Annotated in this window: 112 protein-coding genes, 1 other RNA gene, 1 pseudogene, 1 riboswitch and 1 other annotated feature (1 of these 116 only partly in view); of the genes and pseudogenes, 75 read left to right on the forward strand and 39 right to left on the reverse strand. The window is 47.4% G+C overall.

The window, feature by feature from the left end; genetic code table 11:
• Together BTA31_RS02660 and BTA31_RS02665 are read left to right on the forward strand one after the other, a co-directional pair.
• Positions 1–1,109 carry the 3' portion of a DegT/DnrJ/EryC1/StrS family aminotransferase gene (locus tag BTA31_RS02660; RefSeq protein WP_076788787.1) on the forward strand. It extends 37 nt beyond the left edge of the window, so only the last 1,109 of its 1,146 coding nucleotides appear in the window; its start codon lies off the left edge, out of view; its stop codon occupies positions 1,107–1,109.
• A gap of 10 nt (positions 1,110–1,119) precedes the next feature.
• Positions 1,120–2,097 (forward strand): polysaccharide pyruvyl transferase family protein, encoded by a 978-nt coding sequence (locus tag BTA31_RS02665; protein WP_076788788.1) that lies wholly within the window; start codon positions 1,120–1,122, stop codon positions 2,095–2,097.
• Positions 2,098–2,113: 16 nt separating this feature from the next.
• On the opposite strand, the gene yvfG is transcribed toward BTA31_RS02665, so the two are convergent.
• Positions 2,114–2,329: a protein YvfG gene (gene yvfG / locus BTA31_RS02670; protein ID WP_003185491.1), complete on the reverse strand. Its 216-nt coding sequence runs from the start codon at positions 2,327–2,329 to the stop codon at positions 2,114–2,116.
• Positions 2,330–2,399: 70 nt separating this feature from the next.
• Here yvfG and rpoN point away from each other — a divergent pair, with 70 nt between their 5' ends.
• Positions 2,400–3,713: an RNA polymerase factor sigma-54 gene (gene rpoN / locus BTA31_RS02675; RefSeq protein WP_076788789.1), complete on the forward strand. Its 1,314-nt coding sequence runs from the start codon at positions 2,400–2,402 to the stop codon at positions 3,711–3,713.
• A 34-nt stretch (positions 3,714–3,747) separates the two neighbouring features.
• On the opposite strand, the gene lutP is transcribed toward rpoN, so the two are convergent.
• A complete protein-coding gene (gene lutP / locus BTA31_RS02680) occupies positions 3,748–5,439 on the reverse strand; it encodes an L-lactate permease LutP (RefSeq protein ID WP_076788790.1) in 1,692 nt (563 codons plus the stop codon).
• Positions 5,440–5,648: 209 nt separating this feature from the next.
• On the opposite strand from lutP, the gene lutR reads away from it, so the two are divergent.
• The 6 genes from lutR (at position 5,649) to BTA31_RS02710 (ending at position 11,380) form a co-directional block, all read left to right on the forward strand.
• Positions 5,649–6,389, forward strand: a complete 741-nt coding sequence (gene lutR, locus BTA31_RS02685) for an L-lactate utilization/bacilysin biosynthesis transcriptional regulator LutR (RefSeq protein WP_076788791.1) — start codon at positions 5,649–5,651, stop codon at positions 6,387–6,389.
• Between the two features lie 130 nt (positions 6,390–6,519).
• A complete protein-coding gene (locus tag BTA31_RS02690) occupies positions 6,520–7,236 on the forward strand; it encodes a (Fe-S)-binding protein (protein ID WP_076788792.1) in 717 nt (238 codons plus the stop codon).
• Between the two features lie 42 nt (positions 7,237–7,278).
• On the forward strand, positions 7,279–8,712 hold the full coding sequence (locus BTA31_RS02695) for a LutB/LldF family L-lactate oxidation iron-sulfur protein (protein ID WP_076788793.1): 1,434 nt from the start codon (positions 7,279–7,281) through the stop codon (positions 8,710–8,712).
• Positions 8,709–9,431 (forward strand): LutC/YkgG family protein, encoded by a 723-nt coding sequence (locus tag BTA31_RS02700; RefSeq protein WP_076788794.1) that lies wholly within the window; start codon positions 8,709–8,711, stop codon positions 9,429–9,431. The genes BTA31_RS02695 and BTA31_RS02700 overlap by 4 nt, the downstream gene beginning before the upstream one ends.
• Positions 9,432–9,764: 333 nt before the next feature.
• On the forward strand, positions 9,765–10,454 hold the full coding sequence (locus tag BTA31_RS02705; protein WP_043928474.1) for an ABC transporter permease subunit: 690 nt from the start codon (positions 9,765–9,767) through the stop codon (positions 10,452–10,454).
• Positions 10,454–11,380 carry an ABC transporter ATP-binding protein gene (locus BTA31_RS02710; RefSeq protein WP_076788795.1) on the forward strand — a complete coding sequence of 309 codons (927 nt, stop codon included), beginning with the start codon at positions 10,454–10,456 and terminating at the stop codon, positions 11,378–11,380. The genes BTA31_RS02705 and BTA31_RS02710 overlap by 1 nt, the downstream gene beginning before the upstream one ends.
• 171 nt (positions 11,381–11,551) lie before the next feature.
• Here the strand turns inward: BTA31_RS02710 and BTA31_RS02715 are convergent, their stop codons facing one another.
• Positions 11,552–12,025 carry a hypothetical protein gene (locus BTA31_RS02715; protein ID WP_076788796.1) on the reverse strand — a complete coding sequence of 158 codons (474 nt, stop codon included), beginning with the start codon at positions 12,023–12,025 and terminating at the stop codon, positions 11,552–11,554.
• A gap of 315 nt (positions 12,026–12,340) precedes the next feature.
• Positions 12,341–12,597 (forward strand) — a binding site (T-box leader).
• A gap of 60 nt (positions 12,598–12,657) precedes the next feature.
• On the opposite strand from BTA31_RS02715, the gene BTA31_RS02720 reads away from it, so the two are divergent.
• From BTA31_RS02720 to BTA31_RS23215, 11 genes and pseudogenes are all read left to right on the forward strand, one after another.
• On the forward strand, positions 12,658–14,010 hold the full coding sequence (locus BTA31_RS02720) for an amino acid permease (protein WP_043925532.1): 1,353 nt from the start codon (positions 12,658–12,660) through the stop codon (positions 14,008–14,010).
• Between the two features lie 155 nt (positions 14,011–14,165).
• Entirely contained in the window at positions 14,166–15,173 is a 1,008-nt protein-coding gene (locus BTA31_RS02725) for an LLM class flavin-dependent oxidoreductase (RefSeq protein WP_076788797.1), read from the forward strand.
• Positions 15,174–15,415: 242 nt separating this feature from the next.
• Positions 15,416–15,550: pseudogene (locus tag BTA31_RS22480) on the forward strand (hypothetical protein); the annotation flags it as partial.
• 347 nt (positions 15,551–15,897) lie between these two features.
• Positions 15,898–16,938: a sugar-binding transcriptional regulator gene (locus BTA31_RS02730; protein WP_043925534.1), complete on the forward strand. Its 1,041-nt coding sequence runs from the start codon at positions 15,898–15,900 to the stop codon at positions 16,936–16,938.
• A gap of 33 nt (positions 16,939–16,971) precedes the next feature.
• A complete protein-coding gene (gap, locus tag BTA31_RS02735; protein WP_043925535.1) occupies positions 16,972–17,979 on the forward strand; it encodes a type I glyceraldehyde-3-phosphate dehydrogenase in 1,008 nt (335 codons plus the stop codon).
• 175 nt (positions 17,980–18,154) lie between these two features.
• A complete protein-coding gene (locus tag BTA31_RS02740; RefSeq protein WP_043925537.1) occupies positions 18,155–19,339 on the forward strand; it encodes a phosphoglycerate kinase in 1,185 nt (394 codons plus the stop codon).
• A 30-nt stretch (positions 19,340–19,369) separates the two neighbouring features.
• Complete coding sequence (gene tpiA / locus BTA31_RS02745) at positions 19,370–20,131, forward strand: triose-phosphate isomerase (protein WP_076788798.1); 762 nt, start codon at positions 19,370–19,372, stop codon at positions 20,129–20,131.
• Complete coding sequence (gpmI, locus tag BTA31_RS02750) at positions 20,124–21,659, forward strand: 2,3-bisphosphoglycerate-independent phosphoglycerate mutase (RefSeq protein ID WP_076788799.1); 1,536 nt, start codon at positions 20,124–20,126, stop codon at positions 21,657–21,659. The genes tpiA and gpmI overlap by 8 nt, the downstream gene beginning before the upstream one ends.
• A gap of 22 nt (positions 21,660–21,681) precedes the next feature.
• A complete protein-coding gene (eno, locus tag BTA31_RS02755) occupies positions 21,682–22,974 on the forward strand; it encodes a phosphopyruvate hydratase (protein WP_043925541.1) in 1,293 nt (430 codons plus the stop codon).
• Positions 22,975–23,103: 129 nt separating this feature from the next.
• Positions 23,104–23,736, forward strand: coding sequence for a type 1 glutamine amidotransferase family protein (locus tag BTA31_RS02760; RefSeq protein WP_076788800.1), 633 nt, complete (start codon positions 23,104–23,106; stop codon positions 23,734–23,736).
• A gap of 192 nt (positions 23,737–23,928) precedes the next feature.
• Complete coding sequence (locus BTA31_RS23215) at positions 23,929–24,009, forward strand: putative holin-like toxin (protein WP_095999808.1); 81 nt, start codon at positions 23,929–23,931, stop codon at positions 24,007–24,009.
• Positions 24,010–24,345: 336 nt separating this feature from the next.
• Here BTA31_RS23215 and BTA31_RS23220 read toward each other — a convergent pair whose 3' ends face one another.
• The gene (locus BTA31_RS23220) at positions 24,346–24,537 is read right to left on the reverse strand and encodes a hypothetical protein (protein ID WP_239693123.1); all 192 of its coding nucleotides are present in this window, start codon (positions 24,535–24,537) and stop codon (positions 24,346–24,348) included.
• A 421-nt stretch (positions 24,538–24,958) separates the two neighbouring features.
• On the opposite strand from BTA31_RS23220, the gene BTA31_RS22815 reads away from it, so the two are divergent.
• The 3 genes from BTA31_RS22815 (at position 24,959) to BTA31_RS02775 (ending at position 28,257) form a co-directional block, all read left to right on the forward strand.
• The gene (locus tag BTA31_RS22815) at positions 24,959–25,132 is read left to right on the forward strand and encodes a glycine zipper domain-containing protein (protein WP_158039095.1); all 174 of its coding nucleotides are present in this window, start codon (positions 24,959–24,961) and stop codon (positions 25,130–25,132) included.
• A gap of 270 nt (positions 25,133–25,402) precedes the next feature.
• A complete protein-coding gene (locus tag BTA31_RS02770; RefSeq protein WP_076788801.1) occupies positions 25,403–26,350 on the forward strand; it encodes an ABC transporter substrate-binding protein in 948 nt (315 codons plus the stop codon).
• A gap of 128 nt (positions 26,351–26,478) precedes the next feature.
• Complete coding sequence (locus BTA31_RS02775) at positions 26,479–28,257, forward strand: zinc ribbon domain-containing protein (protein WP_076788802.1); 1,779 nt, start codon at positions 26,479–26,481, stop codon at positions 28,255–28,257.
• A gap of 42 nt (positions 28,258–28,299) precedes the next feature.
• Here the strand turns inward: BTA31_RS02775 and BTA31_RS02780 are convergent, their stop codons facing one another.
• Positions 28,300–29,079: a zinc ribbon domain-containing protein gene (locus BTA31_RS02780; RefSeq protein WP_076788803.1), complete on the reverse strand. Its 780-nt coding sequence runs from the start codon at positions 29,077–29,079 to the stop codon at positions 28,300–28,302.
• 161 nt (positions 29,080–29,240) lie between these two features.
• Here BTA31_RS02780 and BTA31_RS02785 point away from each other — a divergent pair, with 161 nt between their 5' ends.
• Positions 29,241–29,873 (forward strand): NAAT family transporter, encoded by a 633-nt coding sequence (locus tag BTA31_RS02785; protein WP_076788804.1) that lies wholly within the window; start codon positions 29,241–29,243, stop codon positions 29,871–29,873.
• A 47-nt stretch (positions 29,874–29,920) separates the two neighbouring features.
• On the opposite strand, the gene BTA31_RS02790 is transcribed toward BTA31_RS02785, so the two are convergent.
• Entirely contained in the window at positions 29,921–30,460 is a 540-nt protein-coding gene (locus tag BTA31_RS02790; RefSeq protein ID WP_076788805.1) for a GbsR/MarR family transcriptional regulator, read from the reverse strand.
• A gap of 257 nt (positions 30,461–30,717) precedes the next feature.
• Between BTA31_RS02790 and BTA31_RS02795 the strand changes: the two genes are divergently transcribed.
• Genes BTA31_RS02795 through BTA31_RS02810 form a run of 4 tightly spaced genes read left to right on the forward strand, consistent with a single transcriptional unit; the run spans position 30,718 to position 34,153 of the window.
• The gene (locus tag BTA31_RS02795; RefSeq protein WP_043925549.1) at positions 30,718–31,854 is read left to right on the forward strand and encodes a betaine/proline/choline family ABC transporter ATP-binding protein; all 1,137 of its coding nucleotides are present in this window, start codon (positions 30,718–30,720) and stop codon (positions 31,852–31,854) included.
• Positions 31,855–31,875: 21 nt separating this feature from the next.
• A complete protein-coding gene (locus BTA31_RS02800; RefSeq protein WP_076788806.1) occupies positions 31,876–32,529 on the forward strand; it encodes an ABC transporter permease in 654 nt (217 codons plus the stop codon).
• Between the two features lie 13 nt (positions 32,530–32,542).
• Positions 32,543–33,460 carry an osmoprotectant ABC transporter substrate-binding lipoprotein OpuCC gene (opuCC, locus tag BTA31_RS02805; RefSeq protein ID WP_076788807.1) on the forward strand — a complete coding sequence of 306 codons (918 nt, stop codon included), beginning with the start codon at positions 32,543–32,545 and terminating at the stop codon, positions 33,458–33,460.
• A 15-nt stretch (positions 33,461–33,475) separates the two neighbouring features.
• Complete coding sequence (locus tag BTA31_RS02810; protein WP_043925552.1) at positions 33,476–34,153, forward strand: ABC transporter permease; 678 nt, start codon at positions 33,476–33,478, stop codon at positions 34,151–34,153.
• Between the two features lie 48 nt (positions 34,154–34,201).
• Here the strand turns inward: BTA31_RS02810 and BTA31_RS02815 are convergent, their stop codons facing one another.
• Together BTA31_RS02815 and BTA31_RS02820 are read right to left on the reverse strand one after the other, a co-directional pair.
• Positions 34,202–34,600, reverse strand: coding sequence for a helix-turn-helix domain-containing protein (locus BTA31_RS02815; protein ID WP_043925553.1), 399 nt, complete (start codon positions 34,598–34,600; stop codon positions 34,202–34,204).
• Positions 34,601–34,762: 162 nt separating this feature from the next.
• Positions 34,763–35,164 carry a transcriptional regulator gene (locus BTA31_RS02820; protein WP_043925568.1) on the reverse strand — a complete coding sequence of 134 codons (402 nt, stop codon included), beginning with the start codon at positions 35,162–35,164 and terminating at the stop codon, positions 34,763–34,765.
• Positions 35,165–35,316: 152 nt separating this feature from the next.
• Here BTA31_RS02820 and BTA31_RS02825 point away from each other — a divergent pair, with 152 nt between their 5' ends.
• The 7 genes from BTA31_RS02825 (at position 35,317) to ssrA (ending at position 40,526) form a co-directional block, all read left to right on the forward strand.
• Positions 35,317–35,550: a helix-turn-helix domain-containing protein gene (locus BTA31_RS02825; protein ID WP_164470226.1), complete on the forward strand. Its 234-nt coding sequence runs from the start codon at positions 35,317–35,319 to the stop codon at positions 35,548–35,550.
• A gap of 27 nt (positions 35,551–35,577) precedes the next feature.
• Positions 35,578–35,862: an AbrB/MazE/SpoVT family DNA-binding domain-containing protein gene (locus BTA31_RS02830; protein WP_076788808.1), complete on the forward strand. Its 285-nt coding sequence runs from the start codon at positions 35,578–35,580 to the stop codon at positions 35,860–35,862.
• Between the two features lie 169 nt (positions 35,863–36,031).
• A complete protein-coding gene (gene secG, locus BTA31_RS02835; protein ID WP_003185418.1) occupies positions 36,032–36,262 on the forward strand; it encodes a preprotein translocase subunit SecG in 231 nt (76 codons plus the stop codon).
• 140 nt (positions 36,263–36,402) lie between these two features.
• Complete coding sequence (locus BTA31_RS02840; protein ID WP_076788809.1) at positions 36,403–37,149, forward strand: alpha/beta hydrolase; 747 nt, start codon at positions 36,403–36,405, stop codon at positions 37,147–37,149.
• A 13-nt stretch (positions 37,150–37,162) separates the two neighbouring features.
• Positions 37,163–39,466, forward strand: a complete 2,304-nt coding sequence (gene rnr / locus BTA31_RS02845) for a ribonuclease R (protein ID WP_076788810.1) — start codon at positions 37,163–37,165, stop codon at positions 39,464–39,466.
• A gap of 114 nt (positions 39,467–39,580) precedes the next feature.
• Positions 39,581–40,054, forward strand: a complete 474-nt coding sequence (gene smpB, locus BTA31_RS02850) for an SsrA-binding protein SmpB (RefSeq protein ID WP_009329604.1) — start codon at positions 39,581–39,583, stop codon at positions 40,052–40,054.
• Positions 40,055–40,170: 116 nt separating this feature from the next.
• Positions 40,171–40,526: a transfer-messenger RNA gene (gene ssrA, locus BTA31_RS02855) on the forward strand.
• A gap of 218 nt (positions 40,527–40,744) precedes the next feature.
• Here the strand turns inward: ssrA and BTA31_RS02860 are convergent.
• On the reverse strand, positions 40,745–41,287 hold the full coding sequence (locus BTA31_RS02860) for a YcxB family protein (protein ID WP_076788811.1): 543 nt from the start codon (positions 41,285–41,287) through the stop codon (positions 40,745–40,747).
• Between the two features lie 205 nt (positions 41,288–41,492).
• Here BTA31_RS02860 and BTA31_RS22820 point away from each other — a divergent pair, with 205 nt between their 5' ends.
• Positions 41,493–41,654: a hypothetical protein gene (locus BTA31_RS22820; RefSeq protein WP_158039097.1), complete on the forward strand. Its 162-nt coding sequence runs from the start codon at positions 41,493–41,495 to the stop codon at positions 41,652–41,654.
• 347 nt (positions 41,655–42,001) lie between these two features.
• On the opposite strand, the gene BTA31_RS02865 is transcribed toward BTA31_RS22820, so the two are convergent.
• From BTA31_RS02865 to BTA31_RS02880, 4 genes are all read right to left on the reverse strand, one after another.
• Entirely contained in the window at positions 42,002–42,487 is a 486-nt protein-coding gene (locus tag BTA31_RS02865) for a DUF6022 family protein (RefSeq protein WP_076788812.1), read from the reverse strand.
• A 93-nt stretch (positions 42,488–42,580) separates the two neighbouring features.
• Positions 42,581–42,979 carry a YrvL family regulatory protein gene (locus BTA31_RS02870; RefSeq protein WP_076788813.1) on the reverse strand — a complete coding sequence of 133 codons (399 nt, stop codon included), beginning with the start codon at positions 42,977–42,979 and terminating at the stop codon, positions 42,581–42,583.
• Positions 42,980–43,051: 72 nt separating this feature from the next.
• Positions 43,052–44,206, reverse strand: coding sequence for an oxalate decarboxylase family bicupin (locus tag BTA31_RS02875; RefSeq protein WP_076788814.1), 1,155 nt, complete (start codon positions 44,204–44,206; stop codon positions 43,052–43,054).
• Between the two features lie 94 nt (positions 44,207–44,300).
• Complete coding sequence (locus tag BTA31_RS02880; protein WP_076788815.1) at positions 44,301–44,450, reverse strand: YvrJ family protein; 150 nt, start codon at positions 44,448–44,450, stop codon at positions 44,301–44,303.
• 156 nt (positions 44,451–44,606) lie between these two features.
• Between BTA31_RS02880 and BTA31_RS02885 the strand changes: the two genes are divergently transcribed.
• From BTA31_RS02885 to BTA31_RS02900, 4 genes are all read left to right on the forward strand, one after another.
• Positions 44,607–45,188, forward strand: a complete 582-nt coding sequence (locus BTA31_RS02885) for a sigma-70 family RNA polymerase sigma factor (RefSeq protein ID WP_076788816.1) — start codon at positions 44,607–44,609, stop codon at positions 45,186–45,188.
• A complete protein-coding gene (gene rsoA, locus BTA31_RS02890) occupies positions 45,163–45,381 on the forward strand; it encodes a sigma-O factor regulator RsoA (protein WP_162274283.1) in 219 nt (72 codons plus the stop codon). Before BTA31_RS02885 ends, rsoA begins: the two co-directional genes overlap by 26 nt.
• Positions 45,382–45,576: 195 nt before the next feature.
• Positions 45,577–46,545 carry an oxygen-dependent tRNA uridine(34) hydroxylase TrhO gene (trhO, locus tag BTA31_RS02895; protein WP_076788817.1) on the forward strand — a complete coding sequence of 323 codons (969 nt, stop codon included), beginning with the start codon at positions 45,577–45,579 and terminating at the stop codon, positions 46,543–46,545.
• Between the two features lie 401 nt (positions 46,546–46,946).
• Complete coding sequence (locus tag BTA31_RS02900; RefSeq protein WP_043925562.1) at positions 46,947–47,582, forward strand: FMN-dependent NADH-azoreductase; 636 nt, start codon at positions 46,947–46,949, stop codon at positions 47,580–47,582.
• 31 nt (positions 47,583–47,613) lie between these two features.
• Here BTA31_RS02900 and BTA31_RS02905 read toward each other — a convergent pair whose 3' ends face one another.
• Positions 47,614–48,663, reverse strand: a complete 1,050-nt coding sequence (locus BTA31_RS02905; protein ID WP_076788818.1) for an oxidoreductase — start codon at positions 48,661–48,663, stop codon at positions 47,614–47,616.
• A gap of 124 nt (positions 48,664–48,787) precedes the next feature.
• Between BTA31_RS02905 and BTA31_RS02910 the strand changes: the two genes are divergently transcribed.
• From BTA31_RS02910 to BTA31_RS02920, 3 genes are read left to right on the forward strand one after another with little or no spacing between them, the layout of a single operon-like run.
• Positions 48,788–49,036: a hypothetical protein gene (locus BTA31_RS02910; RefSeq protein WP_094777398.1), complete on the forward strand. Its 249-nt coding sequence runs from the start codon at positions 48,788–48,790 to the stop codon at positions 49,034–49,036.
• Positions 49,037–49,079: 43 nt separating this feature from the next.
• Positions 49,080–49,559: a MarR family transcriptional regulator gene (locus tag BTA31_RS02915; RefSeq protein WP_239693124.1), complete on the forward strand. Its 480-nt coding sequence runs from the start codon at positions 49,080–49,082 to the stop codon at positions 49,557–49,559.
• 16 nt (positions 49,560–49,575) lie between these two features.
• Positions 49,576–50,031 (forward strand): nuclear transport factor 2 family protein, encoded by a 456-nt coding sequence (locus BTA31_RS02920; protein ID WP_076788821.1) that lies wholly within the window; start codon positions 49,576–49,578, stop codon positions 50,029–50,031.
• On the opposite strand, the gene BTA31_RS02925 is transcribed toward BTA31_RS02920, so the two are convergent.
• Complete coding sequence (locus BTA31_RS02925; RefSeq protein WP_076788822.1) at positions 50,028–51,248, reverse strand: pulcherriminic acid synthase; 1,221 nt, start codon at positions 51,246–51,248, stop codon at positions 50,028–50,030. The two genes, BTA31_RS02920 and BTA31_RS02925, sit on opposite strands and share 4 nt — an antisense overlap.
• Entirely contained in the window at positions 51,245–51,994 is a 750-nt protein-coding gene (locus BTA31_RS02930; protein ID WP_076788823.1) for a tRNA-dependent cyclodipeptide synthase, read from the reverse strand. Before BTA31_RS02930 ends, BTA31_RS02925 begins: the two co-directional genes overlap by 4 nt.
• A gap of 535 nt (positions 51,995–52,529) precedes the next feature.
• Between BTA31_RS02930 and BTA31_RS02935 the strand changes: the two genes are divergently transcribed.
• The gene (locus tag BTA31_RS02935; RefSeq protein WP_076788824.1) at positions 52,530–53,756 is read left to right on the forward strand and encodes an MFS transporter; all 1,227 of its coding nucleotides are present in this window, start codon (positions 52,530–52,532) and stop codon (positions 53,754–53,756) included.
• 18 nt (positions 53,757–53,774) lie between these two features.
• On the opposite strand, the gene BTA31_RS02940 is transcribed toward BTA31_RS02935, so the two are convergent.
• Complete coding sequence (locus BTA31_RS02940; RefSeq protein WP_076788825.1) at positions 53,775–54,974, reverse strand: MFS transporter; 1,200 nt, start codon at positions 54,972–54,974, stop codon at positions 53,775–53,777.
• A 362-nt stretch (positions 54,975–55,336) separates the two neighbouring features.
• On the opposite strand from BTA31_RS02940, the gene BTA31_RS02950 reads away from it, so the two are divergent.
• From BTA31_RS02950 to BTA31_RS22950, 10 genes are all read left to right on the forward strand, one after another.
• A complete protein-coding gene (locus tag BTA31_RS02950) occupies positions 55,337–57,406 on the forward strand; it encodes a bifunctional aldolase/short-chain dehydrogenase (protein ID WP_076788827.1) in 2,070 nt (689 codons plus the stop codon).
• Between the two features lie 54 nt (positions 57,407–57,460).
• Entirely contained in the window at positions 57,461–57,850 is a 390-nt protein-coding gene (locus tag BTA31_RS02955) for a sensory rhodopsin transducer (RefSeq protein ID WP_076788828.1), read from the forward strand.
• Positions 57,843–59,063, forward strand: coding sequence for an L-rhamnose isomerase (gene rhaI, locus BTA31_RS02960; RefSeq protein ID WP_193427204.1), 1,221 nt, complete (start codon positions 57,843–57,845; stop codon positions 59,061–59,063). Before BTA31_RS02955 ends, rhaI begins: the two co-directional genes overlap by 8 nt.
• Positions 59,060–60,541 (forward strand): rhamnulokinase, encoded by a 1,482-nt coding sequence (locus BTA31_RS02965; RefSeq protein ID WP_076788830.1) that lies wholly within the window; start codon positions 59,060–59,062, stop codon positions 60,539–60,541. The genes rhaI and BTA31_RS02965 overlap by 4 nt, the downstream gene beginning before the upstream one ends.
• Before the next feature lie 79 nt (positions 60,542–60,620).
• Positions 60,621–61,382: a DeoR/GlpR family DNA-binding transcription regulator gene (locus BTA31_RS02970; protein WP_076788831.1), complete on the forward strand. Its 762-nt coding sequence runs from the start codon at positions 60,621–60,623 to the stop codon at positions 61,380–61,382.
• 85 nt (positions 61,383–61,467) lie between these two features.
• A complete protein-coding gene (locus BTA31_RS02975) occupies positions 61,468–62,019 on the forward strand; it encodes a DJ-1/PfpI family protein (protein WP_076788832.1) in 552 nt (183 codons plus the stop codon).
• 120 nt (positions 62,020–62,139) lie between these two features.
• The gene (csoR, locus tag BTA31_RS02980; RefSeq protein ID WP_076788833.1) at positions 62,140–62,445 is read left to right on the forward strand and encodes a copper-sensing transcriptional repressor CsoR; all 306 of its coding nucleotides are present in this window, start codon (positions 62,140–62,142) and stop codon (positions 62,443–62,445) included.
• A gap of 94 nt (positions 62,446–62,539) precedes the next feature.
• Positions 62,540–62,749, forward strand: a complete 210-nt coding sequence (gene copZ / locus BTA31_RS02985; RefSeq protein ID WP_076788834.1) for a copper chaperone CopZ — start codon at positions 62,540–62,542, stop codon at positions 62,747–62,749.
• A 37-nt stretch (positions 62,750–62,786) separates the two neighbouring features.
• The gene (locus tag BTA31_RS02990) at positions 62,787–65,222 is read left to right on the forward strand and encodes a heavy metal translocating P-type ATPase (protein ID WP_076788835.1); all 2,436 of its coding nucleotides are present in this window, start codon (positions 62,787–62,789) and stop codon (positions 65,220–65,222) included.
• Positions 65,219–65,368 (forward strand): hypothetical protein, encoded by a 150-nt coding sequence (locus BTA31_RS22950; protein ID WP_167370604.1) that lies wholly within the window; start codon positions 65,219–65,221, stop codon positions 65,366–65,368. Before BTA31_RS02990 ends, BTA31_RS22950 begins: the two co-directional genes overlap by 4 nt.
• A 40-nt stretch (positions 65,369–65,408) precedes the next feature.
• Here the strand turns inward: BTA31_RS22950 and BTA31_RS02995 are convergent, their stop codons facing one another.
• The 14 genes from BTA31_RS02995 to BTA31_RS03060 all read right to left on the reverse strand — a co-directional run bounded on the left by BTA31_RS02995 (position 65,409) and on the right by BTA31_RS03060 (position 81,521).
• A complete protein-coding gene (locus BTA31_RS02995) occupies positions 65,409–66,260 on the reverse strand; it encodes a tagatose bisphosphate family class II aldolase (RefSeq protein WP_076788836.1) in 852 nt (283 codons plus the stop codon).
• 25 nt (positions 66,261–66,285) lie between these two features.
• The gene (locus BTA31_RS03000) at positions 66,286–66,744 is read right to left on the reverse strand and encodes a PTS sugar transporter subunit IIA (protein WP_076788837.1); all 459 of its coding nucleotides are present in this window, start codon (positions 66,742–66,744) and stop codon (positions 66,286–66,288) included.
• 6 nt (positions 66,745–66,750) lie between these two features.
• The gene (locus BTA31_RS03005) at positions 66,751–68,151 is read right to left on the reverse strand and encodes a PTS fructose transporter subunit IIC (protein ID WP_076788838.1); all 1,401 of its coding nucleotides are present in this window, start codon (positions 68,149–68,151) and stop codon (positions 66,751–66,753) included.
• Between the two features lie 13 nt (positions 68,152–68,164).
• Positions 68,165–69,079 (reverse strand): 1-phosphofructokinase, encoded by a 915-nt coding sequence (gene pfkB, locus BTA31_RS03010; RefSeq protein WP_076788839.1) that lies wholly within the window; start codon positions 69,077–69,079, stop codon positions 68,165–68,167.
• An 83-nt stretch (positions 69,080–69,162) separates the two neighbouring features.
• On the reverse strand, positions 69,163–69,942 hold the full coding sequence (locus BTA31_RS03015) for a MurR/RpiR family transcriptional regulator (protein ID WP_076788840.1): 780 nt from the start codon (positions 69,940–69,942) through the stop codon (positions 69,163–69,165).
• A 109-nt stretch (positions 69,943–70,051) separates the two neighbouring features.
• Entirely contained in the window at positions 70,052–70,387 is a 336-nt protein-coding gene (locus BTA31_RS03020) for a four-helix bundle copper-binding protein (RefSeq protein ID WP_043927241.1), read from the reverse strand.
• Positions 70,388–70,481: 94 nt separating this feature from the next.
• Entirely contained in the window at positions 70,482–71,411 is a 930-nt protein-coding gene (locus BTA31_RS03025) for a metal ABC transporter substrate-binding protein (protein WP_076788841.1), read from the reverse strand.
• Between the two features lie 27 nt (positions 71,412–71,438).
• Positions 71,439–72,299, reverse strand: a complete 861-nt coding sequence (locus tag BTA31_RS03030) for a metal ABC transporter permease (protein ID WP_003185227.1) — start codon at positions 72,297–72,299, stop codon at positions 71,439–71,441.
• Entirely contained in the window at positions 72,299–73,042 is a 744-nt protein-coding gene (locus BTA31_RS03035) for a metal ABC transporter ATP-binding protein (RefSeq protein WP_076788842.1), read from the reverse strand. Before BTA31_RS03035 ends, BTA31_RS03030 begins: the two co-directional genes overlap by 1 nt.
• A gap of 225 nt (positions 73,043–73,267) precedes the next feature.
• Complete coding sequence (locus BTA31_RS03040; protein WP_076788843.1) at positions 73,268–76,210, reverse strand: glycoside hydrolase family 3 protein; 2,943 nt, start codon at positions 76,208–76,210, stop codon at positions 73,268–73,270.
• 15 nt (positions 76,211–76,225) lie between these two features.
• Positions 76,226–78,535, reverse strand: a complete 2,310-nt coding sequence (gene yicI, locus BTA31_RS03045; RefSeq protein ID WP_076788844.1) for an alpha-xylosidase — start codon at positions 78,533–78,535, stop codon at positions 76,226–76,228.
• A 21-nt stretch (positions 78,536–78,556) separates the two neighbouring features.
• A complete protein-coding gene (locus BTA31_RS03050; RefSeq protein ID WP_043927235.1) occupies positions 78,557–79,378 on the reverse strand; it encodes a carbohydrate ABC transporter permease in 822 nt (273 codons plus the stop codon).
• Positions 79,375–80,268 carry a carbohydrate ABC transporter permease gene (locus BTA31_RS03055; RefSeq protein ID WP_076788845.1) on the reverse strand — a complete coding sequence of 298 codons (894 nt, stop codon included), beginning with the start codon at positions 80,266–80,268 and terminating at the stop codon, positions 79,375–79,377. Before BTA31_RS03055 ends, BTA31_RS03050 begins: the two co-directional genes overlap by 4 nt.
• A 26-nt stretch (positions 80,269–80,294) precedes the next feature.
• Positions 80,295–81,521: an ABC transporter substrate-binding protein gene (locus BTA31_RS03060; RefSeq protein ID WP_076788846.1), complete on the reverse strand. Its 1,227-nt coding sequence runs from the start codon at positions 81,519–81,521 to the stop codon at positions 80,295–80,297.
• Between the two features lie 255 nt (positions 81,522–81,776).
• Between BTA31_RS03060 and BTA31_RS03065 the strand changes: the two genes are divergently transcribed.
• The 4 genes from BTA31_RS03065 to BTA31_RS03080 all read left to right on the forward strand — a co-directional run bounded on the left by BTA31_RS03065 (position 81,777) and on the right by BTA31_RS03080 (position 85,696).
• Positions 81,777–83,888, forward strand: coding sequence for a heavy metal translocating P-type ATPase (locus tag BTA31_RS03065; protein ID WP_076788847.1), 2,112 nt, complete (start codon positions 81,777–81,779; stop codon positions 83,886–83,888).
• A gap of 125 nt (positions 83,889–84,013) precedes the next feature.
• The gene (locus BTA31_RS03070) at positions 84,014–84,709 is read left to right on the forward strand and encodes a thioredoxin domain-containing protein (protein WP_076788848.1); all 696 of its coding nucleotides are present in this window, start codon (positions 84,014–84,016) and stop codon (positions 84,707–84,709) included.
• Positions 84,699–85,112: a disulfide oxidoreductase gene (locus BTA31_RS03075; RefSeq protein ID WP_003185211.1), complete on the forward strand. Its 414-nt coding sequence runs from the start codon at positions 84,699–84,701 to the stop codon at positions 85,110–85,112. The genes BTA31_RS03070 and BTA31_RS03075 overlap by 11 nt, the downstream gene beginning before the upstream one ends.
• 98 nt (positions 85,113–85,210) lie before the next feature.
• On the forward strand, positions 85,211–85,696 hold the full coding sequence (locus BTA31_RS03080; RefSeq protein ID WP_076788849.1) for a GNAT family N-acetyltransferase: 486 nt from the start codon (positions 85,211–85,213) through the stop codon (positions 85,694–85,696).
• Positions 85,697–85,791: 95 nt separating this feature from the next.
• Here BTA31_RS03080 and BTA31_RS03085 read toward each other — a convergent pair whose 3' ends face one another.
• A complete protein-coding gene (locus BTA31_RS03085) occupies positions 85,792–86,322 on the reverse strand; it encodes a GrpB family protein (RefSeq protein ID WP_076788850.1) in 531 nt (176 codons plus the stop codon).
• A gap of 124 nt (positions 86,323–86,446) precedes the next feature.
• Here BTA31_RS03085 and BTA31_RS03090 point away from each other — a divergent pair, with 124 nt between their 5' ends.
• A complete protein-coding gene (locus BTA31_RS03090) occupies positions 86,447–87,055 on the forward strand; it encodes a trimeric intracellular cation channel family protein (protein ID WP_076788851.1) in 609 nt (202 codons plus the stop codon).
• A gap of 179 nt (positions 87,056–87,234) precedes the next feature.
• The gene (gene helD / locus BTA31_RS03095; RefSeq protein ID WP_076788852.1) at positions 87,235–89,565 is read left to right on the forward strand and encodes an RNA polymerase recycling motor HelD; all 2,331 of its coding nucleotides are present in this window, start codon (positions 87,235–87,237) and stop codon (positions 89,563–89,565) included.
• A gap of 7 nt (positions 89,566–89,572) precedes the next feature.
• On the opposite strand, the gene BTA31_RS03100 is transcribed toward helD, so the two are convergent.
• Together BTA31_RS03100 and BTA31_RS03105 are read right to left on the reverse strand one after the other, a co-directional pair.
• Complete coding sequence (locus tag BTA31_RS03100; protein ID WP_076788853.1) at positions 89,573–89,980, reverse strand: DUF5412 domain-containing protein; 408 nt, start codon at positions 89,978–89,980, stop codon at positions 89,573–89,575.
• Between the two features lie 77 nt (positions 89,981–90,057).
• Entirely contained in the window at positions 90,058–91,182 is a 1,125-nt protein-coding gene (locus BTA31_RS03105; protein ID WP_076788854.1) for an aminotransferase class V-fold PLP-dependent enzyme, read from the reverse strand.
• 264 nt (positions 91,183–91,446) lie between these two features.
• On the opposite strand from BTA31_RS03105, the gene BTA31_RS03110 reads away from it, so the two are divergent.
• Complete coding sequence (locus tag BTA31_RS03110) at positions 91,447–92,307, forward strand: ROK family protein (protein ID WP_076788855.1); 861 nt, start codon at positions 91,447–91,449, stop codon at positions 92,305–92,307.
• Between the two features lie 90 nt (positions 92,308–92,397).
• Positions 92,398–93,237 carry an aldo/keto reductase gene (locus BTA31_RS03115; protein WP_076788856.1) on the forward strand — a complete coding sequence of 280 codons (840 nt, stop codon included), beginning with the start codon at positions 92,398–92,400 and terminating at the stop codon, positions 93,235–93,237.
• A 40-nt stretch (positions 93,238–93,277) separates the two neighbouring features.
• Here BTA31_RS03115 and BTA31_RS03120 read toward each other — a convergent pair whose 3' ends face one another.
• The 3 genes from BTA31_RS03120 to BTA31_RS03130 all read right to left on the reverse strand — a co-directional run bounded on the left by BTA31_RS03120 (position 93,278) and on the right by BTA31_RS03130 (position 97,341).
• A complete protein-coding gene (locus tag BTA31_RS03120) occupies positions 93,278–94,729 on the reverse strand; it encodes an MDR family MFS transporter (protein ID WP_076788857.1) in 1,452 nt (483 codons plus the stop codon).
• Between the two features lie 200 nt (positions 94,730–94,929).
• Positions 94,930–96,789: an LTA synthase family protein gene (locus tag BTA31_RS03125; protein WP_076788858.1), complete on the reverse strand. Its 1,860-nt coding sequence runs from the start codon at positions 96,787–96,789 to the stop codon at positions 94,930–94,932.
• Between the two features lie 81 nt (positions 96,790–96,870).
• Positions 96,871–97,341: a metal-dependent hydrolase gene (locus BTA31_RS03130; protein ID WP_043927218.1), complete on the reverse strand. Its 471-nt coding sequence runs from the start codon at positions 97,339–97,341 to the stop codon at positions 96,871–96,873.
• 241 nt (positions 97,342–97,582) lie between these two features.
• Between BTA31_RS03130 and sspJ the strand changes: the two genes are divergently transcribed.
• From sspJ to BTA31_RS03195, 13 genes are all read left to right on the forward strand, one after another.
• Positions 97,583–97,723: a small acid-soluble spore protein SspJ gene (gene sspJ / locus BTA31_RS03135; protein WP_043927217.1), complete on the forward strand. Its 141-nt coding sequence runs from the start codon at positions 97,583–97,585 to the stop codon at positions 97,721–97,723.
• A gap of 161 nt (positions 97,724–97,884) precedes the next feature.
• Positions 97,885–98,061: riboswitch (Lysine riboswitch) on the forward strand.
• A 113-nt stretch (positions 98,062–98,174) separates the two neighbouring features.
• Positions 98,175–99,578: an amino acid permease gene (locus tag BTA31_RS03140; RefSeq protein WP_076788859.1), complete on the forward strand. Its 1,404-nt coding sequence runs from the start codon at positions 98,175–98,177 to the stop codon at positions 99,576–99,578.
• A 155-nt stretch (positions 99,579–99,733) separates the two neighbouring features.
• Complete coding sequence (locus BTA31_RS03145) at positions 99,734–100,798, forward strand: FecCD family ABC transporter permease (protein WP_076788860.1); 1,065 nt, start codon at positions 99,734–99,736, stop codon at positions 100,796–100,798.
• Complete coding sequence (locus BTA31_RS03150; RefSeq protein WP_043927214.1) at positions 100,798–101,811, forward strand: FecCD family ABC transporter permease; 1,014 nt, start codon at positions 100,798–100,800, stop codon at positions 101,809–101,811. The genes BTA31_RS03145 and BTA31_RS03150 overlap by 1 nt, the downstream gene beginning before the upstream one ends.
• 63 nt (positions 101,812–101,874) lie before the next feature.
• Positions 101,875–102,642 carry an ABC transporter ATP-binding protein gene (locus BTA31_RS03155; RefSeq protein WP_043927248.1) on the forward strand — a complete coding sequence of 256 codons (768 nt, stop codon included), beginning with the start codon at positions 101,875–101,877 and terminating at the stop codon, positions 102,640–102,642.
• Between the two features lie 172 nt (positions 102,643–102,814).
• Positions 102,815–103,543 (forward strand): response regulator transcription factor, encoded by a 729-nt coding sequence (locus BTA31_RS03160; protein WP_043927247.1) that lies wholly within the window; start codon positions 102,815–102,817, stop codon positions 103,541–103,543.
• Positions 103,540–105,297, forward strand: a complete 1,758-nt coding sequence (locus BTA31_RS03165; RefSeq protein WP_043927213.1) for a sensor histidine kinase — start codon at positions 103,540–103,542, stop codon at positions 105,295–105,297. The genes BTA31_RS03160 and BTA31_RS03165 overlap by 4 nt, the downstream gene beginning before the upstream one ends.
• Before the next feature lie 175 nt (positions 105,298–105,472).
• On the forward strand, positions 105,473–106,894 hold the full coding sequence (gene uxaC / locus BTA31_RS03170; RefSeq protein WP_043927212.1) for a glucuronate isomerase: 1,422 nt from the start codon (positions 105,473–105,475) through the stop codon (positions 106,892–106,894).
• Between the two features lie 35 nt (positions 106,895–106,929).
• The gene (locus BTA31_RS03175) at positions 106,930–108,318 is read left to right on the forward strand and encodes a glycoside-pentoside-hexuronide (GPH):cation symporter (RefSeq protein WP_076788861.1); all 1,389 of its coding nucleotides are present in this window, start codon (positions 106,930–106,932) and stop codon (positions 108,316–108,318) included.
• A gap of 79 nt (positions 108,319–108,397) precedes the next feature.
• Positions 108,398–109,396 carry a LacI family DNA-binding transcriptional regulator gene (locus BTA31_RS03180; RefSeq protein WP_043927210.1) on the forward strand — a complete coding sequence of 333 codons (999 nt, stop codon included), beginning with the start codon at positions 108,398–108,400 and terminating at the stop codon, positions 109,394–109,396.
• A gap of 58 nt (positions 109,397–109,454) precedes the next feature.
• The gene (locus BTA31_RS03185; RefSeq protein WP_043927209.1) at positions 109,455–110,918 is read left to right on the forward strand and encodes a tagaturonate reductase; all 1,464 of its coding nucleotides are present in this window, start codon (positions 109,455–109,457) and stop codon (positions 110,916–110,918) included.
• Positions 110,918–112,408 carry a UxaA family hydrolase gene (locus BTA31_RS03190; RefSeq protein WP_076788862.1) on the forward strand — a complete coding sequence of 497 codons (1,491 nt, stop codon included), beginning with the start codon at positions 110,918–110,920 and terminating at the stop codon, positions 112,406–112,408. The genes BTA31_RS03185 and BTA31_RS03190 overlap by 1 nt, the downstream gene beginning before the upstream one ends.
• Positions 112,409–112,422: 14 nt before the next feature.
• Positions 112,423–113,733, forward strand: coding sequence for a glycoside hydrolase family 28 protein (locus BTA31_RS03195; protein ID WP_043927207.1), 1,311 nt, complete (start codon positions 112,423–112,425; stop codon positions 113,731–113,733).
• Positions 113,734–113,768: 35 nt separating this feature from the next.
• Here BTA31_RS03195 and BTA31_RS03200 read toward each other — a convergent pair whose 3' ends face one another.
• Together BTA31_RS03200 and BTA31_RS03205 are read right to left on the reverse strand one after the other, a co-directional pair.
• Positions 113,769–114,560 (reverse strand): SDR family NAD(P)-dependent oxidoreductase, encoded by a 792-nt coding sequence (locus BTA31_RS03200; protein WP_076788863.1) that lies wholly within the window; start codon positions 114,558–114,560, stop codon positions 113,769–113,771.
• Between the two features lie 98 nt (positions 114,561–114,658).
• Positions 114,659–115,339: a GntR family transcriptional regulator gene (locus tag BTA31_RS03205; protein ID WP_043927205.1), complete on the reverse strand. Its 681-nt coding sequence runs from the start codon at positions 115,337–115,339 to the stop codon at positions 114,659–114,661.
• Positions 115,340–115,343 lie beyond the last annotated feature (4 nt).

Here is a 115,343-nt window from a genome sequence, read left to right on the forward strand (position 1 = left end):
ACATGAGCGGAGACGAGGAGCGCTATGTAGCTGAAGCGTTTCGGACAAACTGGATCGCGCCTCTCGGTCCCCTTGTCGATACATTTGAAGAAAAGCTTGCCGCCTATGCGGGGACGTCCGGAGCCGCGGCAGTCAGCTCCGGAACAGCCGCAATCCATCTGGCCTTGAAATTGCTCGGCGTCGGCAAAGGTGATACAGTCTTCTGTTCTTCCTTTACGTTTGTAGCGAGCGCTAATCCGATTATATATGAGCAGGCTGAACCGGTTTTCATCGATTCTGAACGGGATACTTGGAACATGTCGCCCGAAGCGCTTGAATGGGCGCTCGACGAAGCGGAGCGTGCCAGGAATCTCCCGAAAGCCGTCATCGTCGTCAACTTGTACGGCCAAAGCGCGAAAATGGACGAGATTACGGCCATTTGCGATCGATTTGCCGTGCCTGTCATTGAAGATGCGGCAGAATCGCTTGGCTCTGTTTATAAAGGCAAAAAAAGCGGAACCTTCGGCCGCTTCGGCATCTATTCGTTCAACGGTAACAAAATCATCACCACATCAGGCGGAGGAATGCTTGTCAGCGATGATGAAGACGCTTTGAAAAAGGCGCGCTTTTTAGCCACTCAGGCGCGCGAGCCAGCCATTCATTATCAGCACGAAAAAGCGGGCTACAATTACCGGATGAGCAATGTCCTGGCCGGAATCGGCATCGCTCAGCTCGCCGTTCTGGATGACCGGGTCCATGCCAGACGGGCGGTCTTCGAACGCTATCAGGAGGCGCTCTCCGGTATCGAAGGTATAGAATTTATGCCTGAAGCCGGCATGTCAAACCGCTGGCTCACGACATTAACGTTTGACACAGCAAAAATTCAAACAACACCGGCGGACATCATTGAACAGCTCGCAAAAGAAAACATTGAAGCCCGGCCATTATGGAAACCTTTGCACAGACAGCCCCTTTTTAAAGGTGCGGCCTTTTATCCTCACGATGATCAAGGCTCTGTCTGCTGCGACTTATTTCAGCGCGGGCTCTGCCTGCCGTCAGGATCAAGTATGACGCCGGAAGAGCAGGACCGGGTAATTCAACTCGTTGCCGACCGGATTAAATATAAATGAGGTGCTAAACATGGCGATTACATATTCCATGGACAGCTTAAAGCATAAGCTGGCAGAAATTTTGGATGTCATTCCAAGGCATTCATCAGTCGTTTACTTGGACTACCCGCTCTACGGAAACGTCGGGGACCTATTGATTATGAAAGGAACCGAAGCTTTTTTTGAAGCATACGGCATCAAGGTGTGCGAAAGATGGAATGCAGAGAATTTCATTCCGGGCCGCCGCATTCCAAAGGACGCCATCATTGTTTGCCAGGGGGGCGGCAATTTCGGTGATTTGTACCCTCACTTCCAGCAGTTCAGGGAACGGGTGGTCGAACATTACCCGGACAACCGGATCGTCATTCTGCCGCAGTCGATTTATTATGAACATGAAGAAAATGTTAAAAAAACGCGCGACATTTTGGCGGCTCACCAGGATCTGCACTTATTCACGCGGGAAAAGGCATCATTTGAATTTGCCGTCAAGCGTTTCGAAGGGATGAAAAACATCCGAATGATGCCAGACATGGCTCACCAGCTCTGGCCGATCGCGCCGTCTGCCGAAAAACCGTCTGAGTCCGTTCTGCGGCTGATCAGGACCGACAAAGAAGCAAACAGCAGTCTCCAGAAAGCAGGGGAGCCGGACACGTACGATTGGAACGTCATCTTATCAGAAGGCGACAAACGCGGAATCAAACGCCTGCAGACGATCAACGTCCTCAACAAAAAAGCGGGCAATCCGCTGCCGATCGCTTCTTATTGGAAACGCTATTCGGACAGCCTTGTCGACAAATCAATCCGTTTCTTCAGCCGCTATGAATCAGTCATTACTTCAAGGCTGCACGGCCACATCTTATCGTGTCTGCTCGGAAAAGAAAACGTAGTGATTGACAACTCCTACGGAAAAAACGCAAATTATTACAACACATGGATGAAGGACATCCCGAATACGAAACTGATTCAAAACCATCAGACTGAAGCAGAAAAACCGCCTGTTCACGTATGACAGGCGGTTTTTTTTGCTATGCTTCTTCGCGCTTTACTTTGTTGTAGGCTTCATCCAAATGCTGAATCCGTTTTAAGACGACCGCGTTTTTTGTCAGCTGGTCTTGGACAAGCGTTGACACGACTGAACGGTAGTAGCTGTTCATCGCGTGGATTTTATCCTCATTTGGATGCATTTCAATATGGGTTTTAAAATTTTCTATGAAATAGGGCACAGAGAAAAGTTCTGTCAATGGTAACACTCCTTTTTTAAGTCTATACGGTACGGAACCGATCGTGTAAACTAATAGTGGGAGGGGAGATATGATGAACTTGCATGTACAGCAGCAGCAAACGGCAAAACTTCACTTGACGCAAGGGCTTGCCCAAGCCATTCATATGCTTCAGTATTCGTCGGCCGAGCTGAACAGCCGGATTGACGAACTCTCATTGGAAAACCCCCTGATCGAACGAAAAGACTCCGATATTCCCCGATCATTTTACCATAAAACGAATCGTCATTTACAAAATGAAGGAATAAGCCGTACTGAGACGGCACATTCCCGAGAGGATGTCAAAAGCGCCTTGAAACGGCAGGCGCTCGATCTCCGCCTGTCAAGCCGGGAAAAGCGGATTTTTAGCTACCTGGTCGATTCCCTTGATCAAAACGGATATGTGACAGAGGACATCGCCTTTATCGCTTCTGAGCTGGCTGTCACCAGAGAAGAAGCGGAAGAAGTCTTGGGCAAGCTGCAGACTCTTGATCCGGCAGGCATCGGAGCGCGGTCGCTTCAGGAATGCATCCTGATTCAATTAAAGCGTCTGCCAAAGGAGACGGCAAAAGCAGAAAAAGTCATTTCCTCATACTTTGACCTGTTTGCCAAAAAGGGATGGAAAGAGCTGTCGGAAAGAGCGGGGCTGTCGCTTTCAGAGCTTCAGGACATACAAGACCTTGTCGCAGAACTGTCGCCGCGTCCCGGATTGATGTATGGCGCGGATGAAGGCGAAGTCTATATCGAGCCTGATTTAATCATTTCAGCAGAGGATGGAAAATTGGCGCTTGAGCTCAGCAGCCGTTCTTTTCCCGACATCCAGCTTAACGCGTTTTACGAGCCGTTTTTGCAGCGTCAGTCAAAAGACGAGGCGACAGCTTATATTTCTGAAAGGTTCAAGCAGTGGAAATGGCTCGACAATGCCCTCAGGCAAAGACGGGAAACGATGCGGAGGGTGATGGCGGAAATCATGGTGCGGCAAAAAGATTATTTTTTAAAAGGGAAAGACGAACTGAAGCCGCTCACATTAAAAGAGGTCGCCGATGCCCTCGGCGTTCACGAATCAACAGTAAGCCGCGCAGTCAAAGGGAAAATCGTGCAGACGCCTTTTGAGCTGTGCGAGCTTAAACGGTTTTTTTCGGCGAAGGTAAAGGACGCCGCTGACGGGCATACGTCAAGTCATACAGTCAAGGCGCACCTGCGCCGGTTGATCGATGAAGAAAATAAAATGAAACCGCTTTCAGATAAGAAGCTGGCCGACCTTTTAAACGAAAAGCACGGCGTCGTCATATCGAGGCGGACCGTCGCCAAATACCGTGATCAGCTCAATATACTGCCTTCGTCTGTCAGAAAGAGATATCAATAAAGAAGCCGTCCGGCACGAACGCCGGCGGCTTTTTTTACGGGATCATCCACGAAAACAGATGATGCTGCAGGAAAGTGATCATGCAAACGAGGAACAGAAGAAACAGACTGTGTTTTAGTGTAAAGCGAAGCAAGTCGGATTCTTTTCCTGCCAGTCCGACGGCTGCGCAGGCGACCGCAATCGACTGCGGAGAGATCATTTTTCCTGTGACACCGCCTGAAGAGTTGGCCGCCACAGACAGCACCGGCTCCATTCCGACCGACTGTGCTGTCACTTTTTGCAGGCTGCCGAACAGCAAATTGGCCGACGTATCTGAACCGGTTATAAACACGCCGAGCCAGCCGAGAACGGGAGAAAAGAATGCGAACATTGAACCCGTCATCGCAAGGGACATGCCCAGTGTTGTGCTCATGCCCGAAGAGTTGGTGACATAGGCAAAACCGACGACGGAAGCGATCGTTAATATCGGTTTGCCGAGCTCCTTCAGCGAATCTGTAAACACGGCGCCCCATTCTTTCCAAGGCATGCCTGTGACAAACTTTGTCAGTACGGCGGCAATCAGGATCGCCGTTCCCGCCGATCCGGCGAGATCAAGTTTATAAAGAGCTTCAAGCGGTTTTCCGGAACCATCGAGAATTTGATTGTGTAAAAAAGGCACGCCGGGTGCAAACGTCAGCCTGCCGCCGATGTCATGTATGAACAGCAGCAATGGATTTGAACCTTCGTAATAACCTGTCAGCGCCTGTTTGACAGCTGGAATTCCCCAGATAGAGACCATTGCCGTGAGTAGCAAAAACGGTGTCCACGCCTTGAAAATCTGCCCCGCCGAGTATGACGCCTTTTGCTGTTCAAGCTGCTGCGCCTCCGCTGCAGCGGCCATTTCCTTTTCGTGCGAAAATTTGAATGTCGTTTTCGGTTTCCAAAATTTTAAGAATACAGCGAGCGCGATAAGCGATACGATGGCTGACAAAATATCCGGGAGCTCAGGTCCCAGGAAGTTTGAGCTTACATACTGCGTAACGGCAAAAGAGACACCCGACACGAGAATCGCCGGCAGCACTTCCCAAGCCCTTTTGAAGCCGCTCATGATAATGATCAAATAAAACGGAATAAATACAGATAAAAACGGCAGCTGGCGTCCGACCATTTTTGAAATGTCCATCGCAGGAATCCCCGTCGGCCCTTCAACCGCAATAATCGGGATGCCGATCGCCCCGAAAGCGACAGGCGCCGTGTTGGCGATCAGGCATATACCTGCCGCATACAACGGATTGAAGCCGAGGCCGACAAGCAATGCAGCCGATATCGCGACAGGGGCGCCGAAGCCTGCCGCTCCTTCTAAAAATGCCCCGAATGAAAACGCTATCAAAAGTGCTTGCAAACGGCGGTCATCTGTAATCGACAATACCGAGCTCCTGATGATTTCAAATTGGCCGGTTTTCACTGTAAGCTTGTACAAAAAAACGGAAGTCACGATAATCCAGCCGATCGGAAGCAGCCCGTAAACCGCACCTTGCGAAGCCGACATCACAGCCTGATGAGCGGGCATACCGTATACGAAAACGGCCAGCGCGAGCGCAATCAGCAAAGTCGTCACACCCGCTGTATACCCTTTCATTCTTTTGATTGCCAAAGCCCAGAAAAAATACAAAATCGGTATAAGCGCTGCAAGCGAAGAGAGCAGCAAACTGTTCCCCAGTGGAATATAATCTTGCGTCCATCCCATCTCCAATTCCCCCTTTGTTCGTCAAAGAAAAGCCTCATCTAATCATCTGATGACATGATGACAAGACTAATCATTTAGCATTATATTTCTCAATGTCATAAATTACAATCTTTTTTTGCATGAAGCCGAAGGCTATATGTTCCGGACGGAAAGAACGGTATAATAAAAAATAGCGCATCATGCCCAGTCTGGTTACGAGGTGAAAAAAGTTGAAATACAAACAAATCAAGACGAAAAAAATATACGAAGAAGTCGCGGAAGCGCTTCTTGATTCGATTAAAAGCGGAGAGCTTGAGCCCGGTGACAAGCTTGACTCCGTCCAGGCGCTCGCCGAAAGCTTTCAGGTCAGCCGTTCGGCCGTCAGGGAAGCGCTGTCCGCGTTAAAAGCGATGGGGATGGTCGAAATGAAGCAGGGGGAAGGGACGTATGTGAAAAGGTTTGAGCCTGAGCAAATTTCCATCCCCCTTTCGGCTGCGCTTTTGATGAAAAAGAAAGACGTCGCTGAACTGCTCGAAGTCCGTAAAATACTTGAAATCGGGGCTGTCTCCAGTGCGGCTCAAAAACGCACGGAGGATGATCTCGGACGCATGCAGGCAGCACTTGAGGATATGAAGCTGGCGGACGGGAACGGCGAACTTGGCGAAAAAGCCGATCTCGCGTTTCACCTTGCGCTTGCCGGCGCCTCGCAAAACGATCTGCTGAAAGGCTTGATGAATCATGTATCATCGCTCTTAATTGAGACGATGAGGGAGACGCGCAAAATTTGGCTGTTCTCGAAGAACACAACCGTTAAGCGCCTTTATGAAGAACACGAAGCCATCTATCAGGCTGTGAAGGAAAAAGACGGCCAAAAAGCAGAGCAAGCGATGCACAATCATCTGACAAATGTGGAACAAGTGCTGGCCTCATATTTTGAAGAAACAAAACGGGCCGACGAGCCGGCCATATAAGCAGCGGCCAGAGTGAAAACGAAAAAGAAACCCCTTTCGAAAAATTTTACCAAGGTGTAAGATGGAGAAAGAGGTTTTTCTAACCAAGTCATCAGATGACCTGATTTATCGGGTTGGAGAGGGGATCAAGATGAAAGTATCACTGTTTATCACGTGTTTGGTTGACATGTTTCAGTCAAATGTCGGAAAAGCGACGGTTGAACTGCTGGAACGGCTCGGATGTGAAGTGGATTTTCCCGAAGGGCAGATCTGCTGCGGCCAGCCTGCATACAACAGCGGCTATGTCAAAGATTCCAAAAAAGCGATGAGACGGATGATTGAGACGTTTGAATCAGCTGAATACGTCGTCAGCCCTTCAGGATCGTGCGCTTTTATGTTCAAAGAGTACCCGCACCTTTTCCGGGATGAGCCGGCCTGGGCGGAAAAAGCGCAGCGGCTGGCTGACAAAACGTATGAGCTGACCGATTTTATCGTCAACGTATTGAAGGTTGAAGACGTCGGGGCGACACTTGAGAGAAAGGCGACATATCATACGTCATGCCATATGACAAGGCTTTTGGGTGTCACGGACGCGCCGATGAAGCTGCTTCGGCATGTGAAGGGACTGGAGTTCACGCCGCTGCCGCGCAAACACGACTGCTGCGGATTCGGGGGAACTTTTTCGGTGAAGATGTCGCAAATATCCGAACAGATGGTCGATGAGAAAGTGGCGTGTGTCGAAGAAACAGCCGCAGATGTATTAATCGGGGCGGACTGCGGCTGCTTGATGAATATCGGCGGGCGGATCGGGAGAAAGAACAAGCCGATTGAAGTCATGCATATCGCAGAAGTGCTGAACAGCAGATAAACAGACATCCGGTCATTTCACACATAGAGGGGGACATTCGTTATGGCAATGAAGATCGGAACACAGAAATTTCAAGAGCGCGTGTCAGACGGGCTCGATAACGAGTTTATGAGGGGGGCTGTTTCAAGTGCGCAGGAGCGCTTGAGAGCGCGCCGTCTTGAGGCGGCAAAAGAGCTCGGAAACTGGGAAGAATGGCGGTCTCTGGCCGAAGAAATCAGGCAGCACGTGCTGGAAAACCTGGATTACTACCTTGAACAGCTCGCCGAAAATGTCGCCAAAAAAGGCGGGCACGTATTCTTTGCACAGACGGCTGATGAAGCGACAGGCTACATCCGCGACGTCGTGAAAAAGAAAAACGGCAAAAAAATCGTTAAATCAAAATCAATGGTGACCGAAGAAATTAACATGAACGAGGCACTTGAAAGCAACGGCTGCGAAGTGGTCGAAACCGATTTGGGCGAATACATCCTTCAAATCGATGATCATGATCCGCCGTCTCATATCGTCGCACCTGCTTTGCATAAAAACAAAGAGCAAATCCGCGACGTCTTCAAAGAGCGGATCGGCTACCGCAACACCGAAAAGCCGGAAGAGCTTGTCATGCACGCACGCGCCGTGCTCAGAAAGAAATTTCTCGAGGCTGATGTCGGCATTACGGGCTGCAATTTTGCGATTGCCGATACGGGATCTGTCAGCCTTGTCACAAACGAGGGAAACGGACGTCTCGTCACGACCATTCCGAAGACGCAAATTACCGTGATGGGGATGGAGCGGATCGTCCCTTCATTCGACGAGTTTGAAGTCCTCGTCGGCATGCTCACAAGAAGCGCGGTCGGACAGCGGCTGACGAGCTATATCACGGCGCTGACAGGGCCGAGGCTGCCCGGTGAAGCAGACGGACCCGAAGAGTTTCACCTCGTCATCGTTGACAACGGGCGTTCGAACATTCTCGGAACGGAGTTTCAATCCGTCCTCCAATGCATCCGCTGTGCGGCCTGCATCAATGTCTGTCCCGTTTACCGTCATGTCGGCGGGCATTCTTACGGTTCAATCTATTCAGGTCCGATCGGAGCCGTATTGTCGCCGCTGCTCGGCGGATATGATGATTATAAAGAACTGCCGTACGCCTCTTCGTTATGTGCGGCCTGCTCTGAAGCGTGTCCGGTGAAAATCCCGCTTCATGAACTGCTTCTGAAGCACAGGCAGCGCATCGTTGAAAAAGAAGGGCGTGCGCCGATATCCGAAAAGCTGGCGATGAAAGCGTTCGGCTTGGGAACATCTGCGCCATCCCTTTATAAAATGGGCTCCAAATGGGCGCCGGCAGCCATGAAGCCGTTTAAAGAAGACGGCAAAATAACGAAGGGACCGGGCCCTTTAAAACAGTGGACCCAGATTCGCGACTTCCCCGCGCCGAACAAGTCAAGATTCCGCGACTGGTTTGAAGACAGACGGAAAGAGAAGGGGGAAGACAGATGACAAACGGAACAATCCAAAACAAAGACGGCTTTTTAAACCGGATTGCGGAAAGACTCGGCCGCAACAGGCGCTCGGCAGGCGTCACCGTTCCCGATTATACCTACCAGCCGCAGCACCGGGTATATCAAGGCTATACACAGGATGAGCTTGTCGGCGTCTTAAAGGACCACTGCCGGAACATTCATACGGAGCTGATTGAAACAGATGTCATCGGCTTGCATGATGCTTTGTATGAACAGGCATCGCGATTTGGAGGCGGGCCTGTCATCATTCCGAAAGATGACCGTTTTAAAGAGTACGGGCTGTCAGGCCTGTTAACAGACAAGTGGCCGAATGAGGGGACAAAAGTGTGGGAATGGAATGCAGCGGCCGGAGATGAAAATATCCAGCGGGCCGAACAGGCTAACATCGGCGTGACATTCAGCGAGATCACGCTTGCTGAATCCGGAACGGTCGTCCTCTTCAGTTCAAAAGACAAAGGGCGTTCCGTCAGCTTGCTGCCGACGACATATATCGCGATCGTCCCGAAAAGCACCATCGTCCCGCGGATGACACAGGCAAGCGCAATCATCAAACAAAAGGTTGCAGACGGCGGCGTCATCCCGTCCTGCATCAACTATGTCACTGGACCGAGCAATTCAGCCGACATCGAAATGGATCTTGTAGTCGGCGTCCACGGCCCGGTAAAAGCGGCTTATATTGTCGTGGCGGACCGGTAACTAAACGATAACAAAAAGATTAGCCTCGTGAGCTAATCTTTTTTATTTGCGATATGACAATCCCGGCGCATACTGATTTAACGCATCGTGCCACTTTTTTTGCCGGTCATAAAATAGCTGTAACTCGTTATATTGAAATGCCATTTTTATCGGATTGCCGGCTCTGCATATCCCATTTCTTCCGCTGGTTCCAGCCTCTTGCATCTCATTTATCATTCTCGGAAACGCCCCTGAAAGAAAGAGTCTATTAAAATTTAAGGTAATGTTAAGGATAAGATTATTTCCCGATAATGTTCACTCACTATAATGGAGAATAGTGAAGGAGTGACTCGTATGCGGGCAGTGTGTCTGAACGAATTTATCAGTCTTTTTAAAAGCATCAAGTCGATTATTGTCATTATTATTATGTTTTGGGTGAGCTATAAGACCGCGGGATTGATCGAACAGGCGCCTGCGGACTTCGTGCGCGAATTGGATTTAGGAAGTGATGCAAACGCAATCGGAACGGCCGTTATCGTCTTTGCTCTCGGTTTCCTGTTTATCGCGGGGCTTTCCCATGACATGATCAACCGCGAAGTCCATACCCGGACGGTCCGATTTCTCGTGACGAAAACGTCGCGGATCAAGATCATTCTGGGAAAGTTTTTTGGCGTCTGGCTGTTTTGGTTTTTCTGCATGCTCGTTTCGTACACCTTGGTGATGATCGTCTCAAAAGAGTTTTTATGGATGAGTTACGCAGACAGCATGGCTTTTCTTACAGCTGCAATCTCTTTGAACCTTTTATTTTCGATCATGATTTCAAGGCCCGCCATGTCCATGTTTTTTGGAATCGTGTTTGCACTCGTCTTTCCCGCGGTCAGTTTATGGGCTGTTTATTCAGAGAACGGCATGATCACCTGGTTTAAATATTTAACGCCGTACTATTACTCCGTACTGGGCGGTTCTTTTATTTTCATCAACTTTGTCTACGCCGCCATCGTTCTGTCTGGTGCGATCGTTTTGTTTAAAAGGAGAGATTTATAATGAATGTGGTGATCGAGGCAAAAGGGCTGATGAAAAGCTACGGTGCTAAAACCGTCGTCAACCATGTCGACCTTCAAGTTGAAAAAGGAGAGATTTACGGATTCCTCGGCCGCAATGGTGCGGGGAAATCTACGTTCATGAATATGATCACAGGCATTACCCAGCCGACAGCTGGCAGTTTTCTGCTGTTAAATGACGCTTCGATTGAAAACGTCAAGCATCGCATCGGCGTTTTACCCGATTATTTGACCCTCTATGATTCAATGACAGCGGTCGGGCATTTGAAGTATTTTGCAAAGCTGAACGGACAAGCCGTATCGACTGAGCGGTGCGAAGAAGTCTTAGAGAGAGTAGGGTTCACTGAGCATACTGAAAAAAAAGCGGGCGCGTATTCATTCGGTATGAAAAAAAAGCTCGGCATCGCCCAGGCGATCATCCATGATCCCGAGCTCATTTTTTTGGATGAACCGACATCAGGTGTTGATGCCGAATCGGCCCTGCACATTCAAAAGCTGATCATAGATTTACAAAAAGAAGGTAAGACGGTATTTATGACGTCACACAACCTGCATGAAATTGAGAAAATCTGTACCCGAATCGCGATTATGAAAAACGGCCACATTTTAATGGAAGGCACGCTCGATGAATTAAGAAGGCATTTCATGTCAAACATAAGCGTTCGCATCCGCCATTCGAATATTCCCGAGCAGCATTTCGGCTTGATCGACAGTTTTCTTGAATCAGCTGGTGAAAACGTTCAATTTAAGCACCATGAGATTTCGATCAGCGTCAATTCGGAAGAAAAAATTCCCGCCATCGTCAGAGTATTAACGAACTGCAAGGTGGGAATCTACAGAATCCACGTCGATGAACCGTCGCTTGAAGACATCTTTATGGACAGCTCAGAGGAACGCGTTGTTTCTTGACACCATGGCAAAATAATATTTCAGAAAGACTTTGATTGGCATGTTCCGGGATTGTTTCCGGCTTCATGCCTTTATACTGGCTGACGCGAATGGCGTCAGTGGCTAGATCCATTTATGAGAACAAAAAAACGCCTTTGAATAAAGGCGTTTTTCATAAGAGGCGCTCGGTTTCTAGTATCTCCACAAAATCGACATGTCGCCGGTCGTTTTTTCATCAATGACATTTCCGTCTTGGTCCATCTTGACGAAATACCTGCCTCCGTTTGTTACGTTTTTATACTCGGTTTCCGATGTACCGTCATCGTTTTGTGTGAATTCAAATTGAACATCAGCGATGAGTGTGCCGCTGTTGAGGTCGACATAGTAGGAATGGAAGCTGACATGGCTCCAGTCATCTTTTTGGGCAGGGATGTCTGATATGACGCCGATTTTTTCAGCAGGATCATTGACAATCACACCGTAATCCTTCTGCAAATTGCCGGTTTCGATATCAGCATCGTTTAAAATCTCTTTCATCTGGCTAAATTCAGCATCTGTAGGTGTTGTATATCTGTCTTCAGGAATGTCTTTCGCAAAGCTTACGGACGATGAACCAAAGACGAGCGTTAATACGGACAAGATCACCATAAACGAAAGTTTTTTCATGTTCTCTTCCTCCTTTAGCTGATGTTATGATTCGGTTCACACTCTATCATTGTTAAAATATTTTGTAAAGTTTGAATAATATTTCAATTTAACTATTTTTTTCGGGGGAGATCCGCCGATTTTTACATTTTTCCTCTTTTGGATCATGCTCCATCATCATGAAAGTTGTGTATATCTTCCCTTGCATTTCCCAATAGAAAAGGCGATTTTCCTTGAAAAAAGAGAAAAATTTTAATTTTTATTTTTTGGCATCGGATTTGATGTTGACAAAGTCAAGATCGGCACGTATATTATATGAATATATTTCAGGCAGAAGAAAACACAATGAACGGGAGCAGTAAAAGATCGACATTGGCAAAGAGAGCTGCGGGGAGGTGTGACGCAGACCAATGAATCTTTGAACTCGCCCGGGAGTGGACTGGCTAAAGGACGGACATCAATTCCTGAGGACATTACGATTAACCTTCGTTAACGGGTTTGCACAGCATGGCTGTGCTTCGCAAAGCAGGATTCTTGGCATAGAATCAAAAAGAGTGGTACCGCGGTAAGCTTCAAAGCTCATCGTCTCTTTATCTTCAAATCGAAGAGGGAGACGGTGAGCTTTTTTATTTTAATAGAGGAAGTGAACATAGATGGAGAAAGACATGCAGAAGCTCGAGCGCACGATGACATCGCGGCATATTATGATGATGGCATTGGGCGGAGCAATTGGAGCAGGGTTATTTAAAGGAAGCAGCAAAGCGATCGATTTGGCGGGGCCTTCGGTCATGATCGCCTATTTGATCGGCGGCGTAATTTTGCTGTTTATCATGCAGGGGCTCGCTGAGATGGCTGTCCGAAACAGTGAAGCCAGAACATTCAGAGATCTGGTGCAATCAATATTAGGGCCATATGCCGCTTATTTTTTAGACTGGATATACTGGAAAATGTGGGTTCTCAATATTGCGGCAGAGGCTGTTGTCGCCGCGATATTTTTGCAATATTGGCTGCCGGGGCTGCCGATCTGGGTGCTGGCGCTGTTCGTTTCACTCGTCATTACGAGCGTGAATTTGCTTTCTGTCAAAAGCTTTGCCGAGACCGAATACTGGCTTGCTCTACTTAAAATCACAGTGATTGTCGTCTTTATTATATCCGGATTTATCTTATTATTTTTCTCTTTTGGACAACATTCAGCTGTCGGTTTTACTCATTTGACAGACCATGGCGGCTTCTTCCCGAATGGCGCCGGAGGGCTGATTACAGCCATGCTTGTTGTGATCTATTCCTACGGCGGAACCGAAATTATCGGGGTGACCCTGGCGGAAACCAAAAACCCTGAGAAGGTCGTGCCTAAAGCCGTGCGTGGAACGTTGACACGAATTATTGCTTTTTATCTTCTGCCGTTTTTCGTGATCGTCAGCTTGATCCCATGGAATCAAGTCAACGGAGTGTCGGAGAGTCCTTTTGTCATGGTCTTTAAGATGATCGGCATTCCCGGAGCGGATCATTTGATGAATGCGGTCATTTTACTCGCGGTCATTTCTTCTATGAACTCAGGGCTTTACGGCGCCTCTCGGATTTTGTATACACAGGCGTCAGACGGAAGAATGCCGAAAATCTTTTCGAGACTTTCCGTGAGAAAGGTGCCGGTTTATTCGATTCTATTATGTACTTCTTTCTTATACTTGGGCGTATTATTTTCACTGTTTGCCGGCAGCCAAACGTTTGAATATTTGATGGGATCTCTCGGCTATACCGTCCTTGCGATCTGGATGCTGATTGCCGCCGCCCATTTAAAATCGAGGAAACGGAATCAAACAGCGGGGAACGGCTACTATGTCAAATGGTTCCCTTATACCACTTGGGTGGCAATCATTTCGCTGACAGCGATACTGATCGGTGTCATCCTGACCACGTCGATTGTCATTACATTGGTGACGGCGGGAATCTATTTGCTCATTAGCGCTGCTTATTTCTTTAAAGGAAGGAACCAGACAGCCAGCTAAACGGCCGCTTCTTAAAAAAAGGGCTTGCCTCCGCAGGGAGGCAAGCTTTTTATACATTAGTTCGATTTTTTTCGAACTAATTTCTTTTATTCACCGGGACGGTTATGTTATCGTCTAATTACATGACCACTACACTTCAGGAAGAAGGAAAGACAATGTCAGAACAGCATTTCAAAAATACGAAGTATTCCGTATTAAATCTGTCTCCTATCGTACAAGGCGGAAGTGCGGGACAATCTTTTAAACAATCTATGGATTTGGCGCAGCATGCCGAAAAATGGGGATACCACAGGTTCTGGCTGGCTGAACACCATAATATCGAAGGTGTAGCAAGCTCGGCCACCTCTGTTTTGATCGGCTATATCGCCGGGGGCACTAAGAAGATGCGCATCGGTTCGGGAGGGATTATGCTGCCGAACCATTCCCCGCTCGTCATCGCCGAACAGTTCGGAACGCTTGAATCCCTTTATCCCGGCAGAATTGATTTAGGACTGGGGCGCGCTCCGGGTACGGATCAATTAACCGCCCGCGCATTAAGAAGAAACATAAGCAGCGGGGAGGATTTCCCCGAGCAGCTTGAAGAACTCCGGCAGTATTTTAAGCCGTCCGGCAATGTAAGGAATCACGTGCGCGCCATACCGGGTGAAGGGCTTGATGTGCCGATTTGGCTTCTCGGTTCAAGCGGATTCAGCGCCCGGCTTGCCGGGGAACTCGGTTTGCCGTTTGCATTTGCGGCTCATTTTTCGCCTGCCAATACGCTGCCTGCCTTGGAGCTGTACCGGAGTTCGTTTAAGCCCGGCGTCTTGGAGGAGCCTTACGCGATGGTCGGGGTGACCGTGATCGCAGCCGATACGGACGCGAAAGCACAGCGCCTTGCAACGTCGCACTATCAGAAGTTTTTGGACCTTGTCCGCGGCGCCCCGACACAGCTTAAGCCGCCTGTAGATGACATGGATCAGATTTGGACGCCGCGTGAAAAAGCGATGGTGAATGAGCAGCTTAGCTCAACGATCATCGGCGGGCCGGACAGTATGAAAGAAAAGCTTGAAGAATTCATCCGGACGACTCAGGCGAACGAGATCATGATCAATTCAGAAACATTTGACCATGCTGACAGACTTCGCTCGTTCGAAATCATTGCAGATGTATGGAAAAACGGATAAACGCAAAAAAGCAGCGGAACAGAAAAAACCTGTCCGCTGCTTTTTTATTGGTGAATATGTATTTTAGCAATATATTTATTTTTGAAAATAGACACAATATAATACAGTAAAATATTTACAGAAAATACAACTATAAAGATCTATAATGATACGTATTAGTTTAGGTTTGATTTTAAAAATCTCTTAACATGTACGTATGGAAAATCGCCACAATAAAAGCGCTTCAAAACATAATCAGAAGGATTGACAAAAATCCGGCTCAGCTAGAAACAAATGTACCAGCTGCAAGAGGTCATTCAATGGGATTCGTGCTATTGATTTCGTGCGCGGCAGGACTTGGCGGCTTGCTGTACGGATACGACACGGCAGTCATTTCCGTGTCATGAAACAAAGAATAAAACACTGGAAGAAATCGAACAGCTTTGGGTGAAATGAAAACACTTTAAAACCAAAAGTCTTTTTGAGAAAAGGGGTTTTTTTCATTGGAGGCACGTTTTTATAAAATATGTATAATATAGAAATCATCAGGGACAATAATTACAACAGAAGTGTGAACATTCGCGCGAATGTTGTCGATGAATTGATTCTTAACAGTTGAATAAACATTTTAACCCTGTTACAATAATGAATGTAAGCAGGAGCAATTTTTTTTGGCTGAGGTGGGACGTTTTCAGTCACTGCGGGACATTATTTGTCCAGGACGAGATGAAAGGAACGTTTTGTCATGAATCAACTAATACAGGCTCAAAAAAAATTATTGCCGGATCTTCTCGATGTCATGCAGAAAAGGTACAAAATTTTGCAGTACATAAGGCTGACTGAACCGATCGGCAGAAGAAGCCTTGCCGCCAGCCTCGGCATCAGCGAGCGGATTTTAAGGGCGGAGGTTCAGTTTTTAAAAGAACAAAATCTACTAGAGATTAAAACAACCGGCATGATATTGACACTTGAAGGATCCAACCTGCTGAAAGTTCTCGAAGATACGATGAAGGACGTTTTAGGTTTAACCCATTTGGAAAATACATTAAAAGAGAGGTTAAACCTCGACGAAGTCATCATTGTATCGGGAGACAGCGACCAGTCCCCATGGGTCAAAAAAGAGATGGGGAGAGCGGCCGTCGCATGCATGAAAAACAGGTTTACGGGGGAAAATATCGTCGCCGTAACCGGAGGTACGACACTTGAGGCCGTGGCAGAAATGATGACGCCTGACTCGAAAAACCGCAAGCTGCTTTTTGTTCCGGCAAGAGGCGGACTCGGCGAAAACGTCAGGAATCAGGCCAATACGATTTGCGCCCATATGGCCGAGAAAGCTTCCGGTACATACAGACTGTTATTTGTGCCGGGTCAGCTGAGCAAAGAGGCATATTCTTCTATCATTGAGGAACCTTCTATTAAAGAAGTGCTTCAGACGATTCAATCATCCAGTATGGTGATTCATGGAATCGGGGATGCTAAAACAATGGCAGAACGACGAAATACACCAAAGGAAGATTTGAAAAAAATAGAAGAAAATGAGGCAGTTGCAGAAGCGTTCGGCTACTATTTCGACCGCCACGGGGAAGTCATTCACAAAGTGCACAGCGTAGGCATCCAGCTCGAAGATCTCGATTCGATCCCGAACATTATTGCGGTGGCGGGAGGCTCGTCAAAAGCGGACGCCATAGAGGCGTACTTCAAAAAGCCGCGCAACACGGTTTTGATCACTGATGAAGGAGCCGCGAAACAGTTATTAAGGGAAGCTTCTTCCCTCAATATAAATTAAATATCTCTTATTTACTTAAAGGAGGAAATCATCATGGCAGTAAAAGTCGGTATTAATGGTTTTGGTCGTATTGGACGCAATGTATTCCGCGCAGCATTAAATAATCCTGAAGTTGAGGTTGTGGCAGTTAACGATTTGACAGACGCTAACATGCTTGCTCACCTATTACAATATGATTCAGTACACGGAAAATTGGATGCAGAGGTTTCTGTTGACGGAAACAACCTTGTTGTTAACGGTCAAACAATCCAAGTTACAGCAGAGCGCGATCCTTCTAAACTAAGCTGGGGAGAGCAAGGTGTTGAAATCGTTGTTGAATCAACTGGTTTCTTCACAAAACGCGCAGACGCAGCGAAACATTTAGAAGCCGGCGCGAAAAAAGTTATCATCTCAGCTCCTGCGAGTGAAGAAGATATTACAATCGTTATGGGTGTTAACGAAGATAAATACGATGCGGCTAACCACGATGTTATCTCTAACGCATCTTGCACAACAAACTGCCTTGCACCGTTTGCAAAAGTTCTGAACGACAAATTCGGCATCAAACGCGGAATGATGACAACTGTTCACTCTTACACAAACGATCAGCAAATCCTGGATCTTCCGCACAAAGACTACCGTCGTGCGCGTGCGGCAGCTGAAAGCATCATTCCTACAACAACTGGTGCAGCGAAAGCCGTTTCTCTTGTACTTCCTGAACTGAAAGGAAAACTGAACGGCGGAGCAATGCGTGTTCCAACACCAAACGTATCACTTGTTGACCTGGTTGCTGAACTTGACAAAGAAGTAACAGCAGAAGAAGTAAACGCAGCGTTTAAAGAAGCAGCAGAAGGCGAGCTTCAAGGCGTTCTTGGCTACAGCGAAGAGCCGCTTGTATCTAAAGACTACAACGGCAATGCAAACTCTTCTACAATCGATGCTCTTTCTACAATGGTTATGGAAGGCAGCATGGTTAAAGTTATTTCTTGGTATGACAACGAAAGCGGATATTCTCACCGTGTTGTTGACCTTGCCGCTTACATCGCAAAACAAGGTCTTTAATCCGGAAACCAGAATCAGACTTGGTTCTTGATGAGAGAAGCGCTATAATGAAAGCGGACAAGGGAAGGGGACACACACTCCCTTTCCCTTTTTCCATATCGGCGCCTTTTAAGCCGCCCCGGGGATTTCCGTTTTCAGGCTTGTAAAACATTAAAAGGAGGATCTCCTAAAAGCCATGAACAAAAAATCAGTAAAAGACATTGATGTAAAAGGCCGCGTTGTTTTCTGCCGTGTTGACTTTAACGTTCCGATGAAGGACGGAAAAGTGACGGATGATACGAGAATCCGCGCCGCACTTCCGACGATTCAATACTTAACAGAGCAGGGAGCGAAAGTTCTTCTTGCAAGCCACTTGGGCCGTCCGAAAGGCCAGGTTTCAGAAGAGCTTCGCTTAACGCCGGTAGCCGCACGCCTCGGCGAACTGATCGGCAAAGAAGTGAAAAAAGCGGATGAAGCTTACGGCGACGCCGTCAAAGCGCAAATTTCCGAAATGAAAGACGGAGATATTCTCGTATTGGAAAATGTCCGCTTCTATCCGGGAGAAGAAAAGAATGATCCTGAGCTGTCTAAAGCGTTTGCCGACCTGGCTGACGTTTATGTCAATGACGCATTCGGAGCGGCTCACCGTGCCCATGCTTCAACAGCAGGTATCGCTGAACACCTTCCCGCTGTTGCAGGCTTCCTCATGGAAAAAGAGCTTGAAGTACTGGGCAAAGCACTGTCCAACCCTGAGCGTCCATTTACAGCGATCATCGGCGGTGCAAAAGTAAAAGACAAAATCGGCGTGATCGAAAGTCTTCTTGAGAAAGTAGACAACCTGATCATCGGCGGCGGTCTTGCTTACACGTTCGTCAAAGCGCTGGGCCATGAAGTAGGAAAATCCCTGCTGGAAGAAGATAAAATTGACTTGGCTAAATCTTTCATGGACCGCGCCAAAGAAAAAGGCGTGAACTTCTACATGCCTACTGACGTGCTTGTTGCTGACGATTTTTCAAACGACGCTAACACGAAAGTCGTGCCGGTCAGCGAAATTCCTAGCGACTGGGAAGCGCTTGACATCGGCGAGGAAACAAGACAAACATATGCTGACGTCATTAAAAACAGCAAGCTTGTCGTTTGGAACGGACCGATGGGCGTATTCGAACTCGACGCGTTCGCTAAAGGAACAAAAGCTGTCGCTGAAGCTTTAGCAGAGGCAAAAGATACATACTCTGTCATCGGCGGCGGAGACTCTGCAGCTGCTGTAGAAAAGTTCGGCCTGGCTGACAAAATGAGCCACATTTCAACAGGCGGCGGAGCATCCCTTGAGTTTATGGAAGGAAAAGAACTTCCTGGCGTCAAAGCATTGAACGACAAGTAAGCAAAATATACAGCATAAGGAGTGGAGCACATGAGAAAACCAATTATAGCCGGTAACTGGAAGATGAATAAAGTGCTTTCAGAAGCTGTCAGCTTCGTTGAAGAAGTGAAATCTTCCATTCCCGCAGCAGATAAAGCAGAAGCTGTTGTCTGTGCGCCTGCACTGTTCCTTGAAAAGCTTACATCAGCTGTAAAAGGCACAGATCTGAAAGTCGGCGCGCAAAACATGCACTTTGAAGAAAGCGGTGCTTTCACGGGTGAAATCAGCCCTGTGGCTTTGAAAGACCTTGGAGTTGAATACTGCGTCATCGGCCACTCCGAGCGCCGCGAAATGTTTGCTGAAACGGATGAAACGGTCAACAAAAAAGCGCATGCTGCATTCAAACACGGCATCGTGCCGATCATCTGTGTAGGTGAAACGCTTGAAGAGCGCGAAGCAAATAAAACAAATGAGCTTGTTGCAGACCAAGTGAAAAAAGCACTTGCAGGCTTAACAACTGAACAGATAGCTGCTTCAGTGATCGCTTATGAGCCGATCTGGGCGATTGGAACCGGCAAGTCTTCAACTGCACAAGATGCAAACGAAGTGTGCGCACACATTCGCAAAACCGTTGCGTCAGAGTTCGGACAAACTGCAGCAGACAGCGTCCGCATTCAGTACGGCGGAAGCGTAAAACCTGCGAACATTAAAGAATATATGGCCGAATCCGATATCGACGGCGCTCTTGTTGGCGGAGCAAGCCTAGAGCCGCAGTCTTTCGTGCAATTATTGGAGGCAGGTCAATATGAGTAACAAGTTAGCCGCGCTCATCATTTTAGATGGGTTTGGACTAAGGGACGAAACCGTCGGAAACGCCGTAGCCCAAGCGAAAAAACCGAACTTTGACCGCTATTGGAACAAGTATCCGCACCAGACGCTGACAGCTTCAGGAGAAGCGGTAGGTCTTCCAGACGGCCAGATGGGCAACTCGGAAGTCGGCCATCTGAATATCGGCGCAGGCCGGATCGTTTACCAAAGTCTGACGCGCGTGAACGTTGCGATCCGCGAGGGAGAATTCGAACAGAACGAAACATTCCTTGCCGCGATGAAGCACGCCAAAGAAAAAGGCACAAACCTCCACTTGTTCGGACTGCTGTCTGACGGCGGAGTTCACAGCCATATTCACCATTTGTACGCACTCTTGAAGCTTGCGAAAAAAGAAGGCGTTGAAAACGTCTATATTCACGGCTTCCTTGACGGCCGCGATGTAGGCCCGCAAACAGCCGAGAAATACATCAAAGAGCTTCAGGAGCAGATCGAAGAAATCGGCGTCGGCGAGATCGCAACATTGTCAGGCCGCTACTATTCAATGGACCGAGACAAGCGCTGGGACCGCGTCGAAAAAGCGTACCGTGCCATGGCATACGGAGAAGGACCGAAATATCAAAATCCGCTCGATGTCGTGAAAGATTCTTATGAAAACGGAATTTACGATGAATTCGTCATTCCGTCAGTCATCACGAAAGAAAACGGTGAGCCTGTTGCGACAATCAAGGACAACGATGCGGTCATTTTCTACAACTTCAGACCTGACCGGGCGATCCAGATTTCAAACACGTTCACCAATGACGACTTCCGCGACTTCGACCGCGGAGACAAGCATCCGAAAAACCTTCATTTCGTCTGCTTGACACATTTCAGTGAAACGGTTGACGGATACGTGGCATTCAAACCGGTCAATCTTGACAACACTGTCGGCGAAGTTTTATCCCAAAATGGGCTGAAGCAGCTTCGCATCGCTGAAACTGAAAAATATCCGCACGTCACATTCTTTATGAGCGGCGGACGCGAAGAGAAATTCCCGGGCGAAGAACGAATCTTAATCGACTCGCCTAAAGTCGCAACATATGACTTGAAGCCTGAAATGAGCGCATATGAAGTAAAAGATGCGCTTGTCAAAGAAATTGAGGCTGAAAATCATAACGCGATCATCCTCAACTTTGCCAACCCTGACATGGTCGGACATTCAGGAAAAGTCGAGCCGACGGTCAAAGCAATCGAAGCAGTTGACGAGTGCCTCGGCGAAGTCGTTGATGCGATTCTTGCAAAAGGCGGCCACGCGATTATTACGGCCGATCACGGTAACGCAGACGTGCTGATTACCGAAGAAGGCAAGCCGCACACCGCACATACGACAAACCCGGTTCCTGTCATCGTCACAAAAGAAGGCGTGACATTAAGAGAAGGCGGAATCCTCGGGGATCTGGCGCCAACTCTTTTAGACTTGCTGGGCGTTGAAAAACCGAAAGAAATGACAGGATCGTCATTAATTCAAAAATAAGCATTGAAGGAGAGAAACAAACATGCCATACATTGTTGATGTTTATGCACGTGAAGTATTAGACTCCCGCGGTAACCCGACGGTTGAAGTTGAAGTATATACTGAATCAGGAGCTTTTGGACGCGCGCTTGTTCCAAGCGGAGCATCCACTGGTGAATACGAAGCTGTTGAGCTTCGTGACGGCGACAAAGACCGCTACCTTGGAAAAGGCGTTTTAACAGCCGTTAACAACGTGAACGAAATCATCGCACCTGAGCTTATCGGCTTTGATGTGACAGAGCAAGTATCAATCGACAAATTGCTGATCGAACTTGACGGAACTGAAAATAAAGGCAAGCTCGGCGCCAACGCCATCCTTGGTGTATCAATGGCTGTTGCCCGCGCAGCTGCAGATTTCTTGCAGATTCCTCTATACCAATACCTTGGAGGATTCAACTCTAAAACGCTTCCTGTACCGATGATGAACATCGTAAACGGCGGAGAGCATGCGGACAACAACGTTGACATTCAAGAATTCATGATCATGCCTGTCGGTGCGGAAAACTTCCACGAAGCACTTCGCATGGGAGCACAAATTTTCCACAGCCTGAAATCAGTCTTGAAAGAAAAAGGCTTGAACACAGCTGTAGGTGATGAAGGCGGATTCGCTCCAAACCTTGGTTCTAACGAAGAAGCGCTTCAAACAATCGTTGAAGCGATCGAAAAAGCAGGATTCAAACCTGGCGAAGAAGTGAAATTGGCAATGGATGCCGCATCTTCTGAGTTCTACAACAAAGAAGACGGCAAATACCATCTTGCTGGCGAAGGCGTTGTAAAAACGTCAGCTGAAATGGTTGACTGGTATGAAGAGCTGACTTCTAAGTACCCAATCATCTCAATCGAAGACGGCCTTGACGAAAACGACTGGGAAGGCCACAAACTTCTGACTGAGCGTCTTGGCTCAAAAGTTCAGCTTGTCGGTGACGACCTTTTCGTAACAAACACGAAAAAGCTTGCTGAAGGAATCAAAAACGGTGTCGGCAACTCTATCCTGATCAAAGTAAACCAAATCGGTACATTGACTGAAACGTTCGATGCGATCGAAATGGCGAAACGCGCAGGCTACACTGCTGTTATCTCTCACCGCTCAGGTGAAACTGAAGACAGCACAATCGCTGACATCGCTGTGGCAACAAACGCAGGACAAATCAAAACAGGTGCTCCGTCTCGTACGGACCGTGTTGCGAAATACAACCAGCTTCTTCGCATCGAAGATCAATTGGCTGAAACTGCGCAATACCACGGTATTCAATCTTTCTACAACTTGAATAAGTAAGCATAAACAGAGCTTGGCTGCAGATGCGGCCAAGCTTTTTTACTTGTGAAATTCATAAAAACCCTGACAAGAGCTGTCAGGGTTTTTGATTATAATAGGCTGTATCAATTGTGATTGGAGTGTTATTGGATGCAGTCGAAAACAGTTTATCTTTATGCATTTCATACAATGTCAGACTGGGAATATGGATATTTAATGGCCGAACTGAACTCGGGAAGATATTTCAAAAAAGATGCAGCACCTTTAAAAGTCATGACAATAGGAGTGAATAAAGAAATGGTGACGACGATGGGAGGGCTGCGCATAAAACCGGATATCTCCCTTGATGAGTGGACGCTTGAGAATACGGATCTCATCATTTTACCCGGAGGGAATACTTGGGGAGAAAAGATTCATCAGCCGATCTTGAAAAAGGCCGGCGAAGCTTTAAAGCTTGGCGCGATGGTTGCCGCAATTTGCGGTGCAACAATGGGATTGGCGAATAGCGGATACTTGGATTCAAGAAAGCATACAAGCAATGACTTGGCATATATGAAAATGGTCTGTCCTCATTATAAAGGAGAACCATTTTATGAGATGGGACCCGCGGTATCTGATGGGAATCTGGTTACTGCATCAGGAGCGGCTCCTCTCGAATTCGCAAAGGAAGTACTGAAAAAATTAGACGTGTTTACACCGGATACATTGGATTCATGGTATCAACTCAATAAGACCCACCAACCTGAATACTTCTTCAAGTTAATGAATTCAATCAATAAATGAGCTGAAAGACCAAGAGTTTAGTCGATGTCGAAGCATGGTTTTTTCGGCGGAAAAGCTGGATTTCATGAGTGAAAAAAGTTTTTTATTCTTTATTTAATGTTCTGCTTGATATGGTATAATCTACCTCGTATAAAAAGCTTTGCTCACTCAAGGGAAGTCTTGCTCATCCCCTTCCGAAAGGGGGTGATAAAAATGACAGCATATGAAACAATCTCTTTAATGATTGCTTTTGGCATGCTGATTGCCGTGTTGTCAAAGGATAAAGAAAAATAGACCGCCCCTTGAGCCTGGAAAGTGATAGGGAGTGGTCTATTTTAGATCAATCTGAGCAAGTCCCTTTAAAGGGCCGGCTTTTTGTACAAGCCGAAGTGTTGGAGCACTTCGGTCTTTTTAGTATATGCAACATGCTTCCTGAGATTACATCTATATCATAAAGAATTTTCATTAATTTGTAAATGGCGATAGCAAATTGTTGTTTTAAAAAGAATCAATCGCCGGATTATGAATCGGCAAGTGATTTTCTATCCACAGAGCACCATATTCCTAGCGCCGTTTACAAACACTAAGTTCATCTTGGGCTCCTTCAGCCTAAGAAAAAACCACCCGTTATCACAGATTTTTCACAGGCTTCAGAAACCAGGCGGGAAGAAAACCGCTGATGCCAATGATCAAAAAACCAATGATCGACAACAGCGCAATCGCGATGGAAGAGAGCGCTTGCTGAAGGCTGTAAGCCGAGCAGGAAAGCAGCACGCCCAATCCTAAAGCGATAAGGAAGACTTTTTGATTCGTAAAAAACAACGTTTCAGATCTTTTGAATTTGATATAAATTAAAGGAAGACCTGTATAGCCTCCTATGAAAGATGAATAGCATCGCTAAAAAAAACTGAGGTATTGCTGAAACATTGACTCCGAACATTTCTCCAAATGAAACTGACCAGCTGCTTAACATCACAAATCCTAAAAGATAGAAAATCGATAAGGTCAAATTTTTCATTTAAATCTCTCCAATTGAAAATATACACTATAATTATCAGAAGTAAAAGCGGATTATTTATCTTAGTATTTGAACTTTAAACGATTAACAACTAAAGTTAAAAAAACTATTGTTTTATTGAGAAAATAATAGTTAAATGGATTTTAATGGGATTAAATGTTGCCAGAATATTTTTTTATAATGTCAACTTTATAATTAACTTATACATTTAAGGAGCTGTTTAATTTGAAACAATATAAAGGGGATGGCGCGGTATTTCTAGTAATCGGTTTTTGTTTAGGTCTTTTCCTTGGAGTCGTTTTTAATATTTTATCGTATGGTCTTTCCATAGGAATAATGCTTGGATCGTTAATTGATCTTTCTTTTTATATTAGATACAAAAAGTTAAATAATAAATAAGTCTAATGTGATCTTTTTATTAAATATCTATGCCGCGTAAAAGGCTTCTGACTTTTTAGTTGTCAAGATCAGAATACTATTAAGTATTCTATCTGGTTATTTTTTTGACAAGACATAAAAAGTTAACTAAATATAATTACATTCAGCGCAAGGCGGTCTTTAGCACAATCCAAAGCAGATTTATAGGAATTTCATATTGACTTTGGGTTGATTCATTATATAATCTAATTGATAATGAAAATCATTTGAGAAAAGGGGATACAACATATCATGAAACGTTTTAAATGGTTTGCACTGTTCGCTGCGCTTATCCTTTTATTAGCTGCCTGCGGAAATCAAGATAAAGATCAATCTGCGGAGAAGAACGACAGCAAAGATTCCTATACTGTAAAGCACGCAATGGGAACAGCGACAATTGACGGCACCCCGAAAAAAGTCGTCGTACTCACGAATGAAGCGACAGAAGCAGTGCTCGCACTTGGCGTTAAGCCAGTCGGCGCCGTTCAATCCTGGCTGGGAGATCCATGGTATGACCATATTAAAGATAAAATGAAAGGCGTAGAGAATGTCGGAACGGAGGCTGCGCCGAATATTGAAAAAATCGCGAGCCTGAAGCCCGACCTCATCATCGGCAATAAAGTTCGCCAAGAAGAAGTATACGACAAGCTGAAAGCAATCGCGCCGACCGTATTTGCTGAGACATTGTCAGGGGAATGGAAAAACAACTTTAAGCTTACAGCCGAAGCGCTCAATAAAAAAGCTGAAGGCGAAAAAGTTATCGCTGACTTTGACAAGCGCGTTGAAGACATTCATGAAAAACTCGGCGATAAAGTGAAGCAAAAAGTCTCTCTCGTCCGCTTTACAGATGCTGATACCCGCATCTATCACAAGGGATCATTTGCCGGAACGATTTTAAATCAGCTCGGTTTTGCAAGACCTAAAGGCCAGGAAGCCAACGATCTCGGACAAATGGAAGTGACAAAGGAACAAATTCCTGATATGGACGGGGACGTGCTTTTTTATTACACGTATGAGACAGGCGATGACAAAGCAAGCGCCATTGAGAAAGACTATGTCAACGATCCGCTCTTTAAAAACTTAAGCGTCTCCAAAAAAGGAAACGTCCATAAAGTGAGCGATGCCGTCTGGAATACAGCCGGAGGCGTCCTTGCAGCAAACCTGATGCTTGATGATATCGAAAAATACTTTTTAAAATAATCAAAAAAGCCAAACGGATCAGCGCATTCGTTTGGCTTTTTTTGATGTGGCCTTAATATTAAATCCCTTCTTACGATAAATATAGTATAAAATGACTAAGAGTGTTTTTGTTTGATAGGAGGAAAGTCATGAATTTTTGCAAGGAATGTGGAAGGGAACGAACAAAAAATGCGCTGTATTGCAAGCACTGCGGCGCGCGGGCGGACGAGGAACGAGCTTCCGACCCGGCGGCAAGGTATCAGCATGCGATGACGCGAAAAAGAATCATCACCATGGCGGCAATCGCGGCCTGCTTGATTTTATTGTTTGCCGGCTATAAAACCGGTGAAGCACTCACTTCAAAGGAGAAACTGATTTCTGATTTTGAAGCTGCTCTCGATCAGGAAGATGCCAAGAAGGCAGCAAAACTGCTGCAATCATCAGACGTTGATCTGACGGTCACGGAGAAAAACGTCAAGCCGCTCCTTGATTACTTAAAGGAACACCCGGATGAAGAAAAAGAATTGATCACATCCTTAAAGAGCGGTACCGGCCATCCATTGATGACGGTCGAAAAAAAGGGCAGGCGTTTTTGGATCTATGACCGCTATGTCCTGAACACGGCGCCTGTCTATTTAACGGTTAAGACAAACTATAAAGACACCGGCCTGTTTGTTAACGGCGAAAAGGTCATAACGACAGAAAAAGAAAACTTCGAAAAAAAGATCGGTCCGTTTGTTCCCGGAATTTACGAGGTGAAGGCAAAGCTGAAAAACGGAATTGCCGACCTTGAAAAAGCGGAAAAGGTCACTGCCCTCCAAGGCGATGTGAAAGTGAATGCGGACCTTGACGGGCACATGGCAAAGCTCGTCTTTGGAGAAGGCTATGAAAACCTGAAAGGAACGCTCTGGATCGATGATCAGAAGATGAAGATCAATCCATTCAAAGGAACTGAATTCGGACCTGTGCTGACTGATGGTTCAATGTCTGCTGCGGTAGAGGCGCAATTTCCGTGGGGGAAGCTGAAAAGCGAAAAAACGCCGATTGAAAGCGGGGAAATTGAAGTCAATCTTGCATCAGACAAGGGGTTTATGGATGGCATGATGACCACGGTCGTCAGTCATACAAAAGAAGCAGCAAAGGCCTTTGCAAGCGGCAATGTCAGCGGCATGACAATGGCCGCGCCGTCTTATCAAACCCGCCTGAAAGAGGTCACGGACGGACTGAAAAGCAGCAGCACCTACTATAAAGGCACCTACTTATCTACCGTATTTGATCTTGATTCGTTCCGGTTATACAAAGAAGACGGGCAATGGAAAACAGAGGTCAAAGGAATTGAAAAGCACAAATCGGCCTATTATGACGACTACAGTGCGCCTGAACTGGAAGAAAACGATAACGGCTATACATACACATTGGTCTATTCCGAAGGCAAGAAAAAGTGGTTCGTCGAAAAAAGCGATCCTGAAGCCGTGATCGATATCGAGCATCAAAAAGAAATCAAAAATGACAATCCGAAGGAATACACATCGGCATGGGCTTCGGCAAAAGGGGCTGTGAACAATGCAGCAGCAGGCGAAGCGCTTACTGACCAAAAGGTTGCTTCCGCCATTGAAGCGTATTTATACGGTCTTCAAGACGCTATCAACTCAAACGATTTCGGCCTTGTCCGTGACAGCTTGAAAGAAGGAAGTCCCCTGTACAATGATCAAAAGAAACTTGTCGCTAAACTGTACAACAGCGGGACGCAGGAAGAAGTAGAAGATTTCAGTGTGAAGAGCTGGCAGCAAAACGGACGGGAGGCAACGATTCAGACAACGGAAAAAATCAACATCATCAAAGGCGGAAAAGAACAGGTAAAAACGTATCATTGGACATATCACGCCGCCATCAAGGACGGCAGATTGCTCTTGACGTCAATAGAATAAAAAAAAGCCTTTTTCCCTTGAGGAAAAAGGCTTTTTACTTCACTAAAACAGCCGCCCTAAAATAGAGCCTCCGATCCTTCCGATATATTCAAGAAACAAATCTCCCATGATCCGGATAGACATAAATGTCAGCAAATAGACGATCAGCGTCGCGTAAATCGTATCAACAGTGCCTGCCGCTCTTTCGTGGTAGCTGGAGATAACAGCCGGCGGAATTAAAAAGGCGATACCGCAGAGGGCAAAGAAAAGAACGTATATAAACAAACCCGTTTGCATCAATGATAAAAGCAAAGCGGCGAGCAGAAGGACCACGAAAGGAATAAGCACCGTTCCGAACCGTCCGAGCACTTCCTTAAATGTCGCTTGCACACCCCGAATGCGCACACCTGCGTATGTAAAAACAAATAATAAGAAAATATAAATAGCAAAAGTAAAAGCGGGCTTCACGACGATATCAAAAAATGTCGGCATTGCGTAGGAGCGGGCGAATATTCCGGAATAGTCCCCCAGGGAGTCAAAAAAGCCTTTGAGTCCGAAATAAAACATCAGCGGCACGGCAAGCGCAAAGATTACCATTGTGATGATGCTGTTGAGGACGTGCTGTTCTCCGGCGTTTTTTATTTCGATAAACGGTCGTTTCAGCACCTTTAAACAAAAGGAAAAATACATGGAAGACGCTTGTTTCGCCGCCTCCGTATACCTCGCCGCCTGCGGCGTTTCAGCTGCCTCTTTGCTGCCATCACTGCCGCCGGCCAAACTTGTCCCGCACTGCTCGCAAAATTTTCCGCCATCTGTATGATGGCCGCACTTTGAACATGTCATAAAAATAAAATCTCCTTTGAAAATAGTTATTTTGACCTATGAAGGTTCATTATAAATGAAAGTGCCGGAAGATGTCATTGTTTTTTGCAAGTTTAAGCGGTCAGCGTCGGAGGTAAAAATCGATTACCTGAATTTTTACATAGAGGAAGGAGTGGCAAACTGTGTTTGCTTTGATCATCCACGTTTTTGTATCATTGTTCGCCGTCACAAATCCGATCGGCAATGTTCCGATCTTTTTGGCACTCACAGAAGGCTACGAAGCAAAAGAACGCACCACATTGGCGAGAAAGGCTGCGGTTTTATCGTTTCTGATTCTGATCGCGTTTCTCATATTCGGAGAGTTCATCTTCAGGCTTTTTGACATTAACATCCATGCGCTGCGAGTTGCCGGCGGCATTTTTATTTTCGGAATTGCCTACAACCTGCTGAATGCAAAGCAGTCCCATGTTCAGTCGCTCCATCATAATGAGCACCGCGAGAGCAAGGAAAAAGAGGATATCTCGGTGACGCCGCTCAGCATTCCGATCATTTCGGGGCCCGGAACGATTGCGACGGTGATGAGCCTTTCGGCCGGCAGCCGCAGCCTTGTTCATTTTGGCGGGCTGATCATCGGCATTGCAGCCGTCCTCCTGCTGACGTTTGCGGCCTTTCATTATTCGACGCTGATCAGCAACAAATTGGGGCAGACGGAGATGAATGTGATCACCCGGCTGATGGGCCTGATTTTGGCTGTTGTGGCGGTCGGCATGATCGGCACGGGATTGAAAGGGCTGTTTCCGGTTTTGGCGGGATGATTGGAGAAAAGCAAAAAAGCTGCTCAGTCTTCGCAGCTTTTTTCGGTTTATGAAGGTTTTGGCACATGCTTAAAGATCTCTTCGCTTTCCAAAAACGCGATCAGATGATCAAGCCACTCGCAGTAATCAATCCATTGTTTTGTTTCAGCCAGCAGCTCGTTGATTTTAGCTTCGGTTTCGGGTGAAAGGCCTTCTTCCTCAAGGGCTTCCAACAGCTCTTTTCTGATTTTTTTCCCGATCATCCGGTTCTTTTTGACAACTTTGCTCCAGTTGGCCGTAAACAATGAAATAAACGTTTGATAATAGTCTTGTTCGACATCGTACAGATCTTTGCGGACGCCTTTTTCAAAAACTTTTTCAGCTATATTTAAATCGAGCATTTCGCGGACGACCTGACTCATTCTCGTTTTGCTCATGCCCGTTTCTTCTGACAGTTCATTTAAAGTCATCGGCTTTCTGTTCATATAGATGATCCCGAGCACGCGGCCGACAGTTGATGATATACCGTACGTATTCATGTTTTCCGCGATTTTTTCTATGAAATGTTCTTCCGCTTGTTCAATCACTTTTAAAGCGTTTTCCTCCAAAGCACATCATCCCTTCGGGCAGCCAATTTTATTGTCAATATATCATAATTTTGTTTGCGGTTGAAAACACTAAAACGATAGCAAAACAAAGAAATCAGGCGTATTTTTAAGAATAACCGGCAGATTGACGACATAAATATATTTTTTTATGTCTTATATATATAATTTAAACACTTTATAAACTTTTTATTTTACAAAGTGTATCTTATAATGAATGAGATGTTGAAATTTTAAAAAAACAATTGGAGGTGTGCGTTTTGCTGAAGCTAGAGAATGTATCAAAGGTTTATAAAGGCGGAAAAAAAGCGGTCAAGAACATTAACCTTGATATAGCAAAAGGTGAATTTATCGTCTTTATCGGACCGAGCGGCTGCGGGAAGACAACGACGATGAAAATGATCAACCGTTTGATTGAACCGACTTCAGGAAGCATTTACATCGACGGAGAAAACATAATGGATCAGGACCCGGTGGAGCTGCGCCGGAAAATCGGCTATGTCATTCAGCAAATCGGACTCTTTCCCCATATGACGATTCAGCAGAATATCACGCTCGTTCCAAGGCTTTTGAAATGGCCGGAAGAAAAGCGGAAGAAGCGGGCGGAGGAACTGCTACAGCTCGTTGATATGGGACCGGAATATTTGAACCGCTATCCTCATGAACTAAGCGGCGGACAGCAGCAGAGAATCGGCGTGCTGCGGGCGCTTGCGGCGGAGCCGCCCCTCATTTTAATGGATGAACCGTTCGGAGCGCTGGACCCGATCACCCGTGATTCGCTTCAGGAAGAGTTCAAAAAGCTGCAGAAATCGCTGGACAAAACGATTGTCTTTGTAACCCACGATATGGATGAAGCGATTAAGCTTGCCGACAGAATTGTCATCCTTCGCGCCGGCGAGATCGTTCAAGTCGGAACGCCTGACGACATTTTGCGGAATCCGGCGGATGAATTCGTTGAGGAGTTTATCGGAAAAGAGCGGCTTCTTCAGTCCCGTCCTGACATCGAGCATGTCGAACAAGTGATGAACCCGAATCCGGTCACAATTACGAGCGAAAAAAACCTGACTGAAGCAATTCAAGTGATGAGGGAACGCCGCGTCGATTCACTGCTCGTTGTGGATGAACACAATGTCTTAAAAGGATATATCGATGTTGAAATCATCGATCAGAACCGGAAAAAAGCCGTCACAGTCGGAGAGGTTGTCAATGAGAATGTTTACTCCGTTCAAAAAGGTACGCTCATCAGGGATACCGTCCGGAAAATTTTGAAAAGAGGATTCAAATATGTTCCCGTTCTTGATGAAGAGGGCCGCCTTGTCGGGATTGTCACAAGAGCAAACCTTGTCGATATCGTGTACGACTCGATTTGGGGAGAAGAAACCCTTGTCCAACGTTAAATGCAGGGAGGTGCATCAATCATGAATCAGATTGTCCAATTTCTCCAGCACAACGGCGGGGAAATGATTTATAAAACATGGGAGCACTTATATATATCCATTTTTGCGGTGCTTCTCGGCATCATTGTGGCGGTTCCGCTCGGTGTCGTTTTAACGAGAATGAAAAAAGGGGCCGGCGTCGTGATCGGCGTTGTCAACATTATTCAGACGCTGCCGAGTTTGGCGATCCTGGCGTTTTTTATTCCGCTTCTCGGAGTGGGAAAGATTCCGGCGATTGTCGCGCTGTTTTTCTATTCAGTCCTACCGATTCTGAGAAACACTTACACGGGCGTAAAAGGCGTCAATCAAAATTTGCTTGAATCAGGAAAGGGAATCGGTATGACTGCATGGGAACAAATCCGCCTGGTCGAACTGCCGCTGTCGGTACCGGTGATCATGGCAGGCATCCGGACATCAACCGTTTACTTAATCGGCTGGGCGACGCTCGCGGCTTTTATCGGCGGCGGCGGTCTCGGCGACTATATTTTTATCGGGCTCAACCTGTACCAGCCTGAGTACATTATTGCCGGAGCGGTGCCGGTTACGATACTGGCCATCGTGATCGACTATATGCTGTCGAAAACCGAAGACAAAGTTACGCCTCAAGGATTAAAAGGGATGAAGGAAGTATCATAAGGAGTTGGCTCTTATGCAAACAAAACAACTGAGACGGCTCGGCGCCGTCATGCTGGTCCTCTCGCTTTTGATCAGCGGCTGTGCGCTGCCGGGTCTTGGCGGGGCTTCCGATAAAACGATCAAAATCGGGGCGCAAAACCTGACCGAATCCGAAATTCTTGCCAATATGATCTCGCTTTTGATCGAGCATGATACAGATCTCAATACGGTCTTGGTCAAAAACCTCGGCTCAAACTATGTACAGCACCAGGCCATGCTCGGCGGAGACATCGACATTTCAGCGACGCGCTATTCGGGAACTGACCTGACAAGCACGCTTGGAAGGGAAGCGGAAAAAGACCCGGAAAAAGCGCTTCGCATCGTACAGCAGGATTTTAAAAAGAAATTCAACTACAAATGGTTCGATTCTTACGGATTTGACAATACGTACGCTTTTACAGTCACGAAAGAACTCGCTGAAAAAGGGAACTATGAAACCATATCCGATCTGAAAAAAGACGCGGATAAACTGAAGCTTGGCGTTGACAATGCCTGGCTGAAACGAAAAGGCGACGGATATCCGGGATTTAAACAGGAATACGGGTTTTCATTCGGCTCGACCTTTCCAATGCAGATCGGACTCGTTTATGACGCCGTCAAAAACGGCAAAATGGATATCGTTCTTGCCTATTCAACAGACGGCAGGATCAAAGCTTATGATTTAAAGCTGTTAAAAGACGATAAACGCTTTTTCCCGCCGTATGACTGTTCGCCGGTCGTGCCGGAAAAAGTGCTGAAGGAACATCCGGAGCTTGAAGGGACCATCAATAAACTGATCGGAAAAATCGACACCGAAACGATGCAGGAGCTCAATTACGAAGTCGATGGAAAACTGAAAGAGCCTTCTGTCGTCGCAGCCGAGTTTTTAAAGAAGCACAATTATTTTGAGTAAAGGAGGGGCTGACAAATGGAAGTGCTGCAGCAGCTTTGGACGTATTACGCGCAAAACGGTGGCTATGTGCTGGGGGAATTTTACCGCCACTTTTTAATGTCGGCATACGGCGTATTATTCGCCGCCGTCGTCGGCATCCCGGCCGGTATTTTCATCGCCAAATACCGGAAAATCAGCAAATGGGTCTTTTCCATCACCAATGTCATTCAAACGATTCCGGCGCTTGCGATGCTCGCCGTCTTGATGCTTGTCATGGGACTCGGCGCCAACACGGTGATTCTTTCATTGTTTTTGTATTCGCTTTTGCCGATCATTCGAAACACATATACGGGAATTGTCAGCATTGAGCATGCCTATCTTGAATCAGGGAAGGCGATGGGCATGACGAAATTTCAAGTGCTCCGGATGGTGGAGCTTCCTCTCGCCTTGTCAGTCATTATGGCGGGGCTCAGAACCGCGCTCGTCATCGCAATCGGCATCACGGCCATCGGCACGTTTGTCGGCGCAGGCGGCCTCGGGGATATCATAGTCAGGGGAACAAATGCGACCAACGGAACAGCGATCATTCTAGCAGGCGCGATCCCGACGGCGCTGATGGCGATCATCGCCGATCTGTTTATGGGCTGGCTCGAGCGTGCGCTGAGCCCGGTTAAACATCATAAAGGCAAGACGCCGAATCCGGATGCCGCTTAAATGGCATCCGAAAAAAGCCGAATTTCTGCTAAAAGGAAATTCGGCTTATTATGATTGACGCTTTTTCGCTTCATTGACCAAAAAATGAAAATACTGTTCGAGATTGAGCAGGTCTTCGCGGGACAAACAGTCCCATTTTCCGGGCTCAAACAGCCACAGGTCTTCGACACCGTGCTTGGCAGCGATGTCCTGCATCGTGACATAGCCGCGCGGCTGTTCGCGAATCTCGTCAGCCTTCATATAACCGGCAATATCCATGAGCTGCTCGTACGGCATTTTCAGAGCATCGGCCAATTTTCTGATCGTCGCGGGTTTGGGAACGCCGCGGTGGCCGTTTTCGATTCTGGAAATGGCTGCGGCGCTCACACCGGCATACATGGCAAGCTGATTAACCGACAGGCTTCTTTGTTCTCTCAGCTCTTTGAGCCGCTCGCCGAACATTGTCATCGCCATCCCCCCGCAAATTCATGATATGAACATTTTAATACAAATGTTGACTAAAGGAAATACTTAAACAGGAAAAATATTGACAAAAGTTAACGAAAGGGATAAAATAACAGCAGGATCGTAAACAGACGAAAATGAGGGGAGTGCGCTTGGAGAAGGTATTCAGTTTTTGTTTCGGCTGCTTGCTTCCTGCACGAGAAAGTCGAAATATTTGTCCAGGTTTTCGATGTCTTTTTTTGAAAGCACCTTCCACTTTTCGCTGTCAAACAGAGAAAGGTCCTCTAAATCGTACTGTGAAACGATGTCGTAAATGGAATCATAGCTGCTTCTTGCTTCCTGGACTGTGGTCGCGCTGATATAGCCTGCAGATGCCATCAGTTCCTCATACGGGACTTTCAAAGCGTCCGCCAGTTTTCTGATCGTCGCCGGCTTCGGCACGCCTCGCTTTCCGTTTTCAATTCGCGAAATGCCGGCCGAACTGACGCCGGAATACATCGCCAGCTGATTGACGGTCAGCTTTTTCCGTTCCCTTAATTGTCGTAAATGGTATCCAAAGTTCGTCATGGCCAAAACCTCGCAATCTCTTATTATAAAATATTTTAGTACGAATATTGCCTATAGGAAACATATGGATGATAAAAGTATTGACAAAAGTTAACAAATCGTTTATGTTCAATATAGACAAAAAGAAACATAAGAGATTAGAAAGGGGAGTAATCATGGTAAAAAAGATTCATATCAAAAGAGATTTTGTTCTCCAGTATATGATTGAACACAATCTCTCCTTAAATCAGCTTGCCATTGAAATCGGTGTATCCCCGGCGACACTCAGCAGAGTTTTGAATGGCGAAAGGAGGCCCGGACAACTTGTGATCGGAAAGATGATTCAGTATTTCAACAAAAAATTTGAAGATCTCTTTTATTATAAAGATGTTGACAAATGTCAATAAATAAAGGAAAAAAGGAGGCTTTCAAACGTGAAAAACACGGGAATTGTCCGGAGAATCGATGAGCTCGGCCGGGTTGTTCTCCCGGTCGAAATGCGCAGAGTGCTGAATATCAATGAAAAGGACCCGCTCGAAATATACACCGACGGAGAAAACATCGTTTTGACAAAATACGCCGCCAACATGGCATGCTTGATGACCGGCGACATCACCACGAAAAATAAAACGTATGCAGGCGGCAAAATCGTACTCAGCCCGCAGGGAGCGGAAATGCTCCTGGAAGATATGATGGCAGCCTTGTCAGAAAAGAAATAAATGTCTTTACATATTCCGCCGGAAAGGGAGCATAGTTGCTCCTTTTTTTGTATACCTTATTCCGGCGCTGGGAAAAAATAAAAAAAGCTGCTCGAAACGCTCGTGACATGCGCTTGCTTTTCATGTAAAATAAAACTATTGTCAGCCAGTTTGTCTGGAGGTGTAGGTTATGGCCGCATTTTTAACGGTCTTATTAGTGATTGTAAGTATCGTATTAATCGTTGTTGTTTTACTGCAATCCGGCAAAAGCGCCGGATTATCAGGCGCGATTTCCGGCGGAGCCGAGCAGCTTTTCGGAAAGCAGAAAGCAAGAGGACTTGATTTGATTCTCCACCGGATGACGGTCGTTTTAACCGTGCTTTTCTTTTTCTTAACGATTGCGCTTGCTTACTTTGTATAAGACAATGAAGCGTGAGGTCTGATGTTCAAGTCAGGCCTTTTTCCTATTTGCAGGTCTTTGTATGACGGGACCGGCGGATTGATAGAGTTTGTTTCAAGACAAAACGTGGAAGAATACATATGAAAAGGAGACAGTGAATCATGAAAATCGTCAAACCACAACCTTTCACATTTAAAGGCGGAAAAAAAGCCGTCCTGCTGTTGCACGGATTTACGGGCAACACGGCGGACGTCAGAATGCTCGGAAGATATTTGAATGAAAAAGGCTACACATGCCATGCGCCCCAATATAAAGGCCACGGCGTGCCTCCGGAAGAACTTCTCTCCACAGGGCCGGAAGACTGGTGGAAAGACGTCATGGACGGGTATGAATATCTGAAATCGGAAGGGTATGAACAAATCGCCGCTTGCGGACTGTCTCTCGGAGGAGTTTTTTCATTAAAATTGGGTTACACTGTACCCATAAAGGGAATTGTTCCAATGTGCGCGCCGATGTACATCAAAAGCGAAGAGACGATGTACGAGGGTGTGCTTGAGTATGCCCGCAATTATAAGAAATTTGAAGGCAAGACAGCGGAGGAGATTGACGCTGAGATGGAAGAATTCAAAAAAACGCCGATGAACACGTTGAAAGCACTGCAGGATTTGATTGCCGATGTCAGAGAGCATGTGGACATGATCTATTCGCCTACATTTGTCGTGCAGGCGCGCCACGATCATATGATTAATACGGACAGCGCAAACATCATCTACAATGAAGTGGAAACAGATGATAAGCAGCTGAAATGGTATGAAGAATCCGGTCATGCCATCACATTGGATAAAGAACGCGAAACACTGCACGAGGATGTGTATCAATTTTTAGAAACGTTGGATTGGCAGACATAAGGAGGTCTGGTTAGTGGAAAAAGAAGAATTTATGGATAAGCTTCTCTCCTTTATGAAAGAAGAAGCGTATAAACCTCTTACAGTTCAGGAACTGGAAGAGATGCTGGAAATCACCGATTCGGACGAATACAAAGAGCTTGTCAAAGCTCTTGTTACCCTTGAAGAAAAAGGGCTTGTCGTCAGAACGAGAAGCAACCGCTACGGTTTGCCCGAAAAAATGAATTTGATCAAAGGGAAGGTGTCGGCGCACGCGAAAGGCTTCGCGTTTGTCCTCCCCGAAGACTCCTCGCTTGACGATGTCTTCATTCCGCCGTCTGAGCTGAACACGGCAATGAACGGAGATACGGTGCTCGTCCGCTTAAGTACAGAGACCGGCGGTACAAAAAAAGAAGGGGCCATCATCCGCATCATTGAGCGCAACATTCAGAAGATTGTCGGCACATATACAGAGACGAAAAACTTCGGCTTCGTCATTCCCGATGATAAAAAAATCACGAATGACATCTTTATTCCGAAGCACGCCAAAAACGGCGCCGTCGAGGGTCATAAAGTCGTCGTCCGCCTGACAAGCTATCCTGAAGGCCGGATGAGTGCAGAAGGGGAAGTCATCGAGATTCTCGGCCATAAAAACGACCCCGGCATCGACATTCTTTCCATTATTCATAAGCACGGCCTCCCGGGAGACTTTCCGGCTGAGGCGATGGAGCAGGCCGGCAATACGCCTGATACAATCGATGAGAAAGATCTTGAAGGCAGACGGGATCTGCGCGATCAAACGATCGTCACGATCGACGGTGCAGATGCCAAAGATTTGGACGATGCCGTGACTGTCACAAAACTCAAAAACGGCCATTATAAACTCGGCGTCCACATTGCCGATGTCAGCCATTATGTAACAGAAGGGTCTCCGATTGACCAGGAAGCGTATGAACGCGGCACGAGCGTCTACCTTGTCGACCGGGTGATTCCGATGATCCCGCACAGGCTGTCCAACGGAATCTGCTCTTTAAATCCGAAGGTCGACCGGCTGACATTGTCGTGCGAAATGCTCATTAATCCTCAAGGGCAAGTCGTCGAGCACGAAATTTTTCAAAGCGTCATCAAAACGACCGAGCGAATGACTTATTCTGACGTGAACAAAATTTTAGTCGATGATGATGAAGAGCTGAAACAGAAGTATCAGGCGCTTGTCCCGATATTTAAAGACATGGAAGACTTGGCTGCGATTCTGCGCGGCAAGCGGATGGAACGCGGAGCCGTCGACTTTGACTTTAAGGAAGCGAAGGTTCTCGTCGACGAAGAAGGAAAAGCGAAGGACGTCGTTTTGAGAGAACGGTCAACTGCTGAAAAGCTGATCGAAGAATTTATGCTTGTCGCCAATGAAACGGTCGCCGAGCACTTTCATTGGATGAATGTTCCGTTTATTTACCGGATTCACGAAGATCCAGATCAGGAAAAGCTGCAGAGATTTTTGGAGTTCGTTACGACATTCGGCTATGTCGTCAAAGGGACGGCGGGAAGCATCCATCCGAAAGCGCTGCAAAGCGTGCTTGAAGAAGTCAGGGATCGTCCTGAAGAAGCCGTGATTTCGACGGTTATGCTCAGGTCGATGAAACAGGCGAAATACGATCCGCAAAGCCTCGGACACTTCGGCTTGTCGACTGAATTCTACACGCATTTCACGTCTCCGATTCGCCGCTATCCTGACTTAATCGTCCACAGACTGATCAGGACGTATTTGATTCAGGGCAAGACAGACGAAGCGACAAGGGAAAAATGGGCCGAGAAACTGCCTGAGATCGCCGAGCATACGTCAAATATGGAACGCAATGCCGTAGATGCAGAGCGGGAAACGGACGATCTGAAAAAAACCGAATTTATGCTCGATAAAATCGGCGAAGAATTTGACGGCGTCATCAGCTCCGTTACGAACTTCGGCATGTTCGTCGAGCTGCCGAACACGATCGAAGGGCTTGTCCACGTCAGCTTTATGACGGACGATTTCTACCGCTATGATGAACAGCACTACGCGATGATCGGTGAGCGCACGGGCAATGTCTACCGGATCGGTGATGAGATTACGGTCCGCGTCGTTGACGTCAATAAAGACGAGCGGAACATCGATTTTGAAATCGTCGGCATGAAAGGCTCCCGCCGCCGGCAGAAGCCGGAACCAAAACAGAAAAAGGCTCCAAAAAAGGATGCTCCATCGGCTGACAAAGGGGAATGGTTCACCAAGCCGAAAAAGAAAAAAGTAAAGAAAAAACGCGGTTTTCAAAACGCGCCGAAACAAAAACGCAAGAAAAAGAAAAAATAGACGGCACACGTCAAAAAAGGGCGGCGAAATTGTAAGACGAACGTTCATTTGATAGAATAATACGTATTCGCCGCCCTTTCGAATGTGAGATTGAAGGCGGGAGGAGGTTGCCGTATGCCAAAGGGAGAAGGGAAGGTTGTTTCCCAAAATAAAAAAGCAAATCACGATTATTTTATAGAAGAAACATATGAAACAGGCATCGTACTTCAAGGTACGGAAATCAAGTCCATTCGCGCCGGACGGGTGAATTTAAAGGACGCGTTCGCCAAAATTGAGCGCGGAGAAGTGTTCCTTCACAATATGCACATCAGCCCGTACGAGCAGGGGAACCGCTATAACCATGATCCGTTGCGGACGAGAAAGCTTTTGATGCACCGCAAGCAGATCAACAAATTGATCGGTTTGACGAAAGAGCAGGGATACTCGCTCGTACCGCTCAAGATTTATTTGAAGAACGGCTTCGCGAAAGTACTGCTCGGTCTCGGAAAAGGGAAGAAGAAATTCGACAAACGCGAAGACTTGAAGCGCAAAGACGCCAAACGCGAAATCGAAAGAGCGTTCCGCGATAGGCAAAAAGGCTTGATCTAAAGCCAGAACTCATGTTATCCTATATGAACGTGATCACAGACATTACCATTTGGAATTGACGCGTGATCTTGTTATAATAGTGATGCAGCCAGTTATCCGGCTTCCTTTTCATCCAAGGGGACGTTACGGATTCGACAGGGACGGATCGAGCTTGAGTTGCGAGCCGAGAGGCGATCTCGTAAAAACGCACCTAAATATAACTGGCAAATCTAACCAGAACTTAGCACTAGCTGCCTAATTAGCGCAGCGAGCTCTTGCCCGCATCGCCTATGTGCCGGTTAAGAGCCCATAACGAAGTAGGCTACGCTTGCGCTCCCGTCTGAGGGCGCAGGAAGAGACTCGTCAGACTAGCTCTCCGAGGGCCTGCCCGCAGGCACGAAGATGAGCGAAACTAAATATGCAGGGCTACGCTCGTAGACGCTGAAGCAATCGACGTTTCTGGACGTGGGTTCGACTCCCACCGTCTCCACCATACATATGATGGTGGTTTTTTTGTTTTAGTGGGGAATTTTAATGTTAATAGCAGAGGCTTGATATGGTATTTCATAATAAGCTTTGATATTTTATTACTTCTGCCTTCCATGTACCGGAGGCATTCAAAAAAAACGACCTCCATTATGAGTGGTCGTTTTTTTATGTTTAGAAATAAGGTGGAAATTGAAATATACAAAAGAGAACAAACCTCTCTTCTTAATATTGCAATTTTAATTTTTTGGCCTGTCCATATGTAGTCACAAGCTCTCTGAAAGAATCAAGTTCGTTTTCAAATGTGAAAAAACGTTTCGGTATCAAAATCAACTGGCTGCTTGACGTTTTCATGAGGATGAGACGTTTATATTCTGTTACTGCTGTCACTTCATACCATTGAAACAATGTATCGGAATTCTTAAATTGAATCTGAATCCCCTGTGGATTGATAGTGTAAGTTCTTTTGCGTTTTAACCGTTCATTTTTTCGATAGACAATTTGCACCCGGATATAAAAAAACCCAATTAAAAGTGATGTTAATATTATTGAAAGTACAATAATAAGAAGGCCATTCAACAGCAATTCGAGTGTTTCACTATGATAAACGGTAATTGGCATCTTCCCATCGACGGAAAACACCCATACAAACAATAGAAAAATAAGAATAAAATAAAGGAATGCGTATTTTTTAAGCCAATAAAGAAAGAAAGTTCTCATATCCTGTAATGTATATTCTCCCTCAAGAAAGACACTATGTTGGATCATAAGCTTACTGCACCTCAAACTTGTTTTCCTTTCATTTTAGCATAAAGTCTCATTTATTCGCAGAAATTGGCTTTTCTTTCGTTGGAGTCGGCCTGGCAGAGGCACCGTGTAATCCACTTAGGGATCGCTAAAAAAGGATCAGAGGGTATTATGTCGAACTTAGGTCGTATATACATACGAAAGAGCTGGCAAAAGGAGGTCCCCCATGCTCATCATTGAATCGCTAATAGGATACGTTTGTTTCTTTACTGTTAATGCCATTTATGATACATACATCAAAAAAGCCAAGACTCCGTTTGGGCACTTGGCTGTGGTTTCGCTTGTTCAGACCGCGATTGCATTAGGTATTTTCTTTATTTTTTCATGATCGTGAAGAGGGGTGCCGCTCTCGCTGACGGCACCCGTTTTGTTGTTTTCGGTTTATTCCTTCGGAAACTTCACTTCCGGATATGATGGATTCGGCTTGCTGATCAAGTTGCCGCCGCAAGCTTTCTCGGCATTTTTTGCTGAAACAGCATGATAAAAGACAGCAGAGTTAATAATATTTCGAAAGTTCTCATGATTTTCTCCCTTATGTAAGATGTTGGTCTTATACATAACGAATGTCTGGTTTGATTGGTTGCAAAAATATTCCTTGGGCTGCATTTAGTGTAAATAAAAAAACCGCTGGATGACCCAGCGGTTGCAGCTTATGATGTTGTGGATCGCAATAAGCTAGCTCTCCTTTATCTGTTTCACATGAGCAACAATTCTGTTTCTCTCCGTTTCTTCCAATGTGTAAATTTGCGGGGAGAGAGGTACATCAAATCCGGCGTGAGAGTGATAAAAGTCAAAGAGCAGCGTCCCGGCATGCTTTTTTTGCTGATCGGAGATAACAACCCAAAACACACGCGAGCGGCAGTTGTCAGCTCCCCATTTTTCCATGGACTGTCTAAAGTTCAAGCCTTTTCCGATAAAAAAATCGCCTTTTCCCGCATCTTGAATCGTTGTAAAGCCGGACTGTTCGAGACTTTCAAATACAGGAGGCAGCAAGTGGTCCAAGTAGACCCCGTAAGTCGCGTCTTCCAATTCGGGAAACACCTTTAAAAGCGCGTCGCGATGATCGTCAAGCGTTTGTTTCCAATTTGCGGTGATATAGTCTTGCACCTGTTCGCCAATTTCTTTGATCGACATGCCGGGTCTGAAACGAACCTTATTCATGAACAAAAACCTCCTTTTAATCACTGCAAATCCAGTATATAACATTGTTGTGAACCATTGAGTCCTGCATTGAAAAAATTCTAAAATGGATCGTCAATATAAGAGCGAACCGGACCTCTGCCGTGGATAAAGGATTTTATCAACGGCAAAAAACGAAACGGCGATCATGATTTCCGCCGACGTCGTCAGCAGAACGTCGTCCAGCAATTCGTCCGCCGTAAAAATGGCGGCCCATAAACATCCGATCGTGATCATTTCGGCGGCAAAAAACGTGATCCGCCGATTGATGCCCAGCAGCTTCATACTGTGGATGAGCAGCTTTTCAGCCGGTTCCAGGACAAAGGTCAGTGCGGAATAACATAGCGTAAACAGTAGCAGTGATCCGACTGTTTGGTAAAATGCGCCCGGCAGATGAAACAGGATCGAAATGCCGAGAAAGTGGGCGAAAAAAACGAACATAATCGATAAGCAGCAAATAATGAAATGTTTCATGTTACAACTCCTTTAAAATATGTACACAGCAGCCGAAGGCCTGCAGGATATGTCTCCTGCAAGCCTGGCTGATTACTTCTTATCAAATTTGACGACCGGATGCTTTTCTTTAGAGAGCATGTTTGTAAACTCGCTGCCGACGTCAAGGTGCTGACGGACAAGCTCTTCCGGAACGAGTGCGAGCCATTGGTTTAACGAAACGTCAGCATAGTGGTCGTCTTTGAAAATTTCGAGGAAGCGAAGCGGTTCGTCTCCTGTATTTTGGACGTAGTGTCCCATTGCAAACGGCACATAGCCGACATCTCCGGCCTGGTAATTAAATGTTCTGGCATGTCCGTCAGCCGCGAAAACCGTCATTTTCGCTTTGCCGGAAATATAGTACTGCCACTCGTCTGTATTCGGATGCCAGTGCAGCTCCCGGACGCCTCCGGGTTCGACTTCCACCAACGCCGAGGCGATCGTTTTCGACGCTTTAAAATTGGTGGAATCGGCAATCCGTACTTTGCCGCCGCTTGAGACGATCGGTTCCTGTTCAAGCAATTTGTAGCTGAAAGATTCCGGAACCGTTCCGTTCGGGCTTTCAACCTTGTCTTTCTCAAGCGAGCCCGGAACCGCTTTTTGGAAAATATATTTTTCCTCAGGCGGAAGTGATGCGACGACTTCTTTGGAGATGCCGAAGTTTGCGGCAATGACATCATCTGGTGTATGGGCTAGCCAATCTGTCACCTGGAAGGTGCTGTTTTCAGAGAAAGAGCCGTCATCGAAGACGAGCAGGAATTCGCAGCCGTCTTCAAGGCCTTGAAGCGAATGCGGAATCCCGGACGGAAAATACCATAAATCGCCCGCCTTCACATCATCAATAAAGTTTCTGCCGTCTTGGTCGACAGCTGTAATTCTTGCTGATCCATAAATTACATAAGCCCATTCGGCTTCCTTATGCCAGTGCAGTTCTCTGATGGCTCCAGGTTTCAGCCTCATGTTGACAGACGCGATATTATCGGAGATCGGCAACTCGCGGACGGTGACTTCCCGTGCGTATCCGCCCTTTTCGAGACGGTTATGGACATCGGAAAATGAAAATTTCATGTTTGGCACTGTTCCGTGATCGGTTTCAGGCGGCACAAGCATGTCCGGATTTTGCCGGTCGCGTTCGACGTTGTGCGGAATTTTCGTTTCCGCTCCTTCTTCTCCTCTGATCGGCTGCGGAATTTGTTTGTTTTTTTCCATGTGATATCCCCTCTTTCTAAAAATGTAAAGGAGAGCTGAAAGGCCTTTCGTTTTTCCCCTTCTGTCATGTTAAGTGAAAAAAGTGAGGCCGATGTCAATCATCGGTGTCATTTTTTTCTTTGATCAATTCGATCAGTTCATCGATTTTCTTTTCAAAACGCGTAAGCAGGTAAATTGCCAATACAGCTGGAAAGCCGACATTGCCGATTTGTTTCGCTGCTTCCTCAATGAATGCACTGTCCATTCTTACCACCTCCTATGTTAAGAAGTGATGAAAGTTTGAAAAATGTAAGCAAAGAACTATTTTCTCTAGATGGGAACTTATGTTTGCATGTTAATAGAAGAGATGAGTTTACTTTTTTTTCATTTCTTTCATCTAAATAAATAGGAGGCGGTTTTTATGATTGATCAAACGTTACTGCGTGCGAAAATCAAGGAGGTCACAAGGCATCCGCTTGTGAAGCATTTTTTGAGCAACCCCCGGTATGAGCGGCTTTTCAACCACGTTTTGGAACATCCGGATTCTGAAGAGGCAGAGTGTCTCGATCGTGAATTTAAGCGGTTTTACAAAAACATCCGCATGATCAAATACATCAACTCGATGATCCGGATTTTCTCCGTTGACTTTGATAAAAGAGTCCGGAAAAACCGAGAGCGTTTTCCATTGATGATCGACGACAGTCCGAATCTGCCCGAGCCGCCCCGAGGGGATCTGTTAGACGATGTCTTGGAACAGGAAGAGGATTTAAGCGAACATCTGCAAGACCCGATGCTTTATGAAGCGTTTTTGCAATTGACGGACAAGCAGAAAAAAGTACTTGCGCAAATTTATATTCATGGGGTATCCATGCAGGAAATGGCCGACTCTTTGGGAGAATCAAGGCAAAATATTTCAAGAATTCATAAAAGGGCACTCGAAAAGATAAGAGAGCTGCTGAATTCTAAAGCAGAGGGGAATGATAACAGTGAGTCTGCACGATGAAAAAGAGATCGAGAAATTGCTGGAAAATTTCACGCCGATGATCAAAAGCAAATTAAACAACACATCCTATCAAGAGAGGGAGGATCTTGAACAGGAGCTGAAGATGAAGATTTGCGAAAAAGCGGAGATGCTTTTATGTCAAGATGTGCCTGGATTTTGGGAGTTTATAACAGAATTGCTGAAAGTCCTTTAAGCTGAGCTGTTTTGCTTGCGTAAAACCGCCGGAAGTGTTAAAATTTCTAACATTTGATTAATGGAATGTTCAAGCTGCTGCATTGAAATCATGGTGATGATTTGTTTTAATATGACTGAAGGTTGACAATGTAAATGGATGAAGATTCCATTTTTGATCTTATAAAAACATGCATCAGATAGGTGGTAAGATATCATGAATAATCAATACCGAGTATTGTTGTATTATAAATATGTTCATATCGACAACTCCGAGCAATTTGCCGAAGATCACCTCAAGTTCTGCAAAGATTTGGGCCTGAAAGGGCGCATCCTAGTGGCGAGTGAAGGAATAAACGGAACCGTGTCAGGAACCGTAGAGCAGACAGACCGCTATATGAGTGAAATGAAAAGCGATCCCCGCTTTGAAGATATGGTGTTTAAAATCGATGAATCAGAAGGGCACGCTTTCAAAAAAATGCATGTCCGCCATCGCGATGAGCTGGTGACGCTCCGCCTGGAAGATGATATCGATCCGAATGAATTGACGGGAAAATACCTTGAGCCAAAAGAATTTTATGAGGCGATGCAGCGGGAGGATACGATTGTCGTCGACGCGCGGAACGACTATGAGTACGATTTGGGACACTTCCGCGGCGCGGTCAGACCGGACATTAAAGCGTTCCGCGAATTGCCTGAATGGATTCGCGATAACAAAGAACAGCTCGAAGGCAAAAAAATATTGACTTACTGCACTGGGGGAATCCGCTGCGAAAAATTTTCAGGATGGCTGAAAAAAGAAGGATTTGAAGACGTGTCCCAGCTTCACGGCGGCATTGTGACGTACGGAAAAGACCCTGAAGTTCAAGGTGAACTGTGGGACGGGCAGTGTTATGTTTTCGATGAAAGAATCAGCGTTCCGGTCAACCAAAAAGAGCACGTCATCGTCGGCAGGGATTATTTCACCGGCGAGCCTTGCGAGCGCTATGTCAACTGCGCCAACCCTGAATGCAACAAGCAGATCATCTGCTCTGAAGAAAATGAGCACCGCTATTTGCGGGGCTGCACGCACAAGTGCCGGGTTCATCCGCGCAACCTGTATGTCAAAGAGCACGGCCTTTCAGAAGAAGAGATGCAAGAGAGACTCGAAAAGCTGAAAGAAGAGGGACATGCAGCGCATTCGTAAAAGCTGTAAACAAAAGTATCATATAAAAAATCGAAGGTGCCGCGAGCATCTCTAAATGGCATTGCTCCTCCAAGGGAGTCGGCTATTGTTTTAAGGAACGCCTTGATCTGAAAAATCGGGGCGTTCCTATTTTTATTCGTAAATGAAAGCCGAGTGAAAATATAGCAACTGCCAAACAAAAGCATCAATTGATCCAGCCGCTAGTGAAAAATGCAAAACAGGCCATCAGCCATTAGTGCAAACTGCGTCATAAAATTTCCGTACTGGGGAGTGCTCATCCTTCCCCGATGAAACGGCTGAATCATCGGGAAGACACAGCATCATCCGATTTTTCCTGAATATTTGCCCGGGAACGTACCATACTAACCAATAACAATACAAAAAGGCAGGTAGCAAAAGAGATGACAAAAACCCTTTACATTACCGCTCACCCGCATGACGAAAGGGCATCATACAGCATGGCGGCGGGAAAAGCTTTTATCGAATCTTATAAAGAAGCCCATCCGGATGATGAAGTCATACACCTTGATCTTTATCGGGAAAACATTCCGCAGATTGATGCAGATGTTTTCAGCGGCTGGGGAAAATTGCAGTCCGGATCGGGCTTTGAACAGCTTTCTGAACACGAAAAAGCAAAAGTCGGCCGTTTGAATGAACTGAGCGAGCAATTTATTGCGGGAGACAAATACGTGTTTGTCACGCCGCTTTGGAATTTCTCTTTTCCGCCGGTGATGAAAGCGTACTTTGATGCGGTTGCTGTAGCGGGAAAGACGTTTAAATATACCGAACAGGGACCGATCGGGCTGTTAACCGATAAAAAAGCCCTGCACATCCAGGCGAGAGGCGGCTACTATTCAGAAGGGCAGGCTGCGGAACTTGAGATGGGGCACCGCTATATCAGCATCATGATGCAGTTTTTCGGCGTTCCGGAATTTGAAGGATTATTTATAGAAGGTCATAATGCTGAGCCGGATAAAGCTGAAGAAATTAAACGAAATGCGATTGCCCGTGCCAAAGAATTGGGCCGGACCTTTTGAAAAAACCGCGGAGGTGATCCGCGGTTTTGTTTTATTTGTTTAAGAACACCGTTTGGTTCGTTTCGCTGCTTTTTTGCGCGGCTTCGATCATCCGGATGACATCGCGTCCTTCTTCCGCCGTGACAGGCAGGCTGCCGCCTTCAAGAATGCTTGAAGCAAGCTGCTTATAATAGGTTAAGTATGAACCCGGGAGCGTTTCAACGGTTTCCTTAATGACCTCGTCGCCTTCAACTGTGGCCAGTTCCCCGTAATATTCGGGTTGATCGGCTCCCCACTCATCGCCTTCAGGTTTTTGACCCGCTCTGAGTGCATCCTCCTGGCCGTCGATACCGTATTTAATAAAGCTTCCTTTTGAGCCGTGGATTTGGTAGCGGGGACCGTTAGCCGGAACAATCGAACCCGAGTGGAGAATCACTTGGCGCTGATCATAGTGAAGGACGACATGGAAGTAATCGTCTGTTTCCGCATTGGCTCTCTGCGCGGTCACTTGAGCGGTGACGCTGTTCGGCTTGCCGAATAAATGAAGCGCCTGATCGATCAAGTGTGAACCTAAATCGTACAGTGCGCCTGAGCCCGGTCCTTTCTGCTCTCTCCAGCGCTGTCTGACATTCGGGCGGAACCGGTCGTAGGAGGCGTGGAATGTGTTGACCTCTCCGAGGCGCCCTTCTTTGATGAGCTGTTTGATCGTCAAAAAGTCGTTATCCCATCTTCGGTTGTGGTAGACGCTGAGTAGCACGTCTTTTTCTTTCGCGGCATTGATGAGCTTTTCCGCTTCTTCCGCCGTGGCCGTCATCGGCTTTTCAAGGACGACATGCTTTCCGGCGCGGATGCACTCTTTCGCCATTTCATAATGAAGGCCGCTCGGCGTCGTCACGATGACGAGATCAATGTCCGGGTCATTTGTGATGTCTTTGATCGTACTGACGGCTTCCGCTTCGGGGAGGTCCTGTTTGACTTGTTCTTTCCTCGAAGTCATCACCTTTCGAATCTCATAATCTGCTAACACCGATAATAAAGGCGCATGAAACACCGAACCTGACAAACCGTATCCTAATATCCCTGTGCGAACCTTGTTCACCAGTCATTCTCCTCTCCCATGTTTGTTTTTAATATGTAATCAACACACCTTTATTTTACCCTGTTTGCCTATTGGAACAAACCTAAAGACCTTTTCAAATCGGAAAACGGAAGATTTTATCACCATTTTGTTCATTTTAAAGGGCGTCCGGTTATCGTTAAAAACAAAAGCTGATGGGGGGATTCATACAAATGCGGCGGGAAACCCTGATTGGCTGAGGACGCACGAACCTGCCGAAAAAAACGCGGAAGCCGTTGACTTGCTGCTTGGACTGAAAAGCACGTGTTATCTCTACAAGTATGAGAGGAAGCATATGCTGCGGATCTTTTCTGCATTGATATGCTTTTTGCTTGCTTCAAATATCGTTAACTGGTAAACTATTAAATAGTTAACAGGTTAACGATAATAGAAAGGATATGATGACAGTGGAAAACAAAACGTATGAGCAGGCATTTCAAGCCGTTCAGGAATTTATTCTCAATAGAGAAAAGCGGGCTCAGCATGAACAGCAGGCGTTCGCCAAGGAAGCTTTTCAAGAAGACGACAGCATGCGGAAGCATTGGACCCTGACCCAGCTTCACATTATCTCGCTTATCAGCGAAAGCGAAGCAGACGTCAATAACGCTTTCCTGGCAGCGAAGCTTCAAATATCAAAGGCGGCAGTGACAAAAGCGGTCAATGTGCTCACAAAGCACGGGATGATCGAATCGCACAAAAAACCGAACAACAACAAAGAATTGTATTACACATTAACAGACGAGGGGAAACAACTGGCCGACGTTCATGACAGGATGCACGAAATTGCAAAGCAGCGCTACATCGAGCTGTTTGATCGGTTTTCCGAATCCGAGCTGGAAACCGTCATCCGCTTTTTAAACGAATGGTCAAAACACATTTAATCAAAAGGAGCAGCGAATGAATAAAAGTGAAGCCCAACAGTTTTTAAGCAACATGTATCAGGACATCGTGTCGGAAATGAATACTGAAAAAATTCCCGATTATTTCAGCGAGGATTATGTTCAAGTAACCGACGGCAGTCAAATTGACCTTATGCAGTTTAAAGATCACATGCGGACGCTGAAAAAGGTTGCCCGCACGATAACGGTATCGCCCTTTCATGAGTTTTTGTTTGACGAGCGCCTCGAAAGCGCAGCGGTCAGGTATACGGTCAAGGTTGTCAAAAAGAATGGAGACCGGGGGAGAATTGATATCATCGCGATATTTAAAATGAGTGGTTTTAAAATCGTACAATGCCACGAATTTTCACATGCGAGCGAAGGTAAGGAGGGGTTTGAAGAGCTGGCGAAGATCAGTGAGGCAGCAATTGAAAAAGCCTCCTCTCGGGAGGAGAAGGCTTTTTCACAAGATTAATGTTTGGCATCAAACCTGATATTGAGCGACACGGGTCCGCGTGTGTAAAGACCTGTCTCGCGGTAAACGAAATCTTCCTCCAGCTTGATATTCTCCAGCTGATCCAGGACGATATTTGCGACAAGCTCGATTTCCGTCTTCGCAAACCCCGCTCCTACACAGTTGTGGACGCCTGAACCGAATGCGAGATGCCTGGCTGCGCCGCTGAATGCGCTTTTGACTTCCAGGTCGCTGCGATGGATGTTGAACTCGTCGGGATCCTCAAACGCTTCAGGATCGCGATTTGCCGCGCCTATCATGCAAAATACAGTCGTCCCTTCTTTGAGCTCGACTCCGCCGATTTCCGCGTCTTGTGAAAGCTGGCGCGGGATAAGCTGCACCGGCGGCTTGTAGCGCAACGTCTCTGCGATGGCCTGAGGCAGGAGCGTGCGGTCTTCCAGCACGTCTTTCATTTGATCGGGATGATGAAGCAAATGATAAATCATTAATGCGAGCGTCTTGTCCGCCGGTTCCGTGGCGGCAAGCAAGATATTGAGAATCAGCGCGCGGATGTCCCGGTCAGACATCGCCACTCCCTCGTATTCGGAAGTGCAAAGGATGGATATTAAATCATGTCCGGGATTTTTGCGCCTTTCCTCGATAATCGGATTCAAATATTCAGCGAGCTGTTCACTGCATTTGAGGGAATGTTCCCGGTCCTCAGGCGCCTGATTCAAACTGGTAATGAAATCGGCGACGCCGCTGTGCCAGTTTCTCACCGTTTGGTGGTCGTTCTTGTCCAAACCTAAAATGTCCATCGTCACGCAAACGGCGAACGTTTTGCCGAAATCATTGACAAGGTCGATCCGTCCTTTCTCAAGATGAGGGGCCAAAAGCCTTTGTGCATTTTCTTTGATGAGCGGTGTGAGGTGATCAAGGGACTCCCCGATAAAACGGCGCAGAACGATTCTCCTTTTCGCCGTGTGCTCTTTGCCTTTCATTTGGGCGAGCACAGGTCCGCGCATGACGGGCTCGGCCCGTTTGGCAAGCGATTTCGTTGTAAAGACATCCTGATTCTGGAGCACGCGGCGCACATCCTGGTAGCGGCTGATAAAATAGCTGTCCAGCGACTCTTCATAATGGACGGGATCAGATTCCCGAAGGTATGAGAAATATTGATACGGATTCTCGTGATATTGTTCTGACAACACGCTGAATGTTTTTAGCGATTGATTCATACTCGTTCCTCCTGCATGCTTTTAGATTCGACACTTTCGTCCGATTCGGAAACCATAAGATATCCTTGATTCGGGCGCATTTTGACAGCAAATTCGTTACGGGAGATCCGTTCGCCGAGCCTCCATGGACGGTGGTAAGCAAGAAGCGTCTCTTCGACGCCTAAAATATCAGGGGCGGCGATGAAAAACGGAAGTTCAGCGATGACGTATTCAACAGCCAGCTCCAGCATGTCTGCGCTGACCTCCCGGACATCCATCCGAATACCCCGGGCCCGTCCGAGGATAGCCGCATGCGACATCTCCAGGCAGGCTTTCCGAAAATGCGGCTGGTCGAAAAAGGCATCTTCGACTTCCATCCGCAAACGCTGGTATGCGGTCTGGTTCGTGAAATCGGAGAATGTATGGATGGCCTCGGGGTTGCCGCCATGCGCTTCCAACGCCTTTTCAGCGAATCTCCGGTTCCGTGAGACTTCTTTCCTGACTTTCCGTTCGGCCTTCCCATTTGGGGTGCCGAGCGCTTCGAGAAGGTTGGCTGCTTCCTTTCCCGCCAAAAGCACGGATACATGTTGAAATTCACGGACGGCCCAGCCGATAAGCCGATGTATATAATCTTCGGAAAATCGGCTGTTAAACGGGCTGATGCCAACAAGAACATGGCGTCTGCGTTTTAGTATTTCATTGCAGTTTTGGGTAAGTGTTTCGGTTTTGAATGGCCGGTGTTTGCTCTCCATTATAAGCTCTGTCATTGATTTCCTCCTTAACGGACATAGAATGACTTCTTTTGCAATCAATGATGGATACGTGCGGCTTATCGAACTGGGAATAGGCTGGTTTCACTTCGGTATGAATCGAGAAGAAAACAGCGATGGTGCGGGTCATGATGAGGGGTGTAGCATTTGTTCAATCGTTAAAGCAGGGCAAGGGTTTAAGCTCAAAATCAGGCAAGGTACAGCATAAAAGTTTACTAGTAAACAATAGTCATTTTATCCCTAACTTTTCCAACTGTCAACACAATTCAAATTCAAAATATGAAAATATTCGTAACGTTTTTTTGTAAATCTAAGGAATTGTGATTAGAATAGAAAGGGTAAAACCTTTTTTAAAGGTGTTTTTCGAGTGAAGGAATCCGAAAAGTAAAAAATATGTAAATAAATTTAAAGCTCCAATAAGAAATGTTCGTTGACAATGATAAAGGGGTCATCTACAATTAATATTGTTAACTGGTAAACGATATTGATAAGATTGTTAACGAATAAACAAAAACAAGGCAGGCGGTTTGACATGAGGCCAATGAAATTAAATGCTTCTTTCATTATGTATTTTGTGTGTATCAGCGCCTTTTTCGCATCGTTGAATCAAAATATTTATTCACCCATCATTCCGTTAATCAGAGACTCGTTTCACGTTTCCGTTTCGATGGTAAACCTGTCCGTCTCGCTGTTCATCTTCATTACAGCTGTGATGCAGATCATTGTCGGCTCAATTGTTGATTTTAAAGGGGCGAGATTTGTGATGATGGCGAGCATGATCGTAACGGTTATCGCCACAATCGGCTGCGCAGCCGCCCGTGACTTTGGCCTGTTTCTTTTTTTCAGGGTGCTGCAGGCTTTGGGGACGGCTGCGCTTCCATTAATTGCGGCAACCACAATCGGATCTCTGTTCCAGGGAACGAAGCGGGGCAGTGCGATGGGGACTTATCAAATGCTGCTTTCCCTTGCGCCGGCAGCGGCGCCCATTCTCGGCGGTTTTATCGGGGAACGTTATAATTATCCGGGTATTTTTTGGTTTTTGACAGTATTGTCAGTTCTTTTGCTTTTCGGAAATGCGTTTTGCTTTCCGCAGAGCCATGCGGAAAAAAAGACCAATCTCAGCGCGGGCAGCCTGTTGTCGCATTATAAGGACATATTCAAAAACAGGACGGGAAATGCCGTTTTGGTATTAAGCTACCTTATTTTCTTTATTTATTTTTCAATGATCGTGTATTTGCCGATTTTGCTGACCGATCATTATCACCTTGATCTGCAGATCGTCGGCTTGTTGTATTTGCCGATAGCGGTCAGCACGAGTGCCGGCAGCGTGCTGTTTAAGTGGATACAAAAGAGATTATCGCTCAGACGCCTGTTTTTGATCGGCAATCTGACCGCCGCAGGGAGCGTCGTCTGCTTTGGCTTTACCCATTCGTTTTCGCTTTTCGCCATGTCGGCAGCCCTCGTTCTTTTCGGCGTCACGATGGGGCTGATTCCGCCGCTCTTCTCTACGATGATGGCGAATGAATTTGAGGAGAACCGCGGCAGTGCGATGGGCATGTTCAATTTTATCAGGTATACGGGAATGGCCTGCGGTCCCGTTATATCAGGCGTGTTATTGGGATTGTCATCTTCTGTTTTCGTTTTCGGCTGCTTCGGTATCGTCTATGCTGCGGCCGCCCTTTTGATGATCGCGGTCATGCGGAAAGCAGCTCACACAAAGACGCTGCAAGAACCAAACAAAAAAGCTGCCAGGTCTTAAAGCCGGGCAGCTTTTTGATTACAGGTCTGTTCTCCACATTTCTTCTTTTACTTGTCTTTTCTCAGACACATAGGCGAACATCGTCAGCGTCAGCCCGCACATGGTCATTAGCGCACCGCCTGTGGCAAGGTATGTGTAGGACTCTGATGCATTAAGAATAAGTCCGCCGATCCATGCCCCGAGCGCGTTGGCCAAGTTAAATGCAGCGATGCTGACAGAAGTGGCGATCGTTGTTCCGTGTTCAGACGCAGCCACGACCTTTGTTTGCAAAAGAGGCACTGTTCCGAACGCGCCGGCTCCGAATAAAAACGTCACGATGATGGCGCCGGCAGGATGTCCGCTGACAAAAGGGAAGGCCGCAAGAATCGCCATGAGCGCGATCATCACCCCGATCATGGAGCGGGTTAACAGGTGAAACGGCACCTTTCCGGCGTAGAAATTGCCGACAACCCCGCCAAATCCGTAGGCGAAAAGGGCGGCTGTAATGCCGAGACTGCCGAAACCGGCAGAATGCCGCAGCATCGGTTCAATAAACGTGTAGGCGATGAATACGCCTGAATAGCCAAAAATTGTGATAGCAAAAGAAAAAAGAACTTGCTTATTTTTAAACACATCCCATTCATGGATCAATTTAGGGACAACTTTCGGTTTTCTGTGCGGTACCGTCAGCCAAATGCCGGCGAGGCCGATCAATCCGAGGCAGACGATCATCAGAAAAACGATCCGCCAGTTGAAAAGGTCGCCTAAATAAGAACCGAACGGAACGCCGAGCATCAGGGCGATGGTTAAACCGCCGTTCATTGAAGCGGCAGCGGCGGCCCGTTTTTCGGGCGGCACCATTTCGCTGACGAACACCATCGTCGTTGCAAAAAATGCACCATGAATGGATGCTGACAGGATTCTTGAGATCAACAAAACAGTGAAGTTCGGTGCCAGGAAACTGAGCGCATTCGACAGTACAAACACACTCATCAAGCCGAGCAATACCGGTTTGCGCGGCATTTTAACCGAAAATATGGTGACGATCGGCCCCGTCAGACAGACGCTTCCCGCGTATGCCGTTACCAATAACCCGGTAGACGAAATCGGAACAGAGAGATCCTTTGAAATGGAAGTCAATATACCCATAACGACGTACTCTGTAAAGCCGATGGAAAATGTGCAAATCATAAAAATTGCGATGATCAGTTTGACTGGTGCGTGCAGTGTTTTTTTCATCCTGACCCCTCCTTTTAAAAAACATGAGTTTATATATTAAAAGATCAAAAGACGAATTTCAACCGTTTTTTGCGGATCAATATGTTCCCCAAACGTTATGTCGGCGGCACAAAAAGCGCCATCATCATGATGCCAGCGTTTTCATAAAATCTGACATTTCATTTTCAAAATCAAAGGGTAAACATTCCCGCATTCTTGACCCCGACGGCCGCCTGCTGTTGGCGGTTTTTTATTTATCGACCGATTGAACAGCTTCTATTTTAAAATGGTTTCCGAAAAAAGCGCTTACAAATAAAAACAAAATATGTTACTCTTAAAACAAACATATTCAAAAATAAACAAACAAAAACGGAGTGATACGCATGGTAAAATATTTATGGTCAGAGGCTGAGGCTGCATTGCTGCGTCCGGGTCTTGACGAACTCGTCTACCGTTCCAACCTGATCGGCTCTGACCGCTCGGTCTGCAACTGGGGCGGGGGAAACACATCGATGAAAACGACAGAAAAGGATTTCAGAGGCAGGGATATCGAGGTGATGTGGGTGAAAGGCAGCGGCTCGGACTTGGCGACGATGTCAGCGGGCCAATTTACCGGATTGAGGTTGGATGATATTCGACCGCTGATGGAACGGAGCAGCATGTCTGATGAAGAAATGACGGCATATTTGTCCCATTGCATGATGGACGGAAAGCATCCGCGGCCGTCGATCGAAACGCTTCTTCATGCTTTTTTGCCGTTTCCGCATGTCGATCACACCCACCCCGATGCGATCATCAGCATCTGCTGCGCTGATAATGGAAAAGAGATCGCAGAGGAGATATTCGACAGCCGATTTGTATGGGTGCCTTATGTCAGACCGGGCTTCACTTTATCGAAGATGATAGCAGAAGGCGTAAAAAACAACCCGAATGCAGAGCTTGTTTTAATGGAGAAGCACGGGCTCGTCACGTGGGGGGAAACGGCGAAAGCAAGCTATGATCAGACGATTGCCGTGATTCGCGAAGCGGAAGCATACATTAAAAGCCGTTCGGAAGATCATCAGGCGTTTGGCGGACAGATGGTCGAGCCGCTTGCACCGGAGGAGCGGAAACGGATTTTAGCCGATATCTTGCCGGTTATCCGCGGCGCTGTCAGCGGAGAAAAACGCATGCTGCTCACCTGGTGCGATGCAGACGATGTGCTCGAATTCGCGAACAGCAGGCGCGCTCCGTCGCTTTCACAGGTCGGCGCCGCTTGTCCGGATCACCTCGTTCATACAAAGCGGGTGCCTGCCTATATTCCGTGGAATCCCGCTGAACAGGACACAGAAGAGCTGGCCGGACGGATCAAAACCGAGATTGCTGGATTTAAAGAGTCGTATGCAGCCTATTTTCAACGAAACCGGCATGAAGGAGACGAGATGTTTGAACCGGCCCCGCGCGTGATACTGATCCCTGGAATCGGCATGGTGGCAGCAGGAAAAAGCCTGGCGATGGCGAAGGTCAGCCGAGATTTATATCGCCGGGCAATTGCTGTTATGAAGGGAACGGAAGTCCTTGGAAACTTTGTATCTCTCAATGAGGAAGAATCCTACAATGTTGAATATTGGCCGCTTGAGCTTTATAAATTAACGCTTGCTCCGCCGGAAGCCGAGTTTTCCCGCAAGATCGCATTTGTGACGGGGGGAGCGGGCGGAATCGGCAGCGAGACCTGCCGCCGCCTTGCTTCAGAAGGTGCGCATGTTGTGGTCGCTGACATTAATATGGAAGGTGCAGAAAAAACAGCTGCCGAGATTAATAAACAATACGGTGCAGAACGAGCTTTCGCCGTCCGCATGGATGTGACGAAAGAAGAGGATGTTCAGGCGGCCTTCGAGGAAATCGCCCTTAAATATGGCGGGAATGACATCCTCGTCAACAATGCGGGGCTTGCGACATCCAGCCCGCTTGATGAAACGACGCTCGAAGAATGGAATCTGAATATGAATGTACTCGGAACAGGATATTTCCTCGTCGCCAGAGAAGCTTTTAAGCAAATGAAAAAACAGGGGTCAGGCGGCAGCATGGTGTTTGTCGGCTCGAAAAATTCCGTCTATGCAGGCAAAAACGCTTCAGCATACAGCTCTGCAAAAGCGCTTGAGGTTCATTTGGCGAGATGCATCGCCGCTGAAGGCGGACCGTACGGAATCCGTGCGAATTCAGTTCTTCCGGATGCGGTGCTTCAAGGGTCGGCCATCTGGGACTCCAAGTGGCGCGAAGAAAGAGCCACCGCCTATGGGATTGAACCCGACCGGCTTGAAGAGCATTACCGCAAACGTACGGCTCTTTCCGTCAACATTTATCCGGCTGACATTGCCGAGGCGATCGCTTATTTTGCTTCAGAAAAAACGGCAAAAACGACGGGATGCATGCTGACGGTTGACGGGGGAGTGCCGGCCGCATTTTCAAGGTAATTGGAAAGGAGCGGCTTCGGCTGCCCTTTAAGAAAACAAAGGGGGAAAAGGGAGATGAAGGGCGAGACCCATTGGATCATACCGGACGGTTTTATTCCTCCGGAAAGTTCCGGAAGCTTAACGAGCCATGAAGCCATTTGTGTTTTAAATTGCCATGAAGAAGACGCAAACCTTGCGATCACAGTATACTTCGAAGACCGTCCGCCGCTCGAAGGTATATCCGAGACGGTTCATGGCAAGAGAACGAAGCATATTCGCACAAGTTCTTTGCACAGATCAGGAGAACGCATTCCTGAAAATGTTCCTTATGCGATCGAGATCGCAAGCGATGTACCTGTGATCGTCCAGTACAGCCGGCTGGACACAACCCAGCCGGAACTTGCGTTAATGTCAACCATGGCATATCCGTTAAAAACAAGGGGGATGGGCGTACATGATGAATGACCGGGCCTACGCTTTATTGGAAGAACAACAGAAAGACAGGGGAATCAGCCTTTCTGAAGCAAAGGAAAAATTGAAAGCGCTTAAAATTGAGACACCTTCATGGGGATACGGGGACTCGGGCACGCGCTTCAAAGTGTTTCAGCAAGAGGGCGTACCAAGGGATCCGTTTGAAAAAGTGGAAGATGCATCAGTCGTTCACAAATTAACCGGAACCTGTCCTTCCGTCGCCATCCATATTCCGTGGGATCAAGTTGATGATTACGGAAAGCTGAAAACGCACGCCGAGGAGCTTGGCCTTGCCATCGGCGCCGTGAATCCGAACTTGTTCCAGGACGATGACTACAAACTCGGAAGCGTCACAAACGTTAAAGCAGACATTCGCCAAAAAGCGACTGAGCAATTGCTCGAATGCGTCGATATTGCAAAACAAACAGGCTCCAAGGAAATCAGCCTCTGGCTTGCCGACGGAACCAACTATCCCGGTCAGGGCGACATCAGAAAACGGAAAAATTGGATGTATGAGTGTCTGGTTGAAGTATACGAAGCTCTTGACGATGATATGCGGCTCTTGATTGAATACAAGTTTTTTGAACCGGCTTTTTATCATACTGACCTGGCGGATTGGGGGATGGCTTACAATTTGGCGCAAAAGCTCGGGCCGAAGGCCGAGGTGCTTGTCGACACCGGCCACCATGCCCAGGGGACGAACATCGAGCACATTGTCGCTTATTTGCTTGACGAAAAACGTCTCGGAGGCTTTCATTTCAACAGCCGCAAATACGCTGATGACGATTTGATCGCTGGCGCGCACAACCCGTACGAACTGTTTCTCATTTTTTATCAAATTTTGGATGCCTGCCGCGATTCTGACCCGAACGTCCGGAAAACGGCCGAACATATTTCGTATATGCTTGATCAATGCCATAATCTCGAACCGAAAATTCCGGCTGTGCTGCGCTCGGTTATGAATGTGCAGACTCAATTTGCAAAAGCGCTTTTGATCAACTTCGATGAAGTGAAGAAAGCGCAGGAAGATCATGACGTGCTTGCCGCAGAGGCTGCGATCCGCGAAGCATTTGAAATCGACGTCAAACCGCTCCTTTACGCCGTGCGGGAGGAAATGAACGTTCCGCCTGATCCGCTCAAGGCTTATGCGGAAAGCGGGTATGCGGAAAAAATCATGGCGCGCGGCAAAGGCGGTGCGAGCTGGTGACAATTCTCGCTTTTGATCTTGGTGCGTCGAGCGGCAGAGCTTATGCAGGTCATGTGGACGGCGGTCTGATCAAAGCCGAGGAAATTCACCGTTTTCCAAATCAGCCCGTTCAGGCGGGAAAACACCTTTATTGGGACATTCTCAGGCTGTATCATGAAATCAAACAGGGCATTTTAAAGGCGAAAAACGGCTGCGGACGAATCAGCTGCATCGGAATTGATTCATGGGCGGTTGATGTCGGTTTTCTCGATCGGAATGGAGAGCTGATGGGGAACCCTTATCATTACCGCGACCCTTACACGGATGGAATGATGAGGGAGGTGTTGAATGAAATCGGAAAAGAAGAGCTGTTTTCCAGAACCGGTATTCAGCTTTTGCCGTTCAACACCATCTTTCAGCTTCGGGCGCTGAAAAAAGCGAATTCACCGCTGTTGGAACACGCGGAAACGCTTTTAATGATTCCTGATTTGCTGCGCTATTTTTTAACGGGTGAGAAAAAAAGCGAATTTACAAATGCGACGACAACTCAGCTGTTCAACCCGAAAACGTCTGACTGGGATTGGGGGCTCATCAGCCTTCTGGGGCTCCCGGCCTCGATTTTTCCAAAGGATATAGCAAAACCCGGAAGCGAAGCGGGGAGGTTGTCACAATCAGTGTGCAGCGAATTGTCGGTGCCTGCCGTACCGGTCATTGCCGTCGGCGAACATGACACGGCTTCTGCAGTTGTCGGCGTTCCCGCTGAAACGGATGACTTTGTATATTTGATTTGCGGCACTTGGTCGCTGATCGGAACCGAACTTGACACTCCGCTGATGACAAAGCAGGCGCTCGATTGGAATTTTACAAATGAGGGCGGTGCTGGCGGCACATTCCGTTTTTTAAAAAACATTATGGGATTGTGGCTGTTCCAGCGCTGCCATGCGGATTGGGAAAAAGATGGGATCAGTTATTCGAGCGCCGAGCTTGTCAAACTTGCCGGACAGTCAGAAGCATTCAGGTCGGCGGTTGACCCGGATGACCCGGTGTTTCTCAATCCCGTGCATATGCCTGAGGCGATCAGGGAGTACTGCCGTGCAACAGGGCAGCACGTGCCGGAAACGCCCGGACAGATCATCCGCTGCGTGCTTGAAAGCCTTGCATTTAAATACCGGTTCACGCTTGAACGGATTGAAACATTGACAGGAAAAAAATATGACGGACTTCACATGGCGGGCGGAGGGATTCGAAATGAACTGCTCTGCCAATACACAGCGAATGTACTGGCCAGAAATGTATGGGCCGGACCGGCAGAAGCAAGCGCCATCGGCAACATTGCCGTACAGGCCATCGCGCTCGATATGTTTTGGGATATTCAGAGCGCCCGGAAAGCGATCAAGGCTTCCTTTCCTCAAAAAACGTATGTACCGGAAGATACAGAAGCGTGGGAGACGGCATACCGCCGCTTTACAAGTCAGATTCTCGGCGCCGCTTCCCGCTGAAAACATTTCCTGTATCGGCGCTGATGCGCTATCATGAAAGTAACAGTGACTTTTACCAAAAAAGGAAGGAAGTAAACGGATGCTTGTAGCTGAAAGACACCAAAAAATCGTCGAGCTTGTCAATCTGCGCTCGAGCGTACGCGTCACAGAACTGAGCGAGCTTTTTTCCGTCACGGAAGAAACGATCAGGCGCGATTTGGAAAAGCTTGAGAAGGAAAATAAGCTGAAAAGAAGCCATGGCGGCGCAGTCAGCGTGCAGACTGAAGAAGCAGAAGTGCATTTTCGCGAGCGCGAAATTACAAACGTAAACGAAAAAAAGATGATTGCATTTGAAGCCGTCAAGCACGTGAAAAGCGGGGAACGGATTATTCTTGATGCGAGCACGACGGCATGGTACATGGCAAAAGCGCTTGAAAATATCCCGCTGACCGTCATCACGAATTCAGTCAGAGTCGCAATTGAACTCAGCAAAAAAGAAAAGGTGACGGTCATTTCAACCGGCGGGATGCTGCTGTCGCAGTCGATGTCATATGTCGGCCCTTTGGCTGAGCGCTCCCTTGACATGTATCACGTCAACAAAACATTTCTGTCTTGCAAAGGCGTCGACCCTGCGAGCGGCTTGAGCGATTCAAACGAAATGCAGGCGCTGTTGAAAAAACGAATGATCGAGATTGCGGACGAAACGATTTTGATGGCGGACAGCAGCAAATTCGGAACCCGTGCTTTCTCGCAAATCGACCACCTTCATGACCGATACAGGGTCATCACAGATTCAGGGATTGACAAAGCAAACCTTGCCCTCTTGAAAGACATAACAGAGAACATCACGATCGTCGGCTGAAAACAAGCTTCTCAAGCACTTGATTTTAAAATCAGGCGCAAATGGGATAAAATAGAAGAGTAAAAAAGGAAAGGAGATGTTTTTGATGGCGAAAAAGATTTTGATCGTAACGGGCGACGCAGTTGAAGCGCTGGAAGTGTATTATCCTTATTACCGCTGTCTTGAAGAGGGCTATGAAACGACGATTGCTGCACCGAAAAAGAAAAAGATTCATACGGTTGTTCATGACTTCCTGGATTGGGATACATACACCGAGAAGCCGGGCTATTTAATTGACGCGCATGCTTCATTTGATGAGATTGATCCGTCCGAATACGACGGCATCATCATTCCGGGCGGACGCGCACCGGAATTTATCCGAATGTACGATTCCCTGCTGAAAATCGTTGCTCATTTCTTTGAGGAAAATAAACCGGTCGGCGCGATTTGTCACGCCAGCATGATTTTCACAAGCCTGAGAGAACATCTGAAAGGTCGGGAGCTGACGGCTTACATCGCCTGCAAACCGGAAGTCGAAGCTGCGGGCGCGACTTATGTTGAGGAGAAGCTTCATGTGGACGCCAACCTGGTCTCAGGTCATGACTGGTCCAATCTGCCGGAGTTTATGAGAGAGTTTTTTAAAGCGTTAAACAAATAATATGCAGGGATGACCCCGCAGTCCGGGGTTGTCTCTTTTTTTAGACATGTTCCGCTTCGCATTTTATAATGGTACAAACGGGTATCTTGGACAAAATATAATGGAAAGAGAGGTGCTCCGATGTCAGCAGATCATCATGAACACACGTTAAATCCCAAAAGCTCTAAAGGAAAAGAACAAATCACAAACCGCTTAAAGCGGATTGAAGGACAGGTCAGAGGCATTCAAAATATGATTGAAAATGACCGCTATTGCGTCGATATTCTCGTTCAAATCTCAGCTGTGCAAGCCGCAATGCAAAAGGTGGCTTTCAGCCTGCTTGAAGATCATACCCACCATTGCGTTGCCAACGCGATTAAAAGCGGTGAAGGCGCAGAGGCCATCGAGGAACTGCTTGATGTGTTTAAAAGGTTTTCAAAATCATGAACGAAAAAAGAGAAACTCGTTTTCTTGAAATACCCTACAGGGGTATGGTAATATAAAACCGATTGATATCATCAAACCACAGGAGGTTTTCAATATGGAACAAAAAACACTGAAAGTCGAAGGGATGTCTTGCAACCACTGTGTTCAGGCAGTAGAAGGAAACGTCGGAAAGCTTGGCGGAGTAGAGTCCGTTAAAGTGAATTTAAACGAGGGCAAGGTCGACGTTTCGTTTGATTCAGGCAAAGTATCGCTGAAGGAGATCATCGATACGATCGAAGATCAGGGGTATGATGTCGCAGTTTAATGTATACCTATAAGGGGTATATAAGGAGTGGAACGATATGGACGGACAAAAAGAAGCCACCCTCCAAATCTCTGGTATGACCTGCGCCGCCTGTGCGGCGCGGATCGAGAAAGGGTTGAAAAGGCTTGACGGCGTTCAGGACGCAAATGTGAACTTGGCGCTGGAAAAATCAAAAATTGTTTATGATCCGGGGCAAATCGAAGTCGGACAGCTGGCTGAGAAAGTCGAATCTCTCGGCTATCAAGTTCCTGCGGAAAAAGCCGAATTTGCGGTTTCCGGTATGACGTGCGCGGCTTGCGCCAACCGGGTTGAAAAGCGCCTCAACAAGCTGCCGGGCGTCAAAAACGCCGCCGTCAACTTTGCCATTGAGACTGCGGCAGTCGACTATCATGCCGGTGCGGTTTCGCCGGAGGAGATGATCGAAGCCGTTGAAAAGCTCGGCTACAAGCTTGAGCTGAAAAAAGACCGAACTGCGGACGGTCGGGTGGAACAAAGAGAAAAAGATATTCAGCGTCAAACCGGCAAATTTATTTTTTCAGCCATTTTGTCTTTTCCGCTGCTCTGGGCAATGGTCAGCCATTTCAAATTCACGTCATTTATATGGCTGCCGGGGATGTTCATGGATCCCTGGGTTCAGTTCGCGTTGGCGACACCGGTTCAGTTTATCGTCGGGAAGCAGTTTTACACGGGGGCTTATAAAGCGCTTCGGAACAAGAGCGCCAACATGGATGTGCTGGTCGCTCTCGGCACGTCTGCCGCCTATTTCTACAGCTTGTATTTAAGCATTGAAAGCCTCGGCACGAACCGGCATCCGGACGGCCTTTACTATGAAACAAGCGCCATCCTCTTAACTTTGATCATTTTAGGAAAGCTGTTTGAAGCGAAAGCGAAAGGGCGTTCATCCGAAGCGATCAAAAAGCTGATGGGGCTGCAGGCCAAGACAGCGACCGTCGTCAGGAACGGCGAGGAGATGACCGTACCGATTGAAAACGTTTTGGCAGGTGACATCATGTACGTGAAGCCCGGTGAAAAAGTACCGGCAGACGGAGAGATTGTCGAAGGGCGTTCAGCGCTGGATGAATCGATGATCACCGGTGAAAGCATTCCTGTTGACAAAACGGTTGGAGATCCGGTTATCGGCGCTACAATCAATAAAAATGGATTTTTAAAAGTAAGAGCAGAAAAAGTAGGCAAAGATACTGCGCTGGCGCAGATTATAAAAGTCGTGGAAGAGGCGCAAGGTTCAAAGGCGCCGATTCAGCGGCTCGCAGACCGGATTTCCGGGGTTTTTGTGCCGATTGTCGTGGCCATCGCGGTCATCACATTTTTCGTCTGGTATTTGGCGGTTAGCCCCGGCGAATTCGGCACGGCGCTGGAAAAGCTGATTGCGGTGCTTGTGATCGCATGTCCGTGCGCGCTCGGTTTGGCAACGCCGACATCGATCATGGCCGGATCGGGCCGTGCGGCTGAATTCGGAATTTTATTCAAAGGCGGCGAACATTTGGAGACGGCTCACCGCTTGGAGACGATTGTGCTTGATAAGACGGGGACGGTCACAAATGGAAAGCCCCAGCTCACAGATGTACGCCCTGAACCGTGGATCGATGAAACATCGTTTCTCAAGCTTATCGGTGCTGCAGAAAAAAGCTCTGAACATCCGCTTGCTGAAGCCATTGTCGAAGGCGTCAAAAAGAACGGGATAGAACCTGCCTCAGCAGACAGCTTTGAAGCGATACCCGGCTATGGTATCGAAGCCGCAGTCAACGAAAAACGGATTTTGATCGGTACAAGACGGCTGATGGAAAGCCGTGATATTGACATTCGAGAGGCTCACAAAGAAATGGAAGAGCTCGAAATGCAAGGAAAGACGGCGATGCTTGCCGCCATCGACGGTCGGTTTGCCGGGCTGGTCGCCGTCGCCGATACGATTAAAGACACGTCGAAGAGAGCAGTGAAAAGGCTGCATGATATGGGACTGGAAGTCGTCATGATCACCGGGGACAACCGGCGGACGGCAGAAGCGATTGCTGCAGAAGCCGGCATTCAGCACGTTATCGCCGAAGTTTTGCCTGAAGGAAAAGCAGATGAAGTGAAGAAAATCCAAGGAGAAGGCAAAAAAGTCGCGATGGTCGGCGACGGCATCAACGATGCGCCGGCACTGGCGGCGGCCGATACCGGAATGGCGATCGGAACGGGGACTGATGTCGCCATGGAAGCCGCTGACGTCACCTTGATCCGCGGCGATTTAAACAGCATCGCCGATGCGATCCTCATGAGCAGACTGACCATCAAAAACATTAAACAAAACCTATTCTGGGCGTTTGCCTACAACAGTATCGGCATTCCGTTCGCGGCCGTCGGGCTTTTGGCCCCGTGGATCGCAGGGGCCGCGATGGCATTCAGTTCAGTTTCAGTTGTTCTGAATGCACTCAGGCTGCAAAAGGTGAAGCTTGATTGGAGGAATCCGTCTTGAAGGATAAAACAGTGCTCGTTTGGACGGTTTCGGCGGTTGTGTATGTAGGAATCGTTATGCTCGTATACAGCATATTGGCCGGTCAGGAACCGATACCCGATGAAAAGCCTCATGACGGTCATGTTTTAGAAGAGCATAGCAAATGATTTGCTGAAGCCGGATGTTAAAGAACATCCGGCTTTTGTATTAATATCTGTCATTGCTCATACACATCAAAATCTTTTCTTGGACGATTTTTTTCATGGCTTCTTTGGCGGGGGCCATATATTTTCTTGGATCGCTTGCATCGATGTGTTCATGCAGATAACGGCGCAGTTTATCTGAAAAAGGAATTTTTAATTCAGTCGCGATATTTACTTTTGCACATCCTAGCTTAATGCACTTTCTTACATCTTGCTCTGAAATTCCTGAGGCACCGTGCAGGACGAGCGGAACTGAAACCCGTTTTTGAATCGCGGCCAACCGGTCAAAATCGATATTGGGCTCTTTTGAGTAAAGCCCGTGGGCTGTACCGATTGCCACCGCCAGCGAATCGATTCCGGTTTTCTCGACGAACTCTTTTGCTGCATCCGGATCGGTGTAATAGGCGTCGGCTTCATCCACGATCAAATCGTCTTCCTGTCCGCCGAGCCTTCCGAGCTCGGCTTCTACAGTGGCATCTTTTTGCCGGGCATATTGAACGACACTCGCTACAATTGCGGTATTTTCGGCAAATGGATGGTGCGATGCATCAATCATGACAGATTTTGTCCCTAATGATAAAGACTCGCGAATATCATCAATTTCTTCATGATGATCGAGATGGAGGGCGACCGGGATTGAGCAGCGCGCGGCGGCCGTTTCTGCAATCGCTTGAATATAGTCGCGGCCTGCATAGCTGAAGGTTCCGGGAGTAGCCGCAAGAATCACGGGGGACCTTAAGGCTTCAGCCGCTTCTGTCACGGCCTGCACGGTTTCAAGGTTGTGAATGTTAAAGGCCGGCACCGCATAGCCGTTTGTCTGTGCGTCCAGCAGCATTTTCTTCGTATTTGTCAGCATATCGATTCCTTCTTTCTGATCAAAATTAAGATATATAGCTTGAGAAGGTGCTCAGAATGTCGTCAGGACTCGAGGCTTCAAGCAGCTGCTGCCTCGCATCTCCGTGAACAAGCATGCGAGACACCGATGATAATAGATTGAGATGTGTGCTGCCTGCCTCGGCATCGGGTATCAATAAAGCAATGATAAATATGACAGGCGTTTGATCAAGCGCATTCCATTCGATTCCTGCCTTGTTTTGAATGATAATGACAGATGCTTCTGTGATGTCCTTCAGTTTTGCATGGGGGATGGCGAAGCCGTCGATAAAGCCGGTCGTGCTTTCAGCCTCTCTTTGTGCCAATCCGCGAATGACCGCTTGTTTTGTTTTGGCGGCTCCTGATTCATATGCGATTTGAGCCACCCGGTCAAAAGCTTCCGCTTGGGAAGATAACGTTTCTTGAAGATAGATGTGCTCTTTTTTGATTAAAGCTCCTGTGCCCATGTTTGATCAGCCTTTCTCTTTTTCATATGTCCGTTTTTGGTAAAAGCCGTATAAGAAGGCGCCGATAAGCGATCCGATGATAATCGACAGCACCCACTGAAAGGCTCCTGTGACAACGGGAAGTACAAGGAATCCGCCGTGCGGGGCAGGTACTTGAACTGCAAATGAGTATGTTAATATCGCCGAAACCGAAGAGCCGATCATCAAAATCGGAATGACAGGGATCGGTTTTTTTGCGGCGAACGGGATAGCGCCTTCGGTAATATGAGTGGCACCGAGAATAAAATTGACAAGCCCTGCATTTCGATCTTGCCGGCTGAAATATTTGCGGAAAAGTAAAGTGGCAAACGCAATGACGAGCGGCGGTGTGATGCACGCGGCGGAGACGCCTGCCATGAAATATTGGTTCCCTTCAGCGAGAAGAGCAGTTCCGGTGACATAAGCGGCTTTATTGACCGGACCGCCCATGTCAAACGCGCTCATACAGCCGATGATCAAGCCGAGAATGACGGGGTTCGCCCCTTGAAAATCGGCTAAAAAGTCCTTCATCCCTTCATTGATGGCCGTCATCGGCTCCACGAGAAAAAACATGACCGCACCGATCAGAAAAATGCCGATAACCGGATAAAGAAAAATTGCTTTCAGCCCTTCAAGGGACTGAGGCATTTTTTTAAGTGCATACGAGAGACCGTAAATAATCAGTCCCGCCAAAAAACCGGATACGATGCCACCCAGAAAACCTGCTCCACCCGTACTGGCGATCATGCCGCCGATAAAACCGACAATCAGGCCGGGGCGTTTAGCCATTGAATCGGCGATATAGGCGGACAGAATCGGAACCATCAGCTGGAAGCCGAATGCGCCCGTTTTATTCAGCAATTCGGCAAAAGCGTTGTAGCTTGGATGTTCAGGATCCGCTGAATGGATGCCGAATAAAAAGGAAAGTGCAATCAAAACCCCTCCGCCGACGACAAATGGGAGCATGTGGGAAACCCCGTTCATCAAATGTTTATATATTTTACGGCCGATGGAAGCGGCTTCGCCTGTTTTGGGTTCATCCTCTGTTTTTGCTGCTGTTTGTCCGCGGTAAATCGGCGCTTCGCCGTTCATGAGCGTCCGAATTAAAGTTTCTGCATCGCGGATGCCCCGTGCGACCGGGACGTCAAGGACACGTTTGCCTGCAAAACGCTCGGCGCCTACATCCTTGTCTGCCGCGATAATGACCCCGTCGGCTTGTTTAATGTCCTCTGGTGATAGTTCGTTTTGAACGCCGATTTGCCCGTGTGTTTCGACTTTGATTTCTACACCCAGTTTGGCGGCAGCCTGTTTTAAAGCCTCTTCAGCCATAAATGTATGGGCAATTCCTGTTGGACAGCCGGTTGCCGCGATGATTTTGAACTTTTTCATAAGAAAACCCCCTTTATAAATGAGTGATTTGAATTTGTGAAGCTGTTTGATCGAGATCTGACACATCACCGAGTCCTTTCGAGAATGCCGTCAATGAACCGGCGGCAGAGGCGTATCTGAGTGCTTCAGGAACGGAACAGCCGAGCTCCTGTTTTCCGACGAATACGGCAAGCATGGCATCGCCAGCACACGCGGTATTGACAACTTTGCCTTTGGCGGCGGTCGCTTTTAAGGTTCTTTGGCGGTCTAAATAAAGGGCGCCGTCTTTGCCGCGGGAGATGAGAACCCTTTCAGCGCCGCGGTCGAGAAGCTCGTTTCCATAATGGATGATTTCTTCTTCGGACAGCGCTTTCTTCTGGCTGAAAAAAGCGGCCAGCTCCTGTTCATTCGGTTTAATCAGGAAAGGATGGTATGAAAGACAATCTAATAGGACGGGAGAACTGATATCCAAGATCAATTTCAGTTTGTTTTCGGCGGCAATCTCGGAAAGCGAAAGGTACATGTCATCGGGGACCCCTCTCGGAAGACTGCCTGAAATAAATAAGAAACGGCCGGACGGGATTTGACGGATTTTGTTGATCAGCTCCTGTTTTCGGGCTTCAGATATGAGCGGTCCTTTGTTTACGATTTTGAATTCCCGGGTGGCATTGATAAAAATATTGATCCGTGAGATGCCTTCCACTTCGACAAAGTCTGTGACGATTTTTTCATTCAGCAGTTCATTTTCAATAAAACGCCCGGTAAATCCGCCTGTAAATCCAAGCGCGGTATTGTCAAGACCGAGGCGCTTGAGCATAAAGGAAATATTGACGCCTTTTCCGTTTGGCTGGTAATCTTCATCTTTAGTGCGGTTGACAACATCGGGAAGCAGCTCGTCGGTTTCAACGAATAAGTCGACTGCGGTATTCATCGTGCATGTATAGATCATGCTGTATCCCCCCTTTATCTGTGGCTTCACAGACATTATGTCACAGATAAAAGGGGGGATGTTTACAGGTTGTGTAAAGGTTTTCAGCTATGAGCGGTGCGGATGACGTATGAGTCCAGCATGATGCGGGAGAGGACTTGCAGAGGGAGGCGAGAGCGGACTTCATAATCGGGAAAAAATGATTGTTCACCTTTAAACCCGACCAGTACGATCTCTGATAATTTCGCAAGACGCGAATCGATCCTTGTCGTTAATGTAATGGTGGAAATAGCTTGCAATTTGAAGTTTTGAGCGGCTTCAACAAGCTCTTCTGTCTCGCCGTTCAGGGAAACAAAAAGGCCGAGGTCTTTTTTGGTCAGTGTTTTTGACTTGCCTCTGATAATATTCGGGTCGCTGTGCATCTCGCAGTTTTTGCCGAGCAGCTGAAGCTTGATCGTCATCTCTGTTCCAATCATTTCAGACAATCCTCTTGCGAAAATGTAAACTTTTTCGGCATTGCTGATTTTTTGAATGGCATCTTCGATCAACCCGATATCAAGCATTTTAATTGTATCCAGAACTTCTCTTTCATTCTTTAGCACGGCCTGTTTAATTTGGCTGTCGATATCATCCATCAGCGGAGCGTGTCCGAGGTGGTGTTTTTCTTTTAATGCATACTTAAAAGAAGTGTAGCCGTCATATCCGAGTTTTTTCATTAACCTGACAATCGTGGCTGTTGAAACATTTGCATCCTCGCTTAATTTGACAATCGATAAAGTGGCGATGACGTCCAAGTGCTGATAAATGTACTCGAGCAAATGCCGTTCTGAATCGCTGAGCGACTGATATGTGTCAGAAGTCATTTGAAACACGCTGTCTTTCATAATAAAACCCCCTTTTATAGTCATATTGTATCAGTTTAGCAAGGGGGGAGGAGAGAAAATAAACATTTCCAACATAAGAATATCCGGCTCGAGAGCCGGATATTCCAAGTTAAGAAGCCATTTTTCTGCATGCTTCCGCACATTTAAAGCAGCTTTCAGCGCAAAGCTGGCAGTGGTCATGCTTATGCAGGCTGCATTCATTGCCGCAAGCTTCGCAAACCTTTGCGCAAAGCTGGCAAATATCTTCGGCATACGGGCTGTTGCGCGTCATTGCTTGAACTGCGAAACCGCACATCTCTGCGCATTCCCGGTCAAGACGGATGCATTCGGCCATCATCCCCGCGTCTTCTTCCATCAGACATTTGTCAAAGCAGTGATTGCATGCTTCAAGACATTCCCGGCAGGCTTCGATGCATTCCTCATATAAAGATTTCACGAAACACACTCCTTTTTCTGCGTTTTCCCTTCGTTGTACCCTGCATTAAAATCGGGGAAACATACGAAAAAACTGCTGTACACGGTGTACAGCAGTTCATTGGTTATTCGGCGAGGCCTTGATGGATCCGGTCAAGGTTTTCTTTCATCATCTTATAATAGGAATCTCCCGCTTCACCGGGCTTCCCGATCGAATCGGTGAAGACTTTTGCTTTAATCGGCACGCCCGTTTCCGCTGACAGGCTTTCCATGCTCCGCGGGTCAACGCTTGTCTCCACGAATAAGGCCGGGATGTCCTTTTTCTTCACGGTGTCGACGATTTTTTTCATCTGACCGGGAGTTCCTTCATTTTCGGTATTGATTTCCCAAATATACTGCGCGTCGACGCCGTAGGCCGAAGCGAAATATTTAAAAGCCCCTTCGCTTGTCACAAGGACGCGGCGCTCTTTCGGTATATCTTTAAAGCGGTTCACCGCTTCATCATGAAGCTTTTGCAGCTTGCCGATATAGGCTTCCGCGTTTTTTTCGTAGTCTTCTTTATGGTCGGGATCGTTTTTGATCAGCGCATCTCTTGCGTTTTTGGCATATTGAATCCCGTTTTCTATATTGAGCCATGCATGGGGATCTTCTTGTGTTTCTTTACCTTTGGCGGTGAGGTGCTTTGGCTTGACCCCTTTGCTCAGCTTGTAGACAGGGGCGTCATCACCGTCTTTTTCAGCCGTTTCCAGCAGCTTGTTAAACCAGCCGTTCCCTGTCTCCAAATTCAGGCCGTTGTAAAAGACGACATCGGCATCCGTCGTTTTTTGCACGTCTTTAGGGAGCGGATCGTATTCGTGCGGGTCTGTTCCGACAGGTACAATGCTGTATAAATCGATGTGATCCCCTCCGACTTGTTTGACGATGTCATAGAGAATGGAGTAGGTGGTAACGACCTTCAGCTTTCCGTTTTCTTCACTGCTGCTTTTCGAGGAGCAGCCGGCGGCGAGAACCAGAATTAATGCCGCCGCAATGGCTAATGTTTGCTTCCATTTCATATTTTGTTTTCCCCCTTTATTTTGTGGTTATTGTTGAAGTGCTGCCCGTTTTCTTCTTGATTTCACCGCTCTCCAAAGTACGCCTTGTTTCGGTGAAAACGTAAAGGAAAGTCCGAACAAAATCGTAGCCACGAGCACGATTGCTGCTCCTGAGGAGAGGTTGTACGTATAGCTTAATCCAAGGCCGATGACCGCTGACAAAGCGCCGAGGAAAGCGGACAAATAGATCATCACCCACAGCCGGTCTGTCAATAAATAAGCGGTTGCGGCAGGTGTGATCAGCATCGCGACGACGAGGATAATGCCGACGGTCTGAAGCGATGCGACCGTAACCATCGTTAAAAGCGTCATTAAAAAGTAGTGGATCAGCCGGTTCGGCAAGCCGTAGACGGCCGCCATCGTCGGGTCGAAAGAGGTGATGAGCAGCTCTTTGTAAAACAAAAAGACAGCGGTAAGAATAATGACTCCGATGACGAGCGTGATCCACATGTCGGATGAACGAACGGCCAGCACATTTCCGAATAAGATGTGGTACAGATCGCTTGAGCTTTTGACAAGCGTGATCAAAATGATCCCGACGGCGAAAAAGGCCGTGAATACGATGCCGATGGCCGAATCGTTTTTAATCCGGCTGTTTTGGCTGACATAGCCGATTCCGAGAGCTGTCAGGATGCCCGTAAAGACGGCGCCGAAGAAAAAATTGACGCCGAGCATATAAGAGATGGCGACGCCGGGAAGAACCGCATGTGAAATCGCATCTCCCATCAGCGCCATTCCCCTGAGAATGATAAAGCAGCCGATGACGCCGCAAATGATGCCCACCATAATCGATGTGAACAGCGATTTTTGCAGAAACGAATATTCCATCAAACCATGGATAAACTCCATCAGATCGCACCTCTTTTCGATTGCAGGAACGGAAGCTGAGATTCGTAGGCTTTCATCATCACGTCGGGATTGAGGATGTCGGAGACAGGGCCTTTTTGAATCAGCTCTTTGTTCAGCAAAATTAATTCATTGAAGTAGCTGTCCGCTTTGCTCAAATCGTGATGGACGACAAGAGCGGTCTTTCCTTCATCACGAAGTTCCTTTAAGATGCTGACGATCATTTCTTCGCTCGTCACATCAATTCCGACGAACGGTTCGTCAAGACAGAACAGCTCTGCTTTTTGGGCGAGCGCCCGGGCGAGAAAAACGCGCTGCTGCTGTCCGCCTGACAATTCACCGATCTGACGCTTGGCATATGCAGCCATCCCGACTTTTTCAAGGCAGTGATATGCCCAGTCTTTATCGCGTTTTTTCGGACGTCTGAAAAGGCCGAGTTCAGGATACGTGCCGAGGATGACGGTGTCGAGGACATTGATCGGGAACGTCCAATCCATATCATTCCTTTGCGGAACATAGGCGATTTGCTTGCGTACATCTTTGAGCGGTTTTCCCAGCAGACGGACATCGCCTTTATCTTTTGGAATCAATTGGAGCATGGATTTTAACAGCGTTGATTTTCCTGCGCCGTTGGGTCCGATAATGCCCGCCATCATTCCTTGATCGAGCGAGAAATTGATATTGCGGAGCGCTTCTGCGCCGTGATAAGAAACATATAAATCTTTTACGGTAATTGCGGGTTTCATAGCGTTCATTAACCCCTTTCTATGTCTATATGAAAGTTAACCTGCATACAATATTTTTGTTTCGGTAATTTTTTGTTACCTAAAGACATTTTTTTTACCTAATGCAACTTTTGATTGAATTCTAATATATCATTCCTAAATTGTAAAGCGCTAAAATTGCTGAAAAACGGTAAAAGCCATGCAGATCAAGCTGCATGGCTTTAAAAAAATTTCTTCTTTGCCGGTTTATCGTTCAAATTGAAACGCATCGATTGCAACTTTCCCTTTAAAGACAAAATAGACGCGGTGGGGGCCTGCCGATTTGCGGACGGAAACTTTTACTGTTTTCCAGTTTTGCAATCCGGATGTGTCAGGCACTTTTAACGAACCGATTTGCTTTCCTTTTTGAGGATGGTCGAGGAAGATGCCGATTTCGCCGCCGCCGCTGCTTGCAACCTTTGCTTTTATCCTTTTTTCGCCTTTGAAGCGGACATCATGGAAGGCGATCCACGCGTTTGTTGTACTGTTTTTTACCGCATCGCCGCCGTATTTGGATTCTTCGGTGATGAGCACGCCTTTGTAGTCGTCGTAGTTTTCAGCGTTTGTCTGCCGGCGCAAGTTCCGTTCCCGAATCGTGTCACCCTGGACGAAAATCCGCTTTGTCTTGCGGATGTCCGCCGACGAGCTGCCGACCGATATTTTGTAAGTCCCTCTTTCAACGGCAAATGTTTCTCTCGTCACATCCCAAAAGGCAAGGTCTGTCTGTTTCAGCTTGAATGTCACGGTTTTCGTTTCTTTCGGTGCCAGCTCAACCCGCTGAAAATCTTTCAGGTCCAGATTCGGTTGTTTAACACGCGTTTTAAATAGTGGAGAAGTATAGAGCTGAACGACTTCATCCCCTTTTCTTCCGCCTGTATTGGTGACGTTGACGCTGATCGTGACAGATCCGTCTTTTTTGATGCTGTCAGAGGAAACGTTTAAACCGCTGTAGCGGAACGCTGTATAGGATAACCCGTGGCCGAACGGATACAGCGGCCTGCCATCGAAATATTTATAGGTTCTTTTCCCTTTGATGATATCGTAATTCATCATATCCGGCAGTTCTTTGACTGAGGTGTGCCAAGTTTGCGTCAGCCGTCCGCCCGGATTTTCATCTCCAAAGAGAATGTCCGCCAATGCGCTTCCCGCCTCCTGGCCTCCGTGAGCGGAATATATGATCGCAGGAATGTGCGCTTTTGCCCAGTTGAGAGCGAACGGATAGCTGCTCGTTACGACAAGCACCGTATTTGGATTGGCTTTAGAAACAGCTTTCAGCAGATTTTCCTGGGCCGGAGGGAGTGTAATGTCTTTCCGGTCTTCGGTTTCCCGGCCGTTGATGTAAGGATTGTTGCCGACAAACAAGACGGCTTTGTCCGCGGCTTTTGCCAGCCGAACCGCTTCATCCGTACCGCTCTTGATGATCGTCTTTGAAAACTTTTCCGCTGTAGTTGCCGGCTTTTCGGCGGCGGCTGTTAACGTCCCGTCTTTACCGGCGGTGAGATATTTGCCGTTTGCCGTATTTTTGATGGCAAATGTCCCGTCAGACTGCTGTTCAAACTGAAAAGTTTCTTTGACGGTCCAGCCGTTCGGCTGTTTCTGATCAGCGATCAGCCGGTCGTCATCCTGAAGCGAGACATAGAGACCGTTCGCTTGGGCGCGGAGGGTGAAGATGCTTTCTCCCCAATCCGCCGCATCGAATGCCGCGCTTTTCTCAAGCTTATCAGCCGCTGCTGTAAGCGGTTGTTTGCCGTCCCGGCCTGCAGTTACAAACTTTCCGGTCAGCGCGGATTTGAAGCCGCATTGTTCCAGACCTTCGGCAAAGGAGACGCGGTCTTTGCCGATTTTGTCCGCGATTCCGTCAAGCGGGGTTTTCCGATATGGCATCGTTCCGCTGTACCAATCTTCGTAAAGCGTATTTCCGAACGGGCCGATGACTGCAATGCTTTCATGCTTCCGGGCATTAAAGGGAAGCAGATCCCGGTCGTTTTTCAGTAAAACGATGGCTTTTTCAGCCGCTTTTTTCGCCAGCTGCTGATGCTTTGGACTGTTGATGACGTCATCTGTCAGGCGGCTGTACGGATTGAGTTCGTCCGGATCGAATTCGCCCGTGCGAAAACGGATGCTGAACGTGTTGGCCAAGGCTTGATCGAGGTCTTTTTCAGAAATAAGGCCTTGCTTTAAGGCGCCGGTTAAGGCGTTTTTCGTCAGCTCGGGATTTTCTCCCTGATCCGTAAAGTTGTCAATGCCGGCTTTTACCGCATGGGCATGCGCTTTTTCGTGTCTGTCATAATACTTGTGGTCATTGACGATTCCTGAAGGATCAAAGGCATCGCTGACGATGAAGAAATCGTCTCCGGCCCATTTTCGTTTAACTGTGCTGTTGAGCAGCGGGCTCAAAATGGCCGGTTTATCGTTGACAGAATTGTAGGCTGGCATCAGACTGTATGCGGCTTTTGCGGAAATTGCCGTTTCGAAGGGCTTCAAATAATACTCGCGCATGTTCCTGGGATCAATGCTTGAGGAGCTGAATCCCCGGTCTGTTTCGTTGTTATAGCCAAGAAAATGCTTTAAGGTTGGAACTGTTTTCAAATAGAAGGGATGATCGCCCCTTAAACCTGAGGCATAGGCGGTTGCTATTTCCCCGGTTAAAAAAGGGTCTTCGGAATAGCCCTCTTCATTTCTTCCCCACCTTGGATCACGCAGCAGATCGACGACCGGCGCCCAGACGTTGACGCCGTTTGCCGCAGGATCAAGGTGGTGGAAGCCGCGGACTTCATCACCGACCGCCGAGCCGATTTGTTTGATCAAAGAGCGGTCCCATGTGTGCGCGAGCCCGACAGCCTGCGGGAAAACGGTCGCTTCCCCAAGCCAGGCGACGCCGTGAAGCGCTTCTGTGCCCGTTTTAAAAGCGTGAATATCCAGCCGGGGAATGGCGGGCTGATATTGATGCATCAGTGACACTTTTTCCTCAAGGGTCAGCCGTGAAAGCAAGTCGCTGACCCTTTTTTTTACAGGGAGACCGGGATCTTGAAAGGGATACTCATATTTATCAGCCTGAGTTTTAGCGGCGGCGGGCGGCGGATTGAAAGCGGCGGCGGAAAGGATCGTGCACATTGCAGCCAACATGATGATGCGGACCGTTTTCAGCATCCTGATCACTCCTTTTTAGAAAAAAATGAAGACATCCCGTTCTTTTTCTTTTGGCTGAATCGCTGTTCCCTCCTGAAGCGCTTCCGCTGCTCCATTAATAACCGAGGTAACAGAAAGACCGCGGATGAGCAGCTTCCATTTCTTTTGGACGCCTGTTGTTTTCACGGTAATCGTATTTTGATGCCGTGAAGCTCTGACTGTCATTGCTTCGCACTTTTCATTGTAAATCGTCTGTTCGGCTGAGCAGCCGTCTTTTAATTGGTAAAGGCAGAACGTCACATCGTCGAGATAATCATAATCAGGTCGCCCGGATTCCTGCCCGAGCGGCAGCAGCGTGTTTTCCCTGACGAATAGGGGAAGCCCCATATAACCGTACTGTTCTTCTTTCCATTCTCCGCCTTCCGTCTCTTTTCCCGTCAAAAGGTGTGTCCAGATGCCTTTTGGCAAATAATAACGGACAGCGCCGTCTTCCTGAAAAACGGGAGCAACGAGCAGCCTTCCGCCGAGCATGTACTGTCTGTCAAGCCAGTGGCAAGTGTTGTCCCCTGGAAATTCGAGGAGCATCGCCCGCATCATCGGAATGCCTTCAGCGTGCGCTTCATATGCAGAGGCGTACAAATAAGGCATCAGCCTGTGCTTCAGTTTGACAAAATACCGCATGACATCGGCTGCTTCTTCGTCAAACAGCCACGGAACGCGGTATGATTCGCTCCCGTGCAGGCGGCTGTGCGTCGACAAGAGGCCGAATGCGGTCCAGCGCTTATACAAATCGGCTGTTGCCGTGCTTTCAAATCCGCCGATATCGTGGCTCCAGAAGCCGAAGCCTGAAAGGGAAAGTGACAGGCCGCCGCGAAGGCTTTCAGCCATTGAATCATAGCTGGCAAAACAATCCCCGCCCCAGTGTACGGGAAATTGCTGGCCGCCGGCCGTCGCCGATCTTGCAAACACGACTGCTTCCCGTTCGCCGCGCTTTTGCTTCAACAGGTCAAATACGGTTTTGTTGTATAAAAAAGAATAATAATTGTGCATTCTCTCGGGGTCTGATCCATCAAAGTAGACCGCGTCTCTCGGAATCCGTTCTCCGAAATCGGTCTTAAAGCAGTCAACCCCCATGTCGAGCAGGCTTTCAAGCTTTGAACAATACCAGTCACGCGCTTTTTTATTGGTGAAGTCGACGATTGCCATTCCGGCCTGCCACCGGTCCCACTGCCACACATCCCCCCGGCTGTTTTTTAAGAAGTAGCCGTTTTCTTTTCCTTCCTGAAAAAGCTTCGATTTTTGAGCGATATAAGGATTGATCCAGACGCATATTTTCAGGCCTTTTTCTTTCAGGCGGCTGAGCATGGCTTCAGGCTGCTTAAAAAATCGTTCATCCCATTCGAAGTTGCACCATTCAAATTCTTTCATCCAGAAGCAGTCAAAATGAAACACGCTGAGCGGGATGCCGCGTTCAGTCATTCCGTCGATGAAGCGGGTCACGGTCTCCTCAGAATAGTCGGTTGTGAACGATGTTGACAGCCAGAGGCCGAAAGACCAGGCCGGGGGAAGCGCCGGTTTTCCCGTTAACGCCGCATAGCGTTTCAAAACATCTTTTGGTTCGGCGCCGCTGATGACAAAATAGTCAAGCGATTCTCCTTCGACCGAAAACTGCGCTTTGGATACGACTTCAGAACCGATTTCATATGAGACGAGCTCGGGATGATTGACAAAAACACCGTACCCCTTGTTTGACAAATAGAACGGCACATTTTTATACGCCTGCTCCGTGCTTGTTCCGCCGTCCTGATTCCAGATGTCTACGGTTTGGCCGTTTTTCACGAATGCCGTAAAACGCTCGCCGAGGCCGTAGATCAATTCGCCGACTCCGATGTTGAGCTGTTCCCTCATAAAGGTGCGCCCGTCATCGCTCGTGATATAGGCGAGGCTGTTCGATTCGCTTGCGGTCAGGCTCTGTCCATCACGTGAAAAATGGTAGCCCCAACCGTTTTTGCTCACTTCGACGCACAGACCGCCGCTTTGGAAGGTCAACGCATCATCGTGTTCGGAGATGACCGGTTCAACGTCTGTCATATGCAGCTGAAAGTCGGGTTTCCGAGGCGTTTCCCCTTGAAAATGGAACACTTGCACACGGATCACGTCTTCAAGGGGACTCGAAAATCTGACGGTGAGCATGCGGGTGTCCAGCGTGTCCCCGCGCTTTTGAATCGCTTTGACAGGCCCGTATACAGTCAATGATTGCTGATCAATCCTTCGGTCGTAGGCTTCTTTTGGCGTGTTGATGTGATATCCTTCGCGCGTCAGCCAGTAGCCGTCTGAAAATTTCATGATCGAAAGCACCCTTTCTTTTTACTTGATGGATCCGCTGATAAGTCCTTTCACAAGCTGCTTTTGAAGCAGTATAAAAATGATGATGACAGGCAGAACCGATAAAACGGCAAATGCCATCAGATCATTCCACTGGATTCCGTATTGGCTGATCACATTGTAAATGCCGGCCGTCAGCGGCCACAGCTCCTGATTTCGGTTGAATGTCATGCTGTAAATCAAATCTCCCCATGTGAAAAAGAAGGAAACCGCTCCGCTGACGGCAATCCCGGGTCCGCTGATAGGCAAAATGATGCGGATGAATGCGGTAAAACGGCTGCAGCCGTCGATTTTGGCCGCATCCTCAAGATCCTTGGGGATTCCGAGAAAAAAGGTTCTGAGCATTAAAACCGAAAAAGGAACACCAAGCGTTGCCCCCGTCAAAATCGGTCCGATGTACGTATTTAATATGTTCAGTTGATTAAAGGCGATAAACAGCGGGGTCAAAACAACGGTGGCAGGCAGCATTTGCGTGATGAGAAACAGTAAAATGAACATTTTTTTGCCCTTGATCCGAAAGCGCGCCAAGCCGTAAGCTGAAGGAACGGCCAATATGAGAACAATGACGGCAGCCGCCCCGGAAATCAGCAGGCTGTTCAAAAAGTATCCGGCGATGCCTGAAGTGAACACAGCTTCAAAACCGGCCGTCCGGAATGACTCAGGCCATAATAAAGGCGGTGTTTTAAACAATTCTGCATCGCTTTTGAAAGCCGTGGCGATCATCCAGTAAACGGGGAATAAAAAGCCGGCCGTAATGAGGACGCCAATGATGTTAAAGAGCCATTCCTTTTGCTTCGTTTTCATGACATCACCTCATCTTTTTTGATCAGCCGCAAATAGACAAGACTGACAAAAAGAAGAATAAAAAACAGGACATTGGCGCTTGCTGCTCCCATGCTGAATTGAAATTCGTCAAAGGAGTAGCGGTAGCTGACGGTTGACAGGACTTCAGTTGCGTGCACCGGGCCGCCTCCAGTCATCACAAACACAAGGTCGAACACTTTGAACGTATAAATGAAGCCGAGCATCATGACGACAGTGATCACCGGCCGCAATAAAGGCAGTGTCAGATGAATGAATTTCTGAAAAGCATTGGCGCCGTCAAGGCTTGCGCTTTCATAGACGTCTTCCGGAAGGGAGCTGAGTCCGGCAGAAATGAGCAGCATGTTAAAGGGAATACCGACCCAGATGTTGGCGATGATAACGGACCAGATGGCAATATTCGGGTCTGACAGCCAGGGAATTGGATTGTCGATCATTCCCCATGATAGGAGGAGCTGATTGAACACGCCTTCGTTTGAAGCCATCATAAACTTGAATAAAAGCGCCGTAACCGTCAGCGGAATGAGCCAGCTCACCATCATCAATCCCCTGAGAAACGGGGCAAGCCGGAACTTCATGCTGAAAAACAAAGCGAGCAAAAAGCCGATTGCAAACTGAAAAACGACGCTTCCGGCCGTGTAAAGCAGCGTGTTTTTTAAAGATGCCCAAAATACTTTATCCTGGGCAAGCCGCTCATAATTGTCGATTCCTATAAAGCTGATATCCTGTGAGGCTATATTTGTAAGCGACACGTTTTGAAAGCTGAGAATCATATTGTAGATGAGAGGATAACCGATAAGAGCAAGCATAAAAAGAACTGCCGGAAACAAATAGAAGTACCCCTCCCATTTACGGACGATGGTTCTGAACATGTCAAAACTCCTTCGTGCGCTTAAAGCTAGTTTAAGGCGCTGATTTTTTGTGCGGCCTCATCCAGCGCTTCTTTCGGCGTTTTGCTTTCGCTCAATGCTTCCTGCAGGGCCGTCTGCAAAGCTTCCGAAATTTTCGGCCAGTCTTTCGAAGGGCCGCGGGCTGATGCGATCTCCATGATCGGAATGAAGGCTTTTAAATTGTCATCTGTTTTCCAATGGCTGGATGATTCGAGCAAATCCCTACGCGGCGGGAATACACCTGTTTCCGCTGTCAGCGTTTCGAGCCGCTCCGGATCGATCAGCCAAGTGATAAAATCCCAGGCACCATCGGTGTTTTTTCCCTTAACGGCCGCAATATTTTCCCCGCCGAGGGCGGAAGCGAATGTTTGATCTTTCGGGATATAGGTAATTCCGTAATTTAAGTGCCCGGTTTCTTTCAGGCGTTCAATATTCCAGGAGCCGTTGATCATCATGGCGAGCTGTCCTGCTGCAAACTGTCTGGCTAGATCATCCTGAGTGGCGTTTAACACTTCCTTGCTCATTGCGCCTTCTTTGACCAGATCCGTTAAAAACTGCAGGGAAGAGGCTGCTTCTTTTGAATTCAGCTGTTTTAGATCTGCTTCGGAAGACAAAAGAAACGGATAAAATTGAAAAGCGCTTTCCTCTGATTTGACGGCTGACAGGGCAAATCCTTTCGTTTGGCCTTTGCTCGTTTTTTTCGCTGCTTTTTTCAGGTCGCTCCACGTTTCAGGCGGCTCGGAAATCCCTGCATCCTTCAAGAGGTCTTTGTTGTAAAACAAGGCAAGCGCGTTGCTTGCGAAAGGGATGCCGTAGTACTTCTCTTCATATACGGCTGATGATAGCGGCCCCTCATAAAACTGGTCAGCCTGCCCCCATTGATCGATTTTCTCCGTCAAATCTTCGAGCACGCCCATGGCGGCGAATGAGGCATTGTCGACATTGTCAAGGAAAACGGCGTCAGGCATGGCATTGCCGGCTGCCCCGACAGACAGCTGCTTTTTCACTTCATTAAAAGGAATGTACTCCGTTACGACTTTGTACCGGTCCTGAGACCGATTGTACTGTTCGACAAGTTCATGATAAAGAGCCTGCTGCTTGCCGGTGAAGTAATCCCAGACTTTTATTTCTTCCGCATGCTTTGCGCCGGTGCCGGCGTCGTTGCCGCTTTTGCAGCCTGCCGAAAAAACGAGAAGAAAGGCGAGGCAGATGACCATCAGAGACGATTTTTTCAAAAACGCTCACTCCTTATGAAAAAAGCTTGTTAGTTTAGTAGCTAAACTAAGTATATTTGGGCATCGCTTCCGATATGCCAGCAGAGTTTTGCACAAGCGAAAAGCAGGGTAAACACGGAAACAGCCCTGATGCGTATGAGAACAAAGATCGATTGACACATTTTTCGGATGAAGCATATAATAAGGGTATATAATATATGCGTATATGCTCATATATAAAATAAAGCCCGGCGCTGAAAAAGAAAGGTGAGAGAGATGGAAAAGGTGAAGCAGGAATACACGTTAAACGGCCTCGACTGCGGCAATTGCGCACAAAAAATCGAGCATGAGATAGCCGGTATGAAGGGGATTGAAGCTTGTTCGGTCAATTTTGCTACAAGCACGCTGACTGTCAAAGTCGACCAAAACAGCGGCGAAGACATTCCTTCAAAAATAAAGAAAAAAGTAACCGAGATCGAACCGCACGTCAATGTGACGTTGAAGGAAGGGACAAAACAGGCTCCATCCGCAGGCGATGGACGCTTTAAAAAAACGGTTGCAAGACTAGCTGCAGGAACCGTTCTCGGAGCGGCGGGCTTTCTGCTTCCCGGCGGTACCGCAGCTGAGTGGCTTCTCTTTTTCCTTGCTTATCTCATCATCGGCGGTGATGTCGTATTAAGGGCCGTCAAAAACATCTTTCGCGGCCGGGTTTTTGATGAGCACTTTTTAATGACGATCGCCACTCTGGGTGCTTTTATCATTCAGCAGTATCCCGAAGGTGTAGCGGTTATGCTGTTCTATCAAATAGGCGAGCTGTTCCAGGGAGCCGCGGTCAGCCGCTCCCGGAAATCGATCAGCGATTTGATGGACATCCGTCCCGATTATGCCAATCTTCAAACAGAAGGCGGTACGGTCAAAGTATCTCCCGATGAGGTCAAAGCGGGCGATGGCATCATCGTCAAGCCCGGAGAGAAAGTGCCGCTTGACGGCAAAGTGCGGGCAGGCAAATCGCTTGTCGATACGTCCGCATTAACCGGAGAATCCGTTCCGCGAGAAGCCGCGCCAGGCGAAGAGGTGCTGAGCGGATTTGTCAACAAAAACGGCGTGCTTGAAGTAGAAGTGGACAAAGAATACAGTGAATCAACCGTTTCAAAGATTCTTGACCTCGTCCAAAATGCCAGCAGCAGAAAAGCGAAAACAGAGAATTTTATCACCAAATTCGCCAAGTACTACACACCTTTTGTTGTCATAGTCGCGCTTCTTCTCGCTTTTGTCCCGCCGCTGATCATTTCCGGCGCCATGCTGTCGGATTGGGTGTACCGCGCCCTCGTCTTTTTGGTCATTTCTTGTCCGTGCGCGCTCGTCGTTTCCATTCCGCTCGGCTTTTTCGGCGGCATCGGAGCGGCGTCAAAAGCAGGTATACTTGTGAAAGGCGGCAATTATTTAGAAGCGCTGAATGATGTCAAATACGCCGTTTTTGACAAGACAGGCACTTTAACAAAAGGCGAATTTGCCGTTGTTAAGCTGTCGCCGGCAGGCCCTGTCAAAGAAGATGAACTGCTTGAATATGCGGCGCTTGCCGAACATTTCTCAGGCCACCCGATCGCCGAGTCGATCCGGGAAGCATACGGGAAGGAAGTCCAAGCGGATCGCATCAAGGATTACAGTGAGACGGCCGGCTTCGGCGTCAGAGCGGTTGTAGACGGAGCCGTCATTTTGGCCGGCAATGCCAAGCTCATGAAGAAAGCCGGTATACAGTATCAAGAGGAAGGCGAAATCGGAACCGTTGTTTATGTAGCCGCCGGCGATACGTTTATCGGCTCGATTGTCATCGCAGATGAAATCAAAGAGGATGCCAAGCGTGCGATCTCTGCTTTGAAAAAAGCGGGTATTAAAAAAACGGTGATGCTGACGGGCGACGCGAAAGAAACCGGCGAGGCGGTCGGCGCGGAACTGTCCATTGATGAAGTGCATGCAGAGCTTCTTCCGCAGCACAAAGTGGACCGCATTGAAGCATTTGACAAGCAAAAGCTTCCAAAAGAAAAACTGCTTTTCGCAGGAGACGGCATCAACGATACGCCGGTCTTGGCGAGAGCGGATATCGGTGTTGCCATGGGAGGTCTCGGCTCTGATGCAGCAGTCGAAGCGGCTGATATTGTGATCATGACGGATCAGCCTTCAAAAATTGCAGAAGCCATTAATATTGCCAAGCGGACGAGAACGATTGTCTGGCAGAATATTATCTTTGCGCTCGGTGTTAAAGGTGTTTTTCTCATCCTGGGTGCTTTTGGCATCGCAACGATGTGGGAAGCCGTCTTTTCAGACGTCGGTGTTACCCTTCTGGCCGTTTTAAATGCGATGAGGGTTTTAAAAGTGAAGGAAATGTAACTTTTTTACCACCTAATGAACTGGAAATTCCTTTTTTAGCATCTTCACGAATGTGGCTTGTCTTGTTAAAATGAAAGAGGTTATCAAACTGGTATACTAAAAAATAAAAATAATGAGGTGTCTAAGTGAAGAAGAAACAGCAGTCACCGATGAAATTTGCAGTGATTATGACAGTCTTGGTCGTTTTTCTGATCGGCGCACTTGTCGTAATCAACAATCAAACCCAAAATGCTTCGCAAACCTTTGATGACAAGCCTTCAACTGAAGGACAGCCGCTTCTTGGCAACAAAGATGCGACTGTAACGATCACCGAATTCGGAGATTACAAGTGCCCCAGCTGCAAACAGTGGACTGAGACCGTCTTTCCGGATTTGAAAAAGGATTACATCGATAAAGATCAAGTTAATTTTGCATATATTAACTTCGTCAATGAACAGCACGGCAGAGGCTCTGAATTGAGTGCCCTCGCTTCCGAGCAAGTATGGAAGGAAGATCCGGATTCATTCTGGAAATTCCATGAAGCACTGTACAAAGCACAGCCTGACAATGACACGATGGAAAACGAGTGGGCGACGCCGGCAAAATTGGCGGACATCACGGAAGCGAATACGAAAATCAAACGCGATAAACTTGTCAGCAGCTTGAATGACAAAACGTTCGCTGAGCAATTAAAAACGGACAATTCGCTCATCAGCAAATACAGTGTAGACTCGACGCCGACGATCTTTGTCAACGGTATAAAAATCGACAAACCGTTTGATTATGACAAAATCAAAGAAACGATCGAGAAAGAGCTGAAAGGCCAGTCTGATGAAAAATAAACTGCTTTTTCTGTACGGCGCCTGGATCGTCTCATTAACGGCGACGCTAGGCAGCTTGTACTTCAGCGAAATCCGTAAATTCATTCCTTGCGAACTGTGCTGGTATCAGCGGATTATGATGTATCCGCTCGTGCTGATCCTCGGAATTGCGACATTTCAGGGCGATGCCCGCGTGAAAAAATACGTGCTGCCGATGGCGGTGATCGGCGCAGGCATTTCCCTGATGCATTACATGGAACAAAAAATTCCCGGATTCAACGGCATTAAACCGTGTGTCACAGGAGTGCCTTGCTCAGGGCAGTATATCAATTGGTTCGGTTTCATCACGATTCCGTTTCTCGCCCTTATTGCATTTATTTTGATTATCATTTTTATGTGCTTTCTCAAGGGGAAAGACGAGTAAAAAGAGCATTGTCTGACAATGCTCTTTTTTTTATATGTTCAATAGAATAAATGTTATAATATTTGGAAATTATCAAATAGATGAGAGGGAGGATGTAGGTGGAGTTTAAGATTCGTAAAATGAAAAAGCAAGATATCCGTCAAGTACAGACGATTGCCAAAACAAGCTGGAATCATACGTATGAAGGGATCATCCCTTTCGATATTCAAGAGCAATTCTTGCAGAAAGCGTACAATGATGAGAGCATGCAGCAGCGTTTGCAACACTCGTTAATGCTCGTTTCAGAAGCGGAGGGAAAAATCGTCGGCTTTGCCAACTACTCTTTTGTCAGAGAAGGAGGGGAAGCCTATCTCGCGGCCATTTATTTAGCTCCGGAATACCAAGGAAAAGGGATCGGAACCGCATTACTGGAAGAGGGGATAAACCATTTGGAGGGAGTGAAAAAGATCTTTGTAGAGGTTGAAAAAGAAAACCGCACCGGAAAAAACTTTTACAAGGCGAAGGGTTTTGAGGATGTCTCCGAATATGATGAAGATTTTGAAGGGCATATCCTCAAAACAGTCCGAATGGCCTTGCACGTATAATACCAGCTTTCACTTCGTGATTTGGACATAGTAGTATAACAAAACCGCCATAATAAAGGCGATGGCTATTGTAAGCAATTTATGTTTTGTCTTTTTCAGCATGCCGGGCCGCTCCTTTCCAAATGTTTTGCTTTCTCAATCACGGCTGTGATGAACGATTCTTTTCCTTTTGTGTAGGAGGTGCGGTCATATGGAAAACGCCTCGCCAAGGTTTTTTTCAATGTTTCATATTTTTGCCGCTCGACGGAATGCTTTCTTAAATAATTTCGGAATCTCAGCTGATTTTTCCATTCTTCGCTTTGAAAAACGTATACATGCAGATGGTGTGTGCCTGCCCTCCACATTCCTTTTCGAAAAAAGCGCCTGGCCGGGAAACCTTCGTGAAATACATGTTCATAACCGAGCTGCTGAAGCGGTTCGATCCATGCTGAAGCTTCGCTGAGACTGTTGACGCCGGCGATCAGATCGAGCACCGGTTTTGCTGCAAGGCCGGGAACAGAGGTGCTGCCAATGTGTTCAATAGCGAGAACTTTTTTTCCGAGGACATCCGTGAGCCGCTGTTTTTCAGCTTCAAATTCGTGCGCCCACTGGGCTTTCGCTTTTTCGATGATGATCTCCTGTTCCATGTTTCCGCCCCTTTAAAAACGTCTTTTTATATTATAAGATATTTTGATTCAAAGAGGGTTGATTTAAAGGTTGGAGAAGTTATAAAATCAAAAAGATTGAAGTTTCGTATGGAGGACATCTTAGATGGCATGGGAAGTGTTGAGCATCATCGGAACCGTTGCTTTTGCGATCAGCGGAGCGATCGTTGCAATGGAAGAAGAGTATGATATTTTAGGAGTTTATATATTGGGGATTGTGACGGCGTTCGGCGGAGGGGCGATCAGAAACCTGCTCATCGGAGTTCCGGTGTCCGCCTTGTGGGAGCAGGGGAGTCTGTTTCTAATCGCTCTTGTCTCGATCACGATCGTTTTTTTGTTTCCGAAGCTTCTGTTAAAGCATTGGAGCACCTGGGGGAGCTTTTCAGACGCGATCGGTCTTGCCGCATTTGCGATACAAGGAGCGCTTTATGCCGTTCACATGAACCATCCGGTCAGCGCGGTGATCGTTGCGGCGGTCTTAACAGGAAGCGGCGGCGGAATGATCCGGGACCTTCTGGCCGGAAGAAAGCCGCTTGTGCTGAAAACGGAGATTTACGCCGTTTGGGCCGCTTTGGGCGGATTCATTATCGGCATGGGCTGGGCGGAGAAGCCGCTCACATTGTATATCCTGTTTGCTTTGCTGGTCGCATGCCGTGTATGTTCGTACATGTTCAACTGGAAGCTGCCGAACCGTTCGCTGCGGTCCCACAGCTGAATAGAAAAAAAGCCGATTTTTCGTTGATTGAAAAATCGGCTTTTTATATTGATTTGACCTAAGATTATATGATAAGATGAAGTGTATTTTAACATAAAATTTCAATTATTATAATTTTATCCATTTTTATTTTATCATGAATCTTTTTCAATGTCAAATCTTTTTAGGGAGTGGTCAGCGTGCAGAAAAACGGTCAGGAATGGCTGGAAGAGGAAAAACGAATCCGGCTTGTTTTAAAGGAATTGGATCAGAAGCTTCATTCTCTAAAGGGAAAGACCGGCGGATTGAAGGAGGATATCATCGATTTACGGAAACATTTTTGGAGTGATGTCACCGTAAACTTGGCCGATGAAAATGAAGCGGTTGAAACATTTTTTAGCATTAAACAGCAGGCTGAAGTTTTGGCTGAAAGGGAAAGGAGCCATAAGCAGTTTTACAGCCAGTTGAAAAACCTGTTAAAAGTGAAAGAGTCGCCTTATTTCGGCCGCGTAGATTTTTTGGAGGACGGCGAAGAAAACGCTGAATCCGTCTACATCGGACTCGCCTCTTTAATGGATGAAAAAGAAGAGCGGTTTTTGATTTATGATTGGAGAGCGCCGATTTCCAGTCTTTTCTACAACTATGGACCCGGCGCGGCTCAATACGAAGTTCCGGACGAGACGGTCAGGGGAACGATTGAGCTGAAAAGGCAATTTCTCTTCAAAAACGGACAGCTGAAAGCGATGTTTAATACGGATATGGCGATTGGGGATGAAGTCCTTCAGGAAGTGCTGGGGCAGCAGGCCGATATCCAGATGAAAAGCATCGTCGCGACGATTCAAAAAGAACAGAATCAGATCATTCGGAACGAAAAGAGCCGTTTTTTAATTGTTCGGGGAGCGGCTGGGAGCGGAAAAACGTCGGCGGCATTGCAGCGGGCCGCATATTTGCTGTACCGCGGCCGCGGGCAGATCGAGTCGAGCCAGATGCTGCTATTCTCTCCAAACCTGCTTTTTAACAGCTATGTCGCCAATGTTCTGCCTGAGCTCGGAGAGGAAAACATCCAGCAGACGACGTTCCAGGAATTTGTGGCGCGTCGCCTAGGAAAGCAGGTATCATGCGAGACTCCGTTCGATCAGCTCGAATATTGTTTAACCGCTTCAGACGGTGAGGAGCAGCGCATCCGGATGAAATCGATTGAATTGAAATCCAGTCTGGCTTTCAAAGGCATCATCGATGATTACGTCAAATATTTGGCAAAAGGACACCTGGTGTTTAAACATATCGCCTTTCGCGGAAAAAGGATCATCACAAGCGGTCAGATACGGGAATTTTTCGCGGCCCTTGATCATTCAGACACGCTGTCCAACCGGATTGAACAAACGGGAAAATGGCTGTTACAGCTGCTAAACAAATATGAACGCCAGGAAAGAAAAAAAGACTGGGTCATCGAAGAAAGCGAGTTGCTGGATAAAGGGGAATACTTAAAGGCTTATAAACGTCTTCAGGAGGAACAGCGCTTTACGGAGAATACGTTTGACGATTATGAAAGGGAGCGAAACCTCCTCGCCGCCATCATTGCCGAAAGGGAGTTCAAACCGCTCAAGCAAGCGGTAAAAGCGTTCGGCTTTATTGATTTTAAAGGAACATACCTTCAGCTTTTTTCCGGACGCTTTACCCCGCAAACGCGCCCTGATGACTGGCAAAGCATTTGCACATTCACTCAGAAAAGCTTTCGTTTTGAGAAGCTGCTGTATGAAGATGCCGTCCCTTTTTTATATATGAAAAACCAGCTGAAAGGCGGGGAAAAAAACACGGCAATCCGCCATTTATTCATTGATGAAGCCCAGGATTACACGCCTTTTCAGCTTGCTTTTTTGGAGAGCTTGTTTCCCGCGTGCAGCATCACGATGCTGGGAGACTTAAACCAGGCGATTCTTGCCCATGCCTATCACGACAAGACGCTTCTATCAGGAGGCGTGTTTGAAGGCGAAAAAACGGAGATCATCACCTTGAAGCGCAGCTACAGGTCGACGAAAGAAATTGTTGAATTGACAAAGCGCATCATCGAAGGGGGCGAAGAGATCGAAGCTTTTAACAGGAACGGTCAAAAACCGACTTTGACAATATCAGCCGATCCTCATGCACACCATAAAGAGATGGCTTCCCTTATGACCGCCCTTCAAAAAGAAGGACTTGAGACGATTGCAGTCATCTGTAAAACAGTCCGGGAATGCAGGGATGCGTTCCAGCATCTTCAGCAGCATGCAGAGCTTAAACTGATCGATAAAGAAACGAGAACGTTTCAAAAAGGCGTGGTCGTCATTCCCGTCTATTTGGCGAAAGGGATCGAATTTGATGCCGTCGTCATTTATGACGCTTCTGAAAAGCAATACAAAAAGGAAAGAGAGCGGACTTTATTTTATACGGCGTGCACAAGGGCGATGCATGAGCTCCATCTCTTTTCTCTTGGAAAGGAAACGCACTTTTTAAACGGTGTTTCAAATGATATGTACACGAAAAGAGAGTGACGCTGGATCACTCTCTTCTTCCGTCATATATATCCGTTCTGACGTCCAGCACGTTGTTGTTGATGGACACATGGTATTTGTCTTGCCATTCAATTTTGGCACGTTCTTCTTCGTATCCCCAATAGATATTCTTTCGTTCACCGGTGGCAACCGTTGTCAATTCCCCTCTGACGGAAGGGGAGTTGGTTCCCCCGCCTTTATTTACTCTGTACAAATTCAGGTTGTATGCTTGATTCGGCGAAGCTGAAGACTGAAACCAATTTCCTTTCGGCAGATGATTCATTGAGTAAAAATGCGTATACACGATATATCCGATGGTAATCCCGGACGCAAGCAAAACAGCCAAAACGGCAAACAAAATTTTTCGGCGCGAAGGCTTCCTCTGCTCTTTTAATCCGTCAATATAAAGCTCCAATTTGTCTCATTCCTTGATGAAAATTGTTTTTTTATAGTTTAAGGAAAAAATCGCATTCTGTCTATTTTGAAGCCGGCTTAGCCCAAGAGTGCCGCGATCTCATCGATCACAAACCCGATTTCCTCCTTTGTGTTGTAAAAATGCGGAGCTATTCTGATGACGTTGTTTCGCGCTGAGACGATGATATGTTTTTCCCGCAAGAGGGATTCAATACGGCCCGCCTCTTCGGCATACACTGAGATCAGGCTTGTTCTGTTATGTACGGTCTTGGGGCCTGTGATCTTCAGGCCTTTTTCCGCACCGTATTGCAAAGAGAATGCCGCGAGCTGCCGCAGGTAGGGCTCGATTCTGTCGGGCTCTGCTTCGAGCAGCAGCTTCAAGGCCGCGTCTGCCGCATAAATGCTGATAAATGCCGGTGTCCCCGACTCGAAGCGTTTCGCACCTTCCGCAAAGCCTGAATCTAAGGCAAATGGTGTGTTCCTTCCGAACCAGCCGGCCGTTTTTGGCTCAAATTGTTCGCAAAGTTCGCGTTTCATATACAAAAAAGCTGTTCCGGGAATGCCGAGCATGTATTTGCGAGTCCCCGCCGCAAGGATGTCGATATCCATGTCTTTGACATGAATCGGAATGTGGCCGGCGGTTTGATAGGCGTCGACGAATAAAAGCGACCCTTTTTGATGAACAATCTCGGCAATCTGTTTGACGTCTTGCTTAAACCCGTTCCGATAGCCGGCATGGGGTACACATGTCAAGAGCGTCTGATCGGTAACGTCTTTTTCGTATTGTTCCAAGTTAATCATTCCGTCTTCGCTCTGAATGATGTTGAGGTGATCCTTGAAGCGGTCTTGCGCAAGCCAAATTTGGCCGACGGCAGGAAAATCGATATCCGTGAAGACGATCTGCCTTCGGTGCAACGGCTGCGGCAATGAAGCGGCCACAGCAGCCACAGCGTCGGATACTGACGGCAAAACGGCTATCTCTTCTTTTTCGGCACCGATCAGCCGGGCGAATTTTTCCTTAGCCTCATCCATCTTGCCGAGATGCGCTTTCCAATCTGCGCCGGATGTTAAAAGGCCGTTCTGATACTCATCAACTGCTTTGGCAACAGGCAGAGCCAGCGCGCTTCCGGAGCATGCGGCAAGGTGAACATGATCAGACAATATCGGAAATAAAGAACGGAAATTGTGAAATGGATGCTTCATGATATCCCTCCTCATTAAAGCTTCGTGCCGGGCTTTAAAAAACCTCTTTTTCACGGTTGCGATAAAGCGGTCAGAAGTCTCTTTAAGGGAATGTTTTTAACGCGGCAGCTGTTTAAAAACTGCCACATTTTCGGGAAGCAGTCTTCCGACGGCGTCAAAGCCCCCATGCTCTGGTGAATCCATGTTCAGTGTGATTGCTTTCTTTCATTGTCTGATTTATGATTCAATTAAAGCAGTTCAAACAGATGAAAAGGAGCCGAGAGGATGAAACATTACGGTGCAATAGAAGCAGGAGGCACAAAGTTTGTTTGTGCAGTTGGAACAGTAAACGGAGAAATCATAGACAGGATGACGATCCCGACGGAGACGCCTGAGGAGACCATTGGAAAGCTGACCGATTTCTTCAGCAAATATCAGCTCACATCAATGGGGGTGGGTTCTTTTGGACCTATATCGGTTGCAAAAGATAAAGAGGATTACGGATACATAACCAATACGCCGAAATTAGCCTGGAAGGGGTACCCGTTTATTCCCGAATTGGAAAAAAGGCTCGGCATTCCGGTTTCGTTTACGACTGATGTAAACGCTGCCGCGCTTGGCGAGCTGACGAAAGGAGCGGCGCAAGGCTTGGAAAGCTGCTTGTATATTACAGTCGGCACAGGAATTGGAGCAGGAGCGATTGTCGGCGGCCGGCTCGTGCAGAGCACGCTCCATCCTGAAATGGGTCACCTTCTCATTAGACGGCATCCGCAGGATACGTTTGAAGGAATCTGTCCGTATCACAAGGACTGCCTTGAAGGGATGGCATCGGGTCCGGCGCTTGAAAAGCGATGGGGGAAAAAGGGCAAGGATTTGGCTGAAAACGAGGAAGTTTGGGAGCTTGAAGCCGACTATTTAGCGCAGGCTCTCATGCAATATATTTTGATTCTGTGCCCTGAAAAAATCATCATGGGCGGCGGTGTCATGAAGCAGCAGCAGCTGTTCCCGCTGATACGCAAAAAGCTTGCCGAATATATGAACGGATATGTCGACCTGCCTGATCTTGAAGGCTACATCGTGCCGCCTGGTCTCGGCGACGATCAAGGAATCACCGGAGCGCTCGCTTTGGCACATGCAGCCGGATGAGCAAGTTGTTTTGTAAAATCCACCCAGTGTGAGATAATAAAAGCGGTGCGTTTAAAAAGCATCTAGAAAAAAGAAAGGTGGTCGTTCAAAATGGTAAGCAGTTTAAAGGACACTGTGACATTACATAACGGTGTGAAAATGCCATGGTTTGGACTTGGAGTTTTCAAAGTGGAAGAAGGCAGCCAAGTCGTTGAATCTGTGAAAGCAGCCATTAAAAACGGATACCGGAGCATTGACACAGCCGCTATCTATCAAAATGAAGAAGGCGTCGGCAAAGGGATTAAAGAATCAGACGTTTCCCGCGAAGAGCTTTTCATCACGTCAAAGGTTTGGAACAGTGACCAGGGATATGAAAAAACATTGGCGGCTTTTGATGAAAGCCTTCGAAAACTCGGCCTTGACTACCTTGATTTATATTTGATTCATTGGCCTGGAAAAGACAAATATAAAGATACGTGGCGCGCGCTTGAAAAGCTGTACAAAGACGGCAGAGTGAAAGCGATTGGCGTCAGCAACTTCAATGTGCACCATTTGGAAAGCTTATTGGAAGATGCGGAAATTAAACCGATGGTCAATCAGGTTGAATTCCATCCGCGGCTGACTCAGGCTGAGCTTAGGGACTACTGCAAAAAGCAGGGCATTCAGGTGGAAGCATGGTCTCCGCTCATGCAGGGAAAACTCCTCGATGATCAGGTGCTGACTGATATCGCAAACAAATACAATAAATCCGTCGCTCAAGTCATCCTGCGCTGGGATTTGCAAAGTGAAGTCGTCACCATTCCGAAGTCAATCAAAGAACACCGCATTATTGAAAATGCCGATATTTTTGACTTTGAATTATCAGCGGAAGATGTCGAAAAAATCAACGCTCTTAACAAAGATGAGCGCGTCGGTCCGGATCCTGACACAATGGTTCACGGATTCGAATAACCATAAGAAAATCCCGGGTTTTTATGCACCCGGGATTTTTTTATTTCTCATGAATGGCCAAGCGGCCTTTCGCTTGTTTTCTTCTGCTGCCGTCAAGCCGTCCGCGTCGGTGCTGCTTAATAAAGAATGAGAGAACCAATCCGATTCCCGACAATGCGGCCGCGGTCATAAACGCCAGATTGACGCCGTGAATCATCGCCGTATCTGAAGACGGACCGGCAGGATCGGTAAGCGCACGCTGTGTCATGATGGTGATGAGAACAGCCGTCCCGATCGATCCGGACATCTGTCTCATCGTATTGTTCATGGCCGTTCCGTGAGGTATCAAATGGCGCGGGAGCTGGTTCAAGCCGGCTGTCGTAACAGGCATGAGCACCATCCCCATGCCGACCATCCGAATCGCATAGACGATAGACAAATAAGCAAAAGGCGTCGTCTTTGTCAGATGGGTTAACAGCAATGTGGTCACGAAGATCATCGTCAAACCGGTGATGCTCAAGATCCGCGCGCCGATTTTGTCAAAAATTCTTCCGGTAATCGGAGACATCAGCCCCATCACTACTGCTCCCGGAAACAACATCATCCCCGATTCCATCGCCGTGAAATGGCGCATATCCTGCATATACATCGGCACGATCGTCGCCGCTCCGATCATCGACATAAAAACGACCATCCCGATAATCGTCGCCAGGGTAAACATCGGATATTTAAATACCCTGAATTCCAAAATCGGTTCTTCCAAATGGAGCTGCCTCCAAATGAACCAAAACAGCGCAACGCTGCCGACGGCGAAGCCGGCCAGCACGTCCGCACCCGTCCAGCCGGCAACACCGGCGCTGCTGAAGCCGTACAGAATGCCGCCGAAGCCAAGCGAAGACAAAATGATGGAAGTAACGTCCATCTTAGGTGATGTCTGTTCGGTGACATTTTTTAAAATAAAGTGTGCGGCAATCATGTCGATAACGGCGAACGGAAGCAACAGGTAAAACAATACTTCCCAAGGATAGCGATCGACGATCCAGCCTGACAGGGTCGGTCCGACAGCGGGAGCGAAGGCAATCACAAGCCCGACCATTCCCATCGCTGATCCGCGTTTTTCCTTTGGGAAAATCAATAAAAGCACCGTCTGCATCAATGGCATCATAATGCCCGCACCGGCCGCCTGCACGACGCGTCCTGCAATCAGCGCCGGAAAGCTGAATGACAAGGCGCAGATCAGCGTCCCGGCCGTAAATAAAGACATTGCCGCCATGAACAGCTTTCTCGTTGTGAATTTTTCAATTAAAAAAGCCGTAACTGGAATCATGATCCCATTCACGAGCATAAAAACGGTCGTCAGCCATTGGGCAAGCCCCGGCGTAATGTTTAAGTCCCTCATGATCGGAGGCAGAGCCGTCGTCAAAAGCGTCTGATTCAAAATGGCGATAAACGTCCCCATAATCAAGACGGCAACAATCGGTAATTGATTTGTCTTGTGCTGTGTTTCACTCATATTAAAACCTTCTTATTTATCATTTTTTATAACACTTTATGAAATAATCGGTACTCGAAATAACTTCTCTTTTCATTTAGGGTAACGAAGGAACTGCAAAACCGCAAGATCATTTTTAACATTCGGTATATAATACCCAGCGGTCCCTCAATTTAAACAGCCCCTTTAAGCCGGATTCTCCCCGGCTTAAAGGGGACGGATTATTTTTTATAAAACCTCAGCAAATCACCGTTAATAATCTTATCGGAAAGGGAAAGCTCTTCATTCGCTTTCTCTATGAGAGGGCCGCATTTGTCCTCTCCATCGTTGATCATGTCCCCGGTTTTTTTGCTGTAGCACGTATTTTTCGTGTAGATATAATCATCTGTAATAAAGCTGCCGTTTCTCAACACAGCGAAAGGCATTCTTTCTTTCGAAAACAGGTCATTGCCGAACTGAATCATGCCTTTTGTATCAATTCCGAGCAAATGGAGCAATGTCGGTTTGACATCAATCTGGCCGCCTGTTTCAGATATCGTTTTCGGATCTTGGTCCGTTACCCCCGGAATGTGGATAATCAGCGGTACCCGCTGCAGCTGAACGGTATCGTAAGGGGTGATTTCATCTTTGCCCAAAAATTGAGCCAGCGCATCGTTGTGCGCTTCTGATATGCCGTAGTGATCTCCCATGAAGACGATCACAGAATTGTCGTATAGGCCGTTTTTCTTCAGTTTTGCGATGAAATGCTTCAATGCTTCGTCTTCATAGCGTACAGTCGTGACATACCGGTTTAAAATCTCACTGTCCGAATCGTACTCATCAATCAGCTTATCCTCATCATCAATTTGAAACGGAAAATGGTTCGTCAATGTGATCAGGTTGCTGTAGAAGGGCTGCGGCAAGTCTTTCATCAAGTCGGCCGATTGCGTTAAAAACTCCTTATCCTTCAGGCCCCAGCCCGTTGAATTTTCAGGTGTCACATGAAAATGGGAGACGTCATAAAAGCTGTCGATGCCAAGGGCTTTGTACATGACGTCCCTGTTCCAGAATTTTTTATGGTTGGCATGGAAAACCGATGTTCTGTAATCGTGGTTCGCCAATGTTTTATACATCGAATTGTACGCATTTTCGCTCTTCGTAAAAAACACTGAACCGCTCAGAGACGGATAGAGCGAATTGGCGACAATGAATTCAGAATCGGACGTTTTCCCCTGTTCGGTCTGCTGATAAAAATGGTCGAAATAATAGCTTTTTTGAATGAACTTGTTCATGAACGGCGTGATCTCCTGGCCGTTCACCTCTTCATTGATGACAAATGTCTGGGTGGATTCAAGCGTTACAAAGATGACGTTTCGTCCTTCAGCAATCCCGAACATATCTGGGTTCGGTTTGCTGTAGTCGGCATTTGTGTAGTTTTCGATCGTTGCCAGACTGTTTTCATCAGCGACCGCTTTTTGTGTCAAATTAAAGGTCTGTGAAATGCCGTCCAGCAGATGAAACTGATATAAGCCGATATTTTTTACAAGCACTTCCCTGTCGTAGGAGTAGCTTAAAAACTTCGGCTGATCCAGCTCCGACAGGGCGAGATTAAACAGCACCGTTCCGGCGGCTGCCGCATAGTAGATCTTAACGGCTTTAGCGGAAAGCTTTTTGCCGGTTCTTTCGCGCGTTTTCGCCAGCCAGACCATGAGAGCCAGGTCCAGGAAAAGCGCGATGAAAACCGGATTGAACAGCTCCTGAAAACTGCTTCCAAGCCCTCCGAGGTTTTTTGCCTGGAACAGGACGGGAATGGTGATGAAATCGATGTAGAAACCATAAAAAATGCTGTTTGCAATCAAGATGCCCGTCAGGACGACATTAGCCCCGATTAAATAGAGACGCTGCGTTTTTTCGCGAAAAAAGAGGCTGATGCCGAGTACAGGGATGAGAAAGCTAAGCGGGTTGATAAACAGGATCAGTTCCTGAAGTGCGTTGTCGATTTGTAAATTAAAGCCCAGCTTGTAGATGAAGTACGTCTTCATCCACATGAAAAAGATGGATAGGCATAAAAACCACTGCTTTTTAAAAAATTGTTCTTTCATATAAATAGCTCCTCACATATAATCCCCGCAGGTAAAGAACACCAAGATAAAATATAGCAATCAGTCAAACCGTCCCCTTCGTCAGGCGATCAAGTTCGCAATAAAATAGCACGAAACAACAGTAAGCACAGCAAGAACGCCTTGTTCCGCCTTCCCGCCGGTTTTAATATAAAGGGGCAGCCGAACCTTAATGGCGGACGGAAAGAAAAGTTTGATGCCGTTTACAGTCCCGGCATCAAGGAGCAGATGGCTCGCCATTCCGGCCATCAATCCGACAAGTATGCTCTGATCTGTAAAATATAAATGTGCCGCAAATGCCGTGATCAGCAAAAAGAGCAGGCTGTGTGTAAACGTCCTGTGCCCGAAGACAGAACTGATCACTGCTGATAAAATCGGAAGCCTTCTGCCTATCTTGCTTTTTGTATGGCAAATATCCGGAATCAATGCTCCGATAACGCCCGAAGCTGTCATGAACACCGGATCATATCCATAAAAATAAGCAGCAGCCGTACAAGAAGCGACCCCTCCCATGATGTGTGTTTTTCCTGTCATATCGCTTCTCCTTTAAGACCTATAACAATTTCCTAATGAAAACTATATCAAGAGTTCTGACGGCCTTCAAGACAGATGGTGATAACTTGTCAGCTAAAAAATCGCATTTTCCTGAGGCGATCGGCACGTTTTCATCTAAAATAAGGTGTTTTCAGTGAAAAAACACCTTTCAAGGTTCTGCATAATTTTAAAATGATAAGCCAAATTAAAATTGTACCACATTTTTAAAGAGGTGATTCATTTGGGTATTTTCTTCAATAAAGATAGAGGAAATAAGGAAAAGGACCAAAACGCTGTTCGGGGGGCGCTTGACGATGCAGGACAAGCGCTGAAAGGAGACCCTCTGCAAGAGGCGGTCAACAAAAAGAAAAATAACCGATAAATAACAGATGGAAGGGCCCGTCTTCCATTCTGCAGAAGGCTGCCAAAAAAGGCGGCCTTTTGGTGCACCTGTCCGTTTTTTCCATCACTTCCCTTTGACAGATTAAATTTTCTCTGGTAACCTCTTTTCAGAATATGTGATAAATCCTCACTCTTAACTCTTAGTGAGGTAGAGGTTGCGCGGATGATGAGTCGCATGTGTGAGGCTGATGGGGCCGATGATCATATGCAAAAGGCATCAGCGCCGAAGCATAAGGAAGCCATTCATTCTTTATGCTGGGTCTGCATTGAATAAGTGCAGGACTGCCGCGGGTTTTCCCGCGGAGGGCTATCCGGAGATCAAGAGTGTATGTTTAACCAAAGCATGGACTTTTGTTCATGTTTTTTTATTTTGAATGATCTCACGGTCTGGTCCGGCATATTTTTTATAAAATGCTCGGAGGTTATATCTTATGGAACAGACAAAAAAATGGGGCTTCTGGCTTCTTACGGCTTTTGTTGTCGGCAATATGGTCGGCTCAGGGATTTTTATGCTCCCCAGCACACTCGCTCAGACGGCAAGCCCGCTCGGCGTAACGGCGGCATGGCTGGTGACGGGTGCGGGGGTGCTGATGATCGCCCTTGTATTCGGTCATTTATCCATTCGCCGCCCGGATCTTAAAGCAGGTCCGCAAAGCTATGCAAGAGCTTTATTCTCAGACCCTAAAAAAGGGAATGCGGCAGGTTTTACAATGGTTTGGGGATATTGGGTGGCAAGCTGGATCAGCAACGTGGCCATCATTACAAGCCTTGCAGGCTATATGACGACTTTCCTGCCGATCTTAACTGACGGACGCGAGCTGGTTGAACTCGGCGGCCACTCCGTCACACTTGGACAGATCTTGACATTTATCGTGTGTACGATTTTGTTATGGGGGACGCATTTCATCTTAGTCTCCAGCATAAATGGAGCAGGCAAGCTGAACTTTTTAGCGACTTTTTCCAAAGTGCTTGGGTTTGTCCTGTTTATTGTTGCAGGTTTATTCGTTTTTCAAACGGCATTATTCGAATCATTTTATTTTCCGATCGAATCAGAAGGCAAAAGCATAGGGCTGGGCGGACAGGTTCACAATGCGGCGATTTCAACGCTGTGGGCGTTTGTCGGCATCGAGTCCGCGGTGATCTTATCAGGGCGCGCATCATCCCAGCGCGCTGTGAAACGCGCGACGATTACCGGACTGTTAATTGCGCTCGGCATTTATATGATTATCACTTTAATTACGATGGGCGTCATCCCGCACGATCAGCTCCAGGCATCAGATAAACCGTTCGTTGATGTACTGCACGTGATCATCGGCAGCTTTGGCAGCGTGATTATGGCGGTCTTGGCAATCGTTTCTTTGTTCGGATCGATGCTCGGCTGGATTTTAATCGGCGCAGAGGTTCCGTATCAGGCGGCAAAGGCCGGTGATTTTCCTGCTTTCTTTGCGAAAACGAACAAAAAGGGAAGCCCAGTCAATTCATTGATCGTCACAAACGTGATGTCGCAGATCTTTATTTTCTCAACGATTTCGGGAACGATCAGCGAGGCCTTTACGTTTTTAACAACGTCGGCGACGCTCGCTTACCTTGTGCCTTATCTCGTAGCGGCTGTTTTCAGTTTGAAGCTTATCCTCAAAGGGGAGACATACGGCGAGCTGAAAGGCTCAAGAACAGGGGACGGCATTATCGCTTTGGCCGCTCTTGCGTACTCTTTATGGGTCATCGTTTCAGGCACGTCTGACTTGACCACCTTTATCTTGGGAATCGGGCTGTTTTTCGTCGGTCTTGCGATCTACCCGTTCGTCTACAAAAAGTTCAAAAATAATCAAGTGTGATAAAGCTCTTTGCCAGCCGGGTCTTTTAGCAGAAGATCGGCTGGCTTTTTGATTCCCGCCGAAAATTTTGATTAAAATTTTTGCTTAGGCCTGTTATACTATACATGAAAATGATAATCGTTATCGGTTAAAAAGATCGAAAGGAATGGCATCGAGTGAGCTCTCACAAAAACATACATCATATCAACAGCACGGATGGCCCTGATGAAGAACAGAAACCGATCAGCCGTCCGCTCGGCGCTGTTTTTGTCCTGGCCGGCGGAATCATGCTGCTGCTTTTTGGCGCCGCATTATCGATTGCGCTCGGTGCGGCTGATATAAAGCTTGGAACGGTTTGGGACGCCGTTTTTCATTTTGACGCGAAAAATACGGCCCATCAAATTATTCAGGAGCTCAGACTGCCAAGAACGGTAAGTGCGGCTCTTGTGGGCGCCTGCCTGGCGGTTTCCGGGGCCGTGATGCAGGGGATGACGAGAAACCCTCTCGCATCGCCGGAAATTATGAGCGTCACGCACGGGTCAGCTTTCGCAATTGCCATTGCATTTGCTTTTTTTCCAGGAACCTCATCGGTCGGGCTGATGATCTGGTCATTTGCCGGTGCCGGTCTTGGAGCGGGGCTCGTTTTTGCGATCGGAATGTTTTCAAAAGGCGGTCTTACGCCTGTAAAGCTGGCTTTGGCCGGTACGGCTGTCGGCACGTTCCTGAGCGCTCTTTCTACGAGCATCGCGATCCATTTTGATGTGGCGCGCGACGTCAGTTTTTGGTATGCAGGAGGCGTCGCCGGCACGAAATGGCTCAGCATTCAGTTGTTGATTCCGGCGGCAGCACTCGGTTTGGCGGTCGTTTTTGTCATCGCCCGTTCCATTACGGTTCTAAGCCTGGGAGAGGAGCTGGCGAAAGGGCTCGGTCAATATACGAAGACGGTTAAAGCGATCGGAATCGTGTCGGTTGTTCTGCTGACGGGTGCCGCTGTATCCGTAGCCGGGGCGATCGGTTTTATCGGATTGATCATTCCGCATATGACCCGCTTTCTGGTCGGGGTTGATTACCGCTGGATCATTCCATGCTCAGCTGTGCTTGGCGCCGTCCTTCTGATCTATGCGGATATTGCGGCAAGGCTGGTCAACCCGCCGTTTGAAACACCTGTCGGAGCAGTAACGGCGCTTGTCGGCGTACCATTCTTTCTCTATCTGGCTCGCAGGGAAAGGAGTGGACTGTAATGCTCAGGAAAAACAACAGACGGGCGGCTGCGGTGATGCTCGTCATGGCCGTGCTGACGGCCGCCGTGTTTTTATTAAGCATGAACATGGGAGAAATCCGCATCGCACCGCTTGATACATTGAAAACACTGTTCGGCTACGGAACGCCGCAGGATGAACTTGTATTGTTTGAATTCCGTTTGCCGCGCATGGTCCTCGCCATGCTGATCGGTGCGGGAGTTGCTGTCTCCGGAGCCGTCTGGCAGGGGATATCCCGGAATGACCTGGCCGATCCGGGGATATTGGGCATCAATACGGGAGCAGGTTTTGCCGTTGTGCTGTTCATCTTCTATTTTCAGGGCGACGTTGGCAACCTGCAAAAAGGATTCGTTTTTTCCCTGCCGATTTTCGCATTTTTGGGAGCCTGCTTTGCAGTCGTTTCCATCTATTTGCTGGCGTGGAAAAAAGGCTTGAATCCCATTCGCCTCGTTCTGGTCGGCATCGGAGTGAATGCGGCGTTTTCGGCGGCCATCTTAATGCTGCAGCTTAAAATGGACCCGAATGACTTTATGCAGGCGGCTGTTTGGCTGTCAGGAAATATATGGAGTTCAAACTGGAGCTTTGTCTCGGCCGTGCTGCCATGGATCGTCGTGCTGATTCCTTTTATCCTCTATAAAGCGCGCTATTTAAACGTGCTGAATCTCGGTGATCAGCTCGCAACAGGGCTCGGAACGGCAGTTGAAAAGGAGCGGCGCACACTGCTTCTGTCGGCAGCCGCGCTGAGCGGCGCGTGTGTAGCGGCTGGAGGAAATATTACGTTTCTCGGTCTTGTGGCTCCGCATATTGCCAGAAGACTTGTCGGGCCGAAGCACCAGCTTTTAATCCCGGCTTCCGCGTTGACCGGAGCATTGCTCTTTTTACTGGCGGACTTAATCGGAAGAATGATACTGGCGCCTTCGGAAATTCCCGTAGGGCTTGTCATTGCCGCTTTAGGCGCGCCGTACTTTATCTATTTGCTTATGAAAACAAATTAAAGAAGGGAAGGGTGCAAGGTGTCTCTTTCAACTAACAACCTGGGGATCGGCTACGGCGAACAGATGATTGTCGAAAACCTAAACCTCCACATACCAAAAGGAAAAGTAACGACCATGATCGGTCCAAACGGGTGCGGCAAATCAACGATATTAAAAACGATGGCGCGCATACAGCGTTCGAGAACAGGCGCCGTTTATTTAAACGGCAAAGCGATCCACCAAATGTCGACGAAGGATATAGCCAAACAGATGGCGATTCTTCCGCAGACGCCTGAGGCGCCAGGCGGTTTGACCGTATATGAGCTCGTTTCTTACGGCCGTTTTCCTCATCAAAAGGGAATGGGCAGGCTCTCGGCCGATGACCGCCGCATGGTGGAATGGTCTCTCGAAGTGACAGGAATGCTGCCTTTTTATGACCGGCCGATTGAAGCCCTTTCTGGGGGACAGCGCCAGCGCGTCTGGATTGCGATGGCCCTTGCCCAGGAAACGGAGCTCTTGCTGCTTGACGAACCGACAACCTATTTGGACTTGGCGCACCAGCTTGAAATTCTGCAACTGCTGGAAAAGCTCAACAAAGAAGAAGGCCGAACGATTTTAATGGTTATTCACGACCTCAACCATGCCGCTCGCTTTGCCCATCATATGGTGGCGCTGAACAGCGGTGCGATTGTCAAAGAGGGCGCTCCTCATGAAGTCATGACATCAGAAGTATTAAAAAAGGTGTTTCAGATTGATGCTGAAATTATTTTAGACCCGCGCACAGGAAAGCCGGTGTGCCTGACTTACGATCTATTGAAAAAAGAAGAGGATCAGAGGCTGGCAACCGGATGACAGACATCGGACAGATGTCTGTTTTTTTATTCCATGATTTCGTAAAGTAAAAAATCATTTCTAAAAAAGTTTATTTTTACTTTAAAATCAGAAAATGGGTGCCGATAAAGATATAATAGATGGTAAGATGAGGATATCAAAACATGATATTGACAGAAAGGAAAGAAGGATTTTGGAAAATGCGACGATTTTGATTGTGGATGACGAAGACGCCATTGTTCAAATGGTCAAGCGCGTCCTCACGAAGGAAGGATTTTCAGAAGTTCTGACCGCGAACAGCGCAGAAGAAGCGCTCGACATCGTGAAAAAGGACACCGTGCACTTAATACTTCTCGATGTCATGATGCCGGGACAGACAGGATTTGATGTATCTCCTGAAATCAGGCGGCACACCAACGCCCCGATCTTCTTTTTGACGGCGAAAACATCCGATCTCGATAAACTGTCAGGTTTTGCCTACGGGGCTGATGATTATATTACAAAACCTTTTAATCCTCTGGAGCTAATTGCCAGGATTAAAGCGCATTTAAAAAGAACGTATATACATAAGGAAGTCGCAGCTGCTTCGATATCTTCAGCCTACGAATATGAACGCTTTACATTTCATCCCGACTTTGCGGAGCTGATCGTGGACGGAGAAACGGTCAGCTGCTCGGCGCAGCTGCTCCAGCTTCTGCAATATTTTTGCGATCATCCGAACAGGGTGCTTTCCAAGGACCAAATTTATGAAAAAGTGTGGGGCGTTCCATCTTACGGAGACAGCAACACCGTCATGGTACATATCAGAAAGCTGAGGGAGAAAATCGAAAAAGACCCGAGCAGCCCCGAATATATCGTCACGATTCGCGGTCTTGGATATAAGTTCGTTCCCAATCCTGGAAGAAAAGAGAGCGAAGGATGAAGCTCAGGGGTAAGCTCGTTCTCCATTTTGTCAGCCAGATTTTCCTGATTCTCGGTCTTGTCCTCGCCACTCTGCTGCTATCCTTCATCTTTTTCGCTCTCCGGTTAAGCGAGAGCGAAGCGGATACAGGCTTGGCAAAAGCCACATCAGACACGTTTGAAAGCTGGGTCAGCGTAGATGACAATAACAATTGGCAGATTGAAGATATCTTGAAATCGGCTATCGACAAACAGGGAGGCTGGCTTCAAATATTAGACGGCAAAGAGAAAACCGTTTATTCCTACCGTCTTCCTTCGGAAATTCAGAGGCAGTACCACAGGGAAGACCTGGTATCCGTTTTTGACAAAAAAAGAATCAAAAAATATCAAGTTAACTTCTGGTCTGCCAATTTCAATGATGAAGACTACGTGATTTTATTCGGCTGGGAGTCGAAAAGCGATACGATCCTGTCCTATTTGGATAAAGAAGAAAAGGATATGGCGGACCTTTCTTCCTATAAAAAAAGCACGCTTGATTTCATTAAGAAAAACAAAGGGTCCGTCTATCTGTTCAGCGAAAAAGGGAAAATGTTGGACTCGATCTATCAGGACATAGACTACAGCCAGGGAATCAATGAGCTGGAGCTTTTAAAATACGGATCAAAGCCATGGAACTACGAGCACGAGTTTTCATACAGGCGCTTAAGCGCGACAGAATGGCTGATCGCGGCTACGCCGAACCCGATTTATAATCCGGATCATGAGTTCAACAGGACGATGATCGGACTCGCTTTAAAAATCGTTCTGCTCGTGATCGGCGTTCTGATCGTATTGATGTCTTCCATGACGATCTGGTATTCTTTCAGATTCGGCATGCCGATCATCCATACGATTAAATGGATCGTCAACCTTTCAAAAGGGCGATTTGAAGAACCGAGAAACCGGAAAGGCCGCCCGCAAAGCCGGAACAAAAAAGGAAAGCGAAAACAGCCGTACCGGCTGTTCACAGAAGTGTTTGAATCGATGGAACAGCTGACAGAAACGCTGAAAAAAGACGAGCAAAACCGCAAGAAAATCCAAACGACCCGTGAGGAATGGATCGCAGGGCTCTCCCATGATTTAAAAACGCCGCTCAGCACAATTTACGGCTACAGCATGATGCTGGAGTCTCCAAACTATGAGTGGTCAAAAGAAGAAATCCGCGAAATCGGCCAGGCGATGAAAGAAAAGTCGGATTACATGTCACAGCTAATCGAAGACTTGAACTTGACGTACAGGCTGAAAAACGATGCCTTGCCGATTAAACGCCAGACAGTGAAGCTTGTGCCGTTTTTAAAGAGTTTCGTCGAAGAGTTTAAGCGCCATTCGTTTTCGGAAGGATACAACGTGTCTTTTGAATACAAGCAAGAAGATACCGAGTTTGCGATAGACAGAGGCTGGTTCAGAAGAGTCTTGGAAAACCTCCTCGCCAACGCCGTCAAACATAACAAAAAAGGTACTGACATCAAGGTGATCCTTGAAGAATCCAAGCAATATATCATTCTTAAAATTCAAGACAACGGAAGAGGCATGGACTCTGAAACCGTCTCAAATTTATTTAACCGCTACTACAGGGGAACGCATACAAAAGATGCGACAGAAGGAAGCGGTCTCGGCCTTGCCATTTCTTTGGAACTTGTCCACCTCCACGACGGCTGCATCGCAGTTGACAGCCGGACAGGCCGCGGGACGGAAATCACGATGGAATTTAAGAAAAACCCTAAAGCCGCCAAATAAGCGGCAAGAAAAAGAAGAAGCCGAAGGCAGTTGCCTTTAGGCTTCTTTTATATTGAGAAAATAATGGAAAAGAAGGCGCGGTTAGTATAAAATAAGATTGAATGTTAACGTTCACATTATGTTGCAGAAGAAAATGTTAACGTTAACATTTTAAAAAAAGAAAGGTGGAGATTCTGTGAAGCCGTTTTTGAATGACGATTTTCTTTTAACGAATGAAACGTCGAAAGTGTTGTACCACCAGTATGCAAAAGGGATGCCGATCATCGACTACCACTGCCACTTGAGTCCGAAGGAGATTTACGAAAACAAAACGTTTAAAAATCTGACCGAAGTATGGCTGTACGGCGATCATTACAAATGGAGAGCAATGAGGGCCAATGGAATATCCGAAGAGTTTATTACAGGAGACGCGTCAGACGAAGAGAAGTTCAGCGCCTGGGCAAGAACGGTTCCGATGACGATTGGAAACCCGCTCTATCATTGGACCCATTTGGAGCTGAGGAGGTTTTTCGGCATTGATGAACGGCTTGATGAAAAGAGCGCGCCGCATATTTGGGAACGGGTTAACGAACAGCTGGCCGGAGAAGGATTCGGCGCCAGAGACTTGATCGAAAAATCAAACGTTGAAACGGTTGTCACGACAGATGACCCGGCAGACAGTCTAGAGTATCATGTAAAGCTGAAAGATGAAGGCTTTCATGTAAGCGTTTTACCCGGATTTAGGCCAGACAAGGCGCTGGAAATCAATCAAGAAGGCTTTGCCGCCTGGGTGAGCAAGCTTGAAACAGCATGTGGCATGAAGATAGAGAATTATGACGATTTTTTGAAAGCGCTTAAAAACAGAATTGACTTTTTCCATGAAGCAGGCGGACGGATATCGGATCATGCCATCAATCAAATGATGTACACGGAAACAGATGAAAGCGAAGTTCGCCCAATTTTTGCAAAGGTGATGAACGGGGAAAGCGCTTCGTCTGAGGAAGAGTGCAAATTCAAATCCTTTACCCTGAACTTTTTGGGAACATGCTATGCAGAGAAGGGCTGGGCGATGCAGCTCCACATTAACGCCCTCCGCAACAACAGCAGCAAAATGTACCGGAAGCTCGGGCCTGATACGGGATATGATGCGATTAATGATCAGGACATCGCAAAGCCTTTGTGCGGCTTTCTCGATTCTCTTGACCGAAAAGATGCGCTGCCAAAAACGATCTTGTATTCTTTAAATCCGCGAGACAACGTCGTGATTTCAAGCCTTTGCGGAAGCTTCCAGGACGGCCGGATACCGGGGAAAATCCAGCACGGTACCGCCTGGTGGTTCAACGATACGAAAGATGGCATGCTCGAACAAATGAAATCGCTCGCCAACATCGGACTATTGAGCCGTTTTATCGGTATGCTGACTGATTCGCGCAGCTTTCTTTCCTACACAAGACACGAATATTTCAGGCGCCTGCTCTGCGATGTCATCGGCACATGGGTTGAAAACGGCGAAGCGCCGGATGATATCGAGCTGCTGGGCCGGATCGTCAAAGGGATCTGCTACGAAAATGCAAAACACTATTTCCAGTTTGAAGTGAAAGATCGTTTGAAAGCTTAGAATCACAAAATGGCTAGCAGAGGAGCTGCTTTTTCATGGAAATATCGACGAACAAACAAACCGAAACAGTCGCCGTCACTCAAGAGAAATTAAGTTTAAAAGAAAAGGTTTCTTACGGTTTTGGAGATTTTGGGAACGGATTTATGTTTGACCTTGGACAGCTCTATCTTCTGAAGTTTTTCACGGATGTTGCCGGCATTCCGGCGGCGGCGGCCGGAGGCATTTTTCTTGTGAGCAAACTTTTTGCCGCTTTTGTCGATCCGATTGTGGGAACATCGATCGACTACAGGAAGAATATCGGCCCGAAAGGTAAATTCAGGCCGTATCTGCTATACGGAAGCTTTGTGCTCGCGATTTTGACGATATTGACCTTCATCTCGCCGAATCTGTCACCGACGGGCAAACTCATATACGCTTATGCGTCATACATGCTTTGGGGTCTCGGCTATTCCTTTGTCAACATCCCATACGGCTCGCTCGGGGCGGCCATGACGCAAAACTCGGTGGAACGGACTTCGCTTGCTTCCTTTCGCCAGGCCGGCTCACTGGGCGCTCTGTTTGTGACGAGCATTGTTGTCATCCCGATGATTGTCAGGTTTGACAACCCTGCGGTTGCTTATCCGGTCGTCATGGGACTGATGTCTTTTCTGGGTGTGTTGTTTTTCTACATTTGCTACAGGAACTGTCAGGAACGGATTGTCGTAAAAGATGAGAAGTACAAACAGGAAAAAGTAACATTCAAAGCAATATCAAAGACGTTTTTTACGAACAAACCGCTCCTTACGCTTATATTCATGACCATTTTTACGATTTCAGCCTATAACCTTAAATCCGCGATGCTGATTTACTTCGCGCAGTATAACCTCGGCAATGCCGAACTGATGGCTTACATGAATTTTATCATCATCGGCTCATCCTTTATCGGCGTCATCATGCTGCCGAAGCTCGTGAAGTTGTTCGGGAAAAAGCATACCGCCATTTTGGGGCTCGCGGTTTCCGTCTGTGCGGATCTGATTAATTTTTTTGTACCGGGCAATGTCTTTGTTTTTACGATTCTTGCAAGCATCGCCTTCATCGGCATCAGCATTCCGAACGGAATCACCTGGGCATTCGTATCAGATGCGATCGATTACGGCGAGTGGAGAACAGGGGAAAGGAAAGAAGGAACGGTATATTCGCTGTTTAACTTTTCGAGAAAGCTGGCTCAGTCGCTTTCCGGCTTCCTGTCAGGGATCGGTCTCAGCATCATCGGCTATGTGCCGAATGCGACCCAAAAAGCGGGGACGCTGCTCGGCATTAAAGCGATTCTCCTTTTGTATCCGGCAGCTGCGCGGACGGCGGCCATTCTCGTTCTCGGCTATCTGTACCGTTTAACAGATCAGAAGCACGCCGAAATGATCGCGGAAATCGAAGCGAGATCCTAGCGGAATTTCACTTTCTAAAAAGCGCTTTTGATATGGTAAACTGATGGTAACAACAGCAGGAAAAGGCAGGTAAAAAACAATGTCAGTAACGATTAAAGATATCGCCAGGCTGGCGAATGTATCGCACACCACAGTATCCAGAGCGCTGAACAACAGTCCGCTGATAAAAGAGAACACGAAAAAGAAAATACTCGACATCGCAGCCGAAATGAATTATAAACCGAATTTTAATGCGAAAAGCCTTGTCACGCAAAAGTCTTTTACGATCGGCCTGTTTTTAACAAGCCTGACAGACGGGACGTCTTCAAGTTTCTTTGCAGACATCCTGCGCGGCGTCAACAAGGTGATCGATGAAAACTATAATATGGTTGTCAGAGGGATCGACGATTATCATGATTTGTCATCCATTCACCGCAACCGCTATGACGGGATGATTTTAATCAGCCAAAGCGAACAGGATCAGGCTTTTATTGAGCATGTCCTCAAACAGAATATTCCGGTCGTCGTGCTGAACAGAAAAATCGAAGGGCACTCCGTCGTCAATATTTTGGCGAATGAACACGAGGGCGCTTTCCTCGCTGCTTCATACTTGATCAAAAACGGTCACAGACGGATCGCCATGGTGCAGGGGAAAGAAGGTTTTAAATCCTCTCAAGAAAGGAAAGGAGGATTTCTTCGCGCGCTTCACGACGCAAACCTTGACATGCCCGGCGAATACCTCGTTCAGGGCGATTATACGATGCAAAGCGGTTTTCGCGCGGCTGAAACGCTTCTTAAGCTGAAGAACCCTCCGACAGCCCTGTTTTGCGCCAATGATGATATGGCGATCGGCGCGATGAATGCCCTTTATGCAAACGGGAAACGCTGTCCTGACGATATGTCGATTATCGGCTTTGACGATAGCGGATTTTCGGCGTATACGACACCGTCATTGACGACGGTAAAAAAGCCGACGGAAAAAATCAGCATGCTTGGTGCGGAACGCCTGTTGTCACTGATCGAAAACCCGCAGGCAGAAGGCAGGCAGACGCTGATCAGCACGGAGCTGATCATTCGCAATTCAGTTAAGCATCTATAGCATCATTTTTGATGCGCTGTAAAATGTGAACGTGTGCAAAAATGAGGAGGGGATTGAAATGGAGAGGCTGTCCAAACAGATAAGGTCTAAGCCGAGCCGCCCCGAACGGATTTTGCAAATCGGGGAAGGTAACTTTATGAGGGGATTTATTGACTGGCAGATTCATAGATTAAATGAAGAAACCGATTTTAACGGCAGCGCCGTCGTCGTGCCTCCGCGCCGCGGTTCTGTAACGGCCTTTCAAGAACAGGATGGGCTTTACACGCTTTATCTTGAAGGTTTCCGGGAAGGACGGGAGGTTCGCGATTCTGCTGTCATTACATCAATCAGCAGAGTCGTCAGCAGTTATGAGCACTATGATGAATTTATAGAGCTGGCTGATCTGCCGGATTTGCGGTTTGTATTTTCAAATACGACAGAGGCCGGCATCATTTATATCGAGGAAGACCGGCTGTCCGACCGTCCGCAGAAAAGCTATCCAGGGAAGCTGACTGCACTTTTATACAGACGATACCTGACTTTTCAGGGAAGCAGGGAAAAAGGTCTGGTGATCCTCCCCTGTGAGCTGCTTGAAGATAACGGAGAAAAACTGAAAGACATTGTGCTGCGCTATACAAACGCGTGGGCGCTTGAACAAGGGTTCATCGATTGGCTTGAAGAGGCAAACGTGTTTTGCAATACGCTTGTGGACAGGATCGTACCGGGGTTCCCGAAAGAAAATGCACACCGGCTTGAAGAGGCGGCCGGCTATCACGACTCCTTGATGGTGACGGCGGAGCCGTATCATTTATTCGTGATTGAAGGGCCGAAATGGCTACGAGACGAGCTCCCGCTTCATGAGGCGGGCCTGAATGTCGAGTTTGTCAAAGATGTGACGCCGTACAGGGTGAGAAAAGTGAGAATCTTAAACGGCGCCCATACTGCGATGACGCCGGTCGCTTATTTGGCAGGCCTTGAGACGGTGCGTGAAGCAGCTGAAGACGAGCTGATCGGATCATTTGTGAAAGAGCTGATCCAGCAGGAGGTGCTCGAGACGATCGATATGCCCGGCAGCGAGCTTGACACCTATGTGGAAGAGATTCTCGACCGCTTTAAAAACCCGTTTATCCGTCACAAGCTGATCGATATTTCCTTAAATTCCTTTGCAAAATTCAAAGTCAGAAATTTGCCCGTCTTAATCGAGTATGCGGAACGAACAGGCAAACTTCCGGCTCGAACCGTATTCGCTTTAAGCGCTTTAATTTATTTTTACCAAGGAAAACGGGAAGATGAGGCCATTCCGCTGTCTGACGACGATGAGGTGCTGGCTTTCCTCAAACGGCTCTGGACAGAAGAGACAGACGTTTCGAACATCGCATTCCATGTTCTCGGGTTTGAAAAAGTGTGGGGGCAAAACCTGAACGATATGCCCGGATTGACGGACAAGACGGCTGAATATTTAAGGGACATGAAACAAACGGGAATGAGGAAGGCACTGAAAAAAATGATGAACAGCCAAATGGCTGAGCTGGGGGACATGTGATGAAAGACTGCTTGATGATCAATCCTCAAGATAATGTCGGCATTGCGTTAAGAGAATTGCAGACCGGTGAAACGATTACTGTCGGAGAACGGACCATCGTGATCAAGGAAACAATTTTGAAAGGCCATAAGTTTGCTTTAAAAGACATTGCTGAAAATGAAGACGTCATCAAATACGGCTTTCCGATCGGGCACGCCACTGAAATGATTCAGACGGGGGAGTGGGTGCATACGAAAAATGTGAAAACGAATTTGGGCGGTGTCGAAGAATACAGCTACAAGCCGAAGTTTACGGAAAACCGCTATCAAAAAGAACCGCTCACATTTAAAGGATTTAAACGAAAAGACGGAAAAACGGGGATCAGAAACGAGCTATGGATCGTGCCGACCGTCGGCTGTGTAAATGGTATTGCAGAGCTGATCATTAAAGAATTTAAGGCCGAGGTTGGCTCCATCGCCCCTTTTGAAAGCGTTCACGTATTAAAGCATCAGTACGGCTGTTCACAGCTTGGCGATGATCATATCAACACGAGAACGATTTTGGCGAATGCCGTCAAACACCCGAATGCAGGCGGTGTCCTTGTACTGGGACTCGGCTGTGAAAACAACAGCATTCACGAATTCCGCGAAGCGCTCGGCGATTATGATCACAGCCGGGTCAAGTTTCTGCTTTCCCAAGAGGTATCAGACGAAGTCACGGAAGGCGTCAAACTGTTAAAAGAAATTTATGAGCATGCAAAAAGTGACCGGCGCGAAGATGTTCCGCTTTCTGAACTGAAAATCGGTTTGAAGTGCGGCGGTTCTGATGGATTTTCCGGAATTACCGCGAATCCGCTGCTCGGCCGCCTCTCCGATTTTCTGATCGCCCAAGGGGGAACGGCGGTTTTGACAGAAGTTCCTGAAATGTTTGGGGCGGAAACGCTTTTGATGGAACGGGCTGAAAATGAAGAAGTGTTTCATAAAATCGTCCGCTTAATCAACGATTTTAAACAGTACTTTATCGATCACAGGCAGCCCGTCTATGAAAACCCGTCTCCGGGCAATAAAGCGGGCGGCATTACGACATTGGAAGATAAATCGCTCGGCTGTACGCAAAAAGCCGGCACTTCAAAGGTGACGGATGTCCTTGAATACGGGGATGTTTTGAAAAAGAAAGGGCTGAATCTGCTGAGTGCTCCCGGAAATGACCTTGTTGCTTCATCCGCACTGGCTGCTGCAGGGTGTCAAATCGTTCTATTTACAACAGGGCGGGGCACACCTTTTGGCACCTTTGTGCCGACGATGAAAATTTCGACAAATACAGCGATTTATGAGGCGAAGCGCCATTGGATCGATTTTAATGCGGGAAGGGTGCTCGAAGACCGGTCAGAAGATGACGTTTTGAAGGAGCTGACAGCATATTTGATCGAAGTCGCGGGCGGCAGGCAGCTGAACAATGAGATAAACGATTTCAGGGAGCTTGCGATATTTAAAACAGGCGTCACATTGTAAAGGGGGGCGGTAACTTGAGTCTGCAGAAAATAAAAAACGAGATTGTAAAGAAGCTGAAGGTTCCGATATTTCCTAATCGCTTATTTGATGTTACAGCGTTTGGGGCTGACGAAAGCGGAAAAAACGATTCGACGGAAGCGATACAGAAGGCGATTGATCAGGCCCACCAAGCCGGCGGTGGAAGAGTAGCGGTTCCTGAAGGCATGTTTCTTTCCGGTGCGCTCAGGCTGAAAAGCAATGTGGAGCTTCATATTGCACAAGGAGCGGTGATCAAATTCAGTCAGAACCCTGAAGATTATCTCCCCGTTGTGCTGACGAGGTTTGAAGGGGTCGAACTCTATAATTATTCACCGCTCATCTACGCTTATGAAGCCGAAAATATTGCGATAACCGGAAAGGGTACGCTTGACGGCCAAGGCGATGACGAGCATTGGTGGCCGTGGAAAAGGGGAACGAATGGCCAGCCTTCACAGGAAAAAGACCGGAATGCTTTGTTTGAAATGGCTGAGCGCGGTGTCCCGGTCACTGAGCGGCAGTTTGGAAAAGGGCATTATTTGCGGCCGAATTTCATTCAGCCGTATCGCTGCAAACATATATTGATTCAAAGTGTCACTGTGCTGAATTCGCCGATGTGGCAAGTTCATCCCGTGCTTTGCGAGAATGTGACAGTGGACGGCATCACGGTCATCGGGCACGGCCCGAATACCGACGGAGTCAACCCGGAATCGTGTAAAAACGTGGTGATCAAGGGCTGCCATTTTGATAATGGAGACGACTGCATCGCCGTCAAATCGGGAAGAAATGCCGACGGCCGAAGGATCAACATTCCGTCAGAAAACATCGTCATTGAACATAACGAAATGAAAGACGGGCACGGAGGGGTCACGATCGGAAGCGAAATTTCCGGAGGCGTGAAGAACGTCATCGCCGAGGGCAACCTTATGGACAGCCCGAACTTGGACAGAGCCCTCCGCATTAAAACGAATTCGGTGCGCGGCGGCGTTCTTGAAAACATCTACTTTCACAAAAATACGGTTAAAAGCTTGAAGCGCGAAGTGATCGCCATCGATATGGAATATGAAGAAGGGGATGCCGGAGATTTCAAGCCCGTCGTCCGTACCGTTGATGTTAAACAGCTGAAAAGCAAGGGCGGGCAATACGGGATCAGGGTGCTGGCATACGACCACTCTCCGGTCACCGGGCTGAAAGTGGCCGATTCCGAGATCGACGGCGTCGATGTTCCGATGGAACTGAAATATGTGAAAGACCCTGTTTTTTCGAAGCTGTATATTAACGGAAAACGGTATGATTCACACGAATCCTAAACAAAAACCCTCTGCCGATCGGCAGAGGATTTCTGTTAAATGGAGCGGATAATTCCGCCTTCCACTCTTTGTGCGGAACCGTTGATGGCCGCAGCTTTTTCGGAAGCGAGATAGACGATCGTACTCGCCACTTCTTCCGGTTTTGCATAGCGCTGAATCAAAGAAGTCGGCTCATTCACTTTGAAATAATCTTTGACAAAGGTGTCTAAATCGGTTTTCTCCTGAGCGGCGGCACCCTCCATATAATTGGCGACGCCTTCCGTCCATGTAGGACCCGGAAGGACAGAGTTGACCGTCACATTTGTCCCTTTCGTCATTTCGGCCAAACCTCTTGATAAACTGATCAGAGCGGTCTTCGTCATCGAATAAGGGATCATCTGCGGAAGCGGTTTAATGCCGGCTTCGCTTGCCAAATTGAGAATCCTCCCCTTATCCCGCTTCAGCATGGCCGGCAAAAACGCGCGGCAAAGCCTAACAGCGCTTAAAACGTTTACTTCAAAATAGTTGAGCCACTCCTCGTCTGTCACCTCTGTGAAATCCTTCACTTCAAAAAAGCCCATATTATTGACGAGGACATCAAGCTCCCCGATTTCAGCGGTTTTTTCGACCAATGCCCTGCTTTCTTCAGGATCGGATAAATCAGCGGCAATTCCGTGAACGTTTCCGTGGCGGCAAAGCTCATCAACGACCGACTGGACTTTTTCTTCTGTCCGTCCGTTTACGATGACCTCGGCGCCTTCCGCCAAAAAGGCTTCCGCCGTTGCTTTTCCAATACCTGCAGTAGAACCTGTCACGAGCACGAGTTTGTTTTTCAGCTTTAAATCCATATGCCATCAATCCTTGTTTTGAGAGTTAAGATGAAAAAAACATCTAATAAACAGTATATCGCAGCTGGATACAGCGGTCGAAAATCGTGCCTGGCACTTTATTGTTCCCTGTCTTTTAAAATCTTATGAATATCTTCCATCGGACGGAGCCAATTCTTTTTCATCACTTCAGCCGCCAATTTTGGATCGTTATTTTCAAAAGCGGCGATGATTTCCCAATGCTCGGCGGCGGACTGCATTTTCGGAGCAGCCGGCCGATTGAAAAACACATACTTCATTCGTCTGACATGAAGCTGCAGAACAGCAGAAAACTGAAGAACATACGGGTTTTTAGCCGCTTCTGTAATCAAATGGTGGAACTGTTCGTCCAGTTCAGCTGCATCGTGGTACCGCTCCTCCTTAAACGCGGCTTCGTATTGAGCCACGAGTTTTTTTAGCTCGGCGATCTCTTCTTCGGTCAAAAGCGGCGCGGCCAGTTCTGCCGCCAGAGCCTGAAGGTGTGCGAGCGGGGGATAGACGGCCAACGCATCATCGGGATGAATGAGCGTGATCTTTGTTTCTTTTCCCGGCTTCATTTCCACAAAGCCCTGCGATTCCAGGAGCTGAAGCGCTTCTCTGACCGGTGTGCGGCTGACGCCGAGCGCTTCGGCCAGATCGGTGTCCGTGACTTTTTCGCCGGGTTCAAGGGTTCCGTCAACAATCCAGCGCTGCAATTGGTGAAACGCTTTTTCCTTTGCTGAAAGTCTGACCTGAGGCGTATAGTTTTTCGGTATCGGCATAAAA

Source organism: Bacillus haynesii, assembly GCF_001969855.1.
GTDB lineage: Bacteria > Bacillota > Bacilli > Bacillales > Bacillaceae > Bacillus > Bacillus haynesii.

What these genes read in the sequence shown, in the direction of transcription:
- BTA31_RS02860 (WP_076788811.1), bottom strand. Translation starts at nt 41,287, where the DNA reads ATGATCCAACATAGTGTCTTTCTTGAGGGAGAATATACATTACAGGAT.
- BTA31_RS02900 (WP_043925562.1), top strand. Translation starts at nt 46,947, where the DNA reads ATGACAAAAACCCTTTACATTACCGCTCACCCGCATGACGAAAGGGCA.
- BTA31_RS02975 (WP_076788832.1), top strand. Translation starts at nt 61,468, where the DNA reads ATGGCGAAAAAGATTTTGATCGTAACGGGCGACGCAGTTGAAGCGCTG.
- BTA31_RS02995 (WP_076788836.1), bottom strand. Translation starts at nt 66,260, where the DNA reads ATGCTGACAAATACGAAGAAAATGCTGCTGGACGCACAGACAAACGGC.
- BTA31_RS02840 (WP_076788809.1), top strand. Translation starts at nt 36,403, where the DNA reads ATGAAAATCGTCAAACCACAACCTTTCACATTTAAAGGCGGAAAAAAA.
- BTA31_RS22820 (WP_158039097.1), top strand. Translation starts at nt 41,493, where the DNA reads ATGCTCATCATTGAATCGCTAATAGGATACGTTTGTTTCTTTACTGTT.
- csoR (WP_076788833.1), top strand. Translation starts at nt 62,140, where the DNA reads ATGTCAGCAGATCATCATGAACACACGTTAAATCCCAAAAGCTCTAAA.
- BTA31_RS03065 (WP_076788847.1), top strand. Translation starts at nt 81,777, where the DNA reads ATGGAAAAGGTGAAGCAGGAATACACGTTAAACGGCCTCGACTGCGGC.
- BTA31_RS02760 (WP_076788800.1), top strand. Translation starts at nt 23,104, where the DNA reads ATGCAGTCGAAAACAGTTTATCTTTATGCATTTCATACAATGTCAGAC.
- BTA31_RS02810 (WP_043925552.1), top strand. Translation starts at nt 33,476, where the DNA reads ATGGAAGTGCTGCAGCAGCTTTGGACGTATTACGCGCAAAACGGTGGC.
- rhaI (WP_193427204.1), top strand. Translation starts at nt 57,843, where the DNA reads ATGAATGACCGGGCCTACGCTTTATTGGAAGAACAACAGAAAGACAGG.
- BTA31_RS02950 (WP_076788827.1), top strand. Translation starts at nt 55,337, where the DNA reads ATGGTAAAATATTTATGGTCAGAGGCTGAGGCTGCATTGCTGCGTCCG.
- BTA31_RS03165 (WP_043927213.1), top strand. Translation starts at nt 103,540, where the DNA reads ATGAAGCTCAGGGGTAAGCTCGTTCTCCATTTTGTCAGCCAGATTTTC.
- BTA31_RS03050 (WP_043927235.1), bottom strand. Translation starts at nt 79,378, where the DNA reads ATGAAAACGAAGCAAAAGGAATGGCTCTTTAACATCATTGGCGTCCTC.
- BTA31_RS03005 (WP_076788838.1), bottom strand. Translation starts at nt 68,151, where the DNA reads ATGAAAAAGTTCAAAATCATCGCGGCAACCGGCTGTCCAACAGGAATT.
- BTA31_RS02720 (WP_043925532.1), top strand. Translation starts at nt 12,658, where the DNA reads ATGGAGAAAGACATGCAGAAGCTCGAGCGCACGATGACATCGCGGCAT.
- BTA31_RS03105 (WP_076788854.1), bottom strand. Translation starts at nt 91,182, where the DNA reads ATGAAGCATCCATTTCACAATTTCCGTTCTTTATTTCCGATATTGTCT.
- BTA31_RS03130 (WP_043927218.1), bottom strand. Translation starts at nt 97,341, where the DNA reads ATGACAGGAAAAACACACATCATGGGAGGGGTCGCTTCTTGTACGGCT.
- BTA31_RS03190 (WP_076788862.1), top strand. Translation starts at nt 110,918, where the DNA reads ATGAAAGACTGCTTGATGATCAATCCTCAAGATAATGTCGGCATTGCG.
- BTA31_RS02775 (WP_076788802.1), top strand. Translation starts at nt 26,479, where the DNA reads ATGAATTTTTGCAAGGAATGTGGAAGGGAACGAACAAAAAATGCGCTG.
- secG (WP_003185418.1), top strand. Translation starts at nt 36,032, where the DNA reads ATGGCCGCATTTTTAACGGTCTTATTAGTGATTGTAAGTATCGTATTA.
- BTA31_RS02915 (WP_239693124.1), top strand. Translation starts at nt 49,080, where the DNA reads ATGACAGTGGAAAACAAAACGTATGAGCAGGCATTTCAAGCCGTTCAG.
- lutP (WP_076788790.1), bottom strand. Translation starts at nt 5,439, where the DNA reads ATGGGATGGACGCAAGATTATATTCCACTGGGGAACAGTTTGCTGCTC.
- BTA31_RS03155 (WP_043927248.1), top strand. Translation starts at nt 101,875, where the DNA reads ATGATTGTCGAAAACCTAAACCTCCACATACCAAAAGGAAAAGTAACG.
- BTA31_RS02990 (WP_076788835.1), top strand. Translation starts at nt 62,787, where the DNA reads ATGGACGGACAAAAAGAAGCCACCCTCCAAATCTCTGGTATGACCTGC.
- BTA31_RS02820 (WP_043925568.1), bottom strand. Translation starts at nt 35,164, where the DNA reads ATGACGAACTTTGGATACCATTTACGACAATTAAGGGAACGGAAAAAG.
- BTA31_RS02695 (WP_076788793.1), top strand. Translation starts at nt 7,279, where the DNA reads ATGGCAATGAAGATCGGAACACAGAAATTTCAAGAGCGCGTGTCAGAC.
- BTA31_RS03115 (WP_076788856.1), top strand. Translation starts at nt 92,398, where the DNA reads ATGGTAAGCAGTTTAAAGGACACTGTGACATTACATAACGGTGTGAAA.
- BTA31_RS02970 (WP_076788831.1), top strand. Translation starts at nt 60,621, where the DNA reads ATGCTTGTAGCTGAAAGACACCAAAAAATCGTCGAGCTTGTCAATCTG.
- rsoA (WP_162274283.1), top strand. Translation starts at nt 45,163, where the DNA reads ATGATAACAGTGAGTCTGCACGATGAAAAAGAGATCGAGAAATTGCTG.
- BTA31_RS02770 (WP_076788801.1), top strand. Translation starts at nt 25,403, where the DNA reads ATGAAACGTTTTAAATGGTTTGCACTGTTCGCTGCGCTTATCCTTTTA.
- smpB (WP_009329604.1), top strand. Translation starts at nt 39,581, where the DNA reads ATGCCAAAGGGAGAAGGGAAGGTTGTTTCCCAAAATAAAAAAGCAAAT.
- BTA31_RS03055 (WP_076788845.1), bottom strand. Translation starts at nt 80,268, where the DNA reads ATGTTCAGAACCATCGTCCGTAAATGGGAGGGGTACTTCTATTTGTTT.
- BTA31_RS02920 (WP_076788821.1), top strand. Translation starts at nt 49,576, where the DNA reads ATGAATAAAAGTGAAGCCCAACAGTTTTTAAGCAACATGTATCAGGAC.
- BTA31_RS03075 (WP_003185211.1), top strand. Translation starts at nt 84,699, where the DNA reads ATGAAAAATAAACTGCTTTTTCTGTACGGCGCCTGGATCGTCTCATTA.
- yicI (WP_076788844.1), bottom strand. Translation starts at nt 78,535, where the DNA reads ATGAAATTTTCAGACGGCTACTGGCTGACGCGCGAAGGATATCACATC.
- BTA31_RS02740 (WP_043925537.1), top strand. Translation starts at nt 18,155, where the DNA reads ATGAACAAAAAATCAGTAAAAGACATTGATGTAAAAGGCCGCGTTGTT.
- BTA31_RS02885 (WP_076788816.1), top strand. Translation starts at nt 44,607, where the DNA reads ATGATTGATCAAACGTTACTGCGTGCGAAAATCAAGGAGGTCACAAGG.
- BTA31_RS02875 (WP_076788814.1), bottom strand. Translation starts at nt 44,206, where the DNA reads ATGGAAAAAAACAAACAAATTCCGCAGCCGATCAGAGGAGAAGAAGGA.
- BTA31_RS02800 (WP_076788806.1), top strand. Translation starts at nt 31,876, where the DNA reads ATGAATCAGATTGTCCAATTTCTCCAGCACAACGGCGGGGAAATGATT.
- BTA31_RS02865 (WP_076788812.1), bottom strand. Translation starts at nt 42,487, where the DNA reads ATGAATAAGGTTCGTTTCAGACCCGGCATGTCGATCAAAGAAATTGGC.
- BTA31_RS02665 (WP_076788788.1), top strand. Translation starts at nt 1,120, where the DNA reads ATGGCGATTACATATTCCATGGACAGCTTAAAGCATAAGCTGGCAGAA.
- BTA31_RS03125 (WP_076788858.1), bottom strand. Translation starts at nt 96,789, where the DNA reads ATGAAAGAACAATTTTTTAAAAAGCAGTGGTTTTTATGCCTATCCATC.
- BTA31_RS02725 (WP_076788797.1), top strand. Translation starts at nt 14,166, where the DNA reads ATGTCAGAACAGCATTTCAAAAATACGAAGTATTCCGTATTAAATCTG.
- opuCC (WP_076788807.1), top strand. Translation starts at nt 32,543, where the DNA reads ATGCAAACAAAACAACTGAGACGGCTCGGCGCCGTCATGCTGGTCCTC.
- BTA31_RS03185 (WP_043927209.1), top strand. Translation starts at nt 109,455, where the DNA reads ATGGAGAGGCTGTCCAAACAGATAAGGTCTAAGCCGAGCCGCCCCGAA.
- BTA31_RS03205 (WP_043927205.1), bottom strand. Translation starts at nt 115,339, where the DNA reads ATGCCGATACCGAAAAACTATACGCCTCAGGTCAGACTTTCAGCAAAG.
- BTA31_RS03200 (WP_076788863.1), bottom strand. Translation starts at nt 114,560, where the DNA reads ATGGATTTAAAGCTGAAAAACAAACTCGTGCTCGTGACAGGTTCTACT.
- BTA31_RS02705 (WP_043928474.1), top strand. Translation starts at nt 9,765, where the DNA reads ATGCGGGCAGTGTGTCTGAACGAATTTATCAGTCTTTTTAAAAGCATC.
- BTA31_RS02710 (WP_076788795.1), top strand. Translation starts at nt 10,454, where the DNA reads ATGAATGTGGTGATCGAGGCAAAAGGGCTGATGAAAAGCTACGGTGCT.
- BTA31_RS03040 (WP_076788843.1), bottom strand. Translation starts at nt 76,210, where the DNA reads ATGCTGAAAACGGTCCGCATCATCATGTTGGCTGCAATGTGCACGATC.
- BTA31_RS03035 (WP_076788842.1), bottom strand. Translation starts at nt 73,042, where the DNA reads ATGAAACCCGCAATTACCGTAAAAGATTTATATGTTTCTTATCACGGC.
- BTA31_RS03090 (WP_076788851.1), top strand. Translation starts at nt 86,447, where the DNA reads ATGGCATGGGAAGTGTTGAGCATCATCGGAACCGTTGCTTTTGCGATC.
- BTA31_RS02730 (WP_043925534.1), top strand. Translation starts at nt 15,898, where the DNA reads ATGAATCAACTAATACAGGCTCAAAAAAAATTATTGCCGGATCTTCTC.
- gap (WP_043925535.1), top strand. Translation starts at nt 16,972, where the DNA reads ATGGCAGTAAAAGTCGGTATTAATGGTTTTGGTCGTATTGGACGCAAT.
- gpmI (WP_076788799.1), top strand. Translation starts at nt 20,124, where the DNA reads ATGAGTAACAAGTTAGCCGCGCTCATCATTTTAGATGGGTTTGGACTA.
- BTA31_RS03030 (WP_003185227.1), bottom strand. Translation starts at nt 72,299, where the DNA reads ATGGAGTTTATCCATGGTTTGATGGAATATTCGTTTCTGCAAAAATCG.
- pfkB (WP_076788839.1), bottom strand. Translation starts at nt 69,079, where the DNA reads ATGATCTATACATGCACGATGAATACCGCAGTCGACTTATTCGTTGAA.
- BTA31_RS23215 (WP_095999808.1), top strand. Translation starts at nt 23,929, where the DNA reads ATGACAGCATATGAAACAATCTCTTTAATGATTGCTTTTGGCATGCTG.
- BTA31_RS03150 (WP_043927214.1), top strand. Translation starts at nt 100,798, where the DNA reads ATGCTCAGGAAAAACAACAGACGGGCGGCTGCGGTGATGCTCGTCATG.
- BTA31_RS03180 (WP_043927210.1), top strand. Translation starts at nt 108,398, where the DNA reads ATGTCAGTAACGATTAAAGATATCGCCAGGCTGGCGAATGTATCGCAC.
- BTA31_RS03025 (WP_076788841.1), bottom strand. Translation starts at nt 71,411, where the DNA reads ATGAAATGGAAGCAAACATTAGCCATTGCGGCGGCATTAATTCTGGTT.
- BTA31_RS02940 (WP_076788825.1), bottom strand. Translation starts at nt 54,974, where the DNA reads ATGAAAAAAACACTGCACGCACCAGTCAAACTGATCATCGCAATTTTT.
- BTA31_RS02955 (WP_076788828.1), top strand. Translation starts at nt 57,461, where the DNA reads ATGAAGGGCGAGACCCATTGGATCATACCGGACGGTTTTATTCCTCCG.
- BTA31_RS02815 (WP_043925553.1), bottom strand. Translation starts at nt 34,600, where the DNA reads ATGACAATGTTCGGCGAGCGGCTCAAAGAGCTGAGAGAACAAAGAAGC.
- BTA31_RS02880 (WP_076788815.1), bottom strand. Translation starts at nt 44,450, where the DNA reads ATGGACAGTGCATTCATTGAGGAAGCAGCGAAACAAATCGGCAATGTC.
- BTA31_RS02870 (WP_076788813.1), bottom strand. Translation starts at nt 42,979, where the DNA reads ATGAAACATTTCATTATTTGCTGCTTATCGATTATGTTCGTTTTTTTC.
- BTA31_RS02925 (WP_076788822.1), bottom strand. Translation starts at nt 51,248, where the DNA reads ATGAATCAATCGCTAAAAACATTCAGCGTGTTGTCAGAACAATATCAC.
- BTA31_RS02780 (WP_076788803.1), bottom strand. Translation starts at nt 29,079, where the DNA reads ATGACATGTTCAAAGTGCGGCCATCATACAGATGGCGGAAAATTTTGC.
- trhO (WP_076788817.1), top strand. Translation starts at nt 45,577, where the DNA reads ATGAATAATCAATACCGAGTATTGTTGTATTATAAATATGTTCATATC.
- BTA31_RS03110 (WP_076788855.1), top strand. Translation starts at nt 91,447, where the DNA reads ATGAAACATTACGGTGCAATAGAAGCAGGAGGCACAAAGTTTGTTTGT.
- BTA31_RS02715 (WP_076788796.1), bottom strand. Translation starts at nt 12,025, where the DNA reads ATGAAAAAACTTTCGTTTATGGTGATCTTGTCCGTATTAACGCTCGTC.
- BTA31_RS02930 (WP_076788823.1), bottom strand. Translation starts at nt 51,994, where the DNA reads ATGACAGAGCTTATAATGGAGAGCAAACACCGGCCATTCAAAACCGAA.
- BTA31_RS03015 (WP_076788840.1), bottom strand. Translation starts at nt 69,942, where the DNA reads ATGAAAGACAGCGTGTTTCAAATGACTTCTGACACATATCAGTCGCTC.
- BTA31_RS03000 (WP_076788837.1), bottom strand. Translation starts at nt 66,744, where the DNA reads ATGGGCACAGGAGCTTTAATCAAAAAAGAGCACATCTATCTTCAAGAA.
- BTA31_RS02690 (WP_076788792.1), top strand. Translation starts at nt 6,520, where the DNA reads ATGAAAGTATCACTGTTTATCACGTGTTTGGTTGACATGTTTCAGTCA.
- BTA31_RS02935 (WP_076788824.1), top strand. Translation starts at nt 52,530, where the DNA reads ATGAGGCCAATGAAATTAAATGCTTCTTTCATTATGTATTTTGTGTGT.
- eno (WP_043925541.1), top strand. Translation starts at nt 21,682, where the DNA reads ATGCCATACATTGTTGATGTTTATGCACGTGAAGTATTAGACTCCCGC.
- BTA31_RS03085 (WP_076788850.1), bottom strand. Translation starts at nt 86,322, where the DNA reads ATGGAACAGGAGATCATCATCGAAAAAGCGAAAGCCCAGTGGGCGCAC.
- tpiA (WP_076788798.1), top strand. Translation starts at nt 19,370, where the DNA reads ATGAGAAAACCAATTATAGCCGGTAACTGGAAGATGAATAAAGTGCTT.
- rpoN (WP_076788789.1), top strand. Translation starts at nt 2,400, where the DNA reads ATGATGAACTTGCATGTACAGCAGCAGCAAACGGCAAAACTTCACTTG.
- BTA31_RS03175 (WP_076788861.1), top strand. Translation starts at nt 106,930, where the DNA reads ATGGAAATATCGACGAACAAACAAACCGAAACAGTCGCCGTCACTCAA.
- BTA31_RS02700 (WP_076788794.1), top strand. Translation starts at nt 8,709, where the DNA reads ATGACAAACGGAACAATCCAAAACAAAGACGGCTTTTTAAACCGGATT.
- BTA31_RS03140 (WP_076788859.1), top strand. Translation starts at nt 98,175, where the DNA reads ATGGAACAGACAAAAAAATGGGGCTTCTGGCTTCTTACGGCTTTTGTT.
- BTA31_RS03120 (WP_076788857.1), bottom strand. Translation starts at nt 94,729, where the DNA reads ATGAGTGAAACACAGCACAAGACAAATCAATTACCGATTGTTGCCGTC.
- copZ (WP_076788834.1), top strand. Translation starts at nt 62,540, where the DNA reads ATGGAACAAAAAACACTGAAAGTCGAAGGGATGTCTTGCAACCACTGT.